A 103,922-nucleotide genomic window follows, 5' to 3' on the forward strand; every position below is an offset into this window, starting at 1 on the left:
GGGGCCGATAAAACCGACCACCGTGTTGACCAAAAATGGCTTGAAGTGCCGCGCCACTGCATAGGCACGGGTTTCGCAGGTTTGTTGATCAATCCCGAAATGCGCGTTGGCCGACAGGGCGCTGCCCTGGCCCGTCTCGAAATACATCAGGTTTTGCCCCAGGGTCCCGCGATTCAGGCTCAGGCCTGCGTCGTAGCCTTCCTGCAGCACATTCAGGTTGATCCCGAAGCTGGCGTTGGCCGCCTCGGTGCCGGCGATCGACTGGAACACCAGGTCCAGCGGCACGCCGCGGTTGATCGCTTCGATGGAGGTGGTGACGTGGGTCAGCACACAGGCCTGGGTCGGGATCTCGTAGCGCTGGATGATCGCGTCGAGCATTTCCAGCATGGCGCAAATCGAGGCGATGCTGTCGGTGGCCGGGTTGATGCCGATCATGGCGTCGCCGTTGCCGTACAGCAGCCCATCGAGGATGCTCGCGGCGATGCCCGCCGGCTCATCCGTCGGATGGTTAGGTTGCAGGCGCGTGGACAAGCGCCCGCGCAGGCCCATGGTGCCGCGAAACTGGGTGACGACGCGGATCTTCTGCGCCACCAGCACCAGGTCCTGCACACGCATGATCTTCGACACGGCGGCGGCCATTTCCGGGGTCAACCCCGGCGCCAGTGCACGCAGGCTGTGTTCGTCGGCCGCGTCACTGAGTAGCCAGTCCCGCAGGCCGCCGACGGTCAGGTGGCTGACCACGGCAAAGGCCTGCTGGTCGTGGGTGTCGATGATCAGCCGGGTGACTTCGTCGCTTTCGTAGGGGATCAGCGCCTCTTCCAGGAAGTGCTTCAACGGGATATTGGCCAGGGCCATTTGCGCCGCCACACGTTCGCCGTCGTTCTGTGCGGCGACGCCGGCGAGAAAATCCCCGGAGCGGGCGGGACTGGCCTTGGCCATCACGTCCTTGAGGCTGTCGAAACGGTAGGTCAATGCACCGACCGAGTGGGAAAAACTTGCCATACAGACTCTCCATGACGACGCGGGCGGTGGCCCGCGCCGTGGTTTACGGCGTTAGTGCAAGGCGGCCTCTGCGGCCTGGATCGCCGCGAACTCTTCTTCCGGCGTGCCTGCTACCAAGTGATGCCGACTGTAGAAAGCGAAGTAAGCAATTAATACTCCATAGATGATCGCCGCGCCAATCACCACGCGCGGATCCACCAGGAAGCCCGCCACCACGGCGATGCAGGCCAGTATCAGGGCCAGGCCCGAGGTGAAGATGCCGCCCGGCGTGCGGTATGGGCGCTCCATTTTGGGGCGACGGATGCGCAGGGTGATGTGCGCGGCCATCATCAGCACGTAGGAAATGGTCGCGCCAAACACCGCCACCAGGATCAGCAGGTCGCCCTGGCCGGTCAGCGACAGGCCAAAACCGATGATCCCGGGAATGACCAGGGCCAGCACCGGTGCCTTGCTTTTATTGGTTTGCGACAGTTTGCGCGGCAGGTAGCCAGCGCGGGACAGGGCGAAAATCTGCCGGGAGTAGGCATAGATGATCGAGAAGAAGCTCGCGATCAGTCCGGCCAGGCCCACCAGGTTGACGAAGCTGCCCATCCAGGTCGAGCCACCGTAGGCCAGGGCCAGGGATTCCACCAACGGGTTGCCGGACTTGATCAGCGCCAGGGTGCCGGCGCCGCCGGGGGCAATCACCAGGATCAGCAGGGCAAAGCTGGTGAGCACCACAATCGCGCCGATCAAGCCGCGGGGCAGGTCGCGCTTGGGGTTCTTGGTTTCTTCGGCGGCCAGGGGCACGCCTTCGACGGCGAGGAAGAACCAGATCGCATAAGGAATCGCGGCCCACACGCCGACATAGCCGAACGGCAGGAAACTGCTGGCGCCCTTGGCTTCGGTCACGGGAATGTCCAGCAGATTGGCGACGTTGAAGTGCGGCACCATCGCCACCAGGAACACGCCCAGGGCAATTGCGGCGACGGCGGTAATCACAAACATCAACTTCAGCGCTTCACCGACGCCAAAGATATGGATGCCGATAAAGATGATGTAGAACGCCAGGTAGATCATCCAGCCTCCAATGCCGAACAGTGATTCGCAATAGGCACCGATAAACACCGCGATGGCGGCGGGGGCGATGGCGTATTCGATCAGGATCGCCGTGCCGGTGAGAAATCCTCCCCAGGGGCCGAAGGCGCTGCGGGCAAAACCATAGCCGCCACCGGCGGTAGGGATCATGGAGGACAGTTCGGCCAGGGAGAAACACATGCACAAGTACATGGTGGCCATCAGGAGTGTGGCGAGGAACATCCCGCCCCAGCCGCCTTGGGCCAGGCCGAAGTTCCAGCCGGCGTAGTCGCCGGAAATGACATAGGCAACGCCGAGGCCGACTAATAGCACCCAGCCGGCGGCGCCTTTTTTCAATTCTCGTTGTTGGAAGTATTCGGAGCCGACTTTTTCGAAGTCGACGGAGGATCCTGTCGGTTCGCTAGGCATGGGAAAGTACCTTGTTTTTATTGTTTTAACTCGGCGGATGTCTGCCGAATGCACGTCGCAACTATTGATGAAGATCCAAGTGTGGGAGCGAGCAAGCCCGCTCCCACATTTAATTGCATTTCAAGTGTGGGAGCGGGGGAGGGTTAGAAGAAACCCAGTGGGTTGATGTCGTAGCTCACCAGCAGGTTCTTGGTCTGCTGATAGTGATCCAACATCATCTTGTGCGTCTCACGGCCCACACCGGACTTCTTGTAACCACCAAACGCGGCATGCGCCGGGTACAGGTGGTAGCAGTTGGTCCACACACGCCCGGCCTTGATCGCCCGGCCCATGCGGTAGGCGCGGTTGATGTCGCGGGTCCACAAGCCGGCACCCAGGCCAAACTCGGTGTCGTTGGCGATCGCCAGGGCTTCGGCTTCGTCCTTGAAGGTGGTGATGCTCACCACCGGGCCAAAGATTTCTTCCTGGAACACGCGCATCTTGTTGGTGCCCTTGAGCAGGGTCGGCTGGATGTAATAGCCGGTCGCCAGGTCGCCGGTCAGCTTCTCCACTTTACCGCCCGTCAACAGCTCGGCGCCTTCGCCCTTGGCGATTTCCAGGTACGACAGGATCTTGTCGAACTGTTGCTCGGACGCCTGGGCACCCACCATGGTGTCGGTGTCCAGTGGGTCGCCACGCTTGATCGACTCGACCTTCTTCATCACCACCTTCATGAAGTCGTCGTAGATCGACTCTTCCACCAGCGCGCGGGAGGGGCAGGTGCATACTTCGCCCTGGTTGAAGAACGCCAGCACCAGGCCTTCGGCGGCCTTTTCGATAAATTGCGGTTCGGCTTTCATGATGTCGGCGAAGAAGATGTTCGGCGACTTGCCGCCCAGCTCAACGGTGGACGGAATAATGTTTTCGGCCGCGCAATGCATGATGTGCGAACCCACCGGCGTGGAGCCGGTAAAGGCGATCTTGGCGATGCGCTTGCTGGTCGCCAGGGCTTCGCCCGCTTCCTTGCCGAAGCCGTGCACCACGTTCAGCACGCCCGGTGGCAGCAGGTCGCCGATCACTTCCATCAGCACGTTGATGCCCAGCGGGGTCTGCTCGGCAGGCTTGAGTACCACGCAGTTACCGGCGGCCAGGGCGGGCGCGAGTTTCCAGGCGGCCATCAGCAGCGGGAAGTTCCACGGGATGATCTGCCCGACCACGCCCAGGGGTTCGTGGAAGTGATAGGCGGCGGTGTGTTCGTTGATCTCGGCGCTGCTGCCTTCCTGGGCGCGGATGCAGCCGGCGAAGTAGCGGAAGTGGTCAGCGGCCAGGGGGATATCGGCGTTGAGGGTTTCGCGTACGGCCTTGCCGTTGTCCCAGGTTTCGGTGATGGCCAGCAGTTCGAGGTTCTGTTCGATGCGGTCGGCGATTTTCAGCAGCACCAGCGAGCGGTCCTGGGCCGAGGTCTTGCCCCAGGCATCAGCGGCGGCGTGGGCGGCGTCCAGTGCCTTGTCGATATCTTTGGCAGTGGAGCGTGGGAATTCGGCGATGGGCTTGCCGTTTACCGGCGAAGTATTGGTGAAGTAGTTGCCATCTATCGGGGCCACAAATTCGCCACCGATGTAGTTGCCGTACTTGGCCTTGAACGAAACGATAGCGCCTTCAGTACCGGGGTGTGCATAACGCATGGTGGGTATCTCCTGACTTCTTATGTTTATTGGAGTGCAGCGTGGCTGCGCTTGATAAAGCGTAGAGCAAAGGTCGGGCCAGTGCCTTGCAGGCCAGGTAAATCAAGGCTTTAGGGTTTGTTGCAAGGCGTTGCTGTGACAGCTTTGGGACAGTCGGGGTGACAGTTTGTACCACCGGCGATACAACCTGTGACCCATGGGTCGCCCCGGGATTGCAATGCGCCAAGGCGTGGAGGATGCTGGGCGTCCCGGTCCGCGGTGTGTCCCACGCAACAGGAGAACAATAAGAAGATGCAAAACGATCATTTCAGCCGCCATGCCCGGCAAGTCCTGACGGTCACCCGTGGGCAAGACCCGCTGCACGGTCCCGGCAGCGATCCCTCGATTGCCCGTTCCTGGCTGCGCTGCCTGGAGGACTATCACCTCGACCCGGCACTGACCATTGCCCCCACGGTGCTGGAGCACGATCGCTTGCTGGAAAGCCGCGAGCGCCTGCAGCAGGTGCTGCACATCGCCGGCACCGAAATGAACAATTTGCATCAACAGCTTTCCGGCACCGGGCACGCGGTGCTGTTGACCGATGCGCGTGGGGTGATCCTCAACTGCGTCACCGCGCCTAGCGAGCGCAAGGTGTTCGAGCATGCCGGCCTATGGCTCGGCGCTGACTGGAGCGAGGCCTGCGAAGGCACCAACGGCATCGGCACCTGCCTGGTGGAGCGCCAGGCCCTGACCATTCATCGCGACGAACACTTTCGCGGGCGCCACACCGGCCTGACCTGTTCCGCCAGCCCGGTATTCGACCCCCATGGCGACCTGCTGGCAGTGTTGGACGTGTCCTCGGCCCGTGAGGCGGTATCGCGTCAGAGCCAGTTCCATACCATGGCGCTGGTCAATCTGTCGGCGAAGATGATCGAGAGCTGCTACTTCCTGCGCCACTTTGAAAACCACTGGTTGCTGCGTTTCCACCTGCAGGCCGAATCCGTGGGCCTGTTCAGCGAAGGGCTGCTGGCGTTCGACGGTGAAGGGCGGATCTGTGCGCTCAACCAAAGCGCGCAGAACCTGCTGGGGCTGCCACGCGGGCGTTTGCTGGGCCTGCCGGTGGAGATGTTTTTCGACTGCCGCCTGGATGACTTGCTCGGCCGCGCCAGTGCCAACGCCAGCGCCAGTTGGCCCTTGCGCACCCGCGATGGGCGCAGCCTGTTCGCGGTGTTGCGCGGCGAGGCCCGGCGGGCGCCCGGCCCACGGGTTCCGGCGCCGCCCAAGGTCGAGCGGCCGCGCGTGCCGGGCATCTGCCTGGGCGATGAGGCGCTGCAGAATGACTTTCGCAAGGCCCTGCGGGTCTTTGAGCGCGACGTGCCGCTGCTGATCAATGGCGAAACCGGCTCCGGCAAGGAGGCATTCGCCAAAGCCGTGCACCATGCCAGCCAGCGTGCCGACAAACCCTTCGTCGCCCTGAACTGCGCGGCCATCCCTGAGAGCCTGATCGAGAGCGAATTGTTCGGTTATCGCGGTGGCAGTTTCACCGGCTCCCGCAAGGAAGGCATGCGCGGCAAGCTGCAACAGGCCGATGGCGGTACCTTGTTCCTCGATGAAATCGGCGATATGCCGCTGGCGTTGCAGACCCGGTTGCTAAGAGTGTTGGAAGACCGGCTGGTGGTGCCCATTGGGGGTGAGCCGCAAGCGGTGGACGTGCGGGTGATCAGCGCGACGCACCGCAACTTGCAGGAACGTGTGCGTGACGCCAGTTTCCGCGAGGACTTGTATTACCGGCTCAATGGCCTGGAAATCGCCTTGCCGCCGTTGCGCGAGCGCACTGACAAGTCGCAGTTGCTGGACTTTCTTCTGGCGCAGGAAGCGCAGGGGCAGACAATCGTACTTGATGACGATGCGCGTCAGGCACTGTTGGACTTCTCGTGGCCGGGTAACGTGCGACAGATGCGCACGGTGTTGCGTACGTTGGCTGCACTCTGCGAGGGCGCACGGGTCGGGTTGAGCGATTTGCCTGCGATAATTGGCCGGGTGCCTGTCCAGGCGCGAACCGTCGTCAAGCAGCCGTTGGAAGATGCCGAGCGGCTGGCATTGCTGAACATGCTGGAGCAGCAGCGCTGGCATATGACCCTTGCTGCAGAGCAGTTGGGCATTAGCCGCAATACGCTGTACCGCAAGCTGCGCAAGCATGGAATTGCGTTGCGTTCTGCGGGCTGAGCGAGGGTAAAGACCGCTCCTGTGCTTTGACGCCTGTGCTGATCAATTCGCCCTCATGATCTCTGTTCAATGGGCATGGGTGTAATAGGGATTAATATATTTGTTGTGAAGTTGTGTGTGTTTGCTAGCGTGCTGGTTGCGACTTGGTGGGGTGATTATTTAATGCATTTATTGTTTTTAGGTGTTGGCATGATTCGTCGGTGTGAAAAGTGTTGCGGTTGAAGTGTGATGCTATTGGTTGTAATGGTTCATTTAATTTGTGTGTTGTGTGGAACTGAAGTCTGCCTATCTCATACTCAAGTGGAAAGGATGGTTCATCGTTTATGATGCTTTGACACTAGGGATGAATAAAATTGATAGTAATCACGTCGTTGACGTGTTTTTTACTATATAGGTGGCAATATGAATATTTCAGGTTTTCCTGTTTCGGTTCCGTTGCACGTGAATGATCCCGTGGATGGCTTGCCCCGGCAACAGGCATCAGCCGTTACGAAAAGTGCGTCCTACTTTGATGAAACGGCGCAAACTCCGGACACCCAGGCGTCCAGCGAGGCGAACAGTACGGGTGAAAATTCGGGTGAAGGCGCTGTGCGAGTCAGGCGCGGGTTTGGATCCCCTCGCCTTCCTCGACCGTTTTCCAGCGCAGGATCAAAGGCCCTTAAAGTCCCCTCTAATGGGATCGCCGGTAAATTTGTACAGACAGCGTCAGTAAAGCCCAATGTGGCTCCCCGTCCGACTGCAGGGGCCTCGAACAGCAAGGGGATAGCTAACTTCAGGGACATTGTGTTCAAAACGCAGCACCCTGGCGCCTCACTGCCCGTTGGGCCCAAGCCCGTGGTTGCGCAACCCAAGACATTTGGCGATGTTGCCACCAATCTGATTGCGGCTGATCGCCTGGTCAAGGCCGGTGTGTTTAAAACCGATACACCTTTGAAAACTGTAGCTCGCGATGCTTTTGTGAGTGCGTCCGTAAATGGCCTGGTTAGTACTCCGTTGAGTATTGGTACTTATGCCGGATCGGTTTGGAGCGGTGAAACCATCAAGGGTAGCTTTAGCGCCACTACCCCATTATTGCCCCCGGCCCACCAGCCGGCTCCGAGTCAGCAATCCAATGGCGTTACGCCAGCGGCAGGCGGTACAGGAGAGCAAGACGCCACAATGATTAAGTTGCGGTTGGATAATGCCGAGACAAAGTTGCTGTACGCGGTTAACACTATTCAACTGCTGGCTGAGGGAGGGGATGGTGAGGCTCTTACGAAAGATCCGAACTGGCCAACCGAGACAAATGCGCGTATCAAAAAACTTGAGGAGCTGTACAGCGCAGCAGAGAAAAATATGGAGCTGACGGCTGCGGAAAACGGTTTTATTTTCAAGCCGTATAAAGAAGAATCAGTGGTCGAGCCTAAAACTGTTACCAGTCGCCTGGATGTACTTGATAAAAGGAACGAGACAATCAATAACTTCATTGCGAGGATGGTTGCTATTCGGGAAGTGGAAACAAAAGGCAAGAAAGAGATAGTTTGATAGTGGTCTATCTGCTTTTGGTTCGGTGGTTTGAGTTCGGTTGTATGTTTTACTAAGTAGCAGCTGTCAGGCCCGGTATTTTGCGGGAGTTCTTAAATGCCGGGCTTGATTCCAGTGTACTGAATTGCAAAAAAGAGTAGAAAAGTCCCTCGACTGTTTATCAGTGAGCGCCACGCTCAGTGGCGGAAAAGATCGCACGCTAATCGCTAAAAGAGTGCGAATTTTCCCACCCTACGCTAACCTGCCTCGATGTTTTACGAGGTCGACTATGCACATTCATATTCTCGGTATTTGCGGCACCTTCATGGGCTCAATGGCGGTCCTGGCCAAAGAGCTGGGGCATCACGTCACCGGCTCCGATGCCAACGTCTATCCGCCCATGAGCACGCAGTTGCAGGCCCAGGGCATTGAGCTGACCCAAGGTTACGACCCGGCGCAATTCGATCCGGTCCCGGACCTGGTGGTGATCGGCAATGCCATGTCCCGTGGCAACCCTGCCGTGGAGTACGTGCTGAACAAAGGCCTGCCCTATGTGTCCGGCCCGCAATGGCTGGCCGATCACGTGCTGCAGGGCCGTTGGGTGCTGGCGGTAGCCGGTACCCATGGCAAGACCACCACCAGCAGCATGCTGGCCTGGGTGTTGGAACATGCAGGCATGAGCCCCGGCTTCCTGATCGGCGGCGTGCCACAGAATTTCTCGGTGTCGGCGCGTTTGGGCGATACACCGTTTTTTGTGATCGAGGCCGATGAATACGACAGCGCCTTCTTCGACAAACGCTCCAAGTTCGTTCACTACCGCCCGCGCACGGCGATTTTGAACAACCTGGAGTTCGATCATGCGGACATCTTCCCTGATCTGCCGGCCATCGAGCGGCAATTCCACCATCTGGTACGCACCATTCCCAGCGAAGGCCTGGTGATTCACCCCACCACCGAGCCGGCTTTGCAGCGCGTGATCGAGATGGGCTGCTGGACGCCGGTACAAACCACTGGCGCCGGCGGGCAGTGGCAGGTCAAGTTGTTGAGCGAGGATGGCAGCCAATTCGAAGTGCTGTTTGAGGGCGAGGCCCAAGGCATCGTCGATTGGGACATGACCGGCCAGCATAACGTCGCCAACGCCCTGGTGACCCTGGCCGCAGCCCGGCATGTCGGCGTGGTACCGGCCATGGGCATTGCCGCGCTGAGCGCGTTCAAGAGCGTCAAGCGGCGTATGGAAAAGGTCGCCGAAGTGAACGGGATTACCATCTACGACGACTTCGCCCACCACCCCACGGCGATCGCCACCACCCTCGACGGCCTGCGCAAGCGCGTTGGCGATGCGCCGGTGATTGCGATTATCGAGCCGCGGTCCAACTCCATGAAGCTGGGCGCGCACCGTGATGGCCTGCCGGAAAGCGTCAACGATGCCGACCAGGTGGTGTGGTACGCGCCGGCCAACCTGGGTTGGGACCTGGCCGCCGTGGCCAGGCTTTGCACGGTGCCGTCGATTGTCAGCGACTCCCTGGAAGGCATCATCGAACGGGTCAAAAGCCAGGCCAAGCCCGGTACCCACGTGGTGATCATGAGCAATGGCGGCTTTGGCGGCCTGCACGGCAAACTCGCCGAGGCGCTGCAATGAGCGGGCCGGAGCGCATCACGCTGGCGATGACCGGCGCCTCCGGCGCGCCCTATGGCTTGCGTTTGCTCGATTGCCTGGTGCGCGAAGACCGCGAGGTGCATTTCCTGATTTCCAAGGCCGCGCAATTGGTGATGGCCACCGAGACTGATGTTTCGCTGCCGCCCAAGGTGCAGATGATGCAGGCCTTCCTGACCGAATACACCGGTGCGGCGGCGGGGCAGATCAAGGTCTATGGCAAGGAAGACTGGATGTCGCCCGTGGCCTCCGGCTCCGGTGCGCCGGCGGCAATGGTGGTGGTGCCGTGTTCCACCGGCACCCTGTCGGCGATCGCCACCGGTGCCTGCAACAATCTGATCGAGCGCGCGGCGGACGTGACCTTGAAGGAGCGCCGCCAGTTGATCCTGGTGCCGCGCGAGGCGCCGTATTCGAGCATTCACCTGGAGCACATGCTCAAACTGTCGAATATGGGCGTGACCATCCTGCCGGCGTCGCCGGGCTTTTATCACCAGCCGCAGACCATTGATGACCTGGTGGATTTCGTGGTGGCACGGATTCTCAACCTGCTGAACATCCCTCAGGACATGTTGCCGCGCTGGGGTGAGCATCATTTGAGCAGCGATGAATAAAGCCCTGCTGATCGTGCTGGCCCTGCAACTGGCAGGCTGCGCCACCGTACGCACCCTGGATGCGGCGAAACCCGGTGCGCCGGTGGTGTATGCGGGCACGCGCCTGGATCTGTATGCGATGCAGGGTGGTTGCTGTGCCATGGACCGTTTTGGCGCCGAAGCGCCGAGCTACCCGGGCCTCGACCTGCCGGCCAGCGCGCTGCTCGACACGCTGCTGTTGCCGCTGTCGGCGTTGACGGTATTGGGGGTTGGGTTTAATGCGACGGGTGGGTTGTAGCCTGTAGCGATGGTTGTGGTCTGGGCGGGCCCCATCGCAGGCAAGCCAGCTCCCCCATTTGATCGGTGAATGCATTCATGTGGGAGCCGGGCTTGCCCGCGATGAGGCCCGCCCGGTCACCGCAGATTCACTTGCCGAGCTTACGCAACTCATCCGACTCGACAATCCGCACGCCGTCCTGCTCCTCCAGGGCCAGGCGCCACATGGCCCGGGCCAGCTCACACACTTCGATGCCACGATACTTGCCGGGAATCAGCCGCGACAACGGCCCTGCGAGTTTCTCCGCCAGGCGTGTCTCCAGGCGCTCGCCCAGTAGCAGCGAGGGCCGCACGATGGTCAGTTGCGGCCAACCCTGAGCCTGCAAGGCCTGCTCCATCTCACCCTTGACCCGGTTATAGAACACCGAGGATTTGGGGTCGGCGCCTATCGCGCTGATCACGATCAGGTGTCGTGCGCCCATCTCCCGGGCGCGCTTGCCGAACGCCACCACCAGGTCCAGGTCTACGGCGCGGAACGCCTGCTCGGAACCTGCCTGCTTAAGCGTGGTGCCCAGGCAGCAGAAGGCCAGGTCGACCCGGCCGCTCAGTTGTGGCAGCAATGTGCTGGGGTCGCCGACCGGGTTTTCCAGGTGCGGATGTTCGGCCAGTGGCCGGCGGCTGGGCGCCAATACGCGGGTGACGGTAGGCTCGTTGAGCAGGCGGTCCAGCAGATGTTCCCCGGTCAAGCCCGAGGCTCCGGCAAGCAATATATGCTGAGGCGTCAAGTACATAGTGTTTCCCCCCTTGATACAGTTTCAGCTTAGTTGCTCTTTGCTTCCTTGCTATTGATAGAGACGCTTTCCAGCGCCTTTCGTGCCTGCTGTTTACGTAATTGTTGCCAACGGGCGATCACGCTCTTGGGGGCCCAGATCTGTGGTTCGGAGGCTTCGAAGTTGTCCGCTATTTCCCGTTCGGTCACATGCCGTTGGGCCAGCTTGAAGGCGTGCTGCAAATCGTCGGTCTGGGTCAGGGCCTGGGCGAACAGGGCGTCGCCAAAGTAGGTGAAGTCGGCTTCTTCCGAGCAGCCAAACGACACGCGGTCGGCGCGGGAGGCGGTCATGATCAGGGTGTGTTCATCCTTGAGCGCCGGGATGAAACCGCCGGAGTAGCAGGCGGAAATCACGATGACCTTGTCGCGGTTTTTCAGCGGCGCCATCACCGCCGCCAGTTCGTCGCTCGGCAGGTCGGCCAGCTCCATGCGCGGTTGGTCGAGCACCAGTTGGTGTTCGTGGGTGCCGTGGCTGGTCAGGTAGATAAACACCAGGTCTTCAGGCCCGGTGCGCTCGGCCAGGGTCTGCACGGCGCGGCGCAGGCTTTCGCGGGTCGCCATCGGGCGCTCGGCGATATGGTCGCGGTGGTTGACCAGGCGGATCTGCCCGCGGGCGCCGAAACGGCTGGCCAGCAGGTTGCTGACGTAATCGGCCTCGCGCAGGAATACGCTTTGCTTGCCGTCACCGGCCACCACCAGGCTGTACAGCTCGACAGCCGGGGTGGATGCTGGCACGGCGGCGAGGGCGTCGTCGAGCAAGCGGCCCTGGGCCAGCACCCCGACTTCCAGGGTGTCGGGCAACAGCTTGCCGTCGGCATCGCGTACGCGCAGGCCGTTGGCCCAGGTCCCGGCTTGCACCGTGCCATCGGTGAGTACCAGGGTGCCTTGGCCGTGATAGCTGTCGTTGTCGAATCCGCCGATATAGAAGCTGCCATCGCTGAGGTTCAGGCGCCCCTCACCGGTAAAGCGCCAGTCGCTGAAGTACCCGATGTAATGGCTGCCGTCCACGCCGGTCAGCTCACCCTTGCCGCTCAGGGCGCCTTCGCGGAACTCACCGGTCCACACGTCGCCGTCGGCGTTTTCGTAACGACCCTTGCCGTTGAGTTGGTTCTGCTTGAAGTGGCCGACGTACATGTCGCCTTCGGCGCTGTTGAAGGTACCGTTGCCTTCCAGTTGGCCATTGACGAAACGGCCGCTGAACTGGTTGCCGCTGTCGTCGTTGCGCTGGCCTTCGCCGTTGGGCTTGCCGTGGGCAAATTGGCCCTGGTACTGGCTGCCGTCGGGCAGTTCCAGGCGGCCGAGGCCGGAGTATTGGTCGTCTTTGAATTCGCCGCGATAGGTCATTTGCCCCTCTTTGAGGGTGCCTTCGCCGTTGCGCCGGCCTTGCTTGAAGCCGCCAACGTAGGTGTTGGCCGCCGTGGTCAGGGTGCCCTGGCCATCGAACAGGCCCTGCTGGAACTGGCCTTTATAGACCTCGCCATTGCTGCCATGCCATTCGCCCTGGCCGTGCCATTGGCCTTTGTCGAATTGCCCGGCGTACCAGCTGCCGTTGGGGTAGTCCACCCGGCCCTGGCCTTGCAGCAGCCCATCGACTACATCCCCGCGATAACGCCCACCGTCCGGCAGCCGGGCATCGGGCGGCAACAGGGATTCGCCGTCGCCGCAAGCGGTGAGCAACAAGGCGAGAGCAAGGGGGACGAGTGGGCGCATAGCGGGATCCGGGTAATTGAGCGCCGAGTATGCCGCAGCGGGGGAAGCTATACCTAGTGGTCTGTGTGCGAATAAGGACTTGTCGGCGATGGCGCGGCTGCTGGCGCTATCGCCGGCAGGCCGGCTCCTACAGGTGTGTCAGACGAAGCACAGTGACAGCGACTCGGCGATGTAGGCCGGTTTTTCCTGGCCGTCGATTTCCAGGGTGCAGCTGGCCTTGAGCAGCCACTGGCCAGGCTTTTTCTCGGTGGCGTCGGTGAGGGTCACCGCCAGGCGTACCTTGGAGTTGACTTTCACCGGCTGGATAAAGCGCACGCTGTCCAGGCCGTAGTTGACCGCCATCTTCAAACCCTCGGGCATGATCAGGATGTCTTCGATCAATTTGGGGATCAGCGACAGCGACAGAAAGCCATGGGCGATGGTGCTGCCAAACGGAGTCTGGGCGGCTTTTACCGGGTCGACGTGGATGAACTGAAAATCGCCGGTCGCTTCCGCGAACAGGTTGATACGCTCCTGGTCGATGGTGAGCCATGCGGAACGTCCCAGTTCCTTGCCGACATATTCATTGAGTTGCGCTACAGGTACAAAGGGCATTGCGACTCTCCTTGGTTCATCTATCTCTCCCTGGCGGCACGGGCACGCTGGCGCCGGCAGGGGGTTGTTGTTTTAGGTGGTTTGCAGAGAACCAATGTAGATCATCATGGGCAAATGGCCCGGTCAACCCACCATGCTTTTGGCGAATGCCTGTTCATAGGAGCGGCGTGCTTATAATGCCCACGGGCTTTTGGGGGAGAAAAACCCATGTTGTTACGCGGTTTGACATGGCTGGTGTTGTTCCAATTGCTGGGCACGGCAATCAATCACTTGTTCCTGCCGGTTTTGCCGGGGCCGATTGTCGGCCTGCTGTTGCTGCTGGCGTATCTGGTGTGGCGCGGCGAGGTCGGTGAGCCACTGAGCCTGGCGGCCGGCAGCCTGTTGCGTTACCTGCCGTTGCTGCTGGTGCCGCCGGCAGTGGGGGTGATGGTGTATGCCAAGGACATTGCCGCCGACTTCTGGGCCATCGTCGGGGCGCTGGTGTTGTCGCTGGTGATTGCCATGGCCTTTGTCGGCGTGCTCATGCAAAAGCTGGTCAAGCGCCAGGCACAGCGGGAGGAGGGGCAATGACCTTCGATTGGCAGGGCGCGTGGGCTGCGGTGATCCACCATCCCTTGTTTGGCATCGGCATTACCCTGGGCGCCTATCAACTGGTACTGGCGGGGTTCGAGAAAACCCGCTGGATCTTCCTGCAACCGGTGCTGGTCTCGATGTTGCTGGTGATCGGCGTGCTCCTGGGGTGCGGCCTGACCTATGTCGAATACCGCAAAAGTACCGAGATCATGAGCATCCTGCTGGGCCCGGCCACCGTGGCACTGGCGGTGCCGCTGTACCTGAACCTGCGACGGATTCGCCAGTTGTTTTGGCCGATTTTTACTACGCTGGTGGTGGGGGGCGTGTTTGCCACTGGCCTGTGCGTTTGGCTGGGTTGGTGGTTTGGCGCCGAACACATGGTGCTGATGACCATGGCGCCCAAGTCGGTGACCTCGCCCATCGCCATGCTGGTGGCCGAGCAGATCGGCGGCGTCGCGGCACTGGCGGCGGTGTTCGTGCTGATCACCGGGGTGATCGGGGCGATGATCGGGCCGGCCTTTCTGTCGTACCTGGGCGTGCACACCCCGGAGGCGCGGGGCATGGCCCTGGGCATGACCGCCCACGCGGTCGGCACCTCGGTGGCCTTGCAGGAAAGCGAGGAGTGCGGCGCCTTTGCGGCATTGGCGATGAGTTTGATGGGCGTGGCCACGGCAGTATTCCTGCCATTGGCCGTGTCTTTGGCGATTTAAGTCGGGTTTAAGGAACGCTTTATGAGTCTGGCGTTGTTCCCTCTCAATACTGTGCTGTTTCCAGGCTGCACCCTCGACCTGCAGCTGTTCGAGGCGCGCTACCTGGACATGATCAGTCGCTGTATGAAAAAGGGCGAAGGCTTTGGTGTGGTGTGCATCCTCGATGGCCAGGAAGTCGGCCTCGCGCCGGACGGCTATGCATTGATGGGGTGCGAAGCGCTGATTCGGGATTTCAAGCAGCAGGACAATGGCCTGCTGGGGATCCGTGTCGAGGGTGGGCGCAGGTTTCGGGTGCGGGAGGCGCAGGTCCAGCGCGATCAACTACTGGTCGCCGATGTCGAGTGGCTGCAAGAGCAGCCCGAGCGCCCGTTGGATGAGGAAGACGCCGACCTGTTGGCCCTGCTGCAGGCACTGGCCGAGCATCCGATGGTCGCCTCACTGGATATGGGGGCCGACGTGCACGGGCAGCAGGAACTGGGCAACCGCCTGGCCTACCTGTTGCCGTTTACCGACGCCGACAAGATCGAGCTGTTGCAGCTCGACGATCCGGTGCTGCGCCTGGATGCGATTCAGGTGCTGCTGGATGAATTGCAGGGCGAGCTGTTCGCTTGAGTGTCGTTATCTCGGAATAATCCATGACCGCTTCGGATTTTTCATCGTTGCCGCGTGCCCATCGCCTGAAATAGTGGAGGCTCCGCCACCACTATCAGGGAATGAACATGATTCGATTATCGCCATCGGAGCAACTGGTCTGGGACGCATTTTTTGTCAGCGTAACCGCGCAAGTGATTCAGCAGGCCCGCGATCGCGGCCCCGAATACATTGCCGAGCGGGCTGCCGAAATTGCCGATGAAATGTTGCTGGAGCGCCGGGAACGCTGCGCCGAACGGCGTCACGCTCCCGTGGACTGGGTCGGCCCGGCCTAGCTCAGTAAGCGTAGCGCAGCAGGGCATGGGAGGTGCCGGTCAGGGCAAAGAACCCCAGGACCGCCACGCAACCCGGCACGATCAACCACCACACCTTCGGCGCCATGGGCGGCAGCAGGCTGTGGCGCTGGCTCAAGGTCAGGCTGAAGGCGCAGACCGTCATGGCCAGCAAGGTGCCGGCGAGGATATCGCTCGGCCAGTGGGCCCCCAGATATACCCGCGACAACGCAATGGCAGCGGCCGGAATGGCGCCCAATAGCAGCCACGCCAGGCGCATGCGGGTCGGTTGGCCGCGACCGGCCAGCACCGCCAGCGCGAGGAAGAACGCAAACGAGCCAGAGGCGTGACCGCTGGGCATGCTGAAGCTGGTCAGCGGGTCGACGAGGATTTCTGGCCGGCCGCGGGCAAAGAACAGCTTGCTCCCAGTGTTGATCAGCGCGGCCCCGAGCAGGGTGGCCCCGACGAAAATCGCCTGGCGCCATTGTCGCGCCAGCAGCAGCAGGCCGGTCAGCACCGCGCTGGCGACGAACATCTTCTTGAACTCGCCCAACTGGGTGGTCATCACCATGATCCGGTCCATCGCCGGGCCTCGGTGTTCCTGGACCAGGGCCATCAAACCCTGGTCAAAATGGTTCAGGTACGGATAACCAATAAACATCGCGATCAACAACGCCAGGCTGGCGCAGCCCATCCACAACGTGGCCCGGCGATGGCCGCGCAAGGTGCTGTTGAGGGCGATGCCGAACAACACGGCCAGGCACGCGGCAACCACCCCGGCCTCGGGCCAGAACCCTTCGGGCAGCGGCAACCGAAACGCCGCGCCGGCGGCCCAGCCCGGCAACAGATAGGCGATTGACCAGCCGGTGGCGGCCAGCACGCTAACGGCGGCGAAGCGCGGGAACGGCATATCACACATCCCGGCGACCATGGGCAGCATGGGGCGCAATGGGCCGATGAAGCGTCCTACCAGCAGGCTGACGATGCCGTACTTCTGGAAGTAGGCCTCGGCCCCGTCCATCCACTCGGGATGATGGCGCAAGCCGGGCAGGCGCCGGATGTTCTGGTGGAAATGCCGGCCCAGGTAGTAGGAAATCCCGTCGCCCAAGAGCCCGCCGAGCAAGCCCAGCAGCAGGGTTTCACTCAGGGACAGCGCGCCGCTGCCGGCCAGTGCGGCAATCGCAAACAGCAGCACCGTGCCTGGCACGATAATCCCGGCGATGGCCAGGCATTCCACAAAGGCGACGATAAACACCGCCGCGGCCAGCCATTGCGGGTTAAGGGTCAGCCAGCCAGTAATGCCATCGAGCCATGGGCCCATACAATCCTCTCCATCAGTGGTGATGTCCCTCTATAGGGGCGAGCTTGTGTGGGAGCGGGCTTGCTCGCGATGCAGGCGACTCGGTATGACTGACAGACCGAGGTGATGCTATCGCGAGCAAGCCCGCTCCCCCATAAGCCCATTCCTGCAGGGCATATTTCAAATCAAAACGTAATCGCGGCCTTCGACCTGGCCGCGTCGCAACGGGTTCCGTGTGCAATAGGGCGCATAGCCGCCATCGACAAAGCGATACATCAGGTGTTCATCGCGCCCGCCGGGAATGCCCAGGCGGGTGGTCTGGATAATCTGCGTGGGGGCCAGGCCCACATCCTCGACGTACAGCTGCTCCTGGTCGAAGCGCTTGGCGTCCCACATTGGCACCTTTAAACCCAGGGCCTTGCACAGCAGGGTTTGCCCGGCGCAAAGCTTCTGGGCCGGGCGCGGACGGCCGCTGGCGTCGGGGTTGTTGAGGAGCATTTGCGCCAGGCTGGCAGGCCCTGATACCTCATCCACCCAGGGGTAGGCCGACTTGATCAGCACGGCATTGCCTGGCCCCTGGGCACTGAAGTTCAGGGAGTCACCGCCACGGGCGTAGTACATATAGATGTGGCCGCCATCCAGAAACAAAGCCTTACGCTTTTCTGTGTAGCCGAGGGACGCATGGCTGCCTTTTTCGGCCAAATAATAGGCTTCGGTTTCAATAATTCGCGCCGACAGCCACAACTCGCCGACCCGATGGCGGATGACTTTGCCCAGCAAATCTTTCGCGAGCGTTTGCGCGTCGCGGTCGAAAAAGCCATCAGGCAGGGGGTTGGCGGGGAGCTTTGGGTGAGAACTGGACATGACGATGGACGGTTGCGCAGGCCAAATGTGACAGGATGATATCAACTTCAGCCTTAATCACCGCTGAACGTCGAGTTTTTACAGTTCATTTCGACCATCCGCCCCTCACCGCTGTCCGTAGGACGGCGCGACAGCTATAATCTGCCGCTTTCCTCTTTGCCAAGATCCCACCAGACCATGACTGAGTCCGTTCTTGACTACATGACCCGCCTGGGTCGCGCTGCCCGTCAGGCCTCGCGGTTGATCGCCCGTGCGAGCACCGCGCAGAAGAACCGTGCCCTGCTGGCAGCCGCCGATGCTCTGGATGCCTCGCGCTCCGAGTTGACCGCTGCCAACGAGCTGGACCTGGCCAACGGCCGGGCCAATGGTCTGGAGCCGGCATTGCTGGATCGCCTGGCGCTGACGCCGGCCCGTATCGACGACATGATCGAAGGCTTGCGCCAGGTGGCCAAGCTGCCGGACCCCATCGGTGAGATCCGCGACATGCGCTACCTGCCGTCAGGTATCCAGGTTGGCAAGATGCGCGTGCCTCTGGGCGTGATCGGCATCATCTATGAGTCGCGGCCCAATGTGACCATCGACGCCGCGAGCCTGTGCCTGAAGTCCGGCAACGCCACCATCCTGCGCGGCGGCTCCGAAGCGATCCATTCCAACCGCGCCATCGCCGCCTGCATCCAGCAAGGCCTGGCCGTGGCCGAGTTGCCGGCTGAAGTGGTGCAAGTGGTGGAAACCACCGACCGCGCCGCCGTCGGGGCGCTGATCACCATGCCGGAGTTTGTCGACGTAATTGTTCCACGCGGCGGCAAGGGCCTGATCGAACGTGTCAGCCGCGATGCCAAGGTGCCAGTTATCAAGCACCTGGATGGCGTCTGCCATGTGTTTATCGACGTGGCGGCCGATCTCGACAAGGCGATCCGCATTGCCGATAACGCCAAGACCCACCGCTACGCGCCGTGCAACACCATGGAAACCCTGTTGGTCCACGCCGGCATTGCCGAGCGCGTGTTGCCGCCGCTGGCTGCAATCTACCGTGACAAAGGCGTGGAGCTGCGGGGTTGCGAGCGTACCCGGGCATTGCTGGGCAGCGACGTGATCGAAGCCACCGAGCAGGACTGGTACACCGAATACACGGCGCCGATCCTGTCGATTCGTATCGTCGATGACCTGGACCAGGCCATCGAGCACATCAATACCTACGGCTCCAAGCATACCGATGCCATTGTTTCCGAGCATTTCAGCGATGCCCGGCGTTTCCTCACCGAAGTAGACTCTGCTTCGGTGATGATCAACGCCTCGACGCGTTTTGCCGACGGCTTCGAGTACGGCCTGGGGGCGGAGATCGGGATTTCCACGGACAAGCTGCATGCCCGTGGCCCGGTGGGCCTGGAAGGCCTGACCAGCGAGAAGTACGTGGTCTTTGGCGATGGTCATGTGCGCACTTGATGGGTAAACGCATCGGGCTGCTCGGCGGTACCTTCGACCCCGTGCACATCGGCCATTTGCGCAGTGCCCTGGAAGTGGCGGATACCCTCGGGCTGCAAGAGCTGCGGCTGATCCCCAATGCCAGGCCGCCGCACCGGGACACACCGCAGGTCAGCGCGCAGGAGCGCCTGGCGATGGTGCAGTGTGCGGTGGCCGGGATTGCCCCGTTGGTGGTGGACGACCGCGAGCTCAAACGCGATAAACCGTCCTACACTATCGACACCCTGGAACAGACGCGGGCCGAGTTGGCCGCCGATGACCAGTTGTTTCTGCTTTTGGGCTGGGACGCATTTTGCGGACTGCCCACTTGGCATCGCTGGGAAGAGTTGCTCCAGCATTGCCACATCCTGGTTTTGCAACGCCCGGATGCCGACAGCGAACCGCCGGATGCCTTGCGCAACCTGCTGGCAGCGCGGTCGGTAAGTGACCCACAGGCCCTGACCGGGCCGAGCGGGAATATTGCATTCGTCTGGCAGACCCCGCTTGCGGTGTCCGCCACCCAGATCCGTCAACTGCTGGCCAGCGGTAAGTCGGTACGTTTCCTGGTGCCTGACGCGGTCCTGGCCTACATCGATGCGCACGGGCTTTACCGTGCGTCGAACTGAAAAGGCGCGCTTGAAGGCACGAATAGTCGTGTATTGAAGCGCCCGAACTAATGAGCAAAACGAGTTTTATATGACGAACAAAGACGTAAGCAAAGTTAAGCGCAAAGGCACGTTCAAGAGCGCACCGTTGCCAGTGGAAGCCCTGCTGGTCCCGGCCCCTGAAGGCGAAGCGCTGGTTGCGCTGGCCGTAGCCGCCCTGGAAGACGTGAAGGCCCAGGACATCCAGGTCCTGGACGTGCGCGACAAGCAAAGCATCACCGATTTCATGATCATCGCCACCGGTACCTCCAACCGCCAGATCGGCGCGATGCTGGACAAGGTTCGCGAAGCCGTCAAAGCCCAGGGCGTCAAGCCACTGGGTGAAGAAGGCAAGGGCGATAGCGACTGGGTGCTGGCTGACCTGGACACCGTGATCGTACACATGATGACCAGCAACGCTCGCCAGTTCTACGACCTGGAGCGTCTGTGGAAAGGCGCCGAGCAGAGCCGTGCTGCCGATGGCAAGCACCACAGCCCTGAAGTCGGTCACGCGCACTTCGACAAGCTCAACAAAGACCAGGAATAAGGAACGGCTGTGCGCCTGCGTCTGATCGCTGTCGGTTCACGCATGCCCAAGTGGGTGGAAGAAGGCTGGCATGAATATGCCAAGCGTCTGCCATCCGAACTTGCGCTGGAACTGGTGGAAATACCCCTCAACACCCGGGGCAAGAACGCCGATGTGGCGCGCTTTATCCGTCAGGAAGGCGAGGCGATGCTGGCCAAGGTCGGTGCCAACGAGCGCATCGTCACCCTTGAGGTGCACGGCAAACCCTGGAGCACCGAGCAGTTGGCGGTGGAACTGGATCGCTGGCGCCTGGATTCGCGCACGGTCAACTTCATGGTCGGCGGCCCCGAGGGGCTGGCGCCGGAAGTTTGTGCACGGGCCGATCAGCGCTGGTCGCTGTCGCCCCTGACGTTGCCCCATCCGCTGGTGCGGATTCTGATTGGTGAACAGCTGTATCGCGCCTGGACAGTCCTGTCCGGGCACCCTTACCACAAATAGTCTGCGCCCTGCCTGATGACCCAGCCGATCCGCATCAAGGACCACGAGAAAGACGCACGTCTTGTACGCGCGCGCGTGATCTTTGGCGCGATCGCGGTGGTGGCGTTGATGTGCGTGTTGATCGCCCGTCTGTATTACCTGCAGGTGATCCAGTACGAGTATCACTCCACGTTGTCGGAAAACAACCGGGTTCATGTGCAGCCGATCCCGCCGACCCGTGGCCTGATTTTCGACCGCAATGGCGTGGTGATTGCCGATAACCGGCCCAGTTTCAGCCTGAGCATGACCCGCGAACGGTCCGGTGACTGGCAGCAGATCCTTGATGTGATTGTCGAGGTGCTGCAACTGACGCCGGAAGACCGGGCGATCTTCGAGAAGCGCATGAAGCAGGGGCGGCGCCCGTTTGAACCGGTGCCGATCCTGTTTGAGCTGACTGAAGAGCAGATCGCCAGGATCGCCGTGAACCAGTTCCGCCTGCCGGGGGTGGAGGTGGTGGCGCAACTGGTGCGGCATTACCCGCAGGGGGCGCACTTTGCCCACTCGGTCGGTTATATGGGGCGGATCAACGAAAAAGAGCTGAAAACCCTCGATCCGGTCAATTACAGCGGCACCCACCATATCGGCAAGACCGGTATCGAGCGCTTCTACGAGCCGGAACTGCACGGCCAGGTGGGTTACGAGGAAGTCGAGACCAACGCCCGTGGCCGGGTGCTGCGGGTGCTCAAGCGCACCGACCCGATTCCCGGCAAGGACATTGTCCTGAGCCTGGATATCAAGCTGCAGGAGGCCGCGGAAATGGCCCTCGGCGGGCGTCGTGGTGCGGTGGTCGCGCTGGACCCGAACACCGGCGAGGTCCTGGCCATGGTCAGCCAGCCGAGTTTCGACCCCAACCTGTTTGTCACCGGGATCAGCTTCAAGGCCTATGCCGAGTTGCGTGATTCCATCGACCGGCCGTTGTTCAACCGGGTGCTGCGCGGTTTGTATCCACCAGGTTCGACCATCAAGCCGGCGGTGGCGATTGCCGGCCTGGATGCCGGTGTCGTTACCGCCTCCAGCCGGGTCTACGATCCGGGTTACTACATGTTGCCCAACTACGATCACAAATACCGTAACTGGAACCGTACCGGCGACGGCTATGTGGACCTAGATACGGCGATCATGCGTTCCAACGACACCTACTTCTATGACCTGGCCCACAAGCTGGGGATTGATCGTTTATCGACTTACATGGGCAAGTTCGGCCTCGGTCAGAAAGTGTCCCTGGATATGTTTGAAGAATCCCCAGGCCTGATGCCGTCCCGCGAGTGGAAGCGCGCCACCCGGCGCCAGGCCTGGTTCCCCGGTGAGACGCTGATCCTGGGGATCGGCCAGGGCTATATGCAGGCCACGCCCTTGCAACTGGCCCAGGCCACGGCGCTGGTGGCCAGCAAAGGCAAGTGGATTCGTCCGCACCTGGCCAAGACCATCGAGGGTGAACAGCCGGTGGATGAAAACCCGATCCCGGACATCGTCCTGCGCGACCCGTCCGACTGGGCCAAGGTCAACCACGGCATGCAACAAGTGATGCACGGCGCGCGAGGCACGGCGCGCAAGGCGGCCATTGGCGCGCAGTATCGGATTGCCGGCAAGAGCGGGACCGCCCAGGTGGTCGCAATCAAGCAGGGCGAGAAATACGACCGCTCCAAAGTCCAGGAACGCCATCGCGACCACGCCTTGTTCGTCGGTTTCGCCCCGGCCGACAACCCGAAAATCACCGTGGCGGTGATGGTCGAGAACGGCGAGTCCGGTTCCGGCGTGGCCGCCCCGGTGGTGCGCCAGATCATGGACGCCTGGTTGCTGGACCAGGACGGCAAGCTCAAGCCTGAGTTTGCCAACCCTTCAAGCGCGGAGGCTACGGCCCGTGAAGAGTAATTTCGACCGCATTCTCTCCAGTGAGGATGTGATGCGCCGCCGCGCCACCTTGTTGCAGCGCATGCACATTGATGGCCCGTTGCTGATCCTGCTGCTGACCCTGGCAGCCGGTAGCCTGTTCGTGCTGTATTCGGCCAGTGGCAAGAACTGGGACCTGCTGATCAAGCAGGCGTCCTCGTTTGGCCTGGGCCTGTTGTCGATGGTGGTTATCGCCCAGCTGGAGCCGCGCTTCATGGCGCGCTGGGTGCCGCTGGGGTATGTCGCCGGGGTGCTGCTGCTGGTGGTGGTGGACGTCATGGGTCACAACGCCATGGGCGCCACCCGTTGGATCAATATCCCGGGGGTGATTCGCTTCCAACCGTCGGAATTCATGAAGATCCTCATGCCGGCCACCATCGCCTGGTACCTGGCCAAGCGCACCTTGCCGCCGCAGCTCAAGCATGTGGGGATCAGCCTGATCCTGATCGGCATTCCATTCATTCTGATCGTGCGCCAGCCGGACCTCGGCACCGGCCTGCTGATTCTTGCTGGCGGTGCATTCGTGTTGTTCATGGGCGGTCTGCGCTGGCGCTGGATCGTCAGTGTGCTGGTGGCGGCTGTGCCGGTGGCTGTCGCCATGTGGTTCTTCTTCATGCACGACTATCAGAAGCAGCGAGTCCTGACCTTCCTCGACCCCGAGAGCGATCCGCTGGGCACCGGCTGGAACATCATCCAGTCCAAGGCGGCCATCGGTTCCGGCGGCGTGTTTGGCAAGGGTTGGTTGCTGGGCACCCAGTCGCACCTGGACTTCCTGCCGGAAAGCCACACTGACTTTATTATCGCGGTGATGGGCGAGGAGTTCGGCCTGGTGGGCATCTGCGCACTGTTGCTGATCTACTTGCTGTTGATCGGGCGTGGCCTGGTGATTACCGCGCAAGCGCAGACGTTGTTCGGCAAATTGCTTGCCGGCGCGCTGACAATGACTTTTTTTGTTTACGTTTTCGTCAACATCGGTATGGTCAGTGGCCTGCTGCCGGTGGTTGGGGTGCCGTTGCCGTTCATTAGCTACGGCGGAACTTCGTTGGTGACATTACTGTCAGCGTTTGGGGTCTTGATGTCGATCCATACCCATCGCAAGTGGATCGCACAGGTTTGAATAAGGTGAAGATGTCAATGCAAGCAATGCGCGGCTGGGCTGCTCGGTATGCGTCCTGTCTGGGCTTGGTGGGCGCCTTTGGCGCTGCACAGCCAGCCCTGGCCGGCGATTACGACGGCTCGCCCCAGGTCGCCGAGTTTGTCGGTGAGATGACGCGTGACTATGGTTTCGCCGGCGAACAACTGATGGGCGTGTTCCGCGAGGCCCAGCGCAAGCAGTCGATCCTCGACGCGATCTCTCGCCCCGCCGAGCGCGTCAAACAGTGGAAGGACTATCGCCCGATGTTCCTCACCGACGCCCGGGTGGCGCGGGGTGTGGACTTCTGGCGCCAGCACGAGGCCGTACTGGCCCGTGCCGAGCAGGAATATGGCGTGCCGGCCCAGGTGATCGTGTCGATCATCGGCGTTGAAACCTTTTACGGGCGCAATACCGGCAGCTACCGGGTGATCGACGCCTTGTCGACCCTGGGCTTCGATTACCCACCCCGTGCCGAATTCTTCCGCAAGGAACTGCGCGAGTTCCTGCTGCTGGCCCGTGAAGAGCAGGTCGACCCATTGACCCTCAAAGGCTCCTACGCCGGGGCCATGGGCCTGCCACAGTTCATGCCGAGCAGCTTTCGCGCCTACGCCGTGGACTTCGACGGTGATGGCCATATCAACATCTGGAGCAACCCCGATGATGCCATCGGCAGCGTTGCCAGCTACTTCAAGCGTCACGGCTGGGTGGCTGGCGAGCCGGTGGTGATTCGCGCCAATGTCACGGGCGATCGCGCCGATGAAGGCCTGACCCAGGGCATCGAGCCGGTGAAAACCGTCGGGGAGTTGCGGGCGTTGGGCTGGTCAAGTCATGATGCGCTGCGCGATGATATGCCGGTTACCGCCTTCCGCCTGGAGGGCGCAGACGGCCCGGAATACTGGATGGGCCTGAAGAATTTTTACGCAATCACGCGTTATAACCGCAGTGTGATGTACGCCATGGCCGTACATCAGCTGTCAGACATGCTGGTTCAAGCACGGGGCGTCAAGTAATGCGGGTATCGCCGATCAATAAACCGCTCAAGCTGGTGGCGCTTGCCGCATTGTCCTTGCTGGTTGTCAGTTGCTCCACCAGCCGTGCGCCGGTGCAGAAGGCCGGTGGCCCGGTAGTCCGCGCGCAGCCGGGGCTGGATATCAACCGGGCTCACAAGGACGGCGCGCCGTGGTGGGACGTCGACGTCTCGCGCATCCCGGATGCCACGCCGACCCTGCATACCGGCAACTATAAAGCCAACCCCTACACGGTACTGGGCAAGACCTACTTCCCGCTGCAGGAATCCAAGAACTATGTGCAGTCGGGCACCGCGTCCTGGTACGGCACCAAGTTCCACGGGCAGAACACCGCCAACGGCGAAGTGTATGACCTGTACGGCATGAGCGCGGCCCACAAGACCTTGCCGCTGCCGGCCTATGTACGGGTGACCAACCTGGACAACAACCGCGTGGTAATTCTGCGGGTCAACGACCGTGGGCCGTTCTACTCCGACCGAATCATCGACTTGTCCTACGCAGCCGCGAAAAAACTCGGCTATGCCGAATCCGGCACGGCGCGGGTCAAGGTCGAAGGCATCGATCCGGCCCAGTACTGGGCCCAGCGCGGCAAGCCAGCGCCATTGATGCTCAATGAACCACAAAGCGCCCAACCGCAGATCACCGCTTCGGCGGGCAAGGTCGAGCAGTGGACGCCGCCGCCCCAGCAGCACGCCGCGCCAGTCGTGGCCGTGCCACAGGCGGCGCCGGGCAATGCAGCGGGCGGGCAGTACCTGCAAGTCGGTGCTTTCGCCAACCCGGATGCGGCAGAACTGTTAAGGTCCAAGCTCAGCGGGATGGTCAGCGCGCCAGTCTTTATCAGCTCCATCGTGCGTAACCAGCAGACCCTGCACCGGGTACGCCTGGGCCCCATCGGCTCGGCGGGCGAGATTGCCCAGGTACAGAACAGCGTGCGATTGGCCAACCTGGGTCAGCCCAGCGTGGTCGGCGCCGAATAAGCAGTAGCGGATCGAGGGTGCTGGCACGCTTGCGCGCCGGGGCCCTGGTTGCAGGCTCTTCGAATAATAAAAACCCGAAGGCAAGGGTTGAGCTGGCAACTGAATACGCGACAGCCTGGTGACGGGCTGTCTGAATGTTTTGCCCGCGAGGGCAAGTTTCCATAAGCAATTTCGAGAGACGGATGAACATCACCACCTTAGCCAAACGCCTGTGCCTGCTTGTCCCGCTGATCATTGCGCCCGCTGCCTGGGCCGTCGAAATGATGCCAGCGCCACCGCAACTGGCTGCCAAGTCCTACGTGCTCATGGATGCCGCCAGCGGCAACGTGCTGGTCGAAAACAACGGTGACCAGCGCCTGCCGCCGGCCAGCCTGACCAAGCTGATGACCGCCTATATCGCGACCCTGGAAATCCGTCGCGGCCAGATCGGTGAAAACGATCCGGTGACCGTCAGCGAAAACGCCTGGCGCACCGGCGGTTCGCGGATGTTCATCAAGGTCGGCTCCCAGGTCACTGTCAGCGACCTGCTGCACGGCATCATCATCCAGTCCGGTAATGACGCCAGCGTCGCCCTGGCCGAACACATTGCCGGCAGCGAAGATGCATTTGCCGACATGATGAACAAAACCGTGACTGACCTGGGCATGACCAACAGTCACTTCATGAACCCGACCGGCCTGCCAAACCCAGACCACTACTCGTCGGCCCATGACATGGCGATCCTGGCGCGCGCGATCATTCGTGTCGACCCGGTGCACTACGCCATCTACTCCCAGAAAGAATTCTTCTGGAACAACATCAAGCAGCCTAACCGCAACCTGTTGCTGTGGCGCGACAAGACCGTCGACGGCCTGAAAACCGGGCATACCGACGAAGCCGGCTACTGCATGGTGTCCTCGGCTGTGCGTGACGGCCAACGTCTGATCGCCGTGGTGTTCGGCACCAACAGCGAACAGGCCCGTGCGGCGGAAACCCAGAAGCTGCTGACCTATGGCTTCCGTTTCTTCGAAACCCAGACCTTCTACCAGAAGGGTGCCGAACTGGCCCAGGCTCCTGTGTGGAAAGGCACCGAGCGTCAAGTCAAGGCCGGCCTGGCTGACGACCTGACCCTGACCATGCCTAAAGGCCAGCTGAAGAAACTGGCTGCCAGCATGACCATGAACCCACAACTGACCGCGCCAATCGCCAAGGGCGATGTGATCGGTAAAGTCGAAGTGAAGCTGGACGACAAAGTCGTACACAGCGCCGATCTGATCGCACTCGACGCCGTTGAGGAAGGTGGTATCTTCCGCCGCGTGTGGGATAGCATCCGTCTATTCTTCTACGGCTTGTTCAACTGATTGTGTGCACCCGCAAGGCCCCGCGTTGATCCGACGCGGGGCTTTGCCCGTCGCCACGGCTTACCGCTTACGAGGCCGTTTCGCCATGACCGATAAAGAAGTAAAGGCGCCAAAGATCGAATTCCCGGTGACGGACTATCCCGTCAAGGTGATCAGCGATACCGGTGTGGGCAACAAAGACAAGATCCTCGAGATCATGCGTAAACACGCAACGATCAACGACAACCGTGTGGATGAGCGCTTGAGCACCAACGGTAAGTACACCACGATCCAGTTGCACATCGTTGCGACCGGTCAAGACCAGCTTTACGACATCAACAGCGAACTGCGAGCCACCGGTTTCGTACATATGGTGTTGTGATGTCGCAGGTCCTGGGCTTTCGCGAGCTCGGCCAGATGGCGTACGAGCCGGTCTGGCACGCCATGCAGCGCTTTACCAATGAGCGCGGCAGCTCGGCTCCCGACGAAATCTGGCTGGTGGAACACCCGCCGGTATTCACCCAGGGCCAGGCTGGCAAGGCTGAGCATCTACTACTTCCGGGTGATATTCCGGTGGTGCAGGTCGACCGAGGTGGTCAAGTGACTTACCATGGGCCCGGACAACTGGTGGCTTATTTGCTGCTGGATGTGCGCAAGCTGGGTTACGGCGTGCGTGAGCTGGTCAGTCGCATGGAAAACTGCCTGATCGAGCTGCTGGCCAGTTATGGTGTGACTGCCGTGGCCAAGCCCGATGCTCCAGGTGTGTATGTCGACGGCGCGAAAATCGCCTCCCTGGGCCTGCGCATCCGCCATGGCTGTTCCTTTCATGGCCTGGCCCTGAACGTGGACATGGACCTGGCGCCGTTTCGCCGGATCAATCCCTGTGGTTACGCCGGTTTGGCCATGACCCAGTTGAGCGATCACGCAACACCCCTAGAATTTGCCGAGGTAAGTGCCCGGCTGCGCGCGCAGCTCGTCAAACACCTCGACTATGCTGAGCAGACGACCCTGACGGGCGGAATCGACTGATATGACTACTGATGTTGTGCAAACCATGATCCCGACGCTGGACATTACCGAGCGTCCGGCCCCGGCTCCGCGTGCCAAGGTGGAAGCCGGCGTCAAGCTGCGCGGCGCCGAGAAGGTTGCACGCATCCCGGTGAAGATCATTCCGACCACCGAACTGCCGAAAAAGCCCGACTGGATCCGCGTGCGCATCCCGGTCTCGCCGGAAGTCGACCGTATCAAGGCGCTGCTGCGTAAGCACAAGCTGCACAGTGTGTGCGAAGAGGCCTCGTGCCCGAACCTGGGCGAGTGCTTCTCCGGCGGCACCGCGACCTTCATGATCATGGGTGACATCTGCACCCGTCGTTGCCCGTTCTGCGACGTTGGCCATGGCCGGCCGAAGCCACTGGACGTCAACGAGCCGGAAAGCCTGGCCATCGCCATCGCCGACTTGAAACTCAAGTACGTGGTGATCACCTCGGTAGACCGCGATGACCTGCGCGACGGCGGTGCCCAGCACTTTGCCGACTGCATCCGCGAAATCCGCAAACTGTCGCCGAACGTGATGCTCGAGACCCTGGTCCCGGACTACCGTGGCCGTATGGACGTCGCCCTGGAAATTACCGCCGCCGAGCCGCCAGATGTGTTCAACCACAACCTGGAAACCGTGCCGCGCCTGTACAAGGCTGCGCGTCCGGGTTCGGACTACCAGTGGTCGCTGACCCTGCTGCAGAAATTCAAGCAGATGATGCCGCACATCCCGACCAAGTCCGGGCTGATGCTGGGCCTGGGCGAAACCGACGAAGAAGTCATCGAAGTCATGAAGCGCATGCGCGAACACGACATCGACATGCTGACCCTCGGCCAGTACCTGCAACCGTCGCGCAGCCACTTGCCGGTGCAGCGTTTCGTGCACCCGGACACCTTTGCCTGGTTTGCCGAAGAAGGCTACAAGATGGGCTTCAAGAACGTCGCGTCGGGCCCGCTGGTACGTTCGTCGTACCACGCCGACGAACAGGCCAAGCTGGTCAAGGCTAGCCTGGTTTCCTAAACCTTGGCGCCGATCCATTTGTGTGGATGGGCGTGTAGGGGGGGCTGGTTTGTGTGGGAGCGGGCTTGCCCGCGATAGCATCGCCTCGGTGCAACTGATACACCGAGGCGTGTGCATCGCGGGCAAGCCCGCTCCCACAGTTCGTTGTGCTGTACAGAATAGGGAGAACCAAGGATGACTAACCCGCTTGCCACCGCCGTACCCGCCCTGCGCGCCGAAGGTGTGATCGGCCTCATTGCCCCCGCTGGCCCCGCCGCGCTGGATGTTGAAAAGGCCGGGCAATGGATGCGCGCCCGTGGCTACGAGCTGCGGATTTTCTCGGGGGTGTATGAGCGCGATGGCTATCTGGCCGGCAGCGATAAAGTACGCCTGCGCGACCTGCACGCGGCCTTCGCCGATCCCGAGATCGACGCCGTCTTCTGCCTGCGCGGGGGCTACGGTACCCCACGCTTGCTCGATAGCGTGGATTTCGAGCTGCTGGCAGCCAATCCCAAGCCCTTCGTCGGCTACAGCGATATCACCGCGCTGCACTTGGCGATCAGCCGCTACGCCGGCTTCGTGACCTTCCACGGCCCGATGCTCAATGCCGACCTGCTCGGTGACAAGCAACAGCCCACGGAGTCATCACTGTTCAGCCTGCTGCGCGGCCAGCTGGGCGCTGGCAGTGTGCTGGCGCACCCAGTGGCGTACCCGCTGACCACCATTGAGCCTGGCATCGCCTGTGGGCGCTTGCTGGGGGGCAACCTGTCGATGATCGCGGCGGTGATGGGCACGCCCTTCGAGCTTGATGCCGAGGGCATCATCCTGTTTATCGAGGACGTCAACGAGCCAATCTATCGCATCGACCGCCTGCTGACGCACTTGCGCCTGGCGGGCAAGCTGGCGCAGGTGCGCGGTGTGCTGGTGGGGGATGTGGCGGGAGTGGATAACGTCGCGCTGGAGCGGCTGTTGAAACAGACCTTCCAACCGTTCTGTATTCCGGTCCTGTCCGGCTGGCGCAGCGGCCATTGCGACCCCAATCTGACCTTGCCGATGGGCGCCTTGGTGCGCCTGGATGCGGGGGAACAGCGGCTGGTGCTGGAGCAGGATGTGGTGTCTAGGCTCTGAGTGTTTTGCCGCCTGTCGGCACGCTATCGCGAGCAAGCTGGCTCCCACAGGGAATTGCATTCCAAATGTGGGAGCGGCAGTCGCCCTACACCGATCTAGCGGCTACGCAACGACTCCAACAACTTCACCGTCGGATATCCATCCGCCGGCCAGCCCAACGACTGCTGCGCCGCACGAATCGCCTTGCGCGTATTGGCGCCGATAATCCCGTCCGGGTTGCCGGCCTCATAGCCATTGGCGCTCAACACCGTCTGCAACTCGATGCGCTGGGAGCGGGTCAGTGGCAGTTCATCGGTTGGCCAATCGCCGCGAATCACCCCACCGCCGCCAAAACGCTCGGACAACAGGCCGACCGCCAGGGCGTAGGACGACGAGTTGTTGTACTTGAGGATTGCGCGGAAGTTATCCAGCACCAGGAACGCCGGGCCACGATGGCCGGCCGGCAGCAGCAGGGCGGCCGACAGCGTTTCTACGTTGGGCGGCACGCTGGCACCGGCCGGCACCTGCAGGCCCAGCTTCAACCATTCGCCGACCGGCTTGCGCACCACGCCATCAGCCAGGGCGTAATCGAAGTTTGTCGGCAATTGCTGCACCTCAAAGCCCCACGGCTGGCCTTTCTGCCAGCCCGAGCTTTGCAGGTAGTGCGCAGTGGAGGCGAGGGCGTCGGCCGAGCTGTTCCAGATGTCGCGGCGACCGTCGCCGTCGAAGTCCACGGCGTGGGTGTTGTAGGTGGTCGGTATGAACTGGGTCTGGCCCATGGCGCCGGCCCACGAACCGCGCATCTGTTCGGCTGGAATGTCACCGTGCTGGATGATTTGCAGCGCGGCCAGCAACTGCGCCTGGGCGAATGCCGGGCGGCGGCCTTCATAGGCCAGGGTCGCCAGGGAGCGGATCACCGAGTTATTGCCCTGGAACGAACCGAAGTTACTTTCCATGCCCCACACCGAGACCAGCACCTGGCGATCAACGCCGTAGCGCTGTTCGATGCTTTGCAGGATATCGGCGTGCTTGATCAGCAAGGCCTGGCCATTGCGTACGCGCAGCGCCGACAAGGCACCGTTGAGGTATTCCCACACCGGGCGGGAAAACTCCGGCTGGCTGCGGTCGGCGCGGATGACCGCCATGTCGGGGGTGACGTTGGCGAAGGCGGTGTCGAATACCGTCGGGGTGATACCGGCCTTCAGGGCCTCGACGCGAAAACCTGCCTGCCATTCGGCGAAGGTCTGGGTCGGTTGGATATCGAGATTGGTCACGGCCAGGGGCGCAACTACGGCGGGGGCGGCAACCGGTGCGGTCTGGAGCGTGGGCAGGGGCTGAGCGTCGGCGGCGGTGGGTTTTTCGGCGCAGGCGACTAACAGGATCAGGCTGGAGGCAGCAATCAATTGGCGAAGGTGCCAACGACGGGAAAGACTAGAGGGCATGCACAGGTCCAGGAAATACGAATCAGGTGCAGACCTTATCATGCCAGAGGGGCGCTTGCCTTCAGGCAGCCAGAAAGTAAGAAGCCTCCCAGCTATTAGACTGGAAGGCTTCGCGGCGGTAGCTGCCTTTGCCTTTGCCGGCGCGTTCCTGGCGACTGCGGAACAACGGCTGGGCGATGATGGATTTGGCCTTGTTGGGGCCATGCTTGGATGGCTTTTTGCTCATGATCGGGACTCTCCGATGGGGTGGGTGATGCGGTGCAAATCATCTGCCGAAGTCTGCCGGCTGTCCAGCCCGGCGCGATGTAGGAAATATCAAAAACCTGAATACGGCGACGATCAAAACTGTAGGAGCTGGCTTGCCTGCGATGGCATCACCACCGCATGACTGACACACCGAGGCGCCTGCATCGCAGGCAAGCCAGCTCCTACATTGGTTTTGTGGTGGTTGGGCGAGCGTGCTATTCGGCGGGCAGTGCCAGGCGCTGGCCGGACATCAGCAGCGACAAACGGCTCAAGCTCATCCACGGCGACCCTGCGGCCTGGCCCTTGATCTGCGCGTCGATGCGTTGGGCTTCGAGCAACAATTGCGCCCAGCGTTGCGCCGAGTGCCGTTGCAGGGCCTTGCTCATCAGGGGCTTGCGCTTGTCCCACACCGGCGGGCGGGCCTGGCTGAAGGCCTTGTCCAGAGGGGTGCCCTGGCTGTACTGCAGGGCGATATTGGCCAGCAAGCGCAGTTCCCGGGCCAGCGCCCAGAGAATCACCGGCGGCTCGACCCCTTCACCGCGCAGCCCTTCGAGCATGCGCAAGGCGTGGGCCGCATCACCGTTGAGGATTGCGTCCACCAGCCCGAATACGTCAAAGCGTGCGCTGTCGGCCACCGCGCCCTGCACGGTCTCGACGGTGATCTGGCCACCTTCGGCCATCAGCTTGAGCTTTTCGATTTCCTGGGCCGCCGCCAGTAGGTTGCCTTCAACCCGGGCCGCGATCAGTTCGACTGCGTCCTGGCTGGCAGACAATCCGGCTTGCGACAGGCGTTGGCGAATCCATTGCGGCAACTGACTGCTGTCCACCGGCCAGATCTGGATGAACTGGGTCTGTGCCCCTTCCACCAGCGCCTTGCCCCATTTGGTTTTCTGCGCGCTGCCATCGAGCTTGGGCAGGCTGATCAGCAACAGCGTGTCCTCGGCGGGGCGGGCGCAGTATTCCATCAGGGCTGCCGCGCCTTTGTCGCCGGGCTTGCCCGAGGGCAGGCGCAGTTCCAGCAGGCGTTTTTCGGCAAACAGCGACATGCTGGCCCCGGCCTGGAGCAGGGTGCCCCAGTCGAAGCTGGCGTCGGCACTGAACACCTGGCGTTCATCAAAGCCTTGCTGGCGCGCAGCCTGGCGAATGGTGTCGGCGGCTTCCTGGCACAACAGCGGATCATCGCCACTGACGATGTACACAGGCGCGAGGTTGCCTTGCAGGTGTTTGGCGAGTTGGGCGGGGGCGAGTTTCATAGGCTGGATGGACGGGGCGCATGACGCGCCCCGTCTGGTTTACTCGGCAGGGACTTCAACAGGCGATTGCTTGGGAATGCTGTTTTCATAGTCCTGCGCGGCTTTCAGCGCCTCGGCATCCGCCTTGGCCTTGGCGTCGGCAGTCTGCTGCAGGGCATCGAGCTGGGCCGGGCTGATCATCTGCAGGCGCAGGACCATACGCTGGACCAGGTCACGGCGCATTTCATTGCGAACCTGATTGACCTCAGTGTCGGAACCGACCAGGTTGTTGCCGTCGTGCGTCACGACTTTCTGCACTTGCAGTTTGTCGCTGATCAGCGGCAACTGGTCGTGGCCCTGGATCTGGAACATGAGCACGCTGCTCAACTCGATGTCCGAAGACCGGCCGGCACTGGCGTAGCTGAGGTTACGCTGGGTCTCTTTCTCGTCGATCAGCACCAGCTTGTAAGCCGCGCCGTTATAGACTTTGACGCCGCTGTTTTCCAGAGTTTGGCGCAGCTGGGTCACGGTTTCACCATAGGAGTTGCGCGCGCTGACATCCAATTCCTTGATCGCCAGTTCCGTGGTGCCGGTGCCGCGCAGCTGGAAGCCGCATGCGCTCAGCAGTACGGCAAGGCCCATAACCAGCAAGTTGCGTTTGATCATTTTATTGCTCCCCTTGAAACCATGTGGGCCTTATCGAGGCCCTGGAGGTTTTGTTCGGCGCCAGGGCTCTTGCCCTGGCGCCCGATCCGATTAGCTAGCGACGATATTGACCAGTTTACCGGGCACTACGATCACTTTGCGGATCGTCAGGCCTTCGGTGAAGCGCAACACGTTCTCATTGCTGCGCGCGGCAGCTTCGACTTCTTCACGGCTGGCGCTGGCAGGCATGTCGATCTGGCCGCGCAGTTTACCGTTGACCTGAATCACCAGTTGCAGCGTGTCCTGGACCAGGGCGCTGTCATCCGCGACCGGCCATGCAGCATCGATCACCGCGCCGCTGTGGCCCAACTGGCTCCACAGGTCGTGGCTGATGTGCGGGGTGATCGGCGCCAGCAGCAGGACGACTGCTTCCAGGCCTTCCTGCACCAGTGCCCGGTCCTGTTCGGTAGCCTGCGGGGCTTTTTCCAGCACGTTCATCAGCGTCATCACCTGGGCGATGGCGGTGTTGAATTTATGGTGCTGGCCCACGTCCTGGCTGGCTTGCTTGATGGCCAGGTGGGTGCTGCGGCGAATGAGTTTCTGCTCGTCGCTCAACGACGCCACGTCCAGTTTGCCCGGCAAGCCCTGGCTGATATGGCCATGGGCCAGGCGCCAGACGCGCTTGAGGAAGCGGTGCGAACCTTCGACGCCAGAGTCCGACCATTCGGCGCTCATATCGGGCGGCGAGGCGAACATCATGAACAGGCGGCAGGTGTCGGCGCCGAACTGGTCGATCATCGACTGCGGGTCGACGCCGTTGTTCTTCGACTTGGCCATCTTCTCGGTACCGCCGATTTCCACCGGCAGGCCGTCGGATTTCAACTTGGCACTGATCACCTTGGCTTTGCTGTCACGCTCCAACTCGACGTCCGCCGGGTTGAACCAGGTGTAGGCGCCATTGGCTTCGCGGCGATAGTAAGTCTCGGCGATCACCATGCCCTGGGTCAGCAGGTTCTTGAACGGCTCGTCGGAGCTGACCAGGCCTTCGTCACGCATCAGCTTGTGGAAGAAGCGCGCGTACAGCAGGTGCAGGATCGCGTGTTCGATACCACCGATGTACTGATCCACCGGCAACCAGTGGTCGGCTGCGGATTTTTCCACCAGGCCGCCTTCATAGTGCGGCGAGGCGTAGCGGGCGTAGTACCACGAGGACTCGACGAAGGTGTCCATGGTGTCGGTTTCACGCTTGGCAGGCTGGCCGCATTTCGGGCAGTTGCACTCGTAGAACTCGGGCATGCGCGCCAGCGGCGAACCGGCGCCGTCCGGCACCACGTCTTCGGGCAGGACGACCGGCAGTTGGTCTTCCGGCACCGGCACGTCACCACAGGTTTCGCAGTGGATGATCGGGATCGGGCAGCCCCAGTAGCGCTGGCGGCTGATGCCCCAGTCGCGCAGGCGGAACTGGGTACGCGAGGCGCCGAGGTTTTTCTTGATCAGGGCGACTTCAATGGCGTCGAAAGCGCCTACGAAGTCCAGGCCGTCGAACTCGCCGGAGTTGATCAGGGTACCGTGTTCGCCGTAGGCGTCTTGCCATGGGGCCGGGTTGGTATCACCGGAACTGGTACGCACCACAGACTTGATCGGCAGGTTGTACTTGGTGGCGAATTCGAAATCGCGCTCGTCGTGAGCGGGCACTGCCATTACTGCACCATCGCCGTAGTGCATCAGCACATAGTTGGCGACCCAAACCGGCAGTTTTTCACCGGTCAGTGGGTGCTCGACGAACAGCCCGGTCGGCAGGCCTTTTTTCTCCTGGGTGGCGACGTCGGCTTCAGCCACGCTGCCGCCTTTGCATTCGGCGATAAAGGCCTGCAGCTCAGGGTTGTTCTGTGCGGCTTGGGTGGCCAGCGGGTGTTCGGCGGCCACGGCGACGTAGGTCGCGCCCATCAGGGTGTCCGGACGGGTGGTGAAAACTTTCAGTGCGCCCGCTTCACCGATGGAATCGACGTTGTACGGGAACTGCACTTCCATGCCCTTGGACTTGCCGATCCAGTTGCGCTGCATGGTCTTGACCTGTTCAGGCCAGCCCGGCAGGTCGTCGAGGCTCGACAAGAGTTCATCGGCGTAGGCGGTGATCTTGAAGTAGTACATCGGGATTTCGCGCTTTTCGATCAGCGCGCCGGAACGCCAGCCACGGCCGTCGATCACTTGCTCGTTGGCGAGGACGGTCTGGTCGATCGGGTCCCAGTTCACGGTGCCGCTTTTTTTGTAGATCACGCCTTTTTCGAACAGGCGGGTGAACAGCCATTGTTCCCAGCGGTAGTAGTCCGGCTTGCAGGTGGTCACTTCGCGGGACCAGTCCACGGCCAGGCCCAGGCTGCGCAGCTGGGTCTTCATGTAGGCGATGTTCTCGTAGGTCCACTTGGCGGGCGCTACGTTGTTTTTCATCGCGGCGTTTTCCGCAGGCATGCCGAAGGCGTCCCAACCCATAGGTTGCAGGACGTTTTTGCCGAGCATGCGCTGGTAGCGGGAAATCACGTCGCCGATGGTGTAGTTACGCACGTGCCCCATGTGTAGTTTGCCGCTGGGGTAAGGGAACATGGATAGGCAGTAGTAAGTCTCCTTGCCTGGCTGTTCACTGACTTCAAAGGACTTTTGCTCGTCCCAGAAAGTTTGGGCGGCATTTTCTATTTCACGGGGCTGATATTGTTCGTGCATGGCTACTTTTGAACTGAATAGGGGTGGCCTAATCCTCTTCGGTGCATTGTCCGGGTTGAGCGACACCAAAAAGCGGCGCGTCCGTGCCCAAACCCTGCGGGAAGTGGAGTTACAGGAAGCGCCGTAGCATACATGACCCCACTCTATCGAGGGAAACCCTGATTGCGCCGCGCAGGCCGTTGGTCGCGGCGCGCGGTTGGTTGCGTCAGCGCAGCTACGCTGTTTATTGGGGAGTGAGACTTATCTTTAATGAGGTGAGGGGATGGTTGATTCGCAGCGAATGAGAACGAAACCGGAAGTGTATGAAGGACTGATCGACCGCTTGGGTCGAGCACTGGACGCAGCAAGAACCGCAGGCCGATTGCGTGACGAACGGCCTGATGAGCTGGAACTGCGAGGCTTGAGCCCTGCAGAGTTTGAAGTGATCAAGGCCTACCTGGACTTGAACGCGCGCCCGATCCCGCAATGGGTGGCTCCTGTGCCAGCCAGGGAAGCGGTGCGATCGTCCAAGGTGGTATGGCTCAAGGACTTGTCCGCCGGCCGCAGCCCGGAAAAGCTGCGGTCTGTGCGATTCAAGTAACCTGATCAGCGTTATCCACCGCTGGTAAAGATTGTCGCTAAACCCCGTTACACCTTAGGCTTCGGGCATCTTTGGAGATGCTCGATGCCTATTCGTTATTTCATCAAACAATTATTGCTGCCGCCCGGCATTCTCTTGCTGCTGCTGGCCCTTGCCTGGTGGTTTCGCCGCACCCGTCCACGCTTGGCCGGCGTGTGCTTTGCCCTCGGGTTTGGCGGGATGTGGCTGATCAGCTTGCCGGTGATGGTGGAGTGGGGCGCACGCGCCTTGGAAACCGAGCCGCCATTGGCCGTGGAAGACTGGGCCAGCCTGGCAGAACGGGCCGATGCCATTGTGGTGCTGGGCTCGGGCCGCGAGCGCGGTGATCCGGCCTGGGGCGCCGATCAGCCGACCGGTATCGGCCTGGAGCGCCAGCGCTACGCGGCGCGATTGGCCAAGGCGTCCGGGTTGCCGGTGCTGACCAGCGGTGGCCTGCACTACGGCACGCCGCCCAGCGAGGCGCAGTTGATGGCAGTGTCGATGCAGCAAGACTTTGGCGTGGCCGTGCGCTGGAAGGAAGAGCGCAGCCGCACCACCTGGGAAAATGCGCAGATGAGTGCCGAAATCCTGTTGCCCCAGGGCGTCAAGCGCGTGGTAGTCGTGACCCAGGCCTGGCATATGCCGCGTTCAGTGTGGAGCTTCGAGAAGGCCGGCTTTACCGTGGTGCCGGCGCCGGTCGGCTTCCTGGGGGTGGACAATGCCCGGCCGCTGGGCGGCTGGATGCCGGAATTCAAGTCGATCTGGCAGAGCGGGCAGTTGATCAATGAGGCGGTGGGGCAGGTAGGTTACCGCCTGTTCTATCGTTAACGCCGCAAATCAACATGTGGGGCTTGTGTGGGAGCGGGCTTGCCCGCGATGGAGGTGGGTCAGTCACTAAAAATGCTGACTGATACACCTCCATCGCGGGCAAGCCAGCTCCCACAAAAGCCCGCTGCCACATTGGGTCTTGGGTGTCTGTCAGACGGTCTTGGCCATGCGCCCGGCCAGCAGGGCCCAGCCAAACAGCCCCAGGCACAGGATGATCAGCGGCCACGAACGCCATTGCAGGTACGGCGTCAGGTTGTGCATCGGTACGACCTCGCCGTAGAGAATGCCGCGCTCGAACTGCGGGATCTGCTCGGTAATCTGCCCGAATGGGTTGATCAGGCCGGTCACGCCGTTGTTGGTGGCACGGATCATCCAGCGGCCGGCTTCCAGGGCGCGCATCTGGGCCATTTGCAGGTGCTGCAAGGGGCCGATGGAGGTGCCGAACCAGGTGTCATTGCTGATGGTCAGCAGTAAGTCGCTGCGGGCGGCGAGGCCGGCGGCGAACTCCGGATAGACCACTTCGTAGCAGATATACGGCGCGATCTGATAACCCTTGGCTTGCAGCATGGCCTGGTCCTCAGGCCCGCGGGCGAAGTCCGACATCGGCAGGTCGAAGAACGCGATCAGCCCGCGCAATACATCCTGCAGCGGTACGTACTCGCCAAAGGGCACCAGCTTCTGCTTCAAATAGGTGCCATCGCCTTGACCGACCACGGTGATGCCATTGAAGTAGCGCTTCTCATGGCGTACTTCCTGGCGGATCGGCACGCCGGTGATCATCGCCGCGTTCCGGTCGGCAGCGAATTTGCCCATCATCCCCAGGTAGCCCTCGACGGACTCCTTGAGCACCGGCACGGCGGTTTCCGGCCAGATCAGCAGGTCCACGCGCTTGGAGGCAAAACTCATGTCGCGGTACAGCGCCAGTTGCGCGTTGAGCTGGGCCGGGTCCCACTTCATGCTCTGCTCGACATTGCCCTGGATCGCCGCGACGGTCAGCGGTTCACCGGCGGGGCTGGTCCAGGCGTAGTGCTTGAGCCCCAGGCCAATGGCCCAGGGCGCAACCAGCAGCACCAGGCCTGCGCCGATAAACGCGTTGCGCCTGGCTGCCAGCAAACGCGGCAGGTTGACGAGCAGTGCCGCGCTCAAGGCCAGGGCAAACGAAATCAGCCACACCCCGCCCAGCGGCGCGAGCCCGGCCAGCGGGCCGTCGAGTTGACTGTAACCGGAGTACAACCAAGGGAAACCGGTGAGGAACCAGCCGCGAAACGCTTCCTGGCCCACCCATAGCGCGGCAAACGCCAGGGCATCGGCCAGCGGCGCTTCGTTACGGCGCAGCCAGCGCGCCCAGAGCCAGGCGGGCAGGGCAAAGAACAGCGCAATCGCGGCGGTGAACGCGAGCATCAACAGCCCGGCCAGCAACACCGACGCGCCGCCAAAGTGATGGATGCTGTAGTAGATCCAACTGGTGCCCGCGCCAAACAGGCCAAAGCCGAAACACCAGCCACGCCCGAAGGCCTGGCGGGGTGTCAGTTGGCGCATCCCGGCATAGAACACCCCGACCGCCACCAGCGCCAGCGGCCAGATATCGAACGGCGCCAGCGCCAGGGTGGTGATAGCACCGGCCACCACGGCCAGCAGGTTACCGGGCCAGCCGGGTGCGGTGAGACGGCGCATATCAGTCCTTAGCGGGCAATAGGTGTCAGGCGGATCAGGTGGATGCGACGGCTATCGGCATTCAGGATGCGGAAGCGATAGGCGCCGATCTCGGTGGTTTCGTTACGCTTGGGCAAGTGACCAAACGCACTCATCACCAGGCCACCGACAGTGTCGAACTCATCGTCGGAGAATTCGCTGTCGAAGAACTCGTTGAAGTTCTCGATCGGCGTCAGCGCCTTGACCAGGAAGTCACCGCTGGGCAGCGGCTTGATGTAGCTGTCTTCTTCAACGTCGTGTTCGTCTTCGATATCGCCGACGATCTGTTCCAGCACGTCTTCGATGGTCACCAGGCCGGCGACACCGCCGTATTCGTCAATGACGATGGCCATGTGATTGTGGTTGGCGCGGAACTCGCGCAGCAGCACATTCAGGCGCTTGGATTCAGGCACGAAGGTCGCAGGACGCAGCAGGTCCTTGATGTTGAAGCTGTCGCCGTTCTCCTTGAGGATCAGCGGCAGCAGGTCCTTGGCCAGCAGGACACCCATGACGTCGTCATGGCTTTCGCCGATCACCGGGTAGCGCGAGTGCGCCGAGTCGATCACGGCCGGGAGGAATTCCCGTGGGGTCTGGGTCGCCTTGATGCTGATCATCTGCGAGCGCGGGACCATGATGTCCCGAACCTGCAGGTCAGCCACCTGGATGGCGCCTTCGACGATGGCCAGCGCTTCGCTGTCCAGCAACTTGTTCTGATGGGCCTCGCGCAGAAGCTCCAGCAGCTCCTGGCGGTTTTTCGGCTCGTGGGCAAAAGCCTGGGTCAGTTTACCCAGCCATGACTTTTGCCCGTTGCTCGATCGGTCTTCGCTCATAGCGATTACTCTAAATCCTTGATTGTTTCAGTTGAGTGTCGATTAGTGTTCGTCGTCTGCATAGGGGTCAGGATGACCCAACTCTGCAAGCAACGTTCGTTCCAGTGCTTCCATTTCTTCGGCTTCTTCATCATCTATATGGTCGTAACCCAACAGATGCAAGCAGCCGTGCATGACCAAGTGGGCCCAGTGGGCCTCCAGGGCCTTGCCTTGTTCCTTTGCTTCGCGCTCCACCACCGCGACGCAGATCACCAGGTCACCCAGCAGCGGGATATCCAGCAGTTCATCCGGCACATCGGCGGGGAACGACAGCACATTGGTCGCGTAGTCTTTCTGGCGCCAGGTGTGATTCAGCTCGCGGCCTTCAGGTTCGTCCACCAGACGGATGGTCAGTTCCGAGTCGGCGCTGCGCTGGCGCAGGGCCAGTGTGCACCATTGGCGGAACTGTTCTTCGCTGGGGGCTGGCGCTTCAGTGGCCAGTTGCAGATCAAGCTCAAGCATCGCGGCGGTTGTCCTTCGACAGCCCGTCGTCGCGGTGTTCGAAGCGCTCGTAGGCCTCGACAATGCGCTGCACCAGCGGGTGACGCACCACATCCTTGGGCATGAAGTGGGTAAAGCTGATCCCCGGCACGTCCTTGAGCACCTCGATCACCTGGCCCAGGCCCGACTTGGTGCCCTTGGGCAGGTCGACCTGGGTGATATCGCCAGTGATCACGGCGGTGGAGCCGAAACCGATACGAGTCAGGAACATCTTCATCTGCTCGACCGTGGTGTTCTGGCTTTCGTCGAGGATGATGAAGCTGTTGTTCAACGTGCGACCGCGCATATAGGCCAGCGGGGCGATCTCGATCACCTGGCGCTCGATCAGCTTGGCCACGTATTCGAAGCCGAGCATTTCATACAGTGCGTCGTACAGCGGGCGCAGGTACGGGTCGATCTTCTGGGCCAGGTCGCCGGGCAGAAAGCCCAGTTTCTCACCAGCTTCCACCGCCGGGCGCACCAACAGGATGCGTCGCACCTGTTCGCGTTCCAGGGCGTCTACCGCACAGGCCACGGCCAGGTAGGTCTTGCCGGTACCGGCCGGGCCGATGCCGAAGTTGATGTCGTTGCCGAGGATTTCTTTGACATAGCGCTGCTGATTCAAGCCGCGCGGGCGAATCATGCCTTTTTTGGTACGCAGCGCCACGCTGGCTTCGGCCACCGGGTTGTTGGCCAGGTCTTCCACGGCGGATTCCTGCAGGTACAGGTGCACGGTTTCCGGCGACAGCTCGCTACCCTTGGTTTCGCGGTAGAGGCGACGCAGCAGGTTTTCTGCAGACGTGGTGTGCTGGGGTTCGCCAATCAGCTCGAATTGATTGCCGCGGTTGCGGATCTCGATGCTCAGGCGTTGTTCGATCAGGCGCAGGTGCTCGTCGAACTGTCCGCACAGATTGGCGAAACGACGAGCCTCAAACGGCTCGAGGAGGAAACGATGGGGTTCTGCTATGGGTGCGTTCAAGGTTGCTTTTAGCCGCCCTTTGGCTGTTTAGGTGAAATAGAGGATAACGCCAGCCGCCGGTGTGCGAAAGCACTTAAGTTATCGGAATGCTGCGCGGTTCCCATGTGGGAGCGGGCTTGCTCGCGAAGGCGGTGTGTCAGTCAATGCATCTGTCACTGATCCACTGCCATCGCGAGCAAGCCCGCTCCCACATTTTGATCTCCACCAGTCAGGACTATTGATGGGTTACTGGATCAGTGAGCCGCGCAGCGAGTGCGGTTGCGCCGCGTCGATGTGCACGTCGGCGAACTGGCCGATCAGCGTCGGGTTGTCGCAACGGAAATTGACGATCCGGTTGTTCTCGGTACGTCCCTGCAACTCGCCCGGGTCTTTCTTCGAGTAATCGGTGACCAGGATGCGCTGGGTCGAGCCGACCATTTGTCGGCTGATCTCGAAACCTTGCTGGTTGAGGCGATGCTGCAAGGCGTTGAGGCGCTCCTTTTTCAGCTCCTCCGGGGTTTCGTCGACCAGGTCGGCAGCCGGTGTGCCGGGGCGCTGGCTGTAGACGAAGGAGTAGGAGAAGTCGAAACCGACGTCTTCAATCAGCTTCATGGTCTGCTGGAAGTCCTTCTCGGTCTCGCCAGGGAAACCAACGATAAAGTCCGAACTGATGCAGATGCCCGGCACGGCGGCGCGCAGTTTGCGCAGCTTGGACTTGTACTCCAGGGCCGTGTGGTTGCGCTTCATCGCCGAGAGGATGCGGTCCGAGCCCGATTGCACCGGCAAATGCAGGTGCTTGACCAGCTCCGGCACTTCGGCGTGGGCCTGGATCAGGCTGTCGGAGAACTCCAGCGGGTGCGAGGTGGTGTAGCGAATCCGCTCGATACCGTCTACCGCCGCGACCACGCGAATCAGCTCGGCCAGGTCCGCCAGGCGCCCATCGTGGGTCTGGCCGCGATAGCCGTTGACGTTCTGCCCCAGCAGGGTCACTTCACGCACGCCGTTTTCGGCCAGGTGGATGATTTCCGCCAGCACATCGTCGAACGGTCGGCTGACTTCTTCGCCCCGGGTATAAGGCACCACGCAGAAGGTGCAGTACTTGCTGCAACCTTCCATCACTGACACATAGGCGCTCGGGCCGTCGATGCGTGGCTCGGGCAGGTGGTCGAACTTTTCGATTTCCGGAAACGAGACGTCCACCTGCGGCAACTTGGTGATACGCGCAGCGTCGATCATTTCCGGCAGGCGGTGCAGGGTCTGCGGGCCGAAGACCACGTCGACATAGGGTGCGCGGTCGCGAATGGCCGCGCCTTCCTGGCTGGCCACGCAACCACCGACGGCGATCACCATGTCCGGGTTGGCCAGTTTCAGTTCACGCCAGCGGCCCAGCTGCGAGTAGACCCGATCCTGGGCCCGTTCGCGGATCGAGCAGGTATTGAGCAGGATCACGTCGGCATCTTCGGCGCGAGCCGTGACTTCCAGGGCCTGATGTTCACCCAGCAGATCGACCATGCGCGAGCTGTCGTACTCGTTCATCTGGCAACCGTGGGTTTCGATGTAAAGCTTCTTGGCCATGGGAATCGTCAACTGGTGGTAAAGAACCGCGCATTATAGGGGGCATGCCCATTGGTTCCTAGCACTGTGCATCGGGTGCCATGCTATAGTTCGCGCCCTCATTTATATCCGCCGATGTGCTGCCCGCCCCCCATGACCAAACGTGAAGCTCCAATCTACAAGGTGATTTTCCTTAACCAGGGCCAGGTGTTCGAAATGTACGCCAAACAGATCTATCAAAGTGATCTGTGGGGCTTCCTGGAAGTGGAAGAGTTCGTCTTTGGCGAGCGCACGCAGCTGGTCGTCGATCCGGGCGAGGAAAAGCTCAAGGCCCAGTTCGAAGGCGTGGTGCGCAGTTTTGTGCCGATGCATTCGATTGTGCGCATCGACGAAGTCGAGCGCCTGGGCACGCCCAAGATCAGCGAGGCGCGGGGTATGAGCAATGTCATGCCGTTTCCGATGCCGATGCCTGAAAAGTAGGCTTTTAGACCGCGTCGCGCCCATCGCAGGCAAGCCAGCTCCCACATTTGAATGTGTTCACAAATCAAAATGTGGGAGCTGGCTTGCCTGCGATGACGTCAGAAGGGTTTAGATAACCTCAAGGCAGCGGCGAAAAGGGCGAACGCCCATCCGCACTCTGCAATTCCTGCAGGTAATTGCGGAAAATCTGCCCCAGCACCTGGGTCGCCACTTCCAGCTCGTCGCGCTGCATGTGCTCGGCCACTTCGTCAGCGGTGTCGAGCGCATCTTCGGCGCCGTTGACCGCCGCCATCTTCAGCACGATATACGCCTGCACGTTGTTGGCCGGCACGCCTTCGCCATGGAAGAACATGCTGCCCAGCTTGAACTGCGCCTGGGCATGGCCTTGCAGCGAGGCTTTTTCGAAGAAGCTCAAGGCTTTGTTCAGGTCGCGGGCAGGGTTTTTGTCGTCGTAGAAGAATTCGCCCAACTCGTATTGCGCCTGCGCATCCCCGCCATCGGCCAGGGTTTGGCAGGCGCTCAGCGCCTCGGCCTGGCTGTCGGACTGAGTATTGAGGGTGCAACGACCCATCGCTGGGATCAACAACGAGTTGCCGCCCGCTTGTGCATGTGCAAGCAGCGGTTGAAGGAGCAACAGGCAGCCCAGAACCAGGGTGCGGCCGGTGCGTTTCATGGGAATCGACTTACCTCTGACGGGGCGCGTGGAGCCACGTGGGGATCCAATAAGCGCGCATTATGAAATAAGCAGGCCTCTGCTTACAAAGTCTTTACTCGTTTTTCTGCTGCGTGGGCAAGTTATCTGCCGGATTGCAGGTGTTTTCTCGAAAAAACGAGGAAATTTCTGTAAGCAAGGTAACAAATCTGACGCCGCCAGGGGCGACGTCAGGTTATGGCTGTCTTACTTCAGTGCGGCGAAGGCGCGCTCGGCAGCATCCAGGGTCAGTTTCAGCTCGGCGTCGCCATGGGCGATGGAGGTGAAGCCGGCTTCAAAGGCACTTGGTGCCAGGTACACGCCACCTTCGAGCATCAGGTGGAAGAAACGCTTGAACAGGTTGGCATCGCTGCCCATCACATCGTCAAAGGTCACGATGTCGTCGGCACCGCTGAAATACAGGCCGAACATGCCACCGGCCTGGGTCGTGACGAACGGGATACCCGCTGCATCGGCGCGTTGTTGCAGGCCGTCCAGCAAACGCGTGGTGTAGGCGCTCAGCTCGGCATGGAAGCCAGGGCGGCTGATCAGGCGCAGGGTGGTCAGGCCGGCGGCCATGGCCAGCGGGTTACCGGACAGGGTGCCGGCCTGGTAGACCGGGCCCAGCGGCGCGATGTGCTGCATGATCTCGCGCTTGCCGCCGAAGCAGCCTACCGGCATGCCGCCGCCGATGATTTTGCCGAAGGTGCTCAGGTCCGGCGTTACGCCGTAGTGAGCCTGGGCGCCGCCGAGGGCAACGCGAAAGCCGGTCATCACTTCGTCGAAGATCAATACCACACCGTGTTTATCGCACTGCTCACGCAAGCCTTCGAGGAAACCCGGGGCCGGCGGTACACAGTTCATGTTGCCCGCCACCGGCTCGACGATGATGCACGCCACCTCCTGGCCGACTTCGCTGAGCATTTGCTCGACGGCGCCGATGTCGTTGAACGGCAAGGTCAGGGTGTGCTTGGCAAACGCAGCTGGCACGCCAGCCGAACTCGGAACGCCCTGGGTCAGCAGGCCGGAGCCGGCCTTGACCAGCAGGCTGTCGGAGTGGCCGTGGTAGCAGCCTTCGAACTTGATGATGCTGTCGCGGCCGGTGAACCCGCGGGCCAGGCGAATCGCGCTCATGGTCGCTTCGGTGCCGGAGCTGACCATGCGCACCATCTCCATCGACGGTACGATCGAGCACACCAGGTCGGCCATTTCGGTTTCCATGGCGGTGGGCGCGCCGTAGGACAGGCCGTGTTCCAACTGCTTGCGTACTGCGTCCAGCACGTCGGGGTGGCTGTGGCCGAGGATCATCGGGCCCCAGGAACCCACGTAGTCCACATAGCGCTTGTCATCTTCGTCGGTGACGTAGGCGCCTTCGGCGTGCTTGAAGAACAACGGCGTGCCGCCGACGCTCTTGAACGCACGCACGGGGGAGTTCACACCGCCGGGGATGTGTTTCTGGGCATTGGCAAACAACGTTTCGGAACGAGACATGGGCAGGCTCTCTGAATTCAGGATTTGAGGAGTTCGTTGAAGGCGCGGGCGCGGCGCGTCACGTCCTGGGGGCTGTCGGCACCGAACAGGCCGTGGACCACTGCCAGCAGGTCGGCACCGTGCTCCACCAGGGGCGCGGCGTTTTCCAGGGTGATGCCGCCGATCACGCAGATCGGCACCTGCAGGCGCGCGCGGGCCTGGGCCAGCATTTCAACGGTGGCTGCGGGTGCACCGGGTTTGGTCGTGGAGTTGAAGAAGCGGCCAAAGGCAACATAGCTGGCACCTTCGCGCGCAGCCTGTTCGGCCAGTTCGATCTGGCTGTGGCAGGTGGAGCCGATAATGGCATTGCGCCCGAGTAACGCCCGGGCCGGGGTCAGCGGGCCGTCGGTCTGCCCCAGGTGAACGCCGACGCCCAGGCGCGCGGCCAGTTCGGCATCGTCATTGATGATCAGATGGGTCTTGTAGCGCGAGCACAGTTCACGCAGAGCCTCGGCTTCGCGCAGGCGACGGGCCTCGTCGCTGCTCTTGTCGCGGTATTGCAGCAAGGTCACGCCGCCTTCCAGCGCGGCCTCGACGTAGGACAGGAACTTACCGGCCAATAGTTGGCTGTCGGTAATGGCGTACAGGCCACGTAGTTTCATCGAGCAGGCCCCTTGATATTACGAACAGAAATCCAATGGCAGGCGACGCGGCACAAATTGCCCCTGGCCCAGTTGTTCGGCGTCCCGCAGGGTGCGCCAGGTGTAATTGAGTGCCGACTCCACGGCGCTGGCCAGGCTTTGACCCTGGGCCAGGCGGCCGGCCAGGGCGCTGGCCAGAGTGCAACCGGAGCCGTGATAGCTGCCGGGCAGGCGCTGGCAGGTAAACGTGTGGCGTGTGCCGTCGCGGCTGTAGAGGCGATTGTGCACCTCATGCTCGTCGCCATGGCCGCCGGTGATCAACAGGTGCTTGATAAACGGCAGCAGTTTCTCGGCGCATTCATCCGCCGTGCCGTTGGGCAGTTCGGCGAGGATGCGCGCCTCAGGCAGGTTGGGCGTGGCAATCAGCGACAAGGGCAACAGCCGCTCGCGCATCGCATAGCCGACCTCGTCCTTGCCCAGGCTACCGCCGCCGCCGGCGCGTAGCACCGGGTCGCAGACCACCGGCAGGTGCGGGTGCTGCTGGAGCAGTTCGACCACGGTATCGACCATCACCGTGGACCCGAGCATGCCCAGCTTGACCGCCGCGACTTCGGAGTCACCGAGCACGGCGTTGGCCTGGGCCAATACCCACTCGCGTTCGAGCACGCGGAAATCGCTGACATTCACGGTGTTCTGCACGGTCAGCGCGGTCACGGCCGGGGCCGCATGACAGCCTTGGGCGAGCAGGGCTTCGATATCTGCCTGCAAGCCGGCGCCACCACTGGGATCATGGCCGGAGAGACAGAGGACAACGGGGCGAGAGCTGTAGATATTCATGGTGCGCGAGCTTACCACCAAACGCTTTTTGCGTGGCTGTCGGGCAGTGCTGGTATTTGACGCCGAAACACACTGGTAAATGGCTATAGGCCATCATCCATTTCTAGCAATTAGTGCGCTGAAAGGCCCGGTCTAGAGCCTTTCAAAAAATTATTTCAATGGTGTCTTTTGGCCTTTACCGGCTATGCTAGAGTGGATCCAAACAACTTAAATGTATCGCCGGTGTACGTCATCTCAAAAGGAATGGGGGGCTTTTGACATAACCGGACAGGCCACGCTGGGGCTCTATGCGCTATTTGCTGATGTTTCTCTTGTGCGGGCTGCCGATGCTGGCCGGCGCCGTCGAGTTCAATGAAACCACCCGAAGTCTTCCCCTGGGCCGGGTCATGCAAGTACTCGAAGATCCAAGCGGCAATCTCACCATCGCCGAGGCCCGTTCAGCGGCACTCGCCAGTCGCTACACCCCGCACGATAAAGACACCCTGAATGCCGGCTACTCGCGCTCCGCGTTCTGGCTCAAGGTCGACCTGCATTACCTGCCCAAGGATCCCGACGCCCTGCGCACCTGGCTGCTGGAGCTGGCCTATCCGCCCCTTGATCATCTTGAGTTGTACCTGCCCGAGGGTGACGGCGACTATCGCCTGGCCGGGCGCACCGGGGATGCATTGCCCTTTGCCAGCCGTGAGATTCGCCAGAACAATTACCTGTTCACCGTCGACTTCAGTGCGGGCGAGCAGAAAACCCTCTATCTGCGCCTGCAAAGCGAGGGTTCGATCCAGGCGCCGCTGACCCTGTGGTCGAGCACCGCCTACCTGGAAGATCAGCCGCTGCGCCTGTATGTGCTGGGCCTGATCTACGGTGTGCTGCTGGGCATGCTGGTGTACAACCTGTTTATCTACCTCAGCGTGCGCGATACCAGTTACCTCTATTACATCCTCTATATCGCCTCGTTCGGTATGTACCAGCTCTCGGTGAATGGCGCGGCCGTGGAGTATTTCTGGCCCGACAACCCCTGGTGGGCGAATGCGGCGACGCCGTTCCTGATCGGCGCCTCCGCGTTGTTCGGCAGCCTGTTTGCCCGCAGCTTCCTGCACACTGCCCTCTACAGCCGCTGGCTGGACCGGGTGCTGCTGGTGCTGGTGGGGACGGGGGCGGTGGTGATGGTGTTGTCGCTGATGACCAGCTACGCCCTGGCCCTGCGCCTGGCGACCGCGCTAGCCCTGGTTTTCACCGTGACCATCTTTGTCGCCGGGATCAAGGCCTGGTGCTGTGGCCAGCGTGTGGCGCGGTATTTCATCATCGCCTGGTCGGCGTTCCTGATCGGCGGGGTGATCAACACGCTGATGGTGCTGGGCTACCTGCCCAATGTGTTTCTCACCATGTACTCCAGCCAGATCGGCTCGGCCATTGAAGTCGCCCTGTTGTCCCTGGCCCTGGCCGACCGGATCAACGCGATGCGCGAACAGCAGGCGCAAATCCTGTTTGATGCCAGCCAGAAACTGGAAGTGCTCAACCAGCAACTGGCCCACAGCAACCAGTTGAAAGACGAATTCCTCGCGACCCTGACCCATGAACTGCGCACCCCGATGAACGGGGTGATTGGGTCGTTGGAACTGATGCAGACCGAGCCTCTGGCCGGCGACCTGGCGCAATACCAGCAAACCGCCGCCGGCTCTGCGCGGGACATGATGCGCATGGTCAATGGCATCCTCACCCTCACCGAGTTGCAAGCCGGTCGCCTCAGTGTGCAACCGCAGGTGTTCAGCCTGCGCGGGGTACTCGATACCTTGCGTCAGCAGTTCCTGGGCAATGCCCAGAGCAAGGGGTTGGCGTTCTCCATCGACGTGGCGAGTGAGTTGCCGGATCGCCTGGACGGCGATGCAGGCAAATTGATGCAGTGCCTGGAATGCCTGCTGGATAACGCCTTCAAGTTCACCCACGACGGTGCGGTGCGCGTGCGCGTAGTGGGCCTGCCCCAGGCGGATGGCCATTTGCATCTGACGTTTATCGTTAGCGACTCCGGGATTGGCTTTGCGCAACTGGATGAGGCGACCCTGTATCAGCGCTTCTTCCAGGTGGACGGCTCGACCACTCGCGAATATGGCGGCCTGGGCATTGGCCTGGCGATCTGCCGGCAGTTGATCGAGTTGCTCGGCGGGCGCCTGACCCATCATTCCGAACCGCGTAAGGGCAGCCGATTCCAGCTGGAGGTGGCCGTTATCGCGGTGCCGCCGGAGCCGGCCCGGGCCGTGGACCTGCACCGCGCGCCACAAGACTGCACGGTATTGCTGGTGGAGGACAATTGCGTCACCCAGTTGGTCTTGCGTGGCATGTTGCTCAAGCTCGGTTACCGGGTGAAAGTCGCGGACAGTGGCCCCACGGCCCTGGCGATGCTGCAGGAGGGGGCGTTTGATGCGGTGTTGCTGGATGTGCCCGAAGATGGCTTCTCCCTGTGCTGCCAGATCCGGGCCTTGCCAGGGTGCGGCGAGCTGCCGGTGATCGCCCTGAGCGACGCCCTGCAAGGCAGCGCCCGCCAGCATTGTCACGGCGTCGGCCCGACCGAGCAGTTGCTCAAGCCGGTGCGTTTCGAGCTGTTGCAAGCCGTGTTGCAGCGCCGCCTGCTGTGCCCGTTAGAGGGTGAAAGCGCCGGCAGTTAGGCGCTTATGCCACTTTTTTAAGCGCAGTGACGATGCTTAACTGAATTCAAGGCCTCAATCAACGCGGCCTTTTATCAGGAGGCCCGTCATGAATCTGCACCAGTTCGCCGAAACCCACGACGTTACCAACCAGCCACCGTCACTCGATGGCGCCAATTTGTATCGCCTCGACCTGCCCTTGCAGGAGTGGTCGCGGCGCTTTGGGGCAGGCTGGGCCGAGGCCCGCATCGACGCCTACGGCGCCTTGGCGGGTGGGCCGCTGATGGCGGCGGGGTTCCTGGCGAATCAGAACAAGCCGGTGTTCAACAGCCATGATCGCTATGGTCACCGCATTGATCTGGTGGAGTTTCATCCGGCCTATCACGAACTGATGCGCACCGCCGTCGAGCATGGCCTGCCGTCGCTGCCCTGGGCCCATCCCCAGGCGGGCGCCCATGTCGCCCGCGCGGCCATGACCTACCTGCATAGCCAGGCCGAAGCCGGCACGGGGTGCCCGCTGACCATGACCTTCGCCTGCGTGCCGGCCCTGCGCCTGCAGCCGGATCTGGCTGACACCTGGCTGCCGAAAATCCTCAACACTGAATACGACCCGCGCAATGTCGGCATCGCCCATAAAGCCGGCGCAACCATCGGCATGGCCATGACCGAGAAACAGGGCGGTACCGATGTCCGGGCCAATACCACCCGCGCCTACCCCATGGGCGCCGGCGGCCCAGGCCAACCCTATGAGCTGGTGGGCCATAAGTGGTTCTGTTCGGCGCCGATGTGCGACGCCTTCCTGACCCTGGCCCAGACTGATAAGGGTTTGACCTGTTTCCTACTGCCCCGGCAGCGTCCGGACGACACGCGTAACCAGTTCTATATCCAGCGCCTTAAAAACAAACTCGGCAACTGCTCCAACGCTTCCAGCGAAGTCGAATTCCGTGGCGCCCTGGCGTGGATGGTCGGCGAAGAAGGCCGTGGCGTACCGACCATTATCGAGATGGTGGCCATGACCCGTTTCGACTGCATGGTTGGCTCCAGTTCCTTGATGCGTCAGGCGCTGACCCAGGCCAGCCATCATTGCGCCCATCGTTTGGTCGGTGGCCGCGTGCTCAGTGAACAGCCGTTGATGCAGAACGTGCTGGCGGACCTGGCCCTGGAAAGTGAAGCGGCCCTGGCCTTGAGCCTGCGCATGGGCCGGGCGCTGGACCATCTGGCCGATGAGCAGGAAGCCAAGTTCGCGCGGCTGGTGACGGCGGTGGGCAAGTATTGGATCTGCAAGCGTGCGCCGGCGATGATCAACGAAGCCGCCGAATGCATGGGCGGCGCCGGCTATGTCGAGGACAGCATCCTGCCGCGCCTGTACCGTGAGGCGCCGGTCAATTCGACGTGGGAAGGTTCCGGCAACGTGCAATGCCTGGACGTGCTGCGGGCCTTGTCGAAAGAGCCCGGTGTGCTGGAGACATTGTTTGTCGAACTGGGCGATGGGCATGGCGATAAACGCCTGGCCCGACATATCGAGCAATTGAAGTCGGCGTTTATGGACACCCAGGATATCCAGTACCGGGCGCGGCAGTTGACCGAGGATATTGCCGTGGCCCTGCAGGCCAAATTGCTGCTGGAGGCGGGCAATGCCAGTGTCAGCGATGGGTTTATAGCCAGCCGCTTGGGCGAGTCGTCGGGGCGGGTATATGGCACCTTGCCACGAGGCGTGGATGTGCAGGCCATCGTCACCCGCTCAACTCCGTCTCTCTGAATAAACCCGGTAAAAAATGTGGGAGCTGGCTTGCCTGCGATAGCGGTGGGTCAGCTACCTCTATATTGGCTGATCCGCCGCCATCGCAGGCAAGTCAGCTCCCACAGCGGTTGCATTGATCTTCAGTGGGCATTCCAATTCAGAGTTTGCGTCTGGCAGCGATGCAGGCAAGATGACCTCCTGCATGTAAGAAAACAGGAAGCCTACCGTGACCGAAGCTTTTGTTGTCGTTCAAACCGCCGAAGAGGCCGTGGACCGGCTGGCGGCTCTGCATGAGCGTGCTACCGGAGCGCTCAACCAGGCCCTCAAGCAATACCTCAAGGATCGCGTCGAGCCCGACGCCGCACAGCGTGCTTTGTTTCGCTATCCGGAACTGCGCCTGACCTACCACTGCCACGGCGAAGTCCCACAGACCACCCGCGCGTATGCCAAGGTGCAGTTGCCGGGCACTTACAGCGTCACCGTCACCCATCCGTCAGCGTTTCGCAAATACCTGCTGGAACAACTGGTGCCGCTGATGCACGACTTCACCGTGACGGTGGAAGTGGGCGTCAGCCAGCAGAACATCCCTTATCCGTACGTGGTCGAGCAGGGTGATGAACTGGCCGGCTCCGGTGTAACGGCCGCGACCCTGGCACGGGTGTTCCCCAGCACCGACCTGTCTGCCGCCACCGATGGCATCGCCGATGGCCTGTATGACTGGGAAAACACCGACCCGCTGCCCCTGGCACTGTTCGATGCGGCCCGCGTGGATTTCTCCCTGCGTCGCCTGGTGCACTACACCGGCAGCGACTGGCGCCATGTGCAGCCATGGATTCTGCTGACCAACTACCACCGCTATGTCGACCAGTTCATCGTCCATGGCCTGGAACAGTTGCGCAGCGACCCACGCTTTATCCGCATGGTGTTGCCGGGCAACGTGATCATCGAAAAAGGCATGGACCATGGCGAAGCGTCTGCCATCGCCGCAGGCGTGGTCTGGCACCGTTATCAGATGCCGGCCTACCACTTACAGGCCAGTGACGGCCACGGCGTGACCCTGGTCAACATCGGTGTCGGCCCGTCCAACGCCAAGAACATCACCGACCACCTGGCGGTGCTGCGTCCCCATTGCTGGCTGATGATTGGCCACTGTGGTGGCCTGCGCCAATCCCAGACCATCGGCGACTACGTGCTGGCCCACGCTTATATGCGGCGCGACGGCATTCTCGACCGCGTGGTGCCGCCGAACATTCCGATCCCAGCCCTGGCCGAAGTGCAGATGGCATTGCAACAAGCGGCGGCTAACGTCACGGGCGAGAAGGGCGAACAGCTGAAAAAGCGCCTGCGCACCGGTACCGTGTTGACCTACGACGACCGCAACTGGGAACTGCGCTGGGCCCAGGAGCGGCCGCTGATCAACCTGTCCCGCGCCGTGGCCGTGGATATGGAGAGCGGCACCATCGCCGCGCAAGGCTACCGTTTGCGGGTGCCTTACGGCACATTGCTGTGCGTGTCGGATAAGCCGTTGCACAGTGAAATCAAGTTGCCAGGTTCGGCCAACGCGTTCTATGAACGGGCCGTGAGCCAGCACTTGAAGATCGGTATCGAGGCGGTGGACTTGTTGCGCACCGAACTCAACTCGTTGCACTCGCGCAAACTGCGCAGCTTTGACGAGCCGCCGTTCCGCTAAATAGCGGGGTGGTTATTTAACGGTCAGGCCACTAGCATGGTCGGTCCTGACCGTTAGATGTTCCATTGCCATGTCCCGTCCTGCCCGCCCTGACTCGCGCCGCCCTGGCGTGAAACCTCCCCATGCCGCTGCTCGCCGTGTTGCCAAGGCGCCGCCGGCCGAGCCGAAGCTGATCCTGTTCAATAAACCTTTTGATGTGCTGACCCAGTTCAGTGACGAAGGCGGTCGCGCCACGCTCAAGGATTTTATTGATATCCCGGGCATCTACCCGGCTGGGCGCCTGGACCGGGACAGTGAAGGCCTGCTGCTGCTGACCAACGATGGGCAGTTACAGGCGCGGATTGCCGACCCCAAGCACAAACTGGCGAAAACCTATTGGGTGCAGGTGGAGGGCGAGCCCACCGAGGAGCATCTGCAACGCCTGCGCGCCGGTGTGGAGTTGAACGATGGCATGACCTTGCCGGCTGAAGCCCGGCGACTGGACGAGCCGGCACTCTGGCCCCGCAACCCGCCGGTACGTTTTCGTAAAAACATCCCGACCTATTGGCTGGAGCTGGTGATTCGCGAGGGGCGCAACCGTCAGGTACGGCGCATGACCGCCGCCGTAGGCTTGCCGACCTTGCGTCTGGTGCGGGTGAAAATCGGCGACTGGTCGATTGAAGGCCTGGGCCAAGGCCAGTACCGCGAAGTGCCGGCGCGCTTATAAAGCCCCGGACTCAATCAGGCCGATCACCACGCTCTTGATGATAAACGCGGCCACGCCCAGGCCCAGCACGAAGAACAGAATCAGCGAGCCAAAGCGCCCGGCCTTGGATTTCTTCGCCAGGTCCCAGACGATAAAGCCCATGAAAATGATCAGGATGGTGACCAGGCCGGTCATCATCCATTCTTCAAACAGCACGGGGTCAATCGAATTCATTGGGCAGTTTCCGACAAAGGCAGGCGCGGAGTATAAGGCAAGGGGGCAGGTTCAAAGTTGACCTGCGTCGGTGCGTCGCACCCTGATGTTACTGCCTGAGCACGGGCAAAAAGTGGCAGCTGGCTTGCCTGCGATAGCGGTGTGCCTGCAAGCCCGCTCCCACATGGGATGGGTGGGGCGTCTTAGGTCCGCAGGTGAGTCAACGGCAACTCCGTGCTGTTGAGCACCTGGTTCAGCACAAAGCTGGAGCGCACGCTGGTCACGCCCTCAATCCGGGTCAGGTGCCCCAGCAGCAGTTTTTGATAGTGATCCATATCCGGCACCACCACCTTCAGCTGATAGTCGGCATCCATCCCGGTGACCAGGCTGCATTCCAGCACTTGCGGCAAGGTGCGGATCGCCGCTTCAAAGTTCTCGAAACGTTCGGGCGTGTGTCGGTCCATGCCGATCAACACGTAGGCCGTGAGGCTCAGGCCAAGCATCTTGCGGTCGAGCAGGGCGACCTGGCGTGAGATGTAGCCGTCGTCCTCCAATTGCTTGACCCGGCGTGAGCAGGGTGACGGTGACAGGCCGATCCGCTCGGCCAGCTCCTGGTTGGAGATCCTCGCGTCGCGCTGTAATTCCGCCAAAATACTCAGGTCGTATCGGTCAAGTTTGCTCATGGGGCTGGCCTTTGTCGTAACTATTGCTGCGAATTATCTATCCAGGGTTAAAAATTGCGCAAGCACTGTTTATTGACGCAATCTTCGCAATCATCTGTCGGGCCCTCACGCCTATGATTACCAACAGAATCACTGCCCGGACATAGAGTCCACAGCAGCCCGCCCAATCAGGCCGGCTGCGGCCCGCCAACCCCACCGGGTTGTGCCGGCCCCCGGGCTGCACACTGTCCACAAGACGGCGTGAGGTGAGCCAACGTCATAAGCGTTGAGCCAGGACGAAGTTCTCAAGGGGCGGCCGACGGGTCGCCCCTTTTCTTTTGCCGGCGAAAATTGTGCTGGTGACTGATAACCTGTCGCAGAACCGGGCCCGGCTTTTCCAGTCTCATGCACAGGCCCTAATCCGCAGTGAGGAATAGCATGAAGCGCATCTGGCGTTTGGCAGGTGTAGGTGTGTTGATGGTCACCTTGGGCACGCAGGTGATGGCCGACGAACGAGACAACGCACCCCGCCAGGGGCAAGGCCCGCAGGGCGGTGGTGGACCGCGTGAGCGGGGGCCGGAACACAGCCAGCCGCGCCCGCAAAACCAACCGGTAGAGCGCGCCGGCCAGAACGGCCAGTGGCAGGCTCGCCCTCAAGGGAATGAAGCGCCGCGCCCGGCACCGCAGGCGGGGAGCAATCTGCCGATCCAGGGCCGGCCCGATTCCGTGGGCCAGACCCAGGAGCCGCGCCAGGGCAACTACCGTGACATTCCCCGGCGCAATGATGGCAACCCGCATTGGCAAACCGGTGGCCCTGGCTCGCGGCCTGGCTACAACGGCCACCCCAATGATAACCGCTGGCCAGGCCGCCCCGACGGGCATGGCAACGGCTGGGGCCCCGGCCCGCAGTATCGGCCCGGCTACACGGTGGACCGCTTCCCCGACCGCAATTACCGTGTGCCCTATCGCGGTCAGGATTACTTTTTCTCGGGCGGCTATTGGTACCGGCCCCAGGGCCCGCGCTACGTCGTAGTCACGCCACCCTATGGGATCCGCGTGCATTACCTGCCGGACTATGCGCGGGAAGTGTGGGTCGGCAGTGCGCTGTTTTTCCTCGCCGCTGGCGCCTATTACAGCTACGAGACCAGCACCCAGCAGTACGTGGTGGTGCAACCGCCGGTGGCCATGCCGCCGCAGCCGACGCCCCAGGGCAACGGGTATGACGTAGTGGCCTATCCCGCCAATGGCCAATCTCCCGCCCAGGTGCAGCAGGACGGTTACGATTGCTATCGCTGGGCGGTGCAGCAAAGCGGCTTCGACCCCCAGACCGTCACCTACGCGCCTGCGCCGGCGGTGGTGCAAACCTACCGCCAGGCCCAGGGCAACTGCCTGAGCAGTCGCGGGTACCAGGTGACCTACTAGGCCTTGCTGCCCGTGACCACTTCCTGCGGGTCGGCGTGCACCAGCACCTCGGCCCGTGGGTAGGCCTGATGGATGGCATCGGCGGCCTGGTCGCTGATGCCATGGGCTACCGACAAGCTCAACTCCCCCGGCAACTCCAGATGCAACTGCACAAACCAGTGGTTGCCGGAAATCCGCGTGCGCAAATCATGGGCACCCAGTACGCCGGGCACGCTACAGGCCAGTTCCAGCATGTGCTGGCTGACGTCTGCCGGCAGTTCTTCGTCCATCAGCACGGCAAAGCTTTCCCGGGCGATCTGGATCGCGCTCCACAAAATGTACAGGGCGATCGCCAGGCCAAACCAGGCATCGACCTGATGCCAGCCGAAGGCCGCCAGCACCAGCGCCAATAGAATGCTGCCATTGAGCAGCAAGTCGGAACGGTAGTGCAGCGAGTCGGCGCGCACCGCGTTCGAGCCGGTTTCGCGGATCACCCGGTGTTGCACGGCCAGCAGCGCCACGGTCAGCACCAGCGACATCACAATCACTGCAATACTCAGCCAGGGCGCGCCTACGGGTTCCGGGTGCTGCAGGCGTTGGTACGCCTGGAAGGCGATCAATACCGCGCTGCCGGCGATAAACAGCGCCTGGGCCATGCCCGCCAGGGATTCCGCCTTGCCATGGCCGTAGCGGTGATCATCATCCGCCGGGCGCAGCGCGTAATGCACCGCCAGCAGGTTGAGCAGTGACGTCACGCCGTCGAGCAGCGAATCGGTCAGCCCGGCCAACATGCTCACCGAACCACTGAACCACCAGGCGATGGCTTTGCCGATAATCAGAATACTGGCCACGCCGACCGAGGCGCGGGTGGCCAGGCGCAATAGCCGGGCGTGTTCGGTGCTGGTGTTCATGGGGCAATCAAGTCCTTACGCAGCAGGTTGCAGGCCCAGGGACGCGAGTTGTTGCACGCTGCCCTTGAACTGGATCAGGCGCGGGTCGTCCAGCGGCAGGCTGCGGCCGGTTTCGTGCTCGATGATGGTTTGCAGCTTGGTGTTATCCACCTTGCCGTCGGCGCCGATGGCTTCTTGCAGTTTTTCGGGGGCCACTTGTGCGGTTTTGCCGGGCTCGAAGTAAATCGCGCCGGTGGCGAAGTCCACGCCAAAGGCGATCAGGCCGGGGATCACATAAAACAGCAGGCCGACCGCATCGAGCACGGCAATTGCCGGGTCGATCTTGCCGTCGATCTGGCCACGGCGATCAGGATAGAAAATCGAACCGCAGGCCGTCAGCTGGCTCAACAGGGTGACGGCCAGAACACCGCCGATGACACGGGAAGCAATACGCATGAGACTCTCCTGAACACTTGTAGGGTGTGACTATAAAGCAGATCTACCAGGTGCCACCCCTCTAATGTGGGAGCCTTTCCAAAGGGACATGGCCGCGCCTGAGAGAGCACCGATATCCAGCCGTTCGCCGTTATACTCGCCGCTCTGCTTTGGAGCCAGTATGAATTCGTTGCCAATCGATGATGTTTTACCCGCCTTGCGTGAAGCCTTGGCGACGCGCCATGAAGCCGTGCTCGAAGCACCGCCCGGCGCCGGTAAGACCACGCGGGTGCCGTTGGCGCTGTTGCACGAAACCTGGCTGGCCGGGCAAACCATCCTGATGCTTGAGCCCCGCCGGCTCGCCGCCCGCGCCGCAGCCGAACGCCTGGCCAGTGAGCTGGGGGAAAAGGTCGGGGAAACCGTCGGCTACCGCATCCGCCTGGACAGCAAGGTCGGCCCCAACACTCGTATTGAAGTGGTCACCGAAGGCATCCTCACCCGGCGCCTGCAGGATGACCCGGCGCTGGATGGCGTGGGCCTGCTGATCTTCGACGAATTCCACGAGCGTAGCCTCGACGCCGACCTGGCGCTGGCCCTGAGCCTCAACGGCCGCGAGCTGTTTCGCGATGAACAACCGCTGAAAATCCTGCTGATGTCCGCCACCCTTGAAGGCGAACGGCTGTCAGGGCTGCTCGACGACGCGCCGATTCTGCGCAGTGAAGGGCGCATGTACCCGGTGCAGATGCGCTGGGGGCGGCCGTTCCAGCCTGGGGAATTTATCGAGCCGCGGTTGGTGCAGACCATTCTTGAAGCCCTGCACGACGAAACCGGCAGCGTGCTGGTGTTTCTGCCGGGGCAGGCGGAGATTCGCCGGGTCCATCAACAGTTGGCGGATGCCCTCGGTGAGCGCGGCGATGTGCTGCTGTGCCCGCTGCATGGCGAGCTTGACCTGGCAGCGCAGCGAGCGGCCATCGACCCGGCACCGGCGGGCAAGCGCAAGGTGGTACTGGCCACTAACATTGCCGAGACCAGCCTGACCATCAATGGCGTGCGGGTGGTGATCGACGCCGGGCTGGCGCGGGTTCCGCGTTTCGACCCCGGCAGCGGCATGAGCCGTCTCGACACCCAGCGCATCTCCCGCGCCAGCGCCACCCAGCGTGCCGGCCGGGCCGGGCGGCTGGAGCCGGGCGTGTGCTATCGGTTGTGGTCCGAGGACCAGCATGAAGGGCTGGCGGCCTATGGCAGCGCGGAAATTCTCTCGGCAGACCTGGCCGGCCTGGCCCTGCAACTGGCGCGCTGGGGCGTGACGCCAACACAATTGGTGTGGCTCGATGTGCCACCCACTGCCGCTTATGCCCAGGCCCAGGATTTGCTCGAACGCCTGGGGGCGCTCAAGGACGCGACCTTGACCCCCCACGGACAGAAAATGGCCAGCCTGCCGGCGCACCCGCGTATCGCCCATTTGTTGTTGCGCGGCCAGGACCTGGGGCTGGCGAACATGGCGTGTGATGTCGCCGCGCTGCTGGGCGAGCGCGACATCTTGCGCGGTGCCGGTGCGGATGTGCACAGTCGCCTGGCCTTGTTGTCCGGCGAGGAACGTGCCCGTGGCACTCAAGGCGGCGTACAGCGGGCCCGGCAATTGGCCCGGCAATATCGCGGCTATCTAAGAGGCAAGGCCGAACAGCCGGTGGCTGATCCCGATCACCCACGTTGGCTGGGGGCGCTGCTGGCGCTGGCCTACCCGGACCGGGTGGCCCAGCAACGCCGTGCGGGCGGTGCCGAATATCGTCTGGCCAATGGGCGCGCCGCGCTGTTTGCCGAAGCCGACAGCCTGATGAAGCAGCCCTGGCTGGTCATCGCCGACCTGGGCAGCCGCCAGGGCCAGCGTGAAGAGCGGATTTACCTGGCTGCAGACTTCGACCCGACGCTGTTCGACTCGGTATTGGCCGAACAGGTGCGCTGTTTCGACCAGCTGGATTGGGACGAGCGCGAAGGCGTGTTGCGTGCCGAACGCCAGCGCAAGGTCGGTGAACTGGTACTCAGCCGCGAGCCGCTGACCGGCCTGGACGAGTCCGCCCGCAGCCAGGCGCTGGTCAACCTGGTGCGGCGCAAAGGCCTGGAACTGCTGCCCTGGACCCCGGAGCTGCGCCAGTGGCAGGCCCGTGTCATGCTGCTGCGCCAACTGGACTCCGGCAAGCCCGGCGAATGGCCCGACGTCAGCGACAGCGCGTTGCTCGCCAGCCTGGAACATTGGCTGATGCCGTACCTGGGCAAGGTCTCGCGCTTGAGCCATTTCGCCAACCTGGATCTTTCCAGCTTCCTGCATAATCTGCTGCCCTGGCCGCTGCCCCAGCGCCTGGATGAACTGGCGCCCCATCATTTGAAGGTGCCTTCGGGCTCATCGGTACGCCTGGACTATAGCGAGCATCCGCCGATTCTCGCGGTGCGCCTGCAGGAACTGTTTGGCCTGGCCGATACCCCGCGCATCGCCGGTGGACGGCAGGTGGTGAAGTTGCACTTGTTATCGCCAGCGCGGCGTCCGGTGCAGGTGACCCAGGATCTGGCGAACTTCTGGCGCAGTACTTACGCCGAGGTGAAGAAGGATCTGAAGGGGCGGTATCCCAAGCATTACTGGCCCGATGACCCGTTGGTGGCAGAAGCGACCGCGCGGATCAAGCCGCGCAAGTAATCATGCTTAATATCTGAATGTGGGAGCTGGCTTGCCAGCTCCTACACCAACCCTATTCCACATCGGGTTGTGTCCTGTGGGCTATTGCGCGGCGGGCAGCAGGAACCGTGCAATCACCGGCAAATGATTGGAAATACGCAATGTATCGTCCTGCCGCACCCGCGCTTCAACCTTCTTCAGCCTCGGGCTATAGAACAGATAATCCACCGTACGGTCCGGCCCATCGAGGCCCGGGTCATTGGGGAAGTGGGTCAGCCACTGGGCGCGGTCGATCCCGCTGGATTGACTGTTGCTGGGGACCATCGGGTATTTGTCCCACAACAGATGCAGCTCACTGTCCGGCGAATACTGCCCGCGTCTGTCGGCGTCCAGGCGCAGGAACTGCCCCAGGGGCAACAGATTGAAATCCCCGCCAATCAGCCACGGCGTGCCCCGGCTTTCGAATTTATCCAGCAGCTTGATGGTCGCCTCGACCTGCTCGCGCACCGCGCTGTGGCCGGGGGCGGCGTTGTCCAGGCGGGTGTTGAGCACCGCCAGTTGGCCTCCGTCGCTCAACGGCAGGTAACTGAGCAGCAGCGCGGGCTTGGGTTGGAACTGACGGCTGATCAGGTTGGCCGGGGCCACCGGCAGTTGCAGGCGTTCGGCATGTTCGATCTGGTAGCGGCTGAGGGTCACCAGCTTGCGGCCGACACTGCCGAAGATATGCCGGTCGGGCACAAAGTCGGCTTTCCAGTCGAAGGCCTCGACGCTGCACGGGTAGAGGTCCACCAGCCGCTCCTGAAGCAGCGCCAGTTGGTCCTGGTAGTGGGATGGCTTGGCGCCTTCGTCTAGTTCCTGCAGCAACAGTACGTCCGGTTGTTCGTCACGGATCACCCGCGCCACTTCGTCCAGGCTGGAGGCCATGTCTTCAGGGGTGGGGCGCTCGTCCGGGCCACTGCCGTCGGGGGTGTCGTACCAGAACACATAGTTCTTGCCCGCCAGGTATTGCACGTTCCAGGTCATCACCTTGAGTGCCTGGCCGGGCAGCAGCGTCGGCGCACGCGGGGCCACGCAGCTGACGGGTAGGGTCTGTTTGTCGGCGGGGCGCCAGGTCAGGCTGTAGATCAGGGCCGTCAGCAAGCCTGCGAGGATCAGCAGGCCTACCAGGGTTTTACGCAGTAAACGGGTCATCGGCTCGCCTTATGGCGCTGCGGGACAGGCCCCGAGCATACCCGACCGGTGGCCGGGAGCCCAGGGAGCACGTTAGCGAGCGTCGGCATCACCGGCGATCAGCATGAACAGGCGGAACAGCACTACGCTGGTAAACAGCTGCAAGAAGCTATGGGCACTGTCGATCAGCACCGCCAGCAGCGGGTTCTGCGGGTCGGGCCAGGCTGCGACGCTGGCACCCTTGAGCAGCCACAGTGGGGTCATCACGCACAACAGGCAGACCAGGATGCGCAGAAAGTGCCCACGGGTCAGACGGAAACTTTCCTTCATCGCCGCCAGCGCGGGCATCCCGCGCAGCACCAGCAAGTACTCGGCGAAGGCCAGGGTGACCATCAGCCACAGCCCCGGCAGGAAATACAACGACAGCCCCAGCAGGATCAGCAGGGTGCTCATGGCCGTCAGCAACGCGTAGCGTGGCCACAAGGTCAGCGCCATGGCCAGCACGGCGGCGGTGCGCGGCGACTCGCCACGGCTGCGGGCGTCGAGAAACAGGATCAGGGCGGCGGTGTACAGCGGATACACCAGCAAACCCACGATCATGCTGTAGCCGGTAAACGCCTCCGGGCCCAGGGTGCGATCAAGCACTTGTTGCAGCACGGCCTCCAGGATCACCAAGGGCAGGCACAACTGCACGATGGCGCCCAGGTTGCGCTGGAAAAAGTAGAAAGAGTCGCGCAGAACGGTCAACGGATTCATCAAAGTCATCACAGGCGGAAAAAGCAGCGGACACTTTAACCGATCACCGACAAACGTAAACCTTGGGTAAAGATCATTGAAACGCTGCGGGCCAGCCCCATTACTGGTGGCGTACCTTGCCCATTGCGGGCGGGACGCAGATTTTTACCGGCAATCTAACGAGGTCGCCATGAACAGCGAAGAGCAAACCCTGATCGACGGACTGTTTTCACGGTTGCAGCAAGCCGAAACGGACTCAGCCCCCCGCGACGCCCAGGCAGAAGCGCGGATCAAGGAGCACATCACTCGCCAACCGGCCGCCGGGTATTTCATGACCCAGGCGATTCTGGTGCAGGAAGCCGCGATCAAAAGCCTGGATGCGCAGAACAAGCAGCAGGCGCAACAGATCCAGCAATTGCAGGATGAACTGCAACGGGCCAAGACAACGCAGCCGGCCACCAGCGGTGGTGGGTTCCTGTCGAGCATCTTTGGCGGCAGCTCCCGCGAGCCGCAGCCTGCGCCGAGCGCGCCGGCCTCTGGCGCGGGTGGTTGGCGCGAGCCGACTCGGCCCGGCTTCAGCGCGCCGACGCCGCAACAGAGCTTTGGCACCCCGCAACAGAACTATCAGCAACCCCAGCAGGCGGCGCCCGCAGGTGGTGGTTTTCTCGGTGGCGCCCTGAAAACCGCCGCCGGGGTGGCCGGGGGGGTGATGCTGGCCCAAGGCATCAGCAGCCTGTTCAGCCACAACCAGCAGCCGCAGGTGGTGGAAGAGATCGTTCGCGAAGAGCCGGCGCCTGCCAGTGACAACGGCGGCTGGGGCAATGACGAGCAGCGTTTCGCTGACAATGACAGCGCCGACAGCGGTTATGCCGACGATTCTTCCTTCTTTGGCGACGACGACTCCTTCGTCTGACACCCACTGAACCGGGGCGCGCTGTCGCCCCGGTCTGATTTTTCTCGGAAACCTCCTCTTGGCTGGCATACTGGCGACCTTTGCGGGCCATCACGTCCGCCAGTGCGATGAGGATATACGGTGAAAAAAATTGCAGTGTTCGCCGATGTGCAGAACCTCTATTACACCGTGCGCCAGGCCTATGGTTGCCACTTCAACTACGCCGCCCTGTGGGCCGATATCAGCCAGCGCGGGCAGATCGTCGAGGCGTACGCCTATGCCATCGACCGTGGCGACAGCAAGCAGCAGCAATTCCAGCAGATCCTGCGCAACCTGGGCTTTACCGTGAAGCTCAAGCCGTACATCCAGCGCAGCGATGGCTCGGCCAAGGGCGACTGGGACGTGGGCATCACCATCGACATCATGGACGCCGCCGCCCATGTCGACGAAGTGGTGCTGGCCTCGGGTGATGGCGATTTCGATATGTTGCTCGACCGCATCATCCATAAACATGGCGTCGAAGCCGTGGCCTACGGCGTGCCGGGGCTGACGGCCAATTCGTTGATCCGCGCGGCCAGTCGCTACGTGCCTATCGAAGGCGCGTTGTTGCTCAAATAGATTTTCAGATGGGGTTGGAACAGGTTTGGAACGTATAGCGGTCATCGACTTTGAAACCACCGGCATCTCGCCGAGCAGCAGTTGCCGGGCCACGGAAATCGCCGTGGTCATCCTGGAGCAGGGCCAGATCGTGGACCGCTACCAGAGCCTGATGAACGCCGGTGTGCGCGTGCCGGGGTTTATCGAGCAACTGACCGGCATCAGCAATGCCATGCTGCGCAGCGCGCCGCCGGCCGAGCGGGTGATGAACGAGGTCAATGAATTTGTCGGCACCACGCCGCTACTGGCGCACAACGCCGCGTTCGACCAGAAGTTCTGGGACTTCGAACTGGGCCTGATCCGCCGCACCCGCCTGCAAAAATTCGCCTGCTCGCTGCTCCTGGCCCGCCGGCTGATGCCCACGGCGCCCAACCACAAACTCGGCACCCTGACGTCCTATGCGCAATTGCCCCACACCGGCAAGGCTCACCGGGCGATGGCGGATGCGGAAATGGCGGCCAACCTCACCGCCCACCTGGCCCAGGAACTGCGCCGCACCCACGGCTTGCGCGAGTTGACCCATGATCTGCTGTGCAGCCTGCAAAAAGTGCCGGCAGCGAAGATCAATGACCATCTGAAGAAACATCGCGGGTTCTGATCCCGATTCTCAGAACGATAAAGAGCAAAGTGTGGGCGTCGGGTGTGGGTAGGCCAGTTGGTGCATTCGTGGCTGATACACCGCTATCGCAGGCAAGCCAGCTCCCACATGGGATCGCATCCAGTCCGGGCAATCGGGTCAACTGTGGGGGCCGGGTGTGCTCGCGATGGTGGTGTGTCAGTTGAGATATTTTGGCCTGATACACCGCTATCGCAGGCAAGCCAGCTCCCACATGGGATCGCATCCAGCCCAAGCAATCGGGTCAACTGTGGGAGCCGGGCTTGCCCGCGATAGCGCTCGCTCAGGCGCTGCCATTCTTTCCCTCCAAATACCCCAACGGCAACCGCCGCTCTACGGCGCTCGACAAGATGATCGAGGTTTTGCTGAACCCGAATTTCGCCACCCGGTTGATTAGGCTTTCCAGTTCCGGCATCGAACCCACCGCCGCCTGCATGATCACGCACGGGTCGCCGGTGACCCGATGGCATTCGGTCAGTTCGGGGATTTCTGCCAGCGCGTCGTAGACTTTCTGGCTGCCGTTTTTGGTCAAGCGCAGTTCAATCGTGCACTGGATCGGCAGGCCGATCTTGGACAGGTCGACCTTGGCCTGGTAACCGGTGATCACTCCGCAGGCCTCCAGCTTGGCCACGCGTTCAGCCACGGCGGGGGCGGAGAGGTTTACGGTGCGGGCCAGTTGCGCGTAAGTGGCGCGCCCATCCTTGAGCAGGGCGCTGAGAAGCATGCGATCGTATTTGTCCATGAATAAGGCTCTGGCAATGGCGGGCTTTCGAATACAAGGCTTATAGCCCTGATATCCATGATTTGAAAAGTGTATGGGCGCTTTAAACAGGTTTTGTAACTTATGTTTACTGGTGTGGATTTCTAAAATAACGATCCCTTGTCCTGCTGCAGAGCTGCCCATGCCTGGCCCACGTCGTTTTCCCTTACCGTTGATCGCAGCTTTTTTTGCGCTGTATGTGATTTGGGGGTCTACCTACCTGGTGATCCGTATTGGCGTGGAGTACTGGCCGCCGCTGATGTTGGCGGGGATTCGCTTCTGTACTGCGGGGGCGCTGATGTATGGCTACCTGCGCTGGCGCGGGGTGCCGGCACCGACCTGGGCGCAGTGGAAAGCCGCGGGCATGATCGGCATCCTGCTGCTGACCTTCGGTAATGGCGCAGTGAGTGTGGCTGAACACAGCGGCGTGACTTCCGGTGTCGCTGCGCTGGCCGTGGCGACGGTGCCGTTGTTTACCTTGCTCTGTGGATATTTCTGGGGTGCGCGTAATACCCGTCTGGAGTGGGCCGGGGTGATTCTGGGGATGATCGGCATTGCCATGCTCAACATGGGGTCCAACCTGCAATCGAGCCCGTTGGGCGCGGGGCTGCTGTTGTTTGCCGCCGCTTCCTGGGCTTTTGGTTCGGTATGGAGCCGGCACTTGCCGTTGCCCCAGGGCGCCATGGCCAGCGCCGCCGAAATGCTGATCGCCGGGGTGGTGCTGTTGATCGGCAGTGCACTCAAGGGCGAGCACCTGCAAGCGATGCCCCCGGTGGAAGGCTGGCTGGCCCTGGCTTACCTGACCGTCTTTGGCTCGATCATCGCCTTCAACGCTTATATGTACCTGCTCAAGCACGTGCGTCCGGCAGCGGCCACCAGCTATGCCTACGTCAACCCGGCGGTGGCGGTGTTGCTGGGCATCGTGTTTGTCGGCGAGACCATTGGCCTGGAAGAAGCCCTGGCGATGTTGGTGATTATCAGCGCCGTGTTGTTGATCAGCCTGCCCCAGTGGCGCAAGCCGAAGCCGGAAATAAGGTAAACTGCCGCGCATTACGCCCTTGCGCTGAATTTTTCCTACGGTAAACACATGACTTTCGCCACACTTGGCCTGATCGAACCCTTGCTGCGCGCCCTTGAGGCGCTTGGCTACCAGACCCCGACGCCGGTGCAGGCGCAAGCCATTCCGGCGGTGCTGGCCGGTCGCGACCTGATGGCTGCGGCCCAGACCGGCACCGGCAAGACCGCCGGCTTCGCCGTGCCGCTCCTGCAACTGTTGACCATGGAAGGGCCAAAAGTCACCGCCAACTCGGTGCGTGCGCTGATCCTGTGCCCGACCCGCGAGCTGGCCGAGCAGGTTCACGCCAGCGTCGCCCAGTACGCCGAGCACCTGCCGTTGACCACCTACGCGGTGTATGGCGGCGTCAGCATCAACCCGCAAATGATGAAGCTGCGCAAGGGTGTCGACGTGCTGGTGGCCACCCCTGGCCGCCTGATCGACCTGTTCCGCCAGAACGCGCTGAAGCTCAATCAGCTGCAAACCCTGGTGCTGGATGAAGCCGACCGCATGCTCGACCTGGGTTTTTCCGAAGAGCTGGCGAACATTTACCGCATGCTGCCGAAAAAGCGTCAGACCCTGCTGTTTTCTGCGACCTTCTCCGATGACATCCGCCTGCTGGCCGGGCAGATGCTTATTGACCCGCTGAGCATCGAAGTCAGCCCGCGCAACGTCGCTGCCAACACCGTCAAGCAATGGGTGGTGCCGGTGGACAAGAAGCGCAAGGCGGAGCTGTTTGTGCATCTGATGCGCAAGGGCAAGTGGAAGCAGGTGCTGGTGTTCGCCAAGACCCGCAACGGTGTGGATGCATTGGTAGACAAGCTACAAGGCCTGGGGATCAATGCCGACGGTATCCACGGCGACAAGCCACAAGCCACGCGCCAGCGGGCACTGGACCGTTTCAAGGCCAGCGAGGTGCAGATCCTGGTGGCCACTGATGTGGCGGCCCGTGGCCTGGATATCGAAGATTTGCCGATGGTGGTCAACTTTGACCTGCCCATCGTCGCCGAGGACTACATCCATCGTATCGGCCGTACCGGCCGGGCCGGCAACACCGGCGAGGCGATTTCCCTGGTGTGTGCCGACGAAGTGAACATGCTCTCGGCCATCGAAATGCTGACCCGCCAGACCCTGGCCCGCAAAATGGAACAGGACTTCGAACCGGAGCACCGCGTGCCCGACACCGATGCCAGCGGGCAGGTGGTGAAGAAGCCGAAAAAACCGAAGAAGCCTAAGACGTCTGGGGGTGGCGGTAAGCGCAACCTGGGCAAGTGGGTGGAAAGCGGGGAAGTGGCGGCGGAGCCGTCGATCAAGCCGGTGCGCAAAGTGCCTGTGTTTAATACCGGGCCGCGTAAGAAGAAGTAACTTCTTTGGCGTCTGTCAGGGCCTCATCGTAGGCAAGCAGCTCCCACATTTGAATGTGTTCACAGATCAAAATGTGGGAGCTGGCTTGCCTGCGAAGGCGGACCTGAGCTGCCCGCAACTATCGGCGCTGGAGCCACTCCAGCATGCCACGCCCCGCCATCCGCCCACTGGCAAAACACCCCGTCAGTAAATACCCACCCGTCGGTGCCTCCCAGTCCAGCATCTCCCCGGCACAAAATACCCCCGGTAGCTGCGTGAGCATCGAGCGTTCATCCAGCGCTTCAAACGGTACGCCGCCGGCGGTACTGATGGCTTCATCCATCGGCCGGGTTTTTACCAGCGTCAGTGGCAGTGCCTTGATATCCACAGCCAACTGCGCCGGATCATTGAAGTGACCTGTGGGCGCCAACTCGCGTAACAGCGCAGCCTTTACCCCATCCAGGCCCAACTGACTGTGCAAATGCTTGCTCATCGAGCGTGAGCCACGGGGCTTGGCCAATGCGGCCTGCACCTTGTCCAGCGGCTTGCCCGGCAGCAGGTCGATGTGCACGGTGGCTGAACCGTCGCGGTGGATCGCTTCGCGAATCGGCGCCGACAGCGCGTAGATCAGACTGCCTTCGATACCGGTCGCGGTGATCACGCATTCGCCCAGGCGGGGTTTGTCATCCGCCAACCCTATGGCGACGTTTTTCAGCGGCGCGCCGGCGAACTTGCTCACCATTAATTCGCTCCAGGCTGACACCTCGAAGCCGCAGTTGCTGGGCTGCAGCGGGGTGCAGGGCACGCCTTGGTGTTCCAGCAACTTGAGCCAGGCACCGTCCGAGCCCAGGCGCGACCAACTGCCGCCACCGAGGGCCAGCAGCACGGCATCGCTGTGGACAGTCTTCTCGCCCTCCGGGCTGTGGATAATTAAGCCGCCGTCGGCATTCCAGCCCAGCCAGCGATGCCGGGTGTGGATAACTACCCCCTGGTCGCGCAGGCGCTTGAGCCAGGCGCGCAGCAGGGGGGCGGCTTTCATGTCGGTAGGAAACACACGGCCGGAGCTGCCGACAAAGGTTTCGATGCCCAGGCCATGAATCCATTCGCACAACGCCTCGGCACCAAACTGGCGCAGCAAGGGGGCAATGTCCGACGCGCGTTCGGCGTAGCGTGAAAGAAATGCCGGGTAGGCTTCGGAGTGGGTGATATTCATGCCGCCCACGCCCGCCAGCAGGAACTTGCGCCCCACCGATGGCATGCCGTCATACAGGTCCACCCGGACCCCGGCCTGGCTCAGGACTTCGGCAGCCATCAGCCCGGCGGGGCCGCCGCCGATGATCGTGACGTGAAAAGGCTGGGCTGGGATCTGAGGCATGGGGGTGACTGCGGTTCGGCGAAGTAGGGCGAGCATTCTACCCGAGGACCGCGAAACTGCCTGATCAAAAAACGTACACCTTCCTACATGCTATGTGGTGCCTGCCTTACAGGCGGTTACGCTCAAGTTATCCACAGGCCGTTCCACAGGCATTGTGGGTAACGCCCAGGTTTCAATGACAACCTGATGACGTCCACACCCGCTGCGCACTGTGGTGCAGGATGCCGTGGCGCCGGGCCAGGGCGTGGCGGTCCTTGCTGTAGCCGCCACCGATCACGCCCACCACCGGGATATCGCGGCCCAGGCAATGGCGCATCACGCTTTCGTCACGGGCGGCGACGCCTGCGTCTGTCAGCTTGAGGTAGCCGAGGGCGTCGTCCTTATGCACATCGACGCCCGCGTCATACAGCACCAGGTCGGGCTGATACAGCGGCAGCAGGTAGTTGAGGGCATCGTCCACCACCGTGAGGTAGTCGGCGTCGCCCATGCCCATGGGCAGCGGGATATCCCAGTCGCTGGCGGCCTTGCGCGCCGGGAAGTTCTTTTCGCAGTGCAGAGACACGGTAATGGCGTCCGGTGTGTCATGGAGGATACGCGCGGTGCCATCGCCTTGGTGCACGTCACAGTCGAAGATCAGCACCCGGTTGACTCGCCCACTGGCCAGTAGGAAATGGCTGATCACCGCCAGGTCATTGAAGATGCAAAAGCCCGCCGGGTAATCGTAATGGGCATGGTGGGTGCCGCCCGCCAGGTGGCAGGCCAGGCCATGTTCCAGGGCCTGCTCGGCCGCCAGCAACGAGCCACCGACCGCGCGCACGGTACGTCGGGCCAGGGCTTCGCTCCAGGGCAGGCCCAGGCGCCGCTGGTCTTCGCGGGACAACTCACCGCTCATGTAGCGTTCGATATAGCCAGGGTCATGGGCCAGGGCGAGCACTTGGGCCGGGCACAATTCGGGGCGCAGCAGTTGGCTGTCCTGGGTCAGGCCGCTGTCGACCAGGTGATCGCGCAGCAGCCGGAATTTATCCATGGGGAAGCGATGATCCGCCGGGAACTCGGGGCTGTAGTCGTCGTGGTAGATCAATGGCAAAGGCATGGCAATTTCTGACAGGAACCAACGACGGATCTTAACAGCGCTGTACACTCACGCACATGGCAAGGGAGGGGAACGATGGAGCCGATACTGCAGTTGGAAAGCGCGCGCCTGGTGTTGCGCCAATGGCGCGACAGCGATTTGCCGGAGTTTGCCCGGATGTGCGCCGACCCGCAGGTGATGCGCTATTTCCCGGCACCCCTGGACCGCCTGGAAAGCGCGGCATTGATCGGGCGAATACGTGGGCATTTTGCCGAGTATGGGTTTGGTGCGTGGGCCCTGGAGCGTAAGGACAGCGGCGAATTTATCGGCCTGACGGGGTTGATGAATGTCGGCTTTGAAGCCGACTTCACCCCGGCGGTGGAGATTGGCTGGCGCCTGGCCCGCGAGCACTGGGGCCTGGGTTTTGCCAGTGAAGCGGCCTGGACTGCATTGCGTTGTGGTTTTGACCGTTTGCAGTTGGAAGAAATAGTGGCCTTCACCACCGAGGCCAACCTGCCGTCGCAGAAAGTCATGCAGGCCATCGGTATGCATTACGATCCGGCGGCAGATTTTCAGCACCCCAGGCTCGCGGCGGACGATCCGCTGCGCCATCATGTGTTGTACCGCATCACCCGCGCCCAATGGTTGGATACGCTGCACGGATAGGCAGGCCGCCCGATGTTATTACCCGCCGCAGCCAAGACTGCGCGGTTTTGCTTTGTGTGAGGAGAGTTTGAATGAGCCAAGTGTTGGAAGATCTGGTCGACTTGCTGACCCTGGAACCGATTGAAGAAAACCTCTTCCGCGGCCGCAGCCAGGACTTGGGCTTTCGCCAACTGTTCGGCGGTCAGGTCTTGGGCCAGTCGCTGTCGGCAGCCAGCCAGACCGTCGAAGAAGCGCGGCATGTGCATTCGTTGCACGGCTATTTCCTGCGCCCAGGCGACGCTGGGCTGCCAGTGGTCTATCAAGTGGACCGGGTGCGCGATGGCGGCAGCTTCAGCACGCGCCGGGTGACGGCGATCCAGAAGGGCAACCCGATCTTCACCTGCAGCGCCTCGTTCCAGTACGACGAAGAAGGCTTCGAGCACCAGACCACCATGCCGGTGGTGGTGGGCCCGGAGAACCTGCCGTCGGAGCTGGAACTGACCCGGCAGCGTGCGCACCTGATCCCCGAGACCATGCGCGAAAAACTGCTGTGCCCCAAGCCGATTGAAGTGCGCCCGGTGACCGAAAAAGATCCGTACAACCCGCAGCCGTCCGACCCGGTCAAGTATGTGTGGTTTCGCGCCGATGGCGCCCTGGCCGATTTGCCGGCGCTGCATAAATATCTGCTGGCCTACGCCTCGGACTTCGGCCTGCTGACCACCTCGTTGCTGCCCCATGGCAAGACCGTGTGGCAGAAGGACATGCAAGTGGCCAGTCTTGACCATGCGCTGTGGTTCCACGCCGACCTGCGGGCCGATGACTGGTTGCTGTACGCCATGGACAGCCCATGGGCCGGCAATTCCCGCGGGTTCTCCCGTGGCAGCGTGTACAACCGCGCGGGCCAACTGGTGGCCTCGGTGACCCAGGAAGGCCTGATTCGCCATCGCAAGGATTGGGCATGAGCCTCACGGACGTAAAACACTGGGTGTTCGACATGGACGGCACCCTCACGGTGGCCGTGCATGATTTTGCGGCGATCCGCGTGGCCCTGAATATTCCACCTGCCGATGACATCCTCACCCACCTGGCTGCGTTGCCAGCAGCGGAGGCGGCGGCCAAGCATGCCTGGTTGCTGGAGCATGAGCGCGAACTGGCGCTGGGCTCGGTAGCAGCCACGGGCGCGGTGGAGTTGGTGCGCGACCTGGCAGCACGGGGCTGTCGCCTGGGGATCCTGACGCGCAACGCCCAGGAGCTGGCGCACATCACCTTGAAAGCCATCGGCCTGGCGGACTGTTTTGCCGTGGAAGATGTGCTGGGCCGCGACGACGCCCCGCCCAAGCCTGATCCCGGTGGCCTGTTGAAACTGGCCCAGGCCTGGGATGTGGCGCCGGCCGAGATGGTCATGGTGGGCGACTATCGCTTCGACCTGGATTGCGGCCGGGCGGCGGGGACGCGGACGGTGCTGGTCAACCTGCCCGAAAACCCATGGCCGGAACTGGCAGATTGGCATGCGCAAGACTGCGCAGCACTGCGCCAGATGATCTAGCCCAGGCACCACGCATCACCGGTAGGAGCTGGCTTGGGTTTTCCCTGGGGGATTAGTGGAACAAGGCCTTCTGCCCCAGCGGCGAGGTAAACATCTTGTCGCCGTCATGCCCAATCCCAGGCACTTCAATCAACCTCTGGCTCAACTGCGGATGCCGCTGCTTGAGGTAGTCAAAGTAGTTGTGCCCGCGAATCAGCCGATACGCGCCTTGGGTCTCGGCCGCGCAGCTCTTGTCCAGGGCCGGGTGGTTGGGGTCGGTGTCCTGCTGGCCCAGCAGGTAGGTGATATCCCGCGCGGCGTAGGCTTTTTCCAGTTGCTGGGGGCTTTGGCCGTTTGCGTAGGCCGGCAGTTTTTGCATGCCGTACTTCCAGTCATTGAACTGCGGGCAACTGCCCGGCGCTAACTGCACCGGGCGCTGCGGGCTGAAGTAGGCGTAGGACGATGGGTTGGCGATCACATAGCGCAGGCTGATGCCGGCGGCTTGCAGGGCCGGGTGATCATGGCCGGTCAGGGCAAAGCGCTGTACCACCTGGCCGCCACCGGAATGCCCGGCGACCACTATTTCCTTGAGGGCCGGGAACAGTTGGCGGTTGCCCAGGTGCTTGATGATCTGGTCCAGGGCGCCGTAGGAACTGATCTGGCCATGACCGATTGACGAATCGCCCGCCATCCATCCATTGCCGTGCCAGCGCAGTACGCTGTCGCCCAGGTGATGGCGCAGGATATCGGCATCGTTGAGAAACTGCGGTGCGATCACCAGGGTGTTGGCGCCTTGCCCTGCGTGGGCGGCGGCATCTTCGGCGCTTTTGAGGTAGGTCTGGGCGTTGCGCAGGCGCCCATGCACGATGATCAGCGCCCGAGTGATCTGCGGTAGTGGCTGGCGCCAGTCCTGGCTAAGGCCCAGGCTCAGGTCGCCGGCTTGCAGGGAGAAACGCTCGGGGCTGACAACCTTGACCGCCTGCCCGGCGGCGAAGGGGGTGGTGGCGCAACCGATCATCAACCCCAGCAGCCATCCGGCTCGTTTACTCATTTACAGACTCTTGGCCGAAAAGGTGTCGCATTGGCTGATCTGGCCCTGGGCAAACCCGGTCTTGAACCAGCGAACCCGCTGTTGCGACGTGCCGTGGGTGAACGAGTCGGGAACCACACGGCCCTGGCCCTGTTGCTGCAATCGGTCGTCGCCGATGGCGTTGGCGGCGTTCAGCGCTTCTTCGATATCGCCCGGTTCCAGCCAGTTCAGGCGCTTTTGCGCGCGGTTGGCCCAGACCCCGGCGAAACAGTCGGCTTGCAGTTCCTGGCGGACCAGCAGGCCACCATCGCCCTGCATCTGCCGGCCTTGCTGGCGCGCGACCTGGATTTTCGAGGAAATGCCTAGCAGGGTTTGCACGTGGTGGCCGACTTCGTGGGCGATCACATAGGCCAGGGCAAAGTCGCCGGCCGCCTGGAAGCGCTGGGACATTTCGCGGAAGAAATCCAGGTCCAGGTAGACCTGCTGGTCGGCCGGGCAATAGAACGGGCCGCTGGCGGAGGTCGCGCCACCGCAGGCGGAATTCACCCGGCCACGGAACAGGATCAGCTTGGGGTTCTTGTAAGTCAGGCCGTTTTCCTGGAACACCTGGCCAAAGGTGTCTTCGGTGTCGCCCAGCACGGCGCGCACGAAATCCGCCTGCTCATCATTGGCGGGCGGCGCCTGGCGCGTTTGCGGGCTGACCGAAGGGGCCTGTTCAGTCATCTGGCCGCTCAGTTGCCCGAGGATCTGCATCGGGTCCTGGCCGGTGAGCAGGCCGATGCCGACGATCAGCACAATGGCGGTCAGGCTCAGGCCCTTGCCACCCCCAAAACGCATGCCGCCGCCACCGCCGCCGCCGTCATTGCGCGCGTCGACCACGTTGTCGCTGCGTCGACCCTTTTTCCATAGCATGGGGCAATCCTCTTGATGATCGTGTTGTTAGCGCCGTGATTGAGTATGGCCGTTATTCGCGGCAATACCCTTCGCCCGTATTGACCACCAGGCAATCTTTTTTATCAGCCAGCCATTTCAAACCGGTGGCGGCGCCGTCGCCGGCACGCAGCATTTGCGGGCCGTCCGGGCGGTTGAAGGTGATGCCGTCTTCGCTGGCCTGGCCCTTGAAGGTGCCGGAGGCGTCGGCATCGAGGCCGTACTGCATGCTCAGCAGGTAATGCCCGCGGCCGATGCTGTCGTCCTTGCTGACGGTCAGGTGCAGGCCTTCGACGCCGATCCACTTGCCGACCCATTTGTCGGTGGGCAGGGTCTCCGGGACCAGGGTCGCTTGTACGGAAGGCGGCGCCGGCTTGGGCGGCTCGGGCGTTTTATCGCAGGCACTGAGCAGGGCAAGGGTCGAGAGAATAAACAGTGTTTTTTTCATAATGGATTGGCCTTGATTAAAAAAAGCGCAATGGCTGGCTGGCGTGCAGCGTTGGACTGGGTTTAGGCGATTTAGTGCGCTGATCGCCCGCTGTTTGGTTATGCTCTTGAGACCGATGCACCACCCGCTCTAGATTAGCGCGTTGAGTGCCACTGCTTGCGGCGGTCATTTCAGCCTGTCACGCACGAGAATTCAATGACCCTCAGCACTCCTCTTTCCGGCGTCAACCATCCCTTCAAGGGCATCGTGCTGATTGTGCTGGCGACGTTTCTGTTTTCCAGCCATGACGCGTTGTCCAAATACCTCGCCGGCTTTTACCCCATCGTGATGGTGGTGTGGGCCCGGTACATGGTGCATACGCTGCTGATGGCGGGGATTTTCCTGCCGCAATCGGGCTTGCGTGTACTGCGCAGCAAGCGCCCGTTGTTGCAGGTGGCCAGGGCGTTGTGCCTGCTGGGCACCAGCCTGTTCTTTACCGCTGCCCTGCATTACATCCCGCTGGCCGAAGCCACCGCAGTGAACTTCCTCGCGCCGATTCTGGTGACGGCCCTGTCGGTGCCGCTGCTGGGCGAGCATGTGACGCGGGGCCAGTGGCTGGCGGTGATCTGCGGGTTTGTCGGGGTGATCATCATTGTGCATCCGGGCGGTGAGCTGTTCACCCCGGCGGTGTTGTTGCCATTGGTCTCGGCGTTGTTCTTCTGTTTCTACCAACTGCTGACCCGCATCCTCAGCCAGTACGACAGCCCGACCACCAGCAACTTCTTCGCCGGCCTGTGCAACACCCTGGTGATGAGCGCGCTGGTGCCGTTCTTCTGGCAGGTACCGACCCTGGGCCATGGCCTGTTGATGCTGGCACTGGGCACCTGTGGGATGACCGCGCACTTGATGCTGACCCAGGCCTTCCGCTTCGCCGCGCCGGCGTTACTCGCACCGTTCGGCTATTGCCAGATCGTGTTTGCGGGGCTGTTGGGCTGGCTGGTGTTCAATCACACCCCGGACCTGACCACGGTGGTCGGGATCGGGGTGATCTGCCTGAGTGGCTTGGCCGCTGCCTGGCAGCAGCGGCGGCGTTGAGTCACACCGCGACGGTGGGGATCTTGCGCGGCGCCATGAAGTACATCCAGGTCAGGGCGATGAAGTACATCGCCGGGATCAGGGTGAACAGCACGGTGTAGTTGTTATTGGTCACGGTCAGGATATGGCCGACGATCTGCGTCATAAACATCCCGCCGATCGCCGCGCACATCCCGCCAAAGCCAAATACCGTGCTCATCATGTGCTTGGGGGTGTAGTCCATCACCAGGCTCCAGATATTGGCGGTCCAGGCCTGGTGCGCGCCGATGGCCAGGGAGATGGCAAACACTGCGACCCACAGCTGGCTGGAGCCGGCGGCCATGATCACGCCGACGATGCAGCAGGCAAACAGCAGCATCGACAGCAGGCGCGCCTTGATCGGCTGCATGCCGCGTCCGATCAGGAACGAGGACAGAATCCCGCCGCCCACACTGCCGAAGTCTGCCGTCAGGTAAATGATGATCAGCGGGATGCCCATCTGGGTCACGTTGATCCCCAGGCTGTATTGCTGGTTGAGAAACGGCGGCAGCCAGTAGAGGTAGAACCAGAACACCGGGGCGGTCAGGGCGTAGGCAATGGCGAAGGCCCAGGTGCCACGCATGCGCAGGATACGGCTGAAGGGCACGCGGGGCTGTTCGGGCTCGACTTCCTGTTGCACGTAGTCCAGTTCCGACTGTTTTACGCTCGGATGGTCTTCGGGGTTGTAGTACTTCAGGCCCCAGAACACCAGCCAGATCCCACCCAGGGCGGCCATGCATAAAAATGCAGCCTGCCAGCCCCACACATGCAGCACCAGTGGCAACAGCATTGGCGTGAGCATGGCGCCGACGTTGGTGCCGGCGTTGAAGATCCCGGTAGCTACGGCGCGCTCGCCGGCGGGGAACCACAGGCGGGTGGTCTTGACGCAGGCGGGGTAGTTGGCCGCTTCGGTCAGGCCAAGGATAAAGCGGCAGACCATAAAGCCCACCGCCGAAGTCGCCAGGCCGTGGGCGCCGGTGGCGATGCTCCACAGCAGCACCGCGCAGAAGAACACACGCTTGACGCCGACGCGGTCGATCAGCCGGCCTTGCAGCACAAAACCAATGGCATAACCGACCTGGAACCAGAAGTTGATGTTGGCGTAGTCCATCGCCGTCCAGCTCATCTCTTTGGCCAGGATCGGTTGCATCACGCCCAGAGCGGCGCGGTCGATGTAGTTCAAGGTGGTGGCGAAAAACACCAGGGCCAACATGCCCCAGCGGGTTTTGCCGACGGCGAGGGCGCCGCGAATCTTGTCGCCAATGGCCGCTTGCGGGTTGCCGGGGCGCGGGGCCACGGCGGAATTTTGCGAAGGCATGAGAGGTACCCGTTTTTTGAAATTTTTATGGTGTGTTCTGGGTCTTGATCACAGGTTTGCGCCTTAAAAAAAGCGGCCCTGGATGCGCATTCGATGGTGCGCAGTGGCTAAAAAATCGTCAATTCGCCAATCGCCATTGTGTTCGATAATCGCCCGAAAAACTAACTGATTGGTACATTTTGAATTGCTGCTTTATCGCGCGCGGCCAATAATTTGCCGCAAACAAGACCACCCTTCATTGCCGGGAGTCACCCCATGCAACGTTCCATCGCCACTGTTTCCCTGAGCGGCACCCTGCCGGAAAAGCTCGAAGCCATTGCTGCGGCCGGGTTCGATGGGGTGGAAATCTTCGAGAACGACTTGCTGTATTACGACGGCAGCCCGCGTGAAGTGCGGCAGATGTGTGCCGATCTGGGCATTGCCATCACGTTGTTCCAGCCGTTTCGTGATTTTGAAGGATGTCGCCGCGACCGCCTGGCGCGCAACCTGGAACGGGCCGAACGCAAATTCGACCTGATGCAGGAACTGGGCACCGACCTGGTGCTGGTGTGCAGCAATGCTTCTGCCGACTCCACGGGTGAACATTCGATCCTGCGCGATGACCTCAGCCTGTTGGCCGAACACGCCGGGCGCCGTGGCTTGCGCGTTGGCTATGAAGCCCTGGCCTGGGGCCGGCACGTCAACACCTGGCAACAGGTCTGGCAACTGGTGCGCGAGATTGACCACCCCAGCCTCGGGGTGTTACTGGACAGTTTTCATACCTTGTCGCTCAAGGGCGATCCGACGGCTATCGCCCAGATCCCTGGCGACAAGATCTTCTTTGTGCAAATGGCCGACGCGCCGCTGCTGGCCATGGACGTGCTGGAGTGGAGCCGGCACTTTCGCTGCTTCCCCGGCCAGGGCGAGTTCGACCTGCCGGGTTTTCTCGCGCCGATCATCCAGAGTGGCTACACCGGGCCGCTGTCCCTGGAGATTTTCAACGATGGCTTTCGCGCCGCGCCCACCCGGGCCAACGCGGCGGATGGTTTGCGCTCGTTGCTGTACCTGGAAGAGAAGACCCGCCAACGCCTGCAGCAACAGGCCACGCCGCTGGATATCCTGTTTGAGACCCCGGCTGCCAGCGAGTACGACGGCATCGAATTCCTCGAGTTTGCGGTGGATGAAAACCTCGGCGCCCGCCTGACCCAATGGCTGCAACGCCTGGGCTTCGTCAAGGCCGGGCAGCACCGTTCCAAGAGCGTGAGCCTGCTGCGCCAGGGCGATATCAACCTGATCCTCAACTGCGAGCCGTACTCCTTTGCCCACAACTTTTTCGAGGCCCATGGCCCGTCGTTGTGCGCCACGGCGATTCGCGTCAAGGACAGCGCCAAGGCCCTGGAACGGGCGGTGGCCTACAAGGGCCAACCCTATCGCGGGCTGGTCGGGCCCAATGAGCTGGAGCTGGCGGCGGTACGCGCGCCGGATGGCAGCCTGATCTACCTGGTGGACCAGCACGCCGGCGGGATCTACCACACTGATTTCAACCTGCAGGCCGCCAGCACCGGCGGCGGCGGGCTGCTGCGCATCGACCATATGGCCATGGCCCTGCCGGCCGACAGCCTCGACAGTTGGGTGCTGTTCTACAAGAGCCTGCTGGATTTCGAGGCCGACGATGAGGTGGTGTTGCCGGACCCCTACGGCCTGGTCAAGAGCCGGGCGCTGCGCAGCCGTTGCAGTTCGATCCGCTTGCCGCTGAATATTTCCGAGAACCGCAACACGGCGATTTCCCACGCGTTATCCAGCTACCGTGGCTCCGGCGTGCATCACATTGCTTTTGATTGCGCGGATATTTTCGCCGAGGTCAGCCGGGCCAAGGAGGCGGGCGTGCCGCTGCTGGATATCCCACTCAATTACTACGATGACCTGGCGGCGCGTTTTGATTTCGACGATCAGTTCCTCAGCGAGCTGGCGTACTACAACGTGTTGTACGACCGTGATGCCCAGGGCGGTGAGCTGTTTCACGTGTACACCGAACCCTTTGAAGGGCGGTTTTTCTTCGAGATTATCCAGCGCAAGAACGGTTACGCCGGCTATGGCGCCGCGAATGTGGCGGTACGCCTGGCGGCGATGGCCAAGTCGCGCAGTGGGGCAGTGCGCCAGGCCAGGCTGTAGGGCGTTGACGCTTCCTTCGTACGGCGTGGCAGCCCATAATCACGGCCTGCATAAATGGCCGTGAGCGCACCATGACCCCGACCTCCGAACTGCCCGACGTCTCCCTGGCGCCGCGCAAGAGCCGCAAGAACAACCCGGAAAAGACCCGCGAGAACATTCTGCAAGAAGCCATTGTCGAGTTCGTGCAGCAGGGGCTTTCGGGGGCGCGGGTGGACGCCATCGCTGAGCGCATCCACACCTCCAAGCGCATGATCTATTACTACTTCGGCAGTAAGGAACAGCTGTACGTCGAGGTCCTGGAAAAGCTCTACGGGGATATCCGCAACACCGAAACCCGGATGAACCTCACTGAACTGGAACCCCGTGAAGCAATCCGGCGCCTGGTGGAATTTACCTTCGACCACCACGACCAGAATGTGGATTTTGTGCGGATTGTCAGCATCGAGAACATTCACAACGCCGAGTATGTGAAACAGTCGGACGCGATCAAGGCGATGAACAGCAATATCCTTGAAGCACTGGGCGCGACCTTGCGCCGGGGCGCGGAGCTGGGGGTGTTCCGCGCTGGGCTGGAGCCGCTGGATGTGCATTTGCTGATCAACTCGTTCAGCTTTTACCGGGTATCCAACCGGCATACCTTCAGTGAGATTTTTCAGATCGAATTGTCGGATGAAGCAATCAAGCAGCGGCATCGGGCGATGATCTGCGAGTCGGTGCTGCGTTACCTGCAAGCCTGATTTCCCCACCGAACTCAATGTGGGGCGAGTCAGCTCCCACATTAGGATCCGGTTTCTACAGTGAAGTATTCATGCTCTGGAAATGAGCGAGCATCCTTTGTGCATCTGCTTTCTCACCACTGAACAACTCGAACGCCTTCACCGCCTGGAACACCGCCATATTCCCCCCATCCAGGGTGCGGCAACCCAGCGCCCGGGCGTTGCGTAGCAGCTCGGTTTCCAGCGGGAAATAGACGATTTCCGCGACCCACAAATCCGCGCGCAACAATGCTGCTGGCACGGGCATGCCCGGTAGCTTGGCCATGCCCATAGGCGTGGTGTTGACCAGGCCATCAGCCGCCGCCATCGCGTGACCCAGGTCGCTGCCGGCACACGCTCGGTCAGGGCCAAAGTGTTGGTTGAGGTTGGCGGCCAGACTTTGGGCGCGGTCGTGATCCACATCGAAAATACTCAACTGGCCGACACCTTCGGCCAACAGCGCGTGGGCCACCGCCGCGCCTGCGCCACCGGCGCCCATCTGCACCACGCGCTGGCGCGCAGCGTCATGCAGGCCACGGCGAAACCCTTCGGCAAAACCCAGGCAGTCGGTGTTGTGACCGATGCGCTTGCCATCGCGCCAGACCACGGTGTTGACCGCGCCGATGCCCCGGGCTTCGGGCGACAGCTCATCGAGCAACGGCAGGATCGCTTGCTTGCATGGGTAGGTGATGTTCAATCCGGTGAAGTTCATCTGTTCGGCGGCCTTGAGCAGATCGGGCAGGGCGCTGCTGTCCAGTTGCAGCGGGTCCAGGTCGATCAGGCGATACAAGTAGAGCAGACCCTGGGCATCGCCTTCCTGCTCATGCAGGGCCGGCGTGCGGGACGCCTGGATGCCGGCGCCGATCAGCCCGGCAAGAATGCGCGGCTTCATTTGAGCTCCCGGCTGAAATGCTCGAGGGCCAAGTGATAACCGTGGCTGCCAAACCCGGCGAGCACGGCCTTGGCAATGGGCGAGACGAAAGAGTGATGACGGAACGGTTCGCGGGCATGCACGTTGGACAAATGCACTTCGATCACCGGCAGTTCACTGGCCACCAGGGCGTCGCGAATGGCCACCGAGGTATGGGTCCAGGCCGCCGGGTTGATCACAATGCCCGCACAACGAGCGCGGGCGCCATGGATCCAGTCCAGCAACTCGCCTTCGTGGTTGGTCTGGCGAAACTCCAGTTTCAGCCCGAACTGTTCGGCGCTACGCCCGCATAGGGCGGCGACGTCAGCCAGGGTCTCGTGGCCATAGGTGGCCGGTTCGCGGTTGCCGAGCAGGTTCAGGTTGGGGCCGTTGAGGACCAGCACAATAGGCGGCATGGGGGTGTCTCCACTGTTGTTTTTATGGATGGAGACAAAATGTACTGAATGGTTAATTTGGTCAATTGGCCAAGCGCTGTGCTGCAGATAACCGTTCGATTATCGAACGGTGAATGCAGTCTGTCGGGACTGTCCAAGAGTTGATGATCAATTGAAGATCATTCTCGACAAAATTTAAGCTGCCCGCCTGTTTCCTTTACATCCCCCGGGATCCGCAGCACCGCGCTCAAGGGCCAGGTCACTGACCGGTCGCCCCCATGGCGGCAACTCGACAGAGCGGGTGTTTCCCAGCCCGTATCCCAAGGCTGAAGAGTCGCGGGATTGGGAGATGGGCGTCAATGTGTTCAAGGAGGGGCTGTTTTTCAACGACGACCGCCTGGGCATCTGCGGTTACAACCCGGCATTTGAAGCGGTGCCAATCGTTACTAGCCTGTGAGGCAGCTCTGGCAATTTGAAGAGGCCGGCTGTCGGCTGGGGCTGGATAAAGCGTTGGTCGGCGACAAATAACCTAACGGATGGGTTACGATGAAAGTAGGCACTTACAAGGGATATGTGATTGCAGTGTTGCTCAGGGATGAGCATTGCCCGCCGCACGTACATGTCATGGGCAAGGACTGGGATGCGCGTTTTCGCTTCAGTTTCCTGGATGGGGACGTGGCGTTGTGGGATGTGGATCCCGAGCGGCTGCGACCACCCACTCGCATTCTGGAAGGCATTCGTCAGACCTTGATGCAGCCGCATTATCTGGCGCGGGCACAAAGGATCTGGTGGGAGAAGCTGCAAACGGTCTGCCTGGAGAACCATTCCTGGGATTGGGAGGCCGACGAGGTCGTGCCGGGGTTGGTCATCCGGCGAGGTGTCTACGTGATCGCCAGGGCCCGGCACGATGTGGCGGGGCGGCGAACCATCTTGAACCTGGTGAGGGCGCCAGGATCCGTGGAGATTGAGTTATGAAAACGGTAAAAGCCAAAGTTCGGCCTGATGCACCGATCACTGAGGCCGATGTTGATAAGGCCATGGCCCGTGGGCGCAAGCTCAAGCGGGTGTACGCCAATGCCAGCTCCGTGCGCTACCAGGACGACTGCATTTCCATCGGCTTCGGCGACGGCAGCCGCATCCTGTTGCCGGTGGCCGGTCTCTCTGAATTCGAAGGTTTTTCTGCGCAGGACTTCCAGGCGCTGGAGGTCGGTTTTGGCGGCAAGGCACTGTGCTGTGAAGCTCGTGATCTGCATGTTTCCATCACTGGCCTGGTCGCTACGAGTCAGCCCCTGATGGACCTGGCGGCGAGCATGGTGGCATCGCGCAACGGCCGTAAAACCAGCGCCGCCAAGTCCGCAGCCGCCCGTGCCAATGGCAAGAAGGGCGGGCGGCCACGCAAGGAGGAATGATGCACAGCCGGGGGAGTGGGCTTATGTGGGAGCGGGCAAGCCCACTCCCACATTTTTCTAGGTGTGCCGGGGCCGAGGGTTAGCGCCGGGTCAGCAGCACGCCTGATTCCATATGGTGGGTCCACGGGAACTGGTCAAACATTGCACACTGGGTAATGCGGTGCGTGTCGTGCAGTTGCGCGATGTTCGCCGCCAGCGTCTCCGGGTTGCAGGAGATGTACAGGATGTTCTCGAAGCGCCGGGTCAATTCGCAGGTGTCCGGGTCCATGCCTGCGCGGGGCGGGTCGACGAAGACGCTGCCGAACGCGTAGCTCTTGAGGTCGATACCGTGCAGGCGTCGGAACGGCCGCACTTCGTTCAGGGCTTGGGTCAGTTCTTCAGCGGACAGGCGCACCAGGGTGACGTTATTCACCGCGTTTTCATCGAGGTTGCTCAGGGCGGCGTTGACCGAGGTCTTGCTGATCTCGGTGGCCAGCACTTTACGCACGCGGGTGGCCAGGGGCAGGGTGAAGTTGCCGTTGCCGCAATACAGCTCCAGCAGGTCATCGCTGCGATCGCCGAGGGCCCCGTAGGCCCAGTTGAGCATCTTCTGGTTCACCGTGCCGTTGGGCTGGGTGAAGGCACCTTCGGGCTGGCGATAGCTGAAGGTGCGACCGCCGACATCGAGTTTCTCGACCACGTAGTCGTGGCCGATCACATCGCGCTTGCCCTTGGAGCGGCCGATGATGCTGACGTTCAGGTCGGCAGCCAGTTTGTTGGCCGCCGTGTGCCAATGCTCGTCCAGCGGGCGGTGATAGCACAGCGTGATCATCGCGTCGCCGGCCAGGGTGGTGAGGAACTCCACCTGGAACAGTTTGTGGCTCAGGGCAGCGCTGGCTTGCCAGGCGGCCTTGAGTTGCGGCATCAACTGGTTGATGCGCAGGCTGGCGATGGGGAATTCTTCGATCAGGATCGGCGTGCGCTTGTCATCCTGGGAGAACATCGCGTAATGGCGCTGACCCCCTTCGCGCCACAGGCGAAACTCGGCGCGCAGGCGGAAGTTCTGCAGGGGCGAATCGAACACCTGCGGCTCGGGCGCGTCGAACGGCGCGAGCAGGTCACGCAAGCGCGTGACCTTTTCTTGCAGTTGCAGGGCGTAACTTGCTGCGTCAAAAGTCATGCGGGGAACCAGCCTAGCTTGATCACGAACAGAATCGACAGGATCACCAGCGCTGGGTTGAGTTCACGGTAGCGGCCCGTAAGCAGCTTGATTCCGGTCCAGGCGATGAAGCCGAAGGCGATGCCGTTGGCGATGGAGTAAGTGAAGGGCATCGCCAGGGCGGTGATTACCACGGGCGCTGCAACGGTGATGTCGTCCCAGTCGATTTCCGCCAGGCCCGAGGTCATCAGCACCGCGACAAACAGCAGCGCGGGGGCGGTGGCAAACGCCGGGACGCTGGCCGCCAGCGGCGAGAAGAACAGTGCCAGCAGGAACAGGATTGCCACGACGATGGCGGTCAGCCCGGTGCGGCCACCTGCACTCACGCCAGCAGCCGACTCGATGTAGCTGGTGGTGGTCGAGGTACCCAGCAGCGAGCCGGCCATGGCCGCGGTACTGTCGGCGATCAGGGCGCGGCCCATTTTCGGCATGTGACCGTCCTTGCCCATCAGGCCGGCGCGCTTGGCAACGCCGATCAGGGTGCCGGAGTTGTCGAACAGGTCCACGAACAGGAAGGCGAAGATCACGCTGATCAAGCCCACGTCCAGGGCGCCGGCGATATCCAGTTGCAGGAAGGTCGGGGCCAGGGAAGGTGGCATTGATACCACGCCGCCAAAGGGGGTGACGCCCAGCGCGATGGCGGCGATGGTCACCGCGAGGATGCCGATCAGTACTGCACCGCGCACTTTTAGCGCTTCCAGGGCCACGATCAGGAAGAAACCCAGGGTGGCGAGGATCGGTGCCGGCTTCGCCAGGTCGCCCATGCCCAGCATGGTCGCCGGGTTGCTGACCACGATCCCGGCGTTATGCAGGGCGATCAGCGCCAGGAACAGGCCGATACCGGCAGCAATCGCCGAACGCAGGGGCAGGGGGATGGCATTGATGATCCATTCGCGGATGCGGAAGATCGACAGCAGGAAAAACAGCACGGCAGAGATAAATACCGCACCCAGCGCCACCTGCCAGGTATGGCCCAGGTGCAGGACCACGGTGTAGGTAAAGAAGGCGTTCAGGCCCATGCCCGGTGCCAGGGCAATCGGGTAGTTGGCGATCAGACCCATGATCGTCGAGCCGATGGCCGCTGCCAGGCAGGTGGCGACAAACAGCGCGCCCTTGTCCATGCCGGTCTCGCCGAGAATGCTCGGGTTGACGAACAGGATGTAGGCCATGGCCAGGAATGTCGTGATACCGGCCAGAATCTCGGTACGCACGTTAGTGTTGTGTGCCTTGAGTTGAAACAGCTTTTCCAGCATGCCTGCTCCCTGTGGCGCATTCGGCGCCGTGATTTGTTGACCTCAAAGTCAAAGCACAAACTGCGCCAAGCGCCGCGTGTTTTCTACAGAGGATCGGAAAAAGCGGCGCATCATACCAGCAGGTCGACGACCTGTGGCGCCCGGCCTCGGTTTTGTTGAGTGTGGCCTTGAGGCATACTCCGTCGACGTTCAGTCCAGGGTCATCCAGAGCATGAAAAAAGCCATCGCGTGGAGTCTAGCTCCGTTCGCCTGTCTCGGCCTGTGGCTGGCGGCGGCACCGGCGTGGGGCGCGCCTGCACCGGCCTTGAGCGAAGTGCGGGTGTTCCAGGTGCAGTCCCAGGGCTGCAGCGAGTCCATCGCCGAGGGCGCCGACCGTACCCGGCAGTGCCAGCACCGTGGGGCGACGCGGGTCTCGGTGATGGAAGTGGGGCTGGGCAATAATTCCATCGCGACCTTTGATCGGGCGCGGCTTGCAGGACAAAAGACGGCGATTTGCCAGGTCGGCTCCGTCAGCCAGGCCTGCAATGGCGCTGGTACATTGATGGGCTACATCTATGTATTTGACGTGGATATCCGCGCCGCAGGCTGGTTCGAGTACAGCAACACGTCGATCAACGCGCCCCGCAATACCCTGGTGACTCAGTTACGCATCCAGTGAAGGTTCCTGCAGGTTCAGGGCGCTTCGGCCGGCACATGCATGCGATCCCGATTGGCCAGGGTCGGGAACAGCTTGATCCACACCCCGGTCACCACCAGCGTCCCGACCCCGCCCAGCACCACGGCGGGTACCGTGCCCAGCCAGTGGGCCGTGACGCCAGACTCAAATTCGCCCAACTGATTGGACGCGCCAATAAACAGCCCATTGACCGCGCTGACCCGCCCGCGCATTTCATCGGGGGTTTCCAGCTGTACGAATGAGGCACGGATCACCATGCTGATCATGTCCGCCGCCCCCAGCACCACCAGCACCGCCAGGGAGAACCAGAACGAGGTGGACAGGCCAAAGGCAATGGTCGCCACGCCAAACACGCCGACGGCGGTAAACATCACCCGGCCCACGTGCCGGTCCACGGCAAACCGTGCCAGCCACAATGACATCAACAGCGCGCCGACTGCCGGCGCCGAGCGCAGCAGCCCCAGGCCCCAGGGGCCGGTCAACAGGATGTCCTTGGCAAACACCGGCAGCAACGCCGTGGCGCCGCCCAACAACACGGCAAACAGGTCCAGGGAAATTGCCCCGAGGATGTCCGGCCGGCTGCGGATAAAACGAATCCCGGCGAGCAGCGAGTCGAGGGTGGCCTTGCCCTTGTTCAGCGGGGTCTGCCGCGCGGGGAGGTTGAGGGTCAGCATGCAAGCAATCAGGTACAGCAGCACCGTCGGGCCATACACCCAGGCGCTGCCGAAGGCATAAAGCAGGCCGCCCAGGGCCGGCGCGACGATGGTTGCCGATTGCTGGGCCGACTGCGCCGCCGCCACTGCCCGAGGGAACAGGGCGCTGGGCACGATGCTCGGCAGCAGGGCCTGGGTAGTGGGCATTTCGAAGGAGCGGGCCGAGCCCAGCAGGAAGGCGAGGATAAAAATCATCTCGCGGGTGACATTGTCCGTCAGGCTGCCAATCACCAGCGCCAGAGCAATCAATGCTTGCAACGTCTGGCAAATGGCAGCGACTTTGCGCCGTTCATAACGGTCCGCCACATGCCCGGTGTGCAGCATAAACAGCACCCGCGGCACAAATTCCACCAGACCCACCAGCCCCAGGTCCAGCACATTGCCAGTCAGTTGGTAGAGGTTCCAGCCGATGGCCACGGTGAGCATCTGGAAGCCGCTGGCGGTAAAAATCCGCGCCAGCCAGAACGCGATGAAAGGGCGGTGATGACGTAACAGCAGCGGGGTTTCACTGGGCATCGGCAAGGACTGGACTGAACCTGGGAAGCGCCGAGATTAGCATCAAGCTGTAACAAATAGTTGCTGGAAAAGAAATATCCTTAGCAAGACATCTATTTCGCTGAGTCAACCTGTCACGCGGCAAAAGACCACACAGTCCAACCTGGAAAATGGGACTACTCTTTCATCGATGCTTGATCCAGATCAATGCTGATTGCAGCGCTGGTGTGGCGGCCAACAGGCCAGAATCCCTACGTGGTTGGTAAAAAAAGAACGAATTGCAATTCGCCACACTCCATATCCGTGGGGGCAGTGGGTGCAGGCCCCCAGCCAGCAGCCGGTATTACCTGACAGAGGAAGACTTATGTTCGGTTTGGAGGCGCTAGATCTCGCCCGAATTCAATTCGCATTCACCATCTCGTTCCATATCCTGTTCCCGGCCATCACCATTGGCCTGGCCAGTTACCTTGCGGTGCTGGAAGGTCTGTGGCTCAAGACCCACAACGATACCTACCGTGACCTCTACCATTTCTGGTCGAAGATCTTTGCCGTCAACTTCGGCATGGGGGTGGTCTCGGGCCTGGTCATGGCCTATCAGTTCGGTACCAACTGGAGTCGTTTCTCGGACTTCGCCGGCTCCGTCACGGGGCCCTTGCTGACCTATGAAGTACTCACCGCGTTTTTCCTCGAAGCCGGCTTTCTTGGGGTGATGCTGTTCGGCTGGAATAAGGTCGGGCGCAAGCTGCACTTCTTTGCCACGGTGATGGTGGCCGTCGGTACGTTGATCTCGACCTTCTGGATCCTCGCCTCCAACAGTTGGATGCAGACCCCCCAAGGTTTTGAAATCGTCAATGGTCAGGTGATTCCAACCGACTGGATGGCGGTGATTTTCAACCCTTCGTTCCCCTATCGCCTGGCCCACATGGCCACGGCAGCGTTTGTCGCCACCGCGTTCTTCGTCGGCTCCTCGGCGGCCTGGCACCTGCTGCGGGGCAAGGACAACCCGGCGATCCGCACCATGTTGTCGATGGCGATGTGGATGGCCTTGATCGTTGCGCCGATCCAGGCGGTGATCGGTGACTTCCACGGCCTCAACACCCTCAAGCACCAGCCGGCGAAAATTGCGGCGATTGAAGGGCACTGGGAAAACGTCGGTAACGAGCCGACCCCGCTGATCCTGTTCGGCTGGCCGGACATGAAGGAAGAGCGCACCAAGTACAAAGTGGAAATCCCCTACCTGGGCAGCCTGATCCTTACCCACTCCCTGGACAAGCAAGTGCCGGCCCTCAAGGAGTTCCCGCCTGAGGATCGCGCCAACTCGACCATCGTATTCTGGTCGTTCCGCATCATGGTCGGCCTGGGCCTGTTGATGATTTTCACCGGCCTGTTCAGCCTCTGGCTGCGCAAGGGCGACAGGCTGTACACCAACAAACCGTTCCTGTACCTGGCGCTGTGGATGGGCCCGTCGGGGTTGATTGCGATCCTGGCCGGCTGGTTCACCACCGAAATCGGGCGCCAGCCCTGGGTGGTCTACGGCTTGATGCGCACGGCGGACGCCTCTTCCAACCACAGCTTTGTGCAGATGAGCATCACCCTGGCCCTGTTTGTGGTGGTGTATTTCGCTCTGTTCGGTGCCGGCCTGGGCTACATGATGCGCCTGGTGCGCAAAGGCCCGGTCACCCACGACAGCACCGAACCGGCCCACGGCGGCCCTGGGCAGCAACGCACCCCGGCGCGCCCATTGTCGGCGGCCGATGACAGCGGCGACGCCGATCACGGCGACACTCTGAACAAGGGGAATTGAGTCATGGGTATTGATCTTCCGCTGATCTGGGCCGTGATCATCATCTTCGGCATCATGATGTACGTGGTCATGGACGGTTTTGACCTGGGGATCGGCATTCTCTTCCCGTTTATCCCGGGCAAGACCGACCGTGACGTAATGATGAACACCGTCGCCCCGGTGTGGGACGGCAACGAGACCTGGCTGGTGCTGGGGGGCGCGGCGTTGTTCGGCGCGTTCCCGCTGGCCTACTCGGTGGTGCTCTCGGCGCTGTACCTGCCGCTGATCCTGATGCTGATCGGGCTGATCTTCCGTGGTGTGGCTTTTGAGTTCCGTTTCAAGGCCAAGGATGACAAACGCCACCTATGGGACAAGGCGTTTATCGGCGGCTCGCTGGCGGCGACTTTCTTTCAGGGCGTGGCACTGGGGGCATTCATTGAAGGCATTCCGGTGGTTGACCGCCAGTTCGCCGGCGGCTCATTGGACTGGCTCTCGCCGTTTGCCCTGTTCTGCGGCGTGGCCCTGATCGTGGCGTATGCGCTGCTGGGCTGCACCTGGCTGATCATGAAGACCGAAGGCAAGTTGCAGGAGCAGATGCACAACCTGGCGCGGCCCCTGGCGTTCGTGGTGTTGGCGGTGATTGGCATTGTCAGCATCTGGACGCCCCTGGCCCACCCGGACATCGCCTCGCGCTGGTTCACCCTGCCGAACCTGTTCTGGTTCCTGCCGGTGCCGATCCTGGTGTTGGTGACCATGTATGCGCTGGTGCGTGCGGTGGCCCGCAATGCCCATTACGCGCCGTTCCTGTTGACGCTGGTGTTGATCTTCCTGGGCTACAGCGGCCTGGGCATCAGCCTGTGGCCGAACATCATCCCGCCGTCGGTCTCGATCTGGGAGGCTGCCGCGCCGCCACAGAGCCAGGGCTTTATGCTGGTGGGCACGCTGTTCATCATCCCGTTCATCCTGGGTTACACCTTCTGGAGCTACTACGTGTTCCGCGGCAAGGTGACCCATGAAGACGGCTATCACTAGGAGGCTTGGACCATGACCGGTAAACCTTCACTGGACGAGATCGAACAGGCCGAGAAAAAGCCGCTGTGGCAGCGCCTGGGCTGGCTGGCGATGATCTGGACCGGCAGCGTCCTGGCCCTGTTCGTGGTGGCCAGCCTGATGCGCATGTTCATGAACGCCGCGGGCCTGAGCACCCACTGACATCCCGCACCTTTATGACCCTCCTCACGGAGGGTTTTTTTTGCCTGGGTTTACTTGCGTGCCTTGAGGATCACGAACTTGGGCGTCGCCGCTACCTGCTCCACACCACGGAACAGCCGCGCCAGCTTGCTGTGATAACCCAGGTGACGGTTGCCGACGATATACAAGGCGCCGCCCACCACCAGTGCCTCGCGGGCCTGCTGGAACATGCGCCAGGCGAGGAAGTCCCCCACCACCTGTTGCTGGTGGAACGGTGGGTTGCACAGCACCACGTCCAACGATTGCGGCTCCTGGTCCGCCAGGCCGTCGCCGGGGCGAATCGTCACTGGCCGCTCACCCAGCGCCGCGCGCCAGTTCTCGGTGGCCGATTGCACAGCCATATAGGATTCGTCCACCAAGGTGTACTGCGCCTCGGGGTTTTGCAGGGCACTGGCGATGGCCAGGACCCCATTGCCGCAACCCAGGTCCGCCACGCGGGCGCTGCCCAGGTTGGAGGGCAGGTGCGGCAGAAAGGCACGGGTGCCGATGTCCAGGCCTTCACGGCAGAACACATTGGCGTGGTTGAGCAGCTCGATGGCCGGCGCGTCCAGGCTATAACGCGTGGGGTAGGGCGAGACCACCCGGGGCCGATCAGCCAGGGTGGCAATCAGCAACCGGGCCTTTTTCACTGCCAGCGACGCGTGCATCGGCCCGATGTAGCGCTCCAGCAGTTCACCGGCGGCGCGGGGCAGATGCTTGACCATGGCGCCTGCGATCACTTCGGCACCGGGCGCCAGTTGGCCTTGCAGGCGGATCAGTTGTTCTTCCAGCAGCGCCAGGGTTTTCGGCACCCGGATCAGCACGCGGTCGAAGGGCCCGCTCGGCACTTGGCTGGCAGGCACGAACGACACGGCATCGAAGGTCTTGTGGTTGCGCACCAGGTTTTTTTGCAACGCCTGGGTGCCTAGAAACGAATCACCACTGGTGGTGACACGCATCTGCCCTTCAAGGCTGGCCGCCAGCGCGCCAAAGCTGTCATTGAGCACCAGCACGCGCGTGCTGCTGGCCGGTTGCTGCTCGGCCAGGTAGGCGAGCAGATACTCGTCAGCCGCATCGAAGGCTTGCAGCGGTTCGTTTGGCTGCTCGGGCTGGCGGATCAGGTCGAGTTGGGCGAAGGGGCTATCGAGCAGGGGCATGGCGGGGGAAACTCTGGATAATCGACGGGTGTTCCAGGCTATGCGAGGAACCTTCTGAGTGGACTGCGACGCGGGCTTTGACGAGCGGCGTCATCACTCAGAACTGGCCGTAAATGTTACGTTTTTTTCTCCGGGATTACATTCGGTGTTTTCAAGAGGATTTGAGCCGGTTGCGCTTAAAAAAGACCGTTTCTCACGGCGCTGATCACGGCGGCGATTTTATTGCTGACCCCCAGCTTCCTCATCGCACTGCTGATGTGAAAACCGACGGTACGTTCCGATAGGCAGAGAATTGTGGCGATATCAGCCGCAGTTTTGCCCAGTGCCGACCATTGCAGGATCTCTGTCTCGCGGCTGGTGAGTTTGGTGGGGCACTGGAAAGTCGGCCCCAGGCTGTAGGTTTGCGCCGCCACGGCATGCAAGGCATGGCATATCCACAGAACCTGGCCCGCTTTTTCATAGAGCTCATGGGCCTGCACCGGCCCCTTGCGTCGTCCCAGGTTGATCATACTGAAGAAGCCCCGGAAATCGTGCACCGACTGGGCCCAGCCGAAATTCAGGCCTTGGGCTTGTACGTGAGCCCACATGTCAGGTACTGCGGAAAAGGTTTTCTCTTCCCATACAAGCGGCAGCACATCGCGCTTACAGTGAACAACCAAAGGGTCGATTTCAAAGTAGTTTTCTGTTTTGTAGATTTTGTTCCATTCATCCGGATAGTTGTTGAGATGGATACTTCTGTTAGGGCGGTAGAGAGCATTGGAGCCCATGATAAAACCGCAATATTCAAAACCTAGCTCATAGGTAATGTTCAGAGCGGCTTCAAACATCGTCGTTACCTCATCTTCACCTTCAAGTTTGGGTAATCGTGTGTTTCGCCAGTTGACCATCGGTAACACTCCCTGAGTTTCACGCTGATTGTTTGCGACGCACGTCCTCATAGCGTCACCGAATCGAGTGTAGGACAGCATGCAAAACTGGGGTGGGAATTTTCGCACTTAGCAGGGCGTTTCTTATTGTTAATAATCTTCCTCGCGCCTTGTAAGACGTGGCGGGTGGTGGCCGTGATTCAGATTTAATACTTATTTTTCATTGGCTTGCCGAAAAGCCTGGTGGCGTGGCACCGATGATTGTTAGTGGGAAGCAGCGCCTGTGGGGAGAAGGTAATAGCTAAATGTTTTTAGTTGAAATCATATTGCTATTGCTCTGTTTTTTCATATTCAAGCGTAGGGCGTTCGGCTTTTCTGCGCGGATAAATCACCTGGATGGATGTCACTACAAACCAGCGGTGTTTCCAGGCTCCGCTTTGGGCCACACTAGGGGTTACCTGTAGACCGGAGCCCCCCATGACGGCCAGTGCGGAAAAATTCACACGCCAGACCTTGCTTGATGTGCAGTCGTTGACCCCCAGCCTGTTTACCCTGCGGACCACTCGCGACGCGGGTTTTCGCTTTGTCGCCGGGCAGTTTGTGCGCCTGGGTGTGACCAAGCCCGATGGAAGCCTGGTGTGGCGTGCGTATTCGGTGGTGTCGTCGCCCTTCGACGAGTTCCTCGAGTTTTTCTCGATTGTGGTGCCGGGCGGTGAGTTCACCAGTGAGTTGAGCCGCCTGCGGGTGGGTGATGAGCTGCTGGTGGAGCGACAGGCCACGGGTTTCTTGACCCTGAACCGCTTTGTCGATGGCCGCGACTTGTGGCTGCTGGGCACGGGCACCGGGATTGCGCCGTTTCTGTCGATCCTGCAGGACTTTGAAGTCTGGGAAAAATTCGAGCGGATTATCCTGGTCTATAGCGCCAGGGAAGCCAGGGAGCTGGCTTACCAGACCCTTATCAAGGAACTGGCTGAGCGTGAGTACCTGAGCGAACACGCCCATAAACTCACCTACCTGCCCATCGTCACCCGGGAGCAGCACCCAGGGGCATTGAATGGGCGTATCACCACCCTGATCGAAAATGGCGAATTGGAACGCGCGGCGGGCGTGGCGCTGACACCGGAACATTCGCGGGTGATGATTTGCGGTAACCCGCAGATGATTGATGACACCCGGCAATTGCTCAAGCAACGCGATATGCAGTTAAGCCTGACGCGTCGGCCAGGGCAGGTGGCGGTAGAAAACTACTGGTAAAAAAAGGCGCCCGGTGAGAGGCGCCTTTTTAGTAGCTGACAGGTATTGCGGATCGGCTACAGCGGCTTGTTGTTCTGGGCCTTGAGCAGATCGCGGATCTCCCCCAGCAATTCCTCTTCCTTGGTGGGCACCGGTGGCAGGCTTGGCGCAGCCGCTTCTTCACGCTTGAGGCGGTTGATGGCCTTGACGCCCATGAAGATCGCGAACGCGACGATCACGAAGTCGATGATGCTCTGGATGAATTTGCCGTAGGCCAGGACCACCGCCGGAATATCGCCCTGGGCCGCCTTGAGCGTTACTGCCAGATCACCGAAGTCCACACCGCCGATCAGCAGACCGATAGGCGGCATCACCACGTCGCCTACAAAGGACGAAACAATTTTGCCGAAGGCGGCGCCGATGATAATACCGACCGCCATGTCGACCACATTACCTTTGACCGCGAAGGCCTTGAACTCACTGATCACGCCCATAGGTTATTCCTTGTTACAGTTGAGAGGAGAGGAACTCAGTGTAAATCAGTCTGCAAGAGCTTGCTCGACACAACGGTTAACACTGTTCGTTGTAATCGACACATTAAAACGCAAATAGTTTGCAAAGTGCCATCAGTCGCGCGCGAAATACCCGTTATTTCAGGGCCTTACCACACTATTTTTTTAATCGTGATGGTGTGGGTTTTCTATTTATCTTCTGGCGTCAGCATCACTAGCCTCTGGCAAGCACCCATAAAAGTGCATTAAAAAAACCAGAGGATTGCATGATGAAAAACCTTATTAGTCGCAGGTCTATTGCTGCGCGCAATGTGCTTTTGATTGCCAGTACCAGCCTGTTGTCGTTAGCCGTCAGTGCCGCCAACCTGACCCGCGATAATGGTGCAGCGGTGGGTGATAACCAGAACTCGCAGACCGCCGGCGCAAACGGCCCGGTCTTGCTGCAGGATGTGCAACTGATCCAGAAACTGCAGCGTTTTGATCGTGAGCGTATCCCCGAGCGCGTGGTGCATGCCCGCGGCACCGGCGCCCACGGCACCTTCACCGTCACCGACAACCTCAGCGACCTGACCAAGGCCAAAGTGTTTGCCGCCGGTGAGGCCACGCCGGTGTTTGTGCGTTTCTCTGCCGTCGTCCACGGCAACCACTCCCCGGAAACCCTGCGCGACCCGCGCGGCTTCGCCACCAAGTTCTATACCGCCGAAGGTAACTGGGACCTGGTCGGCAACAACTTCCCGACGTTCTTTATCCGCGATGCCATCAAGTTCCCGGACATGGTGCATGCCTTCAAGCCCGACCCGCGCACTAACCTGGATGACGACTCCCGTCGTTTCGACTTCTTCTCCCATGTTCCAGAGTCCACCCGCACACTCACCGAGTTGTACTCGGACTCCGGTACACCGGCCAGTTACCGGGAGATGGACGGCAATGGCGTACATGCCTACAAGTTGATCAATGCCAAGGGTGAAGTGCACTACGTCAAGTTTCACTGGAAGAGCCTGCAAGGCATCAAGAACCTGGACCCCAAGGAGGTCGTGCAAGTGCAAGGGCGTGATTACAGCCATATGACCAACGACTTGGTTACTCACATCAACAAGGGCGACTTCCCCAAGTGGGACCTGTATGTGCAAGTGCTCAAGCCTGAAGAACTGGCCAAGTTTGATTTCGACCCCCTGGATGCCACCAAGATCTGGCCCGATGTTCCCGAGCGCAAAGTCGGGCAAATGGTGCTGAACCGCAATCCGGCCAATGTCTTCCAGGAAACCGAGCAAGTGGCCATGGCCCCGGCCAACCTGGTACCAGGTATCGAACCGTCGGAGGACCGCTTGTTACAAGGTCGGGTGTTCTCCTATGCCGATACGCAAATGTACCGTCTGGGCGCCAATGCCCTGCAACTGCCGATCAACGCTCCACGGGTCACCGTCAATAACGGCAACCAGGATGGTGCGATGAACTTTGGCAAGACCAGCACGGGCGTGAACTACCAGCCAAGCCGCCTGATGCCTCGGGAAGAGCCGCAAAGTGCGCGTTACAGTCAGATGCCCCTGGCCGGCAGCACCCAGCAGGCGAAAATCCAGCGCGAGCAGAACTTCAAGCAGGCGGGCGACTTGTATCGGTCCTACAGCAAGAAAGAGCGCCAGGACTTGATCGAAAACTTCGGTGGCTCCCTGGCAACCACGGATGACGTCAGCAAGCACATCATCCTGTCATTCCTCTACAAGGCCGACCCGGAGTACGGCACGGGCGTGGCCAAAGTGGCCAAGGGCGATCTGGCGCGGGTCAAGGCACTGGCTGAAAAGCTGACCGACTAATCCACCCCTCCTGTAGGAACGAGCTTGTCGCCGCCAGTTCAAGCTCGCTCCTACGGGACCTGCAGAGGATGTTGATGATGCGTAGCTTTATAGGGGCGCTACTGGCCTGCTGGTCCTTGAGTGTGTTCGCCGACCCGCAGGCCCTCAAGGCGCAGTTACAGGATTACTACTTCGACGCTGCCCGACGTGGCGACGTGGAAATGCTCAAGACTTTTATCGAATCCGGCTATTCCCTGAATACCGTCGATGACAAGGGCTACACCGCGCTGATCCTCAGCGCCTATCACGGGCACGAACCGGCCGTGGAGCAACTGCTGGCAGCCGGTGCCGATGCCTGTGTGCAGGATAAACGCGGCAATACGGCGCTGATGGGCGCTATCTTCAAGGGCGAGTTGCGCATTGCCCGGCGTTTGCTGGGCACCGCCTGCAACCCCGACCAACGCAACGGCGCCGGACAGACGGCGGCCATGTATGCCGGGCTGTTCAAGCGCGTCGAACTGCTCGATGCGCTCAAGGCCCAGGGCGCCGACCTGAATGCCGAAGACCCGCTGGGCAACAGCGCTACACGATTGGCCAACGGTGAAATCCGTACCGCAGCGCCACGCTGAGCTATCATCGCGGTTTTTCGGTTGGAGGTTCTCAGATGGCAAAGGCCAAGCGCATGTACGGCTGCACAGAGTGCGGCGCGACCTTTCCCAAATGGGCGGGCCAGTGTGGCGAGTGTGGGGCGTGGAACACCCTCACGGAAACCATGATTGAAAGCGGTGGCGCCGCAGCTCCCAGCGGGCGCTCCGGCTGGACCGGGCAACAAGCCCAGATCAAGACCCTGGCGGAAGTCAGCGTCGAGGAAATCCCGCGCTTTTCCACGGCGTCCGGCGAGCTCGACCGGGTACTCGGTGGTGGCCTGGTGGACGGCTCGGTGGTGCTGATCGGCGGCGATCCGGGCATCGGCAAGTCGACCATCCTCTTGCAGACCCTGTGCAGCATCGCCAGCCGCATGCCAGCCCTGTACGTCACCGGCGAAGAATCCCAGCAACAGGTGGCCATGCGCGCCCGCCGCCTGGGCTTGCCCCAGGACCAATTGCGGGTCATGACCGAGACCTGTATCGAAAGCATTATCGCCACCGCCCGCGTGGAAAAACCCAAGGTGATGGTGATCGACTCGATCCAGACGATCTTCACCGAGCAACTGCAATCGGCGCCGGGAGGGGTGTCCCAGGTGCGGGAAAGTGCGGCGTTGCTGGTGCGTTACGCGAAACAGAGCGGCACGGCGATTTTCCTGGTGGGCCATGTCACCAAGGAAGGCGCACTGGCCGGCCCGCGCGTGCTGGAGCATATGGTGGATACGGTGCTGTATTTCGAGGGCGAGTCCGATGGGCGCCTGCGCCTGTTGCGGGCGGTGAAGAACCGTTTCGGCGCGGTCAACGAGCTGGGGGTGTTCGCCATGACGGACCGGGGGCTGAAAGAAGTCTCCAACCCTTCGGCGATCTTTCTGACCCGCGCCCAGGAAGAAGTACCGGGCAGCGTGGTGATGGCAACGTGGGAAGGTACCCGGCCAATGCTGGTGGAAGTCCAGGCTCTGGTGGACGACAGCCATCTGGCCAACCCGCGCCGCGTGACCCTGGGCCTGGATCAGAACCGCCTGGCGATGCTGCTGGCGGTGCTGCATCGCCATGGCGGGATTCCGACCCATGACCAGGACGTGTTCCTCAACGTGGTCGGCGGCGTCAAGGTGCTGGAAACCGCATCTGACCTGGCCTTGATGGCGGCGGTCATGTCGAGCCTGCGCAATCGGCCGTTGCCCCATGACCTGTTGGTATTTGGTGAAGTGGGCCTGTCGGGCGAGGTACGCCCGGTGCCCAGCGGCCAGGAGCGCCTCAAGGAAGCCGCCAAGCATGGTTTCAAGCGTGCCATCGTGCCCAAGGGCAACGCGCCGAAGGAGGCGCCGCCCGGGTTGCAGGTGATTGCGGTGACGCGGCTGGAACAGGCACTGGATGCCTTGTTCGAATAACCCGAAATACCACAGAACCCTGTAGGAGATGGCTTGCTTGCAATGGTCTCGAATCAGTCGCTGCGTCCCTGACTGACACGCCGCCATCGCAGGCAAGCCAGCTCCTACATTGATGTGTGCACATCGTCAGATGTTCAGCAGCTCGCCCAGCTCCCGATGCAGCTCCTCTTCATCCCCCAGGTTCAGCTCGATCAGCCTGCGCAAATGGCTGATCGAGTCCAGGTCGATATATTCGCAGACGAACCCCAGTTGCCCCTTTTCGTCATGGCTCAGCCGCACTTGCATGCTCACGTCGGTGTCGGCGTCCAGGTGAATGTCCACATCAAAGGGCTCGTCACCCTTGCCCAGCCATGGCGCAGGCTTTTGCACCAGCAACCCTTTGAGCGATAAATCCACCAGTTGCACCGGCCATTGCTGGCCGTTTTGCTTAAGTTCGGTCTTGGCATTGAAGGCAATCCGCCGAAAACGGCGTCGATCTGACGGCTGGTCGCTCATGGTGAAACCCTCTGTTAGTCCAGGGATTGTAGCCTTGCGCCATTATCGGGCGTTTATTTCTGTTTTTTTCGCCCCGGCAAGGCTCTAGACCAACGTAGGGGGCTGGTCTTTAGGGCACAGCGCGCTAAACTCGGACTGGCTGTCTTTCTGTCCACCCTGGCTGGAATATAAAAATGAAAAATAATAATAGCCTGCTCCGCCATCTACCCTGGCTGTTGCTGGCAATCGTAGGAGCGTGCGCCCTGGGCGTAGTGGCTTTGCGGCGCGGCGAGGCAATCAACGCCTTGTGGATTGTAGTCGCGGCAGTCGCCATTTATCTGGTGGCTTATCGTTACTACAGCCTGTTCATCGCAAATAACGTGATGCAACTCGATCCACGGCGGGCCACCCCCGCAGTGATCAACAACGACGGTCTGGACTATGTGCCGACCAACAAACATATTCTCTTCGGTCACCACTTTGCCGCCATTGCCGGCGCGGGGCCTCTGGTCGGCCCGGTACTGGCTGCACAGATGGGCTACCTGCCCGGTACCCTGTGGCTGATTGCCGGCGTGGTGCTGGCGGGTGCGGTGCAGGACTTCATGATTCTGTTCCTGTCCACCCGTCGCAACGGCCGCTCCCTGGGGGACATGGTTCGCGAAGAAATGGGCCGCATTCCCGGGACTATCGCGCTGTTTGGCTGCTTCCTGATCATGATCATCATCCTCGCGGTGCTGTCGCTGATCGTGGTCAAGGCCCTGGCCGAAAGCCCGTGGGGCATCTTCACGGTGATGGCGACCATCCCGATCGCGATGTTCATGGGCGTGTACATGCGCTACATCCGTCCGGGCCGCATCGGCGAAATTTCGATCATTGGCGTGCTGTTGCTGCTGGGTTCGATCTGGCTCGGCGGGCAGATTGCCGCTGATCCGGTATGGGCCAAGGCCTTCACCTTCACCGGGATCCAGATCACCTGGATGCTGGTTGGCTACGGATTCGTGGCCGCGGTACTGCCGGTGTGGCTGATCCTGGCCCCGCGCGACTACCTGTCTACCTTCCTGAAAATCGGCACCATCATCGCCCTGGCGATTGGCATCCTGGTCACCATGCCTGACCTGAAAATGCCGGCGCTGACCCAGTTTATCGACGGCACTGGCCCGGTGTGGAAGGGCGGCCTGTTCCCGTTCCTGTTCATCACCATCGCCTGTGGCGCGGTATCGGGTTTCCACGCGCTGATTTCCTCGGGCACCACGCCCAAGCTGTTGGCCAATGAAGCCCACTCGCGCTACATCGGTTATGGCGGCATGTTGATGGAGTCGTTCGTCGCCATCATGGCCATGGTTGCCGCTTCGGTGATCGAGCCAGGCGTGTACTTCGCCATGAACAGCCCTGCGGCGATTGTCGGCACTGATGTGGTGACAGTTGCGCAAACCGTCAGCAGTTGGGGCTTTGCGATTACCCCGGAAGCGCTGCAAGCGGTGGCCAATGACATCGGTGAAACCACCATCCTGGCCCGTGCCGGCGGTGCGCCGACCCTGGCGGTCGGCATCGCGCAAATCCTGCACAGTGTGTTGCCGGGTGAAAACACCATGGCGTTCTGGTACCACTTTGCAATCCTGTTCGAAGCGCTGTTCATCCTGACCGCTGTGGACGCCGGTACCCGTGCCGGGCGCTTCATGCTCCAGGATCTGCTCGGTTCCTTCGTGCCGGCGCTCAAGCGTACCGAGTCCTGGACGGCCAACCTGATCGCCACTGCAGGCTGTGTGGCGATGTGGGGCTACTTGCTGTACCAGGGCGTGATTGACCCGCTGGGTGGTATCAACACGTTGTGGCCGCTGTTCGGCATCTCCAACCAGATGCTGGCCGGTATCGCGCTGATGCTCGCCACCGTTGTGCTGATCAAAATGAAGCGCCAGCGCTACATCTGGGTGACCCTGCTGCCGGCTGTCTGGCTGCTGATCTGCACCACCACCGCAGGCTTCATCAAGCTGTTCGACGCCAACCCGGCGATCGGCTTCCTGTCGCTGGCCAAGAAGTACAGCGATGCGCTGGCCAATGGGCAGATCCTGGCCCCGGCCAAGAGTATCGACCAGATGCAGCACGTGATCTGGAACGCCTACACCAACGCGACGTTGACGGTGTTGTTCCTGTTCGTGGTCTTCAGCATCCTGTTCTATGCCATCAAGGTCGGCGTGGCCGCCTGGGGCACCAAGGAACGTACGGATAAAGAAGCACCATTCCAAGCCATGCCGGACGCGTGATAGAGGGTTGCAGACATGTTCAATGACATCGGTCGCCTCGGTAAATACCTCGGTCAGGCTGCACGCCTGATGGTCGGCATGCCCGACTACGACACCTACGTCGAGCATATGCAAACCAAGCACCCGGACAAGCCGTTGATGGACTACAAGGCGTTCTTCCGGGAGCGCCAGGAAGCCCGTTACGGCGGCAAGGGCGGGCCCAAGTGCTGTTGATCCAATAGGGTTGGGCCTATGTGATCCCCTGTGGGGGCGGGCTTGTGTGGGAGCGGGCTTGCTCGCGATAGCATCACCTCGGTATACCAGATAGACCGAGTTGCCTGCATCGCGAGCAAGCCCGTTCCCACACAAGCCCGCTCCCACATTTGTTTTGTGTTTCCTCAAGGAGAATATTTTGTCCTCTCCCATCCCCGTCACCGTCCTCAGCGGCTTCCTCGGCGCTGGCAAGACCACCTTGTTGCGCCATCTGCTCAAGGCCGAGCACGGCTTGAAAATCGCCGTGATCGAAAACGAATTCAGTGACGCCGGCATCGACACCCAGCTATTGGGCGATGAGCCGGTCCAGGTCATGACCCTGTCCAACGGTTGCGTGTGCTGCACCATCCACACCGACCTGACCAAAGCCCTGTACCTGCTGCTCGAACGCCTGGACAGCGGCGAGATCGCCTTCGACCGCCTGGTGATCGAGTGCACCGGTCTGGCTGACCCGGCGCCGGTGGCCCAGACCTTTTTTATCGACGAGGAATTGCGCGAGCGCTATCTCCTCGACGGCATCATCACCCTGGTGGACGCGGCCCACGCCGAGCACCACCTGACCCAGACCATCGCCCAGGCGCAGATCGGCTTTGCCGACCGCCTGCTGGTAAGCAAGCGCGACCTGGTGGACGACGCCAGCTTCGAGGCGCTCAGTCAGCGCCTGACCCGCATCAACCGTCGTGCGCCGATTCGTGTGGTGGAACATGGCAAGATCGACCTGGCTGAGCTGCTGGACGTGCGCGGCTTTAACCTCAACGCCGGCATGACCCTGCGCCCGGTCAGCCAGGCGCCGTCCATCGACCGTATCTCCAGCCTGGTGCTGCGCACCGACCAGCCGCTGGATATCGACCGGCTCAGTGAGTTCATGAACGAACTGTTGGAAGAACACGGCAAACAACTGCTGCGTTACAAGGGCGTGCTGAACATCGCCGGGGAAGATCGGCGCATGGTGTTCCAGGGCGTGCTCAAGCTCTACGGGTTCGATTGGGACACCGAATGGGCCGAGGGTGAGGCGCGGGAGAGTGTGATTGTGTTTATTGCCGATGAGTTGCCGGAAGACAAGATCCGCGAAGGCTTCCAGCGGGTTTACCAACCCTGAATTGAAACGCGGTCAACAGGCATAAAAAAGCCCGGCTCAAGAGCCGGGCTTTTTATTCAAGCAACTGCAATCAAGCGCCGTATACCGGCAGCTTCTTGCAGATGGCCTTGACCTTCTCACGTACCGCGTCAATCACGGCTTCGTTGGAAAGGTCAGCCAGGATGTCGCAGATCCAGCCAGCCAGTTCCTTGCACTCTGCTTCCTTGAAGCCACGAGTGGTCACGGCCGGGGTGCCGAAGCGCAGGCCCGAGGTGACGAACGGCGAACGTGGGTCGTTCGGTACAGAGTTCTTGTTCACGGTGATGAAGGCTTTGCCCAGGGCAGCGTCAGCATCTTTACCGGAGATGTCCTGCTTGATCAGCGACAGCAGGAACAGGTGGTTTTCAGTACCGCCGGACACCACGTCAAAACCGCGCTCGATGAACACAGTGGCCATGGCCTGGGCGTTTTTCACCACTTGTTGCTGGTAAGTCTTGAACTCAGGCTGCAAGGCTTCCTTGAAGCAGATCGCTTTAGCGGCGATCACGTGCTCCAGCGGGCCACCTTGGGCGCCTGGGAATACGGCGGAGTTCAGCTTTTTCTCGATATCGGCGTTGGCGCGCGCCAGGATCAGGCCGCCACGTGGACCGCGCAGGGTCTTGTGGGTCGTGGTGGTCACCACGTCAGCGTAAGGCACCGGGTTCGGGTAGACGCCAGCGGCGACCAGACCGGCCACGTGGGCCATGTCGACGAACAGGTAGGCGCCCACTTTGTCAGCGATTTCACGGAAGCGTGGGAAGTCGAGGATCTGCGAGTAGGCAGAGAAACCGGCCACGATCATTTTTGGCTTGTGCTCGACGGCCAGGCGCTCGACTTCGTCGTAGTCGATCAGACCGTTGCCGTCGATGCCGTACTGGACAGCGTTGTACAGCTTGCCGGAGGAGGAAACGCTGGCGCCGTGGGTCAGGTGACCGCCGTGGGCCAGGCTCATGCCCAGGATGGTGTCGCCGCCTTGCAGCAGGGCCAGGTACACGGCCGCGTTGGCTTGGGAGCCGGCGTGTGGCTGGACGTTGGCGTAATCGGCGCCGAACAGTTCCTTGGCGCGGTCGATAGCCAGTTGCTCGACGATATCGACGAATTCGCAACCGCCGTAGTAACGCTTGCCCGGATAACCTTCGGCGTACTTGTTGGTCAGAACCGAACCTTGAGCCTCCATCACGGCAGGGCTGGTGTAGTTTTCCGAAGCGATCAGCTCAATGTGCTCTTCCTGGCGCTGAGCTTCTTGCTCCATGGCGGCAAAGAGATCGGCGTCGTACTTGGCAATAGTCAAATCACGGCTGAACATGGCGGTCCTCAAGGATCGGGGGCAGAAAAGAGGGGCATTCTAACCCAATGGGTTTTAGATGGCATATGAAAGGACATCATGTCGCGGACAAGTGGCGTTCATCCAGAGATGGATGGCGTATTTGATGGCCCCTTCGCGGGCAAGCCCGCTCCCACATTTAACTGTGTTTGCAAATCAAAATGTGGGAGCGGGCTTGCCCGCGAAGGGGCCATCAGCCCCACCGCAAAACCTCAGTCAAACATGAAAAGGGCGTCGTTACTGAACTGCGCCTCAAACCGATTGGCCGGCATCGGCCGCCCGAACAGGTAGCCCTGCACCTCGTCGCAGCCATGCTCGCGCAGGAAGTCC

The 103,922-nt window shown here is 61.6% G+C and carries 102 protein-coding genes (1 of these 102 running past the window's edge); 56 read left to right on the top strand and 46 right to left on the bottom strand.

Annotated features, from left to right (window positions below; genetic code table 11):
- From PSFL_RS00605 to PSFL_RS00615, 3 genes are all read right to left on the bottom strand, one after another.
- Positions 1-1,002 carry the 5' portion of an ethanolamine ammonia-lyase subunit EutB gene (locus PSFL_RS00605; protein WP_057960716.1) on the bottom strand. The gene continues 393 nt to the left of window position 1, outside the view, so the window shows 1,002 of its 1,395 coding nt (coding positions 1-1,002); its start codon is at positions 1,000-1,002; its stop codon lies off the left edge, out of view.
- 51 nt (positions 1,003-1,053) lie between these two features.
- On the bottom strand, positions 1,054-2,487 hold the full coding sequence (gene eat, locus PSFL_RS00610) for an ethanolamine permease (protein WP_057438992.1): 1,434 nt from the start codon (positions 2,485-2,487) through the stop codon (positions 1,054-1,056).
- Between the two features lie 143 nt (positions 2,488-2,630).
- Entirely contained in the window at positions 2,631-4,151 is a 1,521-nt protein-coding gene (locus PSFL_RS00615; protein WP_057438993.1) for an aldehyde dehydrogenase family protein, read from the bottom strand.
- 291 nt (positions 4,152-4,442) lie between these two features.
- On the opposite strand from PSFL_RS00615, the gene PSFL_RS00620 reads away from it, so the two are divergent.
- From PSFL_RS00620 to PSFL_RS00640, 5 genes are all read left to right on the top strand, one after another.
- Positions 4,443-6,356: a sigma-54-dependent Fis family transcriptional regulator gene (locus PSFL_RS00620; RefSeq protein ID WP_397469550.1), complete on the top strand. Its 1,914-nt coding sequence runs from the start codon at positions 4,443-4,445 to the stop codon at positions 6,354-6,356.
- A 402-nt stretch (positions 6,357-6,758) separates the two neighbouring features.
- The gene (locus PSFL_RS00625; RefSeq protein WP_147283359.1) at positions 6,759-7,880 is read left to right on the top strand and encodes a hypothetical protein; all 1,122 of its coding nucleotides are present in this window, start codon (positions 6,759-6,761) and stop codon (positions 7,878-7,880) included.
- A gap of 268 nt (positions 7,881-8,148) precedes the next feature.
- On the top strand, positions 8,149-9,498 hold the full coding sequence (mpl, locus tag PSFL_RS00630; RefSeq protein ID WP_057960713.1) for a UDP-N-acetylmuramate:L-alanyl-gamma-D-glutamyl-meso-diaminopimelate ligase: 1,350 nt from the start codon (positions 8,149-8,151) through the stop codon (positions 9,496-9,498).
- Positions 9,495-10,124, top strand: coding sequence for a flavin prenyltransferase UbiX (ubiX, locus tag PSFL_RS00635; RefSeq protein WP_038443595.1), 630 nt, complete (start codon positions 9,495-9,497; stop codon positions 10,122-10,124). The genes mpl and ubiX overlap by 4 nt, the downstream gene beginning before the upstream one ends.
- A complete protein-coding gene (locus tag PSFL_RS00640) occupies positions 10,117-10,401 on the top strand; it encodes a YceK/YidQ family lipoprotein (RefSeq protein WP_057438997.1) in 285 nt (94 codons plus the stop codon). Before ubiX ends, PSFL_RS00640 begins: the two co-directional genes overlap by 8 nt.
- A 127-nt stretch (positions 10,402-10,528) precedes the next feature.
- Here PSFL_RS00640 and PSFL_RS00645 read toward each other — a convergent pair whose 3' ends face one another.
- The 3 genes from PSFL_RS00645 to PSFL_RS00655 form a co-directional block, all read right to left on the bottom strand.
- Entirely contained in the window at positions 10,529-11,170 is a 642-nt protein-coding gene (locus PSFL_RS00645) for an oxidoreductase (protein WP_115129084.1), read from the bottom strand.
- A gap of 29 nt (positions 11,171-11,199) precedes the next feature.
- Positions 11,200-12,918, bottom strand: a complete 1,719-nt coding sequence (locus tag PSFL_RS00650; protein WP_397469551.1) for a C13 family peptidase — start codon at positions 12,916-12,918, stop codon at positions 11,200-11,202.
- Between the two features lie 138 nt (positions 12,919-13,056).
- Positions 13,057-13,512, bottom strand: coding sequence for a MaoC family dehydratase (locus PSFL_RS00655; RefSeq protein ID WP_057438998.1), 456 nt, complete (start codon positions 13,510-13,512; stop codon positions 13,057-13,059).
- Between the two features lie 207 nt (positions 13,513-13,719).
- Here PSFL_RS00655 and PSFL_RS00660 point away from each other — a divergent pair, with 207 nt between their 5' ends.
- The 4 genes from PSFL_RS00660 to PSFL_RS00675 all read left to right on the top strand — a co-directional run bounded on the left by PSFL_RS00660 (position 13,720) and on the right by PSFL_RS00675 (position 15,721).
- The gene (locus PSFL_RS00660) at positions 13,720-14,082 is read left to right on the top strand and encodes a CidA/LrgA family protein (protein WP_057438999.1); all 363 of its coding nucleotides are present in this window, start codon (positions 13,720-13,722) and stop codon (positions 14,080-14,082) included.
- On the top strand, positions 14,079-14,795 hold the full coding sequence (locus PSFL_RS00665) for an LrgB family protein (RefSeq protein WP_169959814.1): 717 nt from the start codon (positions 14,079-14,081) through the stop codon (positions 14,793-14,795). Before PSFL_RS00660 ends, PSFL_RS00665 begins: the two co-directional genes overlap by 4 nt.
- Positions 14,796-14,816: 21 nt before the next feature.
- The gene (locus tag PSFL_RS00670) at positions 14,817-15,407 is read left to right on the top strand and encodes an LON peptidase substrate-binding domain-containing protein (protein ID WP_057439001.1); all 591 of its coding nucleotides are present in this window, start codon (positions 14,817-14,819) and stop codon (positions 15,405-15,407) included.
- 107 nt (positions 15,408-15,514) lie between these two features.
- On the top strand, positions 15,515-15,721 hold the full coding sequence (locus tag PSFL_RS00675) for a hypothetical protein (protein WP_057439037.1): 207 nt from the start codon (positions 15,515-15,517) through the stop codon (positions 15,719-15,721).
- Between the two features lies 1 nt (position 15,722).
- On the opposite strand, the gene PSFL_RS00680 is transcribed toward PSFL_RS00675, so the two are convergent.
- Positions 15,723-17,039, bottom strand: a complete 1,317-nt coding sequence (locus tag PSFL_RS00680) for a bifunctional DedA family/phosphatase PAP2 family protein (protein WP_057960708.1) — start codon at positions 17,037-17,039, stop codon at positions 15,723-15,725.
- A 159-nt stretch (positions 17,040-17,198) separates the two neighbouring features.
- Positions 17,199-17,882, bottom strand: coding sequence for a DNA-3-methyladenine glycosylase (locus PSFL_RS00685; protein WP_397469552.1), 684 nt, complete (start codon positions 17,880-17,882; stop codon positions 17,199-17,201).
- A gap of 177 nt (positions 17,883-18,059) precedes the next feature.
- On the opposite strand from PSFL_RS00685, the gene PSFL_RS00690 reads away from it, so the two are divergent.
- The 13 genes from PSFL_RS00690 (at position 18,060) to PSFL_RS00750 (ending at position 30,562) form a co-directional block, all read left to right on the top strand.
- Entirely contained in the window at positions 18,060-19,325 is a 1,266-nt protein-coding gene (locus PSFL_RS00690; RefSeq protein WP_057960706.1) for a glutamate-5-semialdehyde dehydrogenase, read from the top strand.
- A complete protein-coding gene (gene nadD, locus PSFL_RS00695) occupies positions 19,325-19,969 on the top strand; it encodes a nicotinate-nucleotide adenylyltransferase (RefSeq protein WP_057439003.1) in 645 nt (214 codons plus the stop codon). Before PSFL_RS00690 ends, nadD begins: the two co-directional genes overlap by 1 nt.
- 70 nt (positions 19,970-20,039) lie before the next feature.
- Positions 20,040-20,534, top strand: coding sequence for a ribosome silencing factor (gene rsfS / locus PSFL_RS00700; RefSeq protein WP_032861691.1), 495 nt, complete (start codon positions 20,040-20,042; stop codon positions 20,532-20,534).
- A 9-nt stretch (positions 20,535-20,543) separates the two neighbouring features.
- Positions 20,544-21,011 (top strand): 23S rRNA (pseudouridine(1915)-N(3))-methyltransferase RlmH, encoded by a 468-nt coding sequence (rlmH, locus tag PSFL_RS00705; protein WP_029292262.1) that lies wholly within the window; start codon positions 20,544-20,546, stop codon positions 21,009-21,011.
- A gap of 15 nt (positions 21,012-21,026) precedes the next feature.
- Positions 21,027-22,922 carry a penicillin-binding protein 2 gene (mrdA, locus tag PSFL_RS00710; RefSeq protein ID WP_115129078.1) on the top strand — a complete coding sequence of 632 codons (1,896 nt, stop codon included), beginning with the start codon at positions 21,027-21,029 and terminating at the stop codon, positions 22,920-22,922.
- Positions 22,923-22,953: 31 nt separating this feature from the next.
- Positions 22,954-24,057 carry a rod shape-determining protein RodA gene (gene rodA / locus PSFL_RS00715; protein WP_050492738.1) on the top strand — a complete coding sequence of 368 codons (1,104 nt, stop codon included), beginning with the start codon at positions 22,954-22,956 and terminating at the stop codon, positions 24,055-24,057.
- A gap of 17 nt (positions 24,058-24,074) precedes the next feature.
- Positions 24,075-25,085, top strand: coding sequence for a lytic murein transglycosylase B (gene mltB / locus PSFL_RS00720; RefSeq protein ID WP_315492068.1), 1,011 nt, complete (start codon positions 24,075-24,077; stop codon positions 25,083-25,085).
- Complete coding sequence (locus PSFL_RS00725) at positions 25,085-26,080, top strand: septal ring lytic transglycosylase RlpA family protein (RefSeq protein WP_115129076.1); 996 nt, start codon at positions 25,085-25,087, stop codon at positions 26,078-26,080. The genes mltB and PSFL_RS00725 overlap by 1 nt, the downstream gene beginning before the upstream one ends.
- Before the next feature lie 182 nt (positions 26,081-26,262).
- Positions 26,263-27,420 (top strand): D-alanyl-D-alanine carboxypeptidase family protein, encoded by a 1,158-nt coding sequence (locus PSFL_RS00730; RefSeq protein WP_029292257.1) that lies wholly within the window; start codon positions 26,263-26,265, stop codon positions 27,418-27,420.
- Positions 27,421-27,505: 85 nt separating this feature from the next.
- The gene (locus PSFL_RS00735; protein WP_029292256.1) at positions 27,506-27,781 is read left to right on the top strand and encodes a DUF493 domain-containing protein; all 276 of its coding nucleotides are present in this window, start codon (positions 27,506-27,508) and stop codon (positions 27,779-27,781) included.
- Positions 27,781-28,428: a lipoyl(octanoyl) transferase LipB gene (gene lipB / locus PSFL_RS00740; RefSeq protein ID WP_057960700.1), complete on the top strand. Its 648-nt coding sequence runs from the start codon at positions 27,781-27,783 to the stop codon at positions 28,426-28,428. Before PSFL_RS00735 ends, lipB begins: the two co-directional genes overlap by 1 nt.
- Before the next feature lie 25 nt (positions 28,429-28,453).
- On the top strand, positions 28,454-29,455 hold the full coding sequence (gene lipA / locus PSFL_RS00745; RefSeq protein WP_057444888.1) for a lipoyl synthase: 1,002 nt from the start codon (positions 28,454-28,456) through the stop codon (positions 29,453-29,455).
- 174 nt (positions 29,456-29,629) lie between these two features.
- The gene (locus tag PSFL_RS00750; protein ID WP_169959810.1) at positions 29,630-30,562 is read left to right on the top strand and encodes an LD-carboxypeptidase; all 933 of its coding nucleotides are present in this window, start codon (positions 29,630-29,632) and stop codon (positions 30,560-30,562) included.
- A gap of 95 nt (positions 30,563-30,657) precedes the next feature.
- On the opposite strand, the gene PSFL_RS00755 is transcribed toward PSFL_RS00750, so the two are convergent.
- From PSFL_RS00755 to leuS, 5 genes are all read right to left on the bottom strand, one after another.
- Positions 30,658-31,983, bottom strand: a complete 1,326-nt coding sequence (locus tag PSFL_RS00755; protein ID WP_057439007.1) for a lytic murein transglycosylase — start codon at positions 31,981-31,983, stop codon at positions 30,658-30,660.
- A 61-nt stretch (positions 31,984-32,044) separates the two neighbouring features.
- Positions 32,045-32,209, bottom strand: coding sequence for an alternative ribosome rescue factor ArfA (gene arfA, locus PSFL_RS00760; RefSeq protein WP_003176285.1), 165 nt, complete (start codon positions 32,207-32,209; stop codon positions 32,045-32,047).
- Between the two features lie 235 nt (positions 32,210-32,444).
- Positions 32,445-33,482 (bottom strand): DNA polymerase III subunit delta, encoded by a 1,038-nt coding sequence (holA, locus tag PSFL_RS00765; RefSeq protein WP_057960696.1) that lies wholly within the window; start codon positions 33,480-33,482, stop codon positions 32,445-32,447.
- Between the two features lie 39 nt (positions 33,483-33,521).
- Positions 33,522-34,127 carry an LPS assembly lipoprotein LptE gene (gene lptE, locus PSFL_RS00770; protein WP_057439009.1) on the bottom strand — a complete coding sequence of 202 codons (606 nt, stop codon included), beginning with the start codon at positions 34,125-34,127 and terminating at the stop codon, positions 33,522-33,524.
- A gap of 90 nt (positions 34,128-34,217) precedes the next feature.
- Positions 34,218-36,824 (bottom strand): leucine--tRNA ligase, encoded by a 2,607-nt coding sequence (gene leuS, locus PSFL_RS00775; RefSeq protein ID WP_397469553.1) that lies wholly within the window; start codon positions 36,822-36,824, stop codon positions 34,218-34,220.
- Between the two features lie 262 nt (positions 36,825-37,086).
- Between leuS and PSFL_RS00780 the strand changes: the two genes are divergently transcribed.
- Positions 37,087-37,404, top strand: a complete 318-nt coding sequence (locus PSFL_RS00780) for a hypothetical protein (protein WP_057439011.1) — start codon at positions 37,087-37,089, stop codon at positions 37,402-37,404.
- Positions 37,405-37,488: 84 nt separating this feature from the next.
- Positions 37,489-38,250, top strand: a complete 762-nt coding sequence (locus PSFL_RS00785) for a YdcF family protein (protein WP_057439012.1) — start codon at positions 37,489-37,491, stop codon at positions 38,248-38,250.
- Between the two features lie 150 nt (positions 38,251-38,400).
- Here PSFL_RS00785 and lnt read toward each other — a convergent pair whose 3' ends face one another.
- The 5 genes from lnt to miaB form a co-directional block, all read right to left on the bottom strand.
- Positions 38,401-39,924: an apolipoprotein N-acyltransferase gene (gene lnt / locus PSFL_RS00790; protein ID WP_057960692.1), complete on the bottom strand. Its 1,524-nt coding sequence runs from the start codon at positions 39,922-39,924 to the stop codon at positions 38,401-38,403.
- 8 nt (positions 39,925-39,932) lie between these two features.
- On the bottom strand, positions 39,933-40,772 hold the full coding sequence (locus tag PSFL_RS00795) for an HlyC/CorC family transporter (protein WP_005791724.1): 840 nt from the start codon (positions 40,770-40,772) through the stop codon (positions 39,933-39,935).
- Between the two features lie 42 nt (positions 40,773-40,814).
- The gene (gene ybeY / locus PSFL_RS00800; RefSeq protein ID WP_057960691.1) at positions 40,815-41,273 is read right to left on the bottom strand and encodes an rRNA maturation RNase YbeY; all 459 of its coding nucleotides are present in this window, start codon (positions 41,271-41,273) and stop codon (positions 40,815-40,817) included.
- Complete coding sequence (locus PSFL_RS00805; protein ID WP_029292238.1) at positions 41,266-42,270, bottom strand: PhoH family protein; 1,005 nt, start codon at positions 42,268-42,270, stop codon at positions 41,266-41,268. The genes ybeY and PSFL_RS00805 overlap by 8 nt, the downstream gene beginning before the upstream one ends.
- A 225-nt stretch (positions 42,271-42,495) precedes the next feature.
- The gene (gene miaB / locus PSFL_RS00810) at positions 42,496-43,824 is read right to left on the bottom strand and encodes a tRNA (N6-isopentenyl adenosine(37)-C2)-methylthiotransferase MiaB (RefSeq protein ID WP_057439015.1); all 1,329 of its coding nucleotides are present in this window, start codon (positions 43,822-43,824) and stop codon (positions 42,496-42,498) included.
- Positions 43,825-43,956: 132 nt separating this feature from the next.
- Between miaB and PSFL_RS00815 the strand changes: the two genes are divergently transcribed.
- The gene (locus PSFL_RS00815) at positions 43,957-44,283 is read left to right on the top strand and encodes a DUF1820 family protein (protein WP_003215457.1); all 327 of its coding nucleotides are present in this window, start codon (positions 43,957-43,959) and stop codon (positions 44,281-44,283) included.
- 118 nt (positions 44,284-44,401) lie between these two features.
- On the opposite strand, the gene PSFL_RS00820 is transcribed toward PSFL_RS00815, so the two are convergent.
- The 4 genes from PSFL_RS00820 to PSFL_RS00835 all read right to left on the bottom strand — a co-directional run bounded on the left by PSFL_RS00820 (position 44,402) and on the right by PSFL_RS00835 (position 47,922).
- Positions 44,402-44,956 carry a tetratricopeptide repeat protein gene (locus PSFL_RS00820; protein WP_057439017.1) on the bottom strand — a complete coding sequence of 185 codons (555 nt, stop codon included), beginning with the start codon at positions 44,954-44,956 and terminating at the stop codon, positions 44,402-44,404.
- Positions 44,957-45,181: 225 nt separating this feature from the next.
- Positions 45,182-46,465: a glutamate-1-semialdehyde 2,1-aminomutase gene (gene hemL, locus PSFL_RS00825; RefSeq protein ID WP_057439018.1), complete on the bottom strand. Its 1,284-nt coding sequence runs from the start codon at positions 46,463-46,465 to the stop codon at positions 45,182-45,184.
- Between the two features lie 17 nt (positions 46,466-46,482).
- The gene (gene thiE, locus PSFL_RS00830; protein WP_057439019.1) at positions 46,483-47,106 is read right to left on the bottom strand and encodes a thiamine phosphate synthase; all 624 of its coding nucleotides are present in this window, start codon (positions 47,104-47,106) and stop codon (positions 46,483-46,485) included.
- Between the two features lie 18 nt (positions 47,107-47,124).
- A complete protein-coding gene (locus tag PSFL_RS00835; RefSeq protein ID WP_057439020.1) occupies positions 47,125-47,922 on the bottom strand; it encodes a hydroxymethylpyrimidine/phosphomethylpyrimidine kinase in 798 nt (265 codons plus the stop codon).
- A 287-nt stretch (positions 47,923-48,209) separates the two neighbouring features.
- On the opposite strand from PSFL_RS00835, the gene PSFL_RS00840 reads away from it, so the two are divergent.
- The 4 genes from PSFL_RS00840 (at position 48,210) to PSFL_RS00855 (ending at position 54,695) form a co-directional block, all read left to right on the top strand.
- Positions 48,210-50,579, top strand: coding sequence for a 7TM diverse intracellular signaling domain-containing protein (locus PSFL_RS00840; RefSeq protein ID WP_120734189.1), 2,370 nt, complete (start codon positions 48,210-48,212; stop codon positions 50,577-50,579).
- Positions 50,580-50,667: 88 nt separating this feature from the next.
- Positions 50,668-52,317: an acyl-CoA dehydrogenase family protein gene (locus PSFL_RS00845; protein WP_057439021.1), complete on the top strand. Its 1,650-nt coding sequence runs from the start codon at positions 50,668-50,670 to the stop codon at positions 52,315-52,317.
- 208 nt (positions 52,318-52,525) lie between these two features.
- On the top strand, positions 52,526-53,989 hold the full coding sequence (gene amn / locus PSFL_RS00850; RefSeq protein ID WP_057960680.1) for an AMP nucleosidase: 1,464 nt from the start codon (positions 52,526-52,528) through the stop codon (positions 53,987-53,989).
- Positions 53,990-54,059: 70 nt separating this feature from the next.
- A complete protein-coding gene (locus PSFL_RS00855) occupies positions 54,060-54,695 on the top strand; it encodes a pseudouridine synthase (protein WP_057439023.1) in 636 nt (211 codons plus the stop codon).
- Here PSFL_RS00855 and PSFL_RS00860 read toward each other — a convergent pair.
- Positions 54,690-54,899, bottom strand: a complete 210-nt coding sequence (locus PSFL_RS00860) for a DUF2788 domain-containing protein (protein WP_057439039.1) — start codon at positions 54,897-54,899, stop codon at positions 54,690-54,692. The genes PSFL_RS00855 and PSFL_RS00860 overlap by 6 nt on opposite strands.
- Positions 54,900-55,090: 191 nt before the next feature.
- Positions 55,091-55,570 (bottom strand): Lrp/AsnC family transcriptional regulator, encoded by a 480-nt coding sequence (locus PSFL_RS00865; RefSeq protein ID WP_003176264.1) that lies wholly within the window; start codon positions 55,568-55,570, stop codon positions 55,091-55,093.
- A gap of 417 nt (positions 55,571-55,987) precedes the next feature.
- Between PSFL_RS00865 and PSFL_RS00870 the strand changes: the two genes are divergently transcribed.
- Positions 55,988-56,971 (top strand): DUF6515 family protein, encoded by a 984-nt coding sequence (locus PSFL_RS00870; protein ID WP_170044019.1) that lies wholly within the window; start codon positions 55,988-55,990, stop codon positions 56,969-56,971.
- Here PSFL_RS00870 and PSFL_RS00875 read toward each other — a convergent pair.
- Positions 56,968-57,861, bottom strand: coding sequence for a cation diffusion facilitator family transporter (locus tag PSFL_RS00875; RefSeq protein WP_057439024.1), 894 nt, complete (start codon positions 57,859-57,861; stop codon positions 56,968-56,970). The genes PSFL_RS00870 and PSFL_RS00875 overlap by 4 nt on opposite strands.
- Positions 57,862-57,876: 15 nt before the next feature.
- Positions 57,877-58,296, bottom strand: a complete 420-nt coding sequence (locus PSFL_RS00880) for a polyribonucleotide nucleotidyltransferase (protein ID WP_198792019.1) — start codon at positions 58,294-58,296, stop codon at positions 57,877-57,879.
- A gap of 160 nt (positions 58,297-58,456) precedes the next feature.
- On the opposite strand from PSFL_RS00880, the gene hrpB reads away from it, so the two are divergent.
- Positions 58,457-60,964: an ATP-dependent helicase HrpB gene (hrpB, locus tag PSFL_RS00885; RefSeq protein ID WP_115129062.1), complete on the top strand. Its 2,508-nt coding sequence runs from the start codon at positions 58,457-58,459 to the stop codon at positions 60,962-60,964.
- A gap of 81 nt (positions 60,965-61,045) precedes the next feature.
- On the opposite strand, the gene PSFL_RS00890 is transcribed toward hrpB, so the two are convergent.
- Complete coding sequence (locus PSFL_RS00890) at positions 61,046-62,134, bottom strand: endonuclease/exonuclease/phosphatase family protein (RefSeq protein WP_115129061.1); 1,089 nt, start codon at positions 62,132-62,134, stop codon at positions 61,046-61,048.
- Between the two features lie 72 nt (positions 62,135-62,206).
- A complete protein-coding gene (locus PSFL_RS00895; protein WP_057441178.1) occupies positions 62,207-62,869 on the bottom strand; it encodes a YciC family protein in 663 nt (220 codons plus the stop codon).
- Positions 62,870-63,038: 169 nt separating this feature from the next.
- Here PSFL_RS00895 and PSFL_RS00900 point away from each other — a divergent pair, with 169 nt between their 5' ends.
- From PSFL_RS00900 to PSFL_RS00910, 3 genes are all read left to right on the top strand, one after another.
- Positions 63,039-63,761, top strand: coding sequence for a DUF2076 domain-containing protein (locus PSFL_RS00900; RefSeq protein WP_128592781.1), 723 nt, complete (start codon positions 63,039-63,041; stop codon positions 63,759-63,761).
- 120 nt (positions 63,762-63,881) lie between these two features.
- The gene (locus tag PSFL_RS00905; protein ID WP_032861784.1) at positions 63,882-64,358 is read left to right on the top strand and encodes an NYN domain-containing protein; all 477 of its coding nucleotides are present in this window, start codon (positions 63,882-63,884) and stop codon (positions 64,356-64,358) included.
- A 25-nt stretch (positions 64,359-64,383) separates the two neighbouring features.
- Entirely contained in the window at positions 64,384-64,995 is a 612-nt protein-coding gene (locus PSFL_RS00910) for a PolC-type DNA polymerase III (RefSeq protein ID WP_057441176.1), read from the top strand.
- Positions 64,996-65,296: 301 nt separating this feature from the next.
- Here PSFL_RS00910 and PSFL_RS00915 read toward each other — a convergent pair whose 3' ends face one another.
- Entirely contained in the window at positions 65,297-65,755 is a 459-nt protein-coding gene (locus tag PSFL_RS00915) for an Lrp/AsnC family transcriptional regulator (protein ID WP_397469554.1), read from the bottom strand.
- Between the two features lie 160 nt (positions 65,756-65,915).
- Between PSFL_RS00915 and yedA the strand changes: the two genes are divergently transcribed.
- Together yedA and PSFL_RS00925 are read left to right on the top strand one after the other, a co-directional pair.
- Positions 65,916-66,812 (top strand): drug/metabolite exporter YedA, encoded by an 897-nt coding sequence (gene yedA / locus PSFL_RS00920; protein WP_057958360.1) that lies wholly within the window; start codon positions 65,916-65,918, stop codon positions 66,810-66,812.
- Positions 66,813-66,860: 48 nt separating this feature from the next.
- The gene (locus PSFL_RS00925) at positions 66,861-68,192 is read left to right on the top strand and encodes a DEAD/DEAH box helicase (RefSeq protein ID WP_397469555.1); all 1,332 of its coding nucleotides are present in this window, start codon (positions 66,861-66,863) and stop codon (positions 68,190-68,192) included.
- A gap of 118 nt (positions 68,193-68,310) precedes the next feature.
- Here PSFL_RS00925 and PSFL_RS00930 read toward each other — a convergent pair whose 3' ends face one another.
- A complete protein-coding gene (locus PSFL_RS00930; protein ID WP_397469556.1) occupies positions 68,311-69,546 on the bottom strand; it encodes a TIGR03862 family flavoprotein in 1,236 nt (411 codons plus the stop codon).
- Positions 69,547-69,718: 172 nt separating this feature from the next.
- Positions 69,719-70,639: a histone deacetylase gene (locus tag PSFL_RS00935; protein WP_057444410.1), complete on the bottom strand. Its 921-nt coding sequence runs from the start codon at positions 70,637-70,639 to the stop codon at positions 69,719-69,721.
- 75 nt (positions 70,640-70,714) lie between these two features.
- On the opposite strand from PSFL_RS00935, the gene PSFL_RS00940 reads away from it, so the two are divergent.
- From PSFL_RS00940 to PSFL_RS00950, 3 genes are all read left to right on the top strand, one after another.
- Positions 70,715-71,284, top strand: coding sequence for a GNAT family N-acetyltransferase (locus tag PSFL_RS00940; protein ID WP_169959803.1), 570 nt, complete (start codon positions 70,715-70,717; stop codon positions 71,282-71,284).
- 71 nt (positions 71,285-71,355) lie between these two features.
- Positions 71,356-72,225, top strand: coding sequence for an acyl-CoA thioesterase II (tesB, locus tag PSFL_RS00945; protein WP_057441166.1), 870 nt, complete (start codon positions 71,356-71,358; stop codon positions 72,223-72,225).
- Positions 72,222-72,809, top strand: a complete 588-nt coding sequence (locus PSFL_RS00950) for an HAD family hydrolase (RefSeq protein WP_057441164.1) — start codon at positions 72,222-72,224, stop codon at positions 72,807-72,809. The genes tesB and PSFL_RS00950 overlap by 4 nt, the downstream gene beginning before the upstream one ends.
- A 52-nt stretch (positions 72,810-72,861) precedes the next feature.
- Here the strand turns inward: PSFL_RS00950 and PSFL_RS00955 are convergent, their stop codons facing one another.
- The 3 genes from PSFL_RS00955 to PSFL_RS00965 are packed head-to-tail and all read right to left on the bottom strand — an operon-like array spanning position 72,862 to position 75,196.
- A complete protein-coding gene (locus tag PSFL_RS00955; protein WP_397469557.1) occupies positions 72,862-73,839 on the bottom strand; it encodes an alpha/beta hydrolase in 978 nt (325 codons plus the stop codon).
- Positions 73,840-74,730, bottom strand: a complete 891-nt coding sequence (locus tag PSFL_RS00960) for a neutral zinc metallopeptidase (protein ID WP_397469558.1) — start codon at positions 74,728-74,730, stop codon at positions 73,840-73,842. It lies immediately after the preceding gene.
- 52 nt (positions 74,731-74,782) lie between these two features.
- Complete coding sequence (locus PSFL_RS00965; RefSeq protein WP_057441161.1) at positions 74,783-75,196, bottom strand: hypothetical protein; 414 nt, start codon at positions 75,194-75,196, stop codon at positions 74,783-74,785.
- Positions 75,197-75,391: 195 nt separating this feature from the next.
- On the opposite strand from PSFL_RS00965, the gene PSFL_RS00970 reads away from it, so the two are divergent.
- Entirely contained in the window at positions 75,392-76,270 is an 879-nt protein-coding gene (locus tag PSFL_RS00970) for a DMT family transporter (protein WP_057441158.1), read from the top strand.
- Between the two features lies 1 nt (position 76,271).
- Here PSFL_RS00970 and PSFL_RS00975 read toward each other — a convergent pair whose 3' ends face one another.
- Positions 76,272-77,606, bottom strand: coding sequence for an MFS transporter (locus PSFL_RS00975; protein ID WP_057441156.1), 1,335 nt, complete (start codon positions 77,604-77,606; stop codon positions 76,272-76,274).
- A gap of 255 nt (positions 77,607-77,861) precedes the next feature.
- On the opposite strand from PSFL_RS00975, the gene quiC reads away from it, so the two are divergent.
- Together quiC and PSFL_RS00985 are read left to right on the top strand one after the other, a co-directional pair.
- On the top strand, positions 77,862-79,757 hold the full coding sequence (gene quiC, locus PSFL_RS00980; RefSeq protein WP_397469559.1) for a 3-dehydroshikimate dehydratase QuiC: 1,896 nt from the start codon (positions 77,862-77,864) through the stop codon (positions 79,755-79,757).
- 71 nt (positions 79,758-79,828) lie between these two features.
- Positions 79,829-80,494: a TetR/AcrR family transcriptional regulator gene (locus PSFL_RS00985; RefSeq protein ID WP_057444392.1), complete on the top strand. Its 666-nt coding sequence runs from the start codon at positions 79,829-79,831 to the stop codon at positions 80,492-80,494.
- 55 nt (positions 80,495-80,549) lie between these two features.
- Here PSFL_RS00985 and PSFL_RS00990 read toward each other — a convergent pair whose 3' ends face one another.
- Together PSFL_RS00990 and aroQ are read right to left on the bottom strand one after the other, a co-directional pair.
- The gene (locus PSFL_RS00990) at positions 80,550-81,404 is read right to left on the bottom strand and encodes a shikimate dehydrogenase (protein WP_397469560.1); all 855 of its coding nucleotides are present in this window, start codon (positions 81,402-81,404) and stop codon (positions 80,550-80,552) included.
- Positions 81,401-81,838 (bottom strand): type II 3-dehydroquinate dehydratase, encoded by a 438-nt coding sequence (gene aroQ / locus PSFL_RS00995; protein WP_397469561.1) that lies wholly within the window; start codon positions 81,836-81,838, stop codon positions 81,401-81,403. Before aroQ ends, PSFL_RS00990 begins: the two co-directional genes overlap by 4 nt.
- 280 nt (positions 81,839-82,118) lie before the next feature.
- Between aroQ and PSFL_RS01000 the strand changes: the two genes are divergently transcribed.
- From PSFL_RS01000 to PSFL_RS01010, 3 genes are all read left to right on the top strand, one after another.
- The gene (locus tag PSFL_RS01000; RefSeq protein WP_162947772.1) at positions 82,119-82,274 is read left to right on the top strand and encodes a hypothetical protein; all 156 of its coding nucleotides are present in this window, start codon (positions 82,119-82,121) and stop codon (positions 82,272-82,274) included.
- Between the two features lie 89 nt (positions 82,275-82,363).
- Positions 82,364-82,792: a DUF4160 domain-containing protein gene (locus PSFL_RS01005; protein WP_120734180.1), complete on the top strand. Its 429-nt coding sequence runs from the start codon at positions 82,364-82,366 to the stop codon at positions 82,790-82,792.
- Positions 82,789-83,226 carry a DUF2442 domain-containing protein gene (locus PSFL_RS01010; RefSeq protein ID WP_397469562.1) on the top strand — a complete coding sequence of 146 codons (438 nt, stop codon included), beginning with the start codon at positions 82,789-82,791 and terminating at the stop codon, positions 83,224-83,226. Before PSFL_RS01005 ends, PSFL_RS01010 begins: the two co-directional genes overlap by 4 nt.
- Before the next feature lie 79 nt (positions 83,227-83,305).
- On the opposite strand, the gene trmA is transcribed toward PSFL_RS01010, so the two are convergent.
- Together trmA and PSFL_RS01020 are read right to left on the bottom strand one after the other, a co-directional pair.
- Entirely contained in the window at positions 83,306-84,385 is a 1,080-nt protein-coding gene (trmA, locus tag PSFL_RS01015; RefSeq protein WP_170044027.1) for a tRNA (uridine(54)-C5)-methyltransferase TrmA, read from the bottom strand.
- Positions 84,382-85,677, bottom strand: coding sequence for an NCS2 family permease (locus tag PSFL_RS01020; RefSeq protein ID WP_032861840.1), 1,296 nt, complete (start codon positions 85,675-85,677; stop codon positions 84,382-84,384). Before PSFL_RS01020 ends, trmA begins: the two co-directional genes overlap by 4 nt.
- Before the next feature lie 211 nt (positions 85,678-85,888).
- On the opposite strand from PSFL_RS01020, the gene PSFL_RS01025 reads away from it, so the two are divergent.
- Positions 85,889-86,335: a DUF4879 domain-containing protein gene (locus tag PSFL_RS01025; RefSeq protein ID WP_397469563.1), complete on the top strand. Its 447-nt coding sequence runs from the start codon at positions 85,889-85,891 to the stop codon at positions 86,333-86,335.
- 14 nt (positions 86,336-86,349) lie between these two features.
- Here the strand turns inward: PSFL_RS01025 and PSFL_RS01030 are convergent, their stop codons facing one another.
- Positions 86,350-87,582: an MFS transporter gene (locus tag PSFL_RS01030; RefSeq protein ID WP_120734178.1), complete on the bottom strand. Its 1,233-nt coding sequence runs from the start codon at positions 87,580-87,582 to the stop codon at positions 86,350-86,352.
- 343 nt (positions 87,583-87,925) lie between these two features.
- Between PSFL_RS01030 and PSFL_RS01035 the strand changes: the two genes are divergently transcribed.
- From PSFL_RS01035 to PSFL_RS01045, 3 genes are read left to right on the top strand one after another with little or no spacing between them, the layout of a single operon-like run.
- Positions 87,926-89,365, top strand: a complete 1,440-nt coding sequence (locus PSFL_RS01035) for a cytochrome ubiquinol oxidase subunit I (RefSeq protein ID WP_252117451.1) — start codon at positions 87,926-87,928, stop codon at positions 89,363-89,365.
- Positions 89,366-89,368: 3 nt separating this feature from the next.
- Positions 89,369-90,376: a cytochrome d ubiquinol oxidase subunit II gene (cydB, locus tag PSFL_RS01040; protein ID WP_057958376.1), complete on the top strand. Its 1,008-nt coding sequence runs from the start codon at positions 89,369-89,371 to the stop codon at positions 90,374-90,376.
- A 12-nt stretch (positions 90,377-90,388) separates the two neighbouring features.
- Positions 90,389-90,556: a DUF2474 domain-containing protein gene (locus tag PSFL_RS01045; RefSeq protein WP_081044180.1), complete on the top strand. Its 168-nt coding sequence runs from the start codon at positions 90,389-90,391 to the stop codon at positions 90,554-90,556.
- A gap of 50 nt (positions 90,557-90,606) precedes the next feature.
- Here the strand turns inward: PSFL_RS01045 and PSFL_RS01050 are convergent, their stop codons facing one another.
- Together PSFL_RS01050 and PSFL_RS01055 are read right to left on the bottom strand one after the other, a co-directional pair.
- On the bottom strand, positions 90,607-91,731 hold the full coding sequence (locus PSFL_RS01050) for a methyltransferase (RefSeq protein ID WP_397469564.1): 1,125 nt from the start codon (positions 91,729-91,731) through the stop codon (positions 90,607-90,609).
- Between the two features lie 176 nt (positions 91,732-91,907).
- The gene (locus PSFL_RS01055; protein WP_057441143.1) at positions 91,908-92,618 is read right to left on the bottom strand and encodes a LuxR family transcriptional regulator; all 711 of its coding nucleotides are present in this window, start codon (positions 92,616-92,618) and stop codon (positions 91,908-91,910) included.
- A gap of 456 nt (positions 92,619-93,074) precedes the next feature.
- Between PSFL_RS01055 and PSFL_RS01060 the strand changes: the two genes are divergently transcribed.
- Positions 93,075-93,851 carry a ferredoxin--NADP reductase gene (locus PSFL_RS01060; RefSeq protein WP_057441142.1) on the top strand — a complete coding sequence of 259 codons (777 nt, stop codon included), beginning with the start codon at positions 93,075-93,077 and terminating at the stop codon, positions 93,849-93,851.
- Between the two features lie 56 nt (positions 93,852-93,907).
- On the opposite strand, the gene mscL is transcribed toward PSFL_RS01060, so the two are convergent.
- Positions 93,908-94,324: a large-conductance mechanosensitive channel protein MscL gene (mscL, locus tag PSFL_RS01065; protein WP_057441140.1), complete on the bottom strand. Its 417-nt coding sequence runs from the start codon at positions 94,322-94,324 to the stop codon at positions 93,908-93,910.
- Between the two features lie 287 nt (positions 94,325-94,611).
- Here mscL and PSFL_RS01070 point away from each other — a divergent pair, with 287 nt between their 5' ends.
- From PSFL_RS01070 to radA, 3 genes are all read left to right on the top strand, one after another.
- Positions 94,612-96,153: a catalase gene (locus tag PSFL_RS01070; protein WP_120734177.1), complete on the top strand. Its 1,542-nt coding sequence runs from the start codon at positions 94,612-94,614 to the stop codon at positions 96,151-96,153.
- Between the two features lie 77 nt (positions 96,154-96,230).
- On the top strand, positions 96,231-96,761 hold the full coding sequence (locus PSFL_RS01075; RefSeq protein WP_057441138.1) for an ankyrin repeat domain-containing protein: 531 nt from the start codon (positions 96,231-96,233) through the stop codon (positions 96,759-96,761).
- 35 nt (positions 96,762-96,796) lie between these two features.
- On the top strand, positions 96,797-98,164 hold the full coding sequence (gene radA / locus PSFL_RS01080; protein ID WP_057441136.1) for a DNA repair protein RadA: 1,368 nt from the start codon (positions 96,797-96,799) through the stop codon (positions 98,162-98,164).
- A gap of 126 nt (positions 98,165-98,290) precedes the next feature.
- Here radA and PSFL_RS01085 read toward each other — a convergent pair whose 3' ends face one another.
- Positions 98,291-98,659: a PilZ domain-containing protein gene (locus PSFL_RS01085; protein WP_057441134.1), complete on the bottom strand. Its 369-nt coding sequence runs from the start codon at positions 98,657-98,659 to the stop codon at positions 98,291-98,293.
- A gap of 173 nt (positions 98,660-98,832) precedes the next feature.
- Here PSFL_RS01085 and PSFL_RS01090 point away from each other — a divergent pair, with 173 nt between their 5' ends.
- The 3 genes from PSFL_RS01090 (at position 98,833) to yjiA (ending at position 102,250) form a co-directional block, all read left to right on the top strand.
- The gene (locus tag PSFL_RS01090; protein WP_115129043.1) at positions 98,833-100,899 is read left to right on the top strand and encodes a carbon starvation CstA family protein; all 2,067 of its coding nucleotides are present in this window, start codon (positions 98,833-98,835) and stop codon (positions 100,897-100,899) included.
- A 15-nt stretch (positions 100,900-100,914) separates the two neighbouring features.
- Positions 100,915-101,112: a YbdD/YjiX family protein gene (locus tag PSFL_RS01095; protein WP_057441132.1), complete on the top strand. Its 198-nt coding sequence runs from the start codon at positions 100,915-100,917 to the stop codon at positions 101,110-101,112.
- A gap of 178 nt (positions 101,113-101,290) precedes the next feature.
- Positions 101,291-102,250: a GTPase gene (yjiA, locus tag PSFL_RS01100; protein ID WP_057441130.1), complete on the top strand. Its 960-nt coding sequence runs from the start codon at positions 101,291-101,293 to the stop codon at positions 102,248-102,250.
- 70 nt (positions 102,251-102,320) lie between these two features.
- Here the strand turns inward: yjiA and glyA are convergent, their stop codons facing one another.
- On the bottom strand, positions 102,321-103,574 hold the full coding sequence (glyA, locus tag PSFL_RS01105; protein WP_057441128.1) for a serine hydroxymethyltransferase: 1,254 nt from the start codon (positions 103,572-103,574) through the stop codon (positions 102,321-102,323).
- 230 nt (positions 103,575-103,804) lie between these two features.
- Positions 103,805-103,922: hypothetical protein (locus PSFL_RS01110; protein WP_397469565.1), on the bottom strand; the 118-nt coding region annotated here is incomplete at its 5' end.

The organism is Pseudomonas sp. DD1, from assembly GCF_044510355.1.
Lineage (GTDB): Bacteria > Pseudomonadota > Gammaproteobacteria > Pseudomonadales > Pseudomonadaceae > Aquipseudomonas > Aquipseudomonas shahriarae.

Bases quoted from the DNA above. Each gene is read 5' to 3' on its own strand.
- hrpB (WP_115129062.1), top strand. From the start codon at position 58,457: ATGAATTCGTTGCCAATCGATGATGTTTTACCCGCCTTGCGTGAAGCC.
- PSFL_RS00935 (WP_057444410.1), bottom strand. From the start codon at position 70,639: ATGCCTTTGCCATTGATCTACCACGACGACTACAGCCCCGAGTTCCCG.
- PSFL_RS00940 (WP_169959803.1), top strand. From the start codon at position 70,715: ATGGAGCCGATACTGCAGTTGGAAAGCGCGCGCCTGGTGTTGCGCCAA.
- lnt (WP_057960692.1), bottom strand. From the start codon at position 39,924: ATGCGCCGTCTCACCGCACCCGGCTGGCCCGGTAACCTGCTGGCCGTG.
- PSFL_RS00815 (WP_003215457.1), top strand. From the start codon at position 43,957: ATGACCAAACGTGAAGCTCCAATCTACAAGGTGATTTTCCTTAACCAG.
- PSFL_RS00620 (WP_397469550.1), top strand. From the start codon at position 4,443: ATGCAAAACGATCATTTCAGCCGCCATGCCCGGCAAGTCCTGACGGTC.
- PSFL_RS00900 (WP_128592781.1), top strand. From the start codon at position 63,039: ATGAACAGCGAAGAGCAAACCCTGATCGACGGACTGTTTTCACGGTTG.
- yedA (WP_057958360.1), top strand. From the start codon at position 65,916: ATGCCTGGCCCACGTCGTTTTCCCTTACCGTTGATCGCAGCTTTTTTT.
- nadD (WP_057439003.1), top strand. From the start codon at position 19,325: ATGGGTAAACGCATCGGGCTGCTCGGCGGTACCTTCGACCCCGTGCAC.
- PSFL_RS00820 (WP_057439017.1), bottom strand. From the start codon at position 44,956: ATGAAACGCACCGGCCGCACCCTGGTTCTGGGCTGCCTGTTGCTCCTT.
- lptE (WP_057439009.1), bottom strand. From the start codon at position 34,127: ATGATCAAACGCAACTTGCTGGTTATGGGCCTTGCCGTACTGCTGAGC.
- mrdA (WP_115129078.1), top strand. From the start codon at position 21,027: ATGACCCAGCCGATCCGCATCAAGGACCACGAGAAAGACGCACGTCTT.
- PSFL_RS00890 (WP_115129061.1), bottom strand. From the start codon at position 62,134: ATGACCCGTTTACTGCGTAAAACCCTGGTAGGCCTGCTGATCCTCGCA.
- PSFL_RS00990 (WP_397469560.1), bottom strand. From the start codon at position 81,404: ATGAAGCCGCGCATTCTTGCCGGGCTGATCGGCGCCGGCATCCAGGCG.
- PSFL_RS00645 (WP_115129084.1), bottom strand. From the start codon at position 11,170: ATGTACTTGACGCCTCAGCATATATTGCTTGCCGGAGCCTCGGGCTTG.
- lipA (WP_057444888.1), top strand. From the start codon at position 28,454: ATGATCCCGACGCTGGACATTACCGAGCGTCCGGCCCCGGCTCCGCGT.
- miaB (WP_057439015.1), bottom strand. From the start codon at position 43,824: ATGGCCAAGAAGCTTTACATCGAAACCCACGGTTGCCAGATGAACGAG.
- PSFL_RS00985 (WP_057444392.1), top strand. From the start codon at position 79,829: ATGACCCCGACCTCCGAACTGCCCGACGTCTCCCTGGCGCCGCGCAAG.
- PSFL_RS01095 (WP_057441132.1), top strand. From the start codon at position 100,915: ATGTTCAATGACATCGGTCGCCTCGGTAAATACCTCGGTCAGGCTGCA.
- PSFL_RS00785 (WP_057439012.1), top strand. From the start codon at position 37,489: ATGCCTATTCGTTATTTCATCAAACAATTATTGCTGCCGCCCGGCATT.
- PSFL_RS01035 (WP_252117451.1), top strand. From the start codon at position 87,926: ATGTTCGGTTTGGAGGCGCTAGATCTCGCCCGAATTCAATTCGCATTC.
- PSFL_RS00975 (WP_057441156.1), bottom strand. From the start codon at position 77,606: ATGCCTTCGCAAAATTCCGCCGTGGCCCCGCGCCCCGGCAACCCGCAA.
- PSFL_RS00955 (WP_397469557.1), bottom strand. From the start codon at position 73,839: ATGAGTAAACGAGCCGGATGGCTGCTGGGGTTGATGATCGGTTGCGCC.
- PSFL_RS00795 (WP_005791724.1), bottom strand. From the start codon at position 40,772: ATGAGCGAAGACCGATCGAGCAACGGGCAAAAGTCATGGCTGGGTAAA.
- PSFL_RS00725 (WP_115129076.1), top strand. From the start codon at position 25,085: ATGCGGGTATCGCCGATCAATAAACCGCTCAAGCTGGTGGCGCTTGCC.
- arfA (WP_003176285.1), bottom strand. From the start codon at position 32,209: ATGAGCAAAAAGCCATCCAAGCATGGCCCCAACAAGGCCAAATCCATC.
- glyA (WP_057441128.1), bottom strand. From the start codon at position 103,574: ATGTTCAGCCGTGATTTGACTATTGCCAAGTACGACGCCGATCTCTTT.
- PSFL_RS00670 (WP_057439001.1), top strand. From the start codon at position 14,817: ATGAGTCTGGCGTTGTTCCCTCTCAATACTGTGCTGTTTCCAGGCTGC.
- PSFL_RS01055 (WP_057441143.1), bottom strand. From the start codon at position 92,618: ATGGTCAACTGGCGAAACACACGATTACCCAAACTTGAAGGTGAAGAT.
- PSFL_RS00855 (WP_057439023.1), top strand. From the start codon at position 54,060: ATGTCCCGTCCTGCCCGCCCTGACTCGCGCCGCCCTGGCGTGAAACCT.
- PSFL_RS01030 (WP_120734178.1), bottom strand. From the start codon at position 87,582: ATGCCCAGTGAAACCCCGCTGCTGTTACGTCATCACCGCCCTTTCATC.
- PSFL_RS00755 (WP_057439007.1), bottom strand. From the start codon at position 31,983: ATGCCCTCTAGTCTTTCCCGTCGTTGGCACCTTCGCCAATTGATTGCT.
- trmA (WP_170044027.1), bottom strand. From the start codon at position 84,385: ATGACTTTTGACGCAGCAAGTTACGCCCTGCAACTGCAAGAAAAGGTC.
- PSFL_RS01060 (WP_057441142.1), top strand. From the start codon at position 93,075: ATGACGGCCAGTGCGGAAAAATTCACACGCCAGACCTTGCTTGATGTG.
- PSFL_RS01070 (WP_120734177.1), top strand. From the start codon at position 94,612: ATGAAAAACCTTATTAGTCGCAGGTCTATTGCTGCGCGCAATGTGCTT.
- PSFL_RS00950 (WP_057441164.1), top strand. From the start codon at position 72,222: ATGAGCCTCACGGACGTAAAACACTGGGTGTTCGACATGGACGGCACC.
- PSFL_RS00665 (WP_169959814.1), top strand. From the start codon at position 14,079: ATGACCTTCGATTGGCAGGGCGCGTGGGCTGCGGTGATCCACCATCCC.
- PSFL_RS00650 (WP_397469551.1), bottom strand. From the start codon at position 12,918: ATGCGCCCACTCGTCCCCCTTGCTCTCGCCTTGTTGCTCACCGCTTGC.
- PSFL_RS00625 (WP_147283359.1), top strand. From the start codon at position 6,759: ATGAATATTTCAGGTTTTCCTGTTTCGGTTCCGTTGCACGTGAATGAT.
- PSFL_RS01005 (WP_120734180.1), top strand. From the start codon at position 82,364: ATGAAAGTAGGCACTTACAAGGGATATGTGATTGCAGTGTTGCTCAGG.
- PSFL_RS00865 (WP_003176264.1), bottom strand. From the start codon at position 55,570: ATGAGCAAACTTGACCGATACGACCTGAGTATTTTGGCGGAATTACAG.
- PSFL_RS00655 (WP_057438998.1), bottom strand. From the start codon at position 13,512: ATGCCCTTTGTACCTGTAGCGCAACTCAATGAATATGTCGGCAAGGAA.
- PSFL_RS01010 (WP_397469562.1), top strand. From the start codon at position 82,789: ATGAAAACGGTAAAAGCCAAAGTTCGGCCTGATGCACCGATCACTGAG.
- PSFL_RS00895 (WP_057441178.1), bottom strand. From the start codon at position 62,869: ATGAATCCGTTGACCGTTCTGCGCGACTCTTTCTACTTTTTCCAGCGC.
- mpl (WP_057960713.1), top strand. From the start codon at position 8,149: ATGCACATTCATATTCTCGGTATTTGCGGCACCTTCATGGGCTCAATG.
- PSFL_RS00680 (WP_057960708.1), bottom strand. From the start codon at position 17,039: ATGGGCCCATGGCTCGATGGCATTACTGGCTGGCTGACCCTTAACCCG.
- PSFL_RS00965 (WP_057441161.1), bottom strand. From the start codon at position 75,196: ATGAAAAAAACACTGTTTATTCTCTCGACCCTTGCCCTGCTCAGTGCC.
- PSFL_RS00690 (WP_057960706.1), top strand. From the start codon at position 18,060: ATGACTGAGTCCGTTCTTGACTACATGACCCGCCTGGGTCGCGCTGCC.
- PSFL_RS00960 (WP_397469558.1), bottom strand. From the start codon at position 74,730: ATGCTATGGAAAAAGGGTCGACGCAGCGACAACGTGGTCGACGCGCGC.
- mscL (WP_057441140.1), bottom strand. From the start codon at position 94,324: ATGGGCGTGATCAGTGAGTTCAAGGCCTTCGCGGTCAAAGGTAATGTG.
- PSFL_RS00915 (WP_397469554.1), bottom strand. From the start codon at position 65,755: ATGGACAAATACGATCGCATGCTTCTCAGCGCCCTGCTCAAGGATGGG.
- PSFL_RS00930 (WP_397469556.1), bottom strand. From the start codon at position 69,546: ATGCCTCAGATCCCAGCCCAGCCTTTTCACGTCACGATCATCGGCGGC.
- holA (WP_057960696.1), bottom strand. From the start codon at position 33,482: ATGAAACTCGCCCCCGCCCAACTCGCCAAACACCTGCAAGGCAACCTC.
- eat (WP_057438992.1), bottom strand. From the start codon at position 2,487: ATGCCTAGCGAACCGACAGGATCCTCCGTCGACTTCGAAAAAGTCGGC.
- ubiX (WP_038443595.1), top strand. From the start codon at position 9,495: ATGAGCGGGCCGGAGCGCATCACGCTGGCGATGACCGGCGCCTCCGGC.
- PSFL_RS00780 (WP_057439011.1), top strand. From the start codon at position 37,087: ATGGTTGATTCGCAGCGAATGAGAACGAAACCGGAAGTGTATGAAGGA.
- PSFL_RS00880 (WP_198792019.1), bottom strand. From the start codon at position 58,296: ATGCGTATTGCTTCCCGTGTCATCGGCGGTGTTCTGGCCGTCACCCTG.
- PSFL_RS01020 (WP_032861840.1), bottom strand. From the start codon at position 85,677: ATGCTGGAAAAGCTGTTTCAACTCAAGGCACACAACACTAACGTGCGT.
- thiE (WP_057439019.1), bottom strand. From the start codon at position 47,106: ATGAAACTACGTGGCCTGTACGCCATTACCGACAGCCAACTATTGGCC.
- tesB (WP_057441166.1), top strand. From the start codon at position 71,356: ATGAGCCAAGTGTTGGAAGATCTGGTCGACTTGCTGACCCTGGAACCG.
- PSFL_RS01025 (WP_397469563.1), top strand. From the start codon at position 85,889: ATGAAAAAAGCCATCGCGTGGAGTCTAGCTCCGTTCGCCTGTCTCGGC.
- PSFL_RS00840 (WP_120734189.1), top strand. From the start codon at position 48,210: ATGCGCTATTTGCTGATGTTTCTCTTGTGCGGGCTGCCGATGCTGGCC.
- PSFL_RS00735 (WP_029292256.1), top strand. From the start codon at position 27,506: ATGACCGATAAAGAAGTAAAGGCGCCAAAGATCGAATTCCCGGTGACG.
- PSFL_RS00970 (WP_057441158.1), top strand. From the start codon at position 75,392: ATGACCCTCAGCACTCCTCTTTCCGGCGTCAACCATCCCTTCAAGGGC.
- PSFL_RS00875 (WP_057439024.1), bottom strand. From the start codon at position 57,861: ATGAACACCAGCACCGAACACGCCCGGCTATTGCGCCTGGCCACCCGC.
- aroQ (WP_397469561.1), bottom strand. From the start codon at position 81,838: ATGCCGCCTATTGTGCTGGTCCTCAACGGCCCCAACCTGAACCTGCTC.
- rodA (WP_050492738.1), top strand. From the start codon at position 22,954: ATGCGCCGCCGCGCCACCTTGTTGCAGCGCATGCACATTGATGGCCCG.
- rsfS (WP_032861691.1), top strand. From the start codon at position 20,040: ATGACGAACAAAGACGTAAGCAAAGTTAAGCGCAAAGGCACGTTCAAG.
- mltB (WP_315492068.1), top strand. From the start codon at position 24,075: ATGCAAGCAATGCGCGGCTGGGCTGCTCGGTATGCGTCCTGTCTGGGC.
- PSFL_RS00750 (WP_169959810.1), top strand. From the start codon at position 29,630: ATGACTAACCCGCTTGCCACCGCCGTACCCGCCCTGCGCGCCGAAGGT.
- lipB (WP_057960700.1), top strand. From the start codon at position 27,781: ATGTCGCAGGTCCTGGGCTTTCGCGAGCTCGGCCAGATGGCGTACGAG.
- leuS (WP_397469553.1), bottom strand. From the start codon at position 36,824: ATGCACGAACAATATCAGCCCCGTGAAATAGAAAATGCCGCCCAAACT.
- PSFL_RS00685 (WP_397469552.1), bottom strand. From the start codon at position 17,882: ATGTCCAGTTCTCACCCAAAGCTCCCCGCCAACCCCCTGCCTGATGGC.
- PSFL_RS01085 (WP_057441134.1), bottom strand. From the start codon at position 98,659: ATGAGCGACCAGCCGTCAGATCGACGCCGTTTTCGGCGGATTGCCTTC.
- PSFL_RS00845 (WP_057439021.1), top strand. From the start codon at position 50,668: ATGAATCTGCACCAGTTCGCCGAAACCCACGACGTTACCAACCAGCCA.
- quiC (WP_397469559.1), top strand. From the start codon at position 77,862: ATGCAACGTTCCATCGCCACTGTTTCCCTGAGCGGCACCCTGCCGGAA.
- PSFL_RS01075 (WP_057441138.1), top strand. From the start codon at position 96,231: ATGCGTAGCTTTATAGGGGCGCTACTGGCCTGCTGGTCCTTGAGTGTG.
- PSFL_RS00675 (WP_057439037.1), top strand. From the start codon at position 15,515: ATGATTCGATTATCGCCATCGGAGCAACTGGTCTGGGACGCATTTTTT.
- PSFL_RS00870 (WP_170044019.1), top strand. From the start codon at position 55,988: ATGAAGCGCATCTGGCGTTTGGCAGGTGTAGGTGTGTTGATGGTCACC.
- PSFL_RS00925 (WP_397469555.1), top strand. From the start codon at position 66,861: ATGACTTTCGCCACACTTGGCCTGATCGAACCCTTGCTGCGCGCCCTT.
- PSFL_RS01050 (WP_397469564.1), bottom strand. From the start codon at position 91,731: ATGCCCCTGCTCGATAGCCCCTTCGCCCAACTCGACCTGATCCGCCAG.
- PSFL_RS00660 (WP_057438999.1), top strand. From the start codon at position 13,720: ATGTTGTTACGCGGTTTGACATGGCTGGTGTTGTTCCAATTGCTGGGC.
- PSFL_RS01090 (WP_115129043.1), top strand. From the start codon at position 98,833: ATGAAAAATAATAATAGCCTGCTCCGCCATCTACCCTGGCTGTTGCTG.
- PSFL_RS00615 (WP_057438993.1), bottom strand. From the start codon at position 4,151: ATGCGTTATGCACACCCCGGTACTGAAGGCGCTATCGTTTCGTTCAAG.
- hemL (WP_057439018.1), bottom strand. From the start codon at position 46,465: ATGTCTCGTTCCGAAACGTTGTTTGCCAATGCCCAGAAACACATCCCC.
- PSFL_RS00835 (WP_057439020.1), bottom strand. From the start codon at position 47,922: ATGAATATCTACAGCTCTCGCCCCGTTGTCCTCTGTCTCTCCGGCCAT.
- cydB (WP_057958376.1), top strand. From the start codon at position 89,369: ATGGGTATTGATCTTCCGCTGATCTGGGCCGTGATCATCATCTTCGGC.
- PSFL_RS00730 (WP_029292257.1), top strand. From the start codon at position 26,263: ATGAACATCACCACCTTAGCCAAACGCCTGTGCCTGCTTGTCCCGCTG.
- radA (WP_057441136.1), top strand. From the start codon at position 96,797: ATGGCAAAGGCCAAGCGCATGTACGGCTGCACAGAGTGCGGCGCGACC.
- ybeY (WP_057960691.1), bottom strand. From the start codon at position 41,273: ATGCTTGAGCTTGATCTGCAACTGGCCACTGAAGCGCCAGCCCCCAGC.
- PSFL_RS00640 (WP_057438997.1), top strand. From the start codon at position 10,117: ATGAATAAAGCCCTGCTGATCGTGCTGGCCCTGCAACTGGCAGGCTGC.
- PSFL_RS01045 (WP_081044180.1), top strand. From the start codon at position 90,389: ATGACCGGTAAACCTTCACTGGACGAGATCGAACAGGCCGAGAAAAAG.